Source organism: Nitrosopumilus sp. S4, from assembly GCF_054515835.1.
This window is the reverse complement of sequence record NZ_CM137258.1, coordinates 1,302,652-1,416,535: the sequence shown is the minus strand read 5'-3', so window position 1 is coordinate 1,416,535 and position 113,884 is coordinate 1,302,652. Positions and strand designations below refer to the sequence as shown.

Genomic DNA, 113,884 nt, shown 5'->3' with positions numbered 1-113,884 from the left:
ATGAATGTGACTATAGTAGTGAATCATTCCACCACTCTTTGTTGCATCAATTGCAGATTGCAAAAATTCATCAGATCTCTCAGGTAATAGCATTAATGTTCTATCTGATTTACCAATTAATTTCTCTGAAACAATCTTTGATGCATCTCCGTTGATAGAGATTACTTTGCCCACTAACTTGTTTAACTGAATATTTTTTTCACATAACTGAGATGCAATTGGATTGATATCTATGCTGTACACCGTGCAGTCTTTCTTTTTAGCAGCCATTATGGAGAACATTCCAACTCCTGCAAACATGTTGGTAACTACTTCTCCGTCTTGAACTAAATTTGCAATTCTCTCCCTCTCAGTGGACAGCCTAGGTGAGAAAAATACATTTTCCACATCTACTACAAATCTGCAGCCAAATTCCTTGTATTCAGTCTCTGTATTGTCTTCTCCAGCTAAGATCTCTAGATTTCTGGTTCTAAAATCTCCCTCTACTGCTGATGCCTGATAAAATACACTCTTTGCAATCTTTACTTCTTTTAGTAATGTCTCCCCAATGATCTTCTTCTTTGATAATAACGAATCAGGAATTCTTACAATTATGATGTCTCCGATTTGATCAAAGGCAGAGATCAGCTCCTCGCTTTCTTTTTCAGAAATCACACTCTCCAGTGCTTTTTTTAACATTCGAGTCAATGCTTGTAATAGAAATTTCCAGATGCTTTTTGATCTTTGTCTAGTCTACTTTCAATCTTGTTAACTCTTGGTCTGAGACTTTTTTCATCTCTTCGAAATGACATATCTAATGATCTGAGAAATCTATTCATTGCCTCAGGTTTTGGCATTGGGGAAGTTGCTTTTCCTGCCATACCTGATTCACCTTCAAATATTATCATTGAATCTGAGATTAAATCCATTAACTGCAAGTCATGATCAATTACAATAGCTGATTTTCCAAAGGAGCGGACAAATTTTTGCAAAAACTTTGCAACTGCAATTCTGTCTTCTACATCTAAAAATGCAGAGGGCTCATCTAATGCATACAAGTCAACTTTTTGCAAAAGACATGATGCAACTGCAACTTTTTGCAGTTCTCCACCAGATAAGTTCTTTGCAGATTTGTTGTATAATTTCTTAATTTTTAGTGGTTCGAGAATTTGCTCTTCTTCCATACTTCCTTCAATTAGATTTCCGTTAGCTTTGTTTAGCAATGAGATTACTTCTTCATCAATATCGTTTTGAAGATATTGTGGCTTGTATGCAATCTTTACTTTTTTATCAATAGAACCAGTATCTGGTTGCTCCACTCCTGCAATCATCTTCATCATGGTGGTCTTTCCAAGTGCATTAGCACCCATTATTCCCAAGACTTCTCCTTTTCTGACTCTGCCAGGCTCAATCGTTACTGAAAATTTAGAGTATTTCTTTTCCAGTTTTGGATAAACGATAATGTCGCTTCCCTCTTGAAAAATATCTGTAGATGATGATGATACGTCAAAAGAGAACTTTTTGTCTCTGAATCTTACGTTCTCAGTTGGCAGATATCCATCAAGAAATACATTGATTCCAATTTTGGTTGATAGAACACTTGAAACAATTCCGTAAGCAGTTGGCTCGCCATACAGCACTTCAATAAAGTCACTAAGAAAGTCAAGCAAAGTCAAATCATGCTCTACTACCATCACACTTTTTCCAAGTGTTGCCAAATTCTGAATTACACGCGCAACTCCTGTTCTTTGAAATACATCATTGTATGATGATGGCTCATCAAAAAAGTAAAATTCTGCATCCTTTGATGCAGCAGCAGCTACTGCCAGTCTTTGTAGTTCTCCTCCACTCAACTCCTTTAGGTTCTGCTCCATGGAATTTTGTAATCCTAATTCTTTGATTAAATCGCGTGTTACTCCTCTCTCATCATATTTGTCAAGGAGTTCTTTTCCAGTTCCATCAAATGCTTGTGCAATATGATGCACTTGTTGAGGTTTTATCGATGCTCTGATCTCCTTGTTTTGTATTTTTGCAAAATGCTGTTTTAGTTCTGTTCCGCTATAATATTTCAAAATCTCATCCCATTCAGGTGGATTATCATATCTTCCAAGATTTGGTTTTAGATTCCCTGAAAGAATATTGACAACTGTACTTTTACCCATTCCATTTCTTCCAAGTAATCCAACAACTTCTCCTTTCTTTGGAGTTGGCAATTTGTAAATTCTAAATGAATTTGGTCCGTATTGATGAATTTTATCTGATGCCAACTCGCTAGCTAAATTAACAATTGTAATGGCATCAAAGGGGCATACTTTAACACAAATTCCACACCCATTACAGATATCCTCATCTATCTGAGCTTTCTTTGTCTCCTCATTGAGAACAATACATTCTGCTCCTGACTTGTTTACTGGGCAGTATTTTATGCATTCCAAACCACATTTCTTTGGCTGGCACAAATCCTGATCTAGTACTGCTACACGATGTGTCATGTCGTAATCGGGTATTTTCTTTGCTTTATACCTATTTTGAGGGACTTTTTTCATTGGCGTTACGTTAATAGATGAGAATTTGACATTGATTTTCAAGCCGGCCATAGCGTTAGGGTGCGACCCAATCCCTTTCCGAACTTGGAAGTCAAACCTATCGTCGCTGTTGTGCTACTAAGATGCGAGAGCCCTTGGGAAGCAACAGTGCTGGCATTTCTTAACTTTGAATCTTTTAATATAGAATAATTTGGGATTATGTGATTTCAATGCCAAACTGTTCAGTATGTGGAGAATCCTTCTCTGATGATATTCGATTTCTAAATCATATGATGGAAAAACATGGATTTAGAAATCCAAACGTTGGGACCCCTGATAGAAATAGCAGAGGTTACTAGTTTACAAATTTTGCAAATAATCTAAAATTAATCTAACACCAAACCCAGTAGCTCCTTTTGGATTGTATGGTTTTTCTTTAGTTGCAATCTGTGTCCATGCAACTCCTGCAATATCAAAGTGTACCCATGGTGTTTTCTCTACAGCATTTTTCAAAAACGCAGCCGCTGTAATTGTTCCAGCTGCTCTTCCTATTCCAACATTTTTCATATCTGCAACATCTGATTTTATCATATCCATATAGTCTTGAGTTAATGGCAACTCCCACACTTCTTCTGAGGTTCTCATTGATGCATTTTTAATTTTCTTTTTTAGGTTTTCGTTGTTTGATATTATAGCAGCTACATTAGTTCCTAATGCAACAATGCATGCCCCAGTTAGTGTTGCAAAATCAATAATTGTTTTAGGCGAAAAATGTTTTTCACCATATGCTAACGCATCAGCTAAAATCAGTCTTCCTTCCGCATCAGTATTTAGAATCTCAGCCGTCTTTCCACTATATAGCTTTATGATGTCTCCTGGCCGGTAAGATTCACCACCTGGCATGTTCTCTACTGATGGAATAATCCCTACTAGATTAATTGGTAATTTTAATTCTGAAACTGCTTTCATAATTCCTAAAACAGTACATCCACCACACTTGTCAAATTTCATCTCATCCATTTTGTCTCCTGGCTTTAGCGAAATGCCACCAGTATCAAATGTAACTGCCTTTCCAACAAGGACTATTGGTTTTTCATTTCTTGCATTTTTGTAATCAAGAACAATTAATTTCGGCTCGTTTTTACTTCCCTGCCCTACTGCAGTAATTCCTCCAAAACCTTTCTTTTTTAATTCAGATTTGGAGAAAACAGTGCATTTCATCTTGCTATTTGATAATGATTTGGCAAAATTTGCTAATGTACTTGGTGTGCACTCATTTGGAGGCATATTTGCAATACTTTTTGTAAATATTGCACCATCTGCGATTGCTTCTGCATTTTTAATTGCAGAATGAATTTTAGTTGATTTAGAAACTATGATAGTAAGATCTGGGGATTTTTCCGCTTTTTCGGCCTTGAATTTATCAAATTTGTAAAGTGACATTTTTACTCCTTCAACAATTTGAGTTACTGCCAGTTGAGAATCACAAACAAAACTGGGTGGTGCAACTATGGTGAATTCCTTTAATTTTAACTCTCTTGCTTTTTGTGCTATTTTTCCAGAAACAAATCTAATTGTATCATTATTTAGATCCTCTTTTTTTCCTAATCCTGTAAGTAAAATTCTTTGAATTGATTTTGAGGTATTGGGAACTATGGTAATCGATCCTAATTTCCCTCCATTATCTTTGAGTGATTGAGAAATTGAATTGTTTGTTTTAGAATCATATTTTCCAATACCTAGTAGTTTATCTGATTTTTCTAAGACAAATCCACATAGTAACTGAGTCTTCTTTGTAGAATTCTCAGTTTTGATCTTCATACTCAATTCGTAGATTGAAGTAATATTTAGATTTATGACTAGCCTTTAATGCATTCTTTGAGACTTTCATTGACTATAGCTGAGAAGCTCATTGCATTTGATGTTTCCTTGATCTTTTTTGCTTGTCTTGCACGTAATTTCTTAACTACTTCATCGTCTAGCATTATTGTTATTCGTTGTGCCATGATCTTGGACCATTATTCATATTAAAATACCTATTCTTGTTATTCAAATAATACTTTCATCATAGTGAATGACTCTACTATTTGTTAAAAGACTAGACGAACGTACAAACACTGCTTTGACTGTTTTACAATCTTGCTGACAAACCACATCTAATGGGGTACTAGGATATTTTTTTTCATTTTTTGAAAAAATAATTTTAACTAATGGAAGTAATGCTGCTCTTCCTCCATAAGCTGTTTTTTTATTTATGAACCAAAACATTTCCAAAGCGGTTTTATCTAAGATCTCTCCTCTGATCTTTTCTCCAAATTCTGAATAATGACCAACCATTGTAATTTTACCCCTAGCAAAATAATTTACAATTTTTGCAAATTTTACACATAGATAGCATTGATTATCAAAAAGAACAATTGGAACATTTTGTCTTATCTCCATAATACAATATGTCTTAGAACACCTTAATATTTTCAAGTAGATTTTTATTCAATTTACCAAGATAACGAACGAGATGCGGCTTAATTACTATGATATCAAAAAGCATGTTCTTAGAGCCAGAAAATTAGTAATAAAGGGAACAAATACTGCGGGATCTGGGCATCCTGGTGGTTCTTTTTCAATGGCTGAAATTCTGGGATGTTTGTTTGTAAAATATCTAAAATTTGATCCAAAAAATCCACAATGGGAAGACCGCGACCGTTTAGTCTTATCAAAGGGTCATGCTGCCCCTGGACTATTCTCTAACATGGCAGTTGCCGGATATTTTCCAGAGTCAGAAATTGACACTCTGAGAAAATTTGGGAGTAAATTACAAGGACATCCAGATTTGAAATGCCCCGGAGTAGAATTTTGTGGTGGGTCTTTAGGCACGGGATTATCATATTCAGTAGGAATTGCACTTGCAGGAAAGATTGATTCGAAGAATTATCACGTCTATACTATAATTGGAGATGGAGAATCTGATGAAGGGCAAATTTGGGAAGCTGCAATGACTGCTGCAAAATACAAGGTTGATAATCTTACAGTGTTTCTTGATAGAAATTTTATTCAGCAGGATTCTTACACAGAAAAAATCATGCCACTTGATGAAAGGTTACAAGGCGATGATCTCTCTGAAATGTGGAAAGATGCTTCAAGATGGAAGACAGGTGATAAGTGGAGATCATTTGGATGGAATGTAATTGAAATTGATGGACACCGAATTGAACAAATTGATGCAGCAATTGCAAAGGCAAATGCAACTAAAGGAGTTCCAACTATGATTATTTCTAGAACAATCAAAGGAAAAGCAGTGGAACACATGGAGGATAATCCACAATGGCATGGAAAGGCACCTGATTCAGATGTCGTTCCAATAATTAATCTTGAATTAGATTCTCAATTTATGATTGCCCCATCAATCATTGCTGGAGATATGACTAATCTTGAAAATGAGATAAAAAGATGTGTTTCAGGAAGAGCAGATTATATTCATCTTGATGTAATGGATGGTCAATTTGTTCCAAACAAAACTTTTGATCATAATAAAATTAAGGAATTGAGACCACTAACTGTAATCCCTTTTGATTCACATCTGATGATTAACGAACCTGTAAAACATGTTAGAGATTACATTGATGCTGGCAGTGATATTATTACTGTACATGCTGAAGTAACTGATGAATCTAGTTTTGGAGAAATCTCCGATTTACTAAAACAAAATGGTGTTGGTGTTGGATTTGCAATAAACCCTGATACTGAATTACCGGAATGGTTCTACAAATTCATACCTTCTTTAGATCAGTTAATTGTGATGTCTGTAATTCCTGGCAAATCTGGTCAGAAATACATTGAGGAGACTCATGCAAAGATGGCTAGATTAAATTCCATTCTTAAAGAAAATAATTTCTCAGGTTATATTGAGGCTGATGGCGGCGTAAATCTTGAAAATATAGGCTCAATTTTTGCAGATGGAGCAAGAGCCTTTGTTGGTGGCGGAGCAATTATTGGGCAATCTGATGTTAGAGCTGCAATTAGGGATTTTAGATCTGAGGTTCTAAAATCTAGACGAAAACTCCTTCTTGAAAAAGCAAATGAATTAGGTGGACAAGAATTGGTAAACAAATGGATTGGATTGCATGTTGTAGGTGAAAAGAAAGAACAGATTAGAAAAATTGCAGAGGAGGCCAAATACATTTGAATGAACCAGTAATGACTGATATGCGTTCAGAGTATTCCAAATCTTTGATTCAAGCTGGAAAAGAGAATCCAAATATTGTAGTTTTAGGTGCTGACACTACTGATTCACTAAAGACATCCAGTTTTGAAAAAGAATTCCCAAATAGATTTTTTAATGTTGGAATTGCAGAAGCAAACCTTGTAACTACTTCCGCAGGATTAGCAGCATCAGGAAAAATTTCATTTGCCAGTACTTATGCTATATTCTTACCAGGAAGAGCAGTTGATCAGATAAGGAATAATATTGCATATCCTTCACCACCAGGAAAAAAAGGTCTTAATGTAAAACTGGTAGTATCTCATGGGGGATTATCAGTTGGTCCTGATGGTGGTTCACACCAACAAATTGAAGATATTGCTATAATGAGAGTAATTCCAAATTTTCGAGTCTTCATTCCAGCTGATACTATTGCAGTTTCCAAACTAACTCAATTGATGGCAAGAGAGTATGGTCCATTTTACATGAGAATGGCAAGATCAAAAACACCACTAGTTCATTCAGAAAATCAGGAATTTCAGACAGGTAAAGCCATTACACTAAGGGATGGTTCTGATTGTACAATTGCTGCATGTGGAATTACTGTAAGGATGGCATTAGAGGCAGCTGAGACATTACAGCAAGAAGGAATTTCTTGTAGGGTATTGGATATGTTTTCAATAAAACCCATTGATAATCAACTACTAGAAAAGGCTGCTAGAGAAACAGGTGCAATTGTTACCACTGAAGAGCATAATATTTTTGGTGGGATGGGATCAGCAGTAGCAGAATCTGTTTCTGAATCTTACCCAGTACCAATCAAAAGAATTGGTGCGCAAGACATGTTTGGTGAGTCTGCACGAGATGACGAAATTCCGTTACTTTTAGAAAAGCATGGAATAACATCTTTTAATATAGCAAAACAAGTCAAAGAAATTAGGAGCAAAAAGTTATGAAGATATTTCTTGATACTGCTAATCTTGAATCTATAAAAAAATTCAATGACATGGGTTTGCTTGATGGAATCACGACAAATCCATCTTTAATGTCCAAAGAAGGAGGTAATCCTAAAGATGCAATGGAAGAGATTACAAAAATTATCAAAGGAGATGTGAGCTTAGAAGTTGTCAGCACTGAATATTCTGGAATGATGGAAGAAGGAAAACGTCTCCGTGAATATGGTGACAATGTTGTAGTTAAAGTTCCAATGACTCCTGATGGTCTAAAAGCTTGTAAATCCTTATCATCAGAAGGAATTCCAGTAAATGTTACTTTGATTTTTTCACCAAATCAGGCTTTACTAGCTGCAAAGTCTGGTGCAAAATATGTTAGTCCATTTATTGGACGACTAGATGATGTAGGCCAAGATGGAATGAACCTAATAAAAGATATTAAAAAAATTTTTTCAAATTATGATTTTAAAACTCAAATTCTTGTTGCAAGTGTTCGTCATCCAATTCATGTAGTTGATGCAGCTAAAGAAGGAGCAGATGTAGTGACATTACCTCCTGCAGTGCTGGATAAAATGCTTCAGCACCCTTTAACTAAAATTGGTTTGGATAATTTTCTAGCAGACTGGGAAAAACTCAAAGCTGGAAATCCAGATATCAAAATTTAGTTCTAGAATTAAACGCAATATCCACTATGTAAATTTAAAAATTAAGAATTGTTGTGGTTTTTTATTTACTGCTCTTTCTAGAACCTGTACCTCTACCTGTACTAATTGTTCTACCTTTTGTACTGGGAGCTTCTTTTGGATCCGGCTGATCTGATAGCTTTCTTGTGCCGGTTCCTCTTCCTGTGTGAACCGATCTATTGCCAGCTGCTTTTTTTCTGGCCGCTTGAATCTTTTTAAAATCTTCGCCAGACCATTTTGAAGCATCTTCATCAACTTCAATAGTTCCAGTTCCTCTACCGGTTCGAATTCTAATTTTACCCATGATTTAGGTTAAATTATCTCGTATTTAATTAAGATCATTTAATTTTTCAAAATGGATCTATTTCAAAAAATCGGTATTTTGGATTAATAATTTTTAATTATTTATCCATCCGAGTTTTCTAAAATATGCAAACATCAGAATTGCCGGAATTGCTGATGCTAGAACAATTATGATTAGAGTTGTAAATGGACCCAAAAACACTGGGCTTTCACTAGTGATCCCGCCAGGCAAATTGATGTTCATCCCATAAAAAGTACCAATAACTGTTGAAGGAATTGCTAATGTGAAAATTATTGTAAGTACTGCAAGAACTTTGTTTGTTTTCTCAGTACTTAACACAAAATCCGTGTCTTTGTAAATTTCCATAGTCTCTCTTGATTCTTCAAGCGTTTCAATGACTTTGTCTATGTGGTCTATGACATCATCATAAAACAATGAAAGCTCTTCATCTTCTCTATCTGCAAAGTCTTTGACATTTTTTGCAATTTCTAACACGAATTTCTTTAATGGATTAGCTATCCTTCTTAATCTGTTGATTTCTCTTCTTTGTAGTGCAATACTTCTTGCAACAGGTTTTGTTTCATCAAATACTCTGTCTTCTAGTTCATCTAAATTAGCAATTATTTTTCTGGATGTGTGCAAAAGATCATCTACTAGTACGTCTATCATTTCATGAAGTAATAGTCCTGATGATTTTTCTAATAATTTTTCTTTTCTTTGTTGATCTGAGTCAGATTTACAAACATTTACCAAATCCACTAATGGTTTTAGGTCTCCTTGATGAACAGTAACAAGAAAATCTTTTCCTACAAAAAGTGATAGTTGACTATTTTTGGACTCTCCAACTTTCCCAGACAGTGGTGGGAAATGCAAAATTACGAAGAAATGATCATGATATCTATCCAATTTTGGCAATTCAAATTTGGTCATACAATCTTCAATGTTTAATGAATTGAAATTGTATTTCTCAGCTAATTTTTCAACTTCATTTCTATCAGGATTTTGTAAATCTATCCAAACAAATTTTTTACCTTGTATAGTTTCCCTTTTACTTTCAACAGCAATTTCTGTTGACTTCCTACCGGAGCGTAACCTGTTTGTGATGAATCCTTTTCTCAAGTTGAAAAATACCCTAATTTAACAAATTTAAAGCGATCGATAATTTTTGAATGGAAATTTTGTTCACATTTAATCTAAAATATGAAATATTTTGAGGCTAATGCCAAGGAAGTAAATAATTCATACCAACCCATGTGAGTCCAATTGCTATTGCCATGGCAACCCACCATAATCGCATAATATTATTTTCAACTAGTCAATAATAAATCTACAGTATAATTCTCAGCAGAACTCAAAGATTATTACAGGATTAATTAGTTATCTTTCTCGTGGCCCTTGTAGTATAGTGGTTAGTATAGAGGATTGTGGATCCTCGGACAGGAGTTCGATTCCCCTCAGGGGCCCTTTAAATTTTATTTATGATATTTTCATTCGTTAAACAAGATCTTTAATAGTTTAGAAATGAAGTTACTTTAGATTTCTCTTTGAAAGTAGCACTGATCTATAACGAAACACAAATTGATCCAAATGATGTAATCAACGTTTTTGGAATGACCACAAAAGAACACTATAGCTCAAAAGCAGTTGAAAGAGTTGCAAGAGCTTTAGAAAAAGGTGGTCACACTGTAAAAGTTATTGAAGGGGACATCCATCTTGCTGATGAATTAAAAGAATTCATGCCAAAGGTAGTTGCAGGTGAAACTCCTGGAATGGTCTTCAATATGGCGTATGGTATTCAGGGACAAAATAGGTACACCCATGTGCCTGCAATGATGGAGATGTTGGGAATTCCATACATAGGCTCTGGACCAGCTGGCCACGCAATTGTTCAAGACAAAGTAATGACAAAAATAATTTTACAAAAAAATAATATTCCTACTCCTGGTTTTTGGGTATTTCATACACCTGAAGATATTCATGATGATTTAGTTTTTCCTGTGATTGTTAAACCCAAACTGGAATCTACTTCTATGGGAATGGAAGTTGTAGATAACTGGGATGATCTTAGGAAAGCAGTTAAAGTACAAATTGAAAAATTTCAACAGGATATACTTGTAGAACAATTCATTTCAGGAAGAGAATTTGCAGTTGGTGTATTAGGTAATAATCCTAACATAGACATTCTTCCAATAGTTGAAATTAATCTTGATAATCCCGATCAAATTCAAACAATTTCGGATAAAAAGAAAGCAGGAGGAGTTGACAAAACATGTCCTGCTAAATTATCAAAAGAGAAAACCGAAGAGATGAGACAAATGTGCATAAAGGCATTTGCATCTTTAGGACTAAATGATTACAGTCGAGTCGATTTTAGAATGGATAAAGATGAGAATCTTTACATTCTTGAATTAAATTCTATGGCAAGTCTGGGGAAAGGAGGTTCATTATTTTATGCGGCCAAAACTGCTGGCTACACCTATGAATCCCTCATCAATAAAATCTTGGATATTGCAGTGATTAGATACTTTGGCACTTCTATACATCATCATGAAAATGAAGTTGATCTCACTCAACCATTACGAGTAGTAGCTAGAACCTATCTGCGTGGACATCTACATACTTTAAAAGAAACATTAAGAGATTTTGTAAATCTAAACACTCACGTATATAATTTAGAAAATGTAAATCAATTAGGAGCAATTATTTCTAAGCGATTAAAACACCTTGGATTCACTGAGCATATTCATAGACAGCCCGACGTAGGAAATTTCCATTATTTTAAAAATCATCAAGAATCAGAAAATGATGTTTTGATTGTTTCTCATCTTGACACTCATTATGGTCCTGATGATTTAGTCAGTTATTACGAAGATGGTGACAGAATTGTTGGCTCTGGTATCGCTGAAAGTAAAGGTGGACTTGCTGTAATGTTGGGTGCAATTCATGCTTTACGTTATGCTAAAAAACTCAAAAAAGTCAGATGTGCAATATTACTTACGACTGACGATAGTTTAGGTGGAAGATATAGTAAGAGATTTGTTAAAGAATACTCTAAAAAATCACATTATATTATAGGTTTAAAATCTGCTAGCATAGACGGTGGAATAATTACCACTTGTTATGGTAGAAGTGATTACAATATTAGATTCACCACATCTTCAGAACAATTAACTTCAGACATTCATGGAATTATTCCAGTTTTAGCAAAAAAACTATCCGTAATTGAAAAACTTTCAAAAGATGAAAAAGATTACAGATTAAGAACCACCTCTGTTGTTGCTCAAGGATCTCATGGTCAGACACCAAACTATGCATCACTATCATTAACTTGTAGTTATAAAACGGAAAAATTAGGAACCTTACTTGATACTAAAATAAACAGCATTATGAAGAAAAAAGAAACTGGCATTAAACTTGATGTATCAATTAACAAAATACAAACCAGGCCACCTGTAATAGAAGAAGAATCTGATACAAAATTCTATGAATTAGTTGAGGATCTTGCCAAAAAACATGAAATAAAAATAAAAAAACATTCTCAAATAATATCTTCAGATATCAGTAATGTTCCTTCAAAACTTCCAGCACTTGATGGTTTTGGACCGCTAGGTCACAAATACCGTTCCCCTAAAGAATACATTGTTCATGATAGTATCGTGGAACGATCAGCATTACTTGCATCTGTAATTTACAAGTGTGCTGAAAAATAATTTCTACTATCTAATTATTATTCATAATGTCTAGAGAATAATGCCTTAGCTGTAGTAGCTGCTCTAGAAAATCTATTTTCTACTTCTTCCCAATTCACTACATTCCACCATGCAGAAATATAATCTGGTCTTTTATTTTCATATTTTAAATAATATGCATGCTCCCATACATCTAAACCTAAAAGTGGCACAACACCATCCACAATTGGACTGTCTTGATTTGCAGTTGTCTTGAATTGAATTTTTTTAGATTTTGGTTCATAAACTAGCCATCCCCATCCACTTCCTTGGATTACAGCAGTATCTGCTGAGAATTTTTTCTTGAAATCATCAAAACTCCCAAAAACTTTATCGATCTCATCTTTTAGAGCCCCACTTGGTTCACCCCCACCATTTGGTTTCATACTTGACCAAAATAATTCGTGATTGTTGTACCCTCCTCCGTGAAAATTAAAACGATCCCTTAATTCGGGTTTGATTTGATCAAGATCTGATAATAAAATTAGTAATCCTTTATCCTGATTATCCTCTGACATTTCATCCCATACATCATTTAATCCATTTGTGTAAGCTTGGTGATGTTTTGAATGATGAATCTGCATTGTCTGTGCATCAATATGTGGTTCTAACGCATCATATTCATAAGATAGTTCTGGCAATTGAAATTCTGACATGTAACTTATTAGATTATTCTACTAATAAACAATTATTCACTATTATTCAAAAATCTAAATATCATTTTTGAAACTCAAATTATCTCTTTAATAGAAATTAGCTTGATACAGGGGTATGGTGAAAATACCTGATAAAATTAAAAAATTTATTGATGAACAAGGAGTTTTTGTTGTAGGGACAGTTGGTGGAACCAAATTTCCAAATGTTTCACCTAGAATATTCTTCAGAGTTGATGATGATGCCATTTATTGGCTTGATTTTTTTAAACATAAATCATACAAGAATATTCAGGTGAATCCTTGGATTACCATTTCAGTTTTTAACAAGGATCATTTGGAGGGATATCAGTTTAGAGGAATTGTAAGCTATATTACTGATGAACCCACAAAATCTGAAATTAAAGAATCTATCATAAAAGAAATATTGGCAAAAAATTCCTCACCTAAAGTAAAATTACTATCTGAAAAAGAATCTGAACTAGTTCAATTTGAGCCTAAGGTGTGTTATTCATTAAATCCTGAAAAATATTCTGATATGTCTATTGGTTCAGACATTGATACCAACTATCTGTTTAAAAATTAATAACCATATTTTCAGTTTAAATCTAATGAGATATTGCCACCACATATTCAGAATGTAAAATCAACCACATGTTTTAATTAAAACAAATTCATAATTTGTTTATGACTACATTAAGTGAATTACGTGCTTGTAAATCATGCGGAAATGTTTTTACAAAAAAAGCAGGTGTCACAATAATTACTAGCTGTCCTCATTGTGATGGTACAAATTTTGATACAATAGATTTGGATGAAGAATTGATGAACTGATTAAAAATGTATATTATTATTAATTAAATATTGTTTTAGATATGACTTTTCAATTTTCTGCTAGTGATAAGGAATGGCATCAAACCTTGCTTAATGCATTTGAAAATATTTTAAAAATGAAGATCAAACCTGTATTAGTCTACGATCGTAAACATTTTTCAAATTATATCTACAAAAATAAAATTAAGCCCGGTGAAGTCTGGGCAGAATGCATTAAGGAATGTGGTACTATATGGTTAAACCCAGATTTGTCATCAGAACCAAAAGTTGAGACTGTAAATACCATTTATCATGAGTGTTTACACATCAAATATCCGAAAAAAACTGAGCGTGAAATAACTAGATTAGCTAACAAAATAATACCTGTTACAAAATCTCTCACATCTCAGAAAAAGAAATTTGATATTACGCATTCACATTAGGAATAAATTCATTATTTCTTTTTATTTAAAACTTTAATTTAAAATTAAAACTGCACCTGGAAAATTTTTAACAATATCTTCAATGGTGCTTGGGAAATGGATTTTTTCAAATTTTGTAAGCTTTCTTTTTCCTAAAACAATAAGATCGATATTGTGTTTGTCTGCATATTCAAGAACTGTTAATGCTGGTCTGTCGCTAATTATAATTTTAGAATTTACTGCAACATCTGATTTCTTTGCATATTCTTCTAATTTACTGTGTTCTGATTTTATTTCATTTTTTTCTTTTTCAAACTCTTGTTTGTTGGTTTTAGTTTTGAATAATCCAAACGTTGCTCTTTCTTCAATACATGTTAAAATTGTGATCTTGGATTTTTCAAATCCGGCCAAAGCAACTGCCTTTTTGAATGCCTTTTGACTACCATCAGTCCCATTGTATGGAACTAAAATATTCTCAAAGTTTTTACTCATTTCTTTTCAATATCTATCATCAAAATTGGACATGTTGTATTTTCCACGACTTTTCTTGATACACTTCCAAGACTTAGCAAACCTCTGATTCCTTTGAGTTTTCTACGCTTTGCCATGACTACCAAATCTACCTTGTACTTTTTTATCGCTTTGAGAATTTCATCAAAAGCAGATCCAGTTACAACCTGAGAAATTGACTCGATATTATTTTTTTCACATATTTTTTCTCTTTTTTCAAACTCAGGAATCATTCCTTTTCTAATATCCTCATTTGCATCTTTGATATTTTTCAATAATTTATCACGTTCAGATGATGATAATGCAAAAGTCGGTGGATGTTGCATTTCTTCTACTACGTGAAGTAAAATGATTTTGGCTTTGGTCCCTTTTGCTGCATGAATGGCATGTTTTAATGCCTGATCTCCAGCAGGTGTTCCAGCGTGTGGCACTAGGATATTGTTATACATGATTTCATTAAAGATCATTTCATAATTAAACTATCCATTGTTTATCCGCATTGCATTTTATGATGTCTACTTTCAAATCATTTTTAATAATCTTGAAAATTATCAAAAAATATGAATAAATTCTCAAAGATAGAGCCTTCATATTTTTCAAAGGATGGTTGTAGGCTTGTCTGGTCAGGTGTTGATGAAGATGATACAGATACTGTTATCTTAAACAAAGAAGAACTAGAACAACTAGTAGAGATTCTAAAAAATAATCATGTTGGAACTGTGGAGCTTGAGGATAATGTTAGTGAAATTTTGATAAATTCTGATATAGTGCAATTTAGATTAAAAGATAGAGATGAACTTGAAGCAGTCACTACCGATTTTAGAGATAAGGTTTTAGAATATGCCAAAGTTCCCCATGATACATTACCAATTCAAACATCATCAAAGGAATTTTATGCTTCAGGATGGTCAACAGATCAAACTCGTAATTCTGAAGAAAAATCTAGCAAACCAAAGATGACTCTTTTGCAAGCAATTCTCTCGGGTAATCCAAAACACATTGATCATGAAATTTCTCCTTCTGATTTATTTCGGATTTTTGCAACAAGACGTTCAACTAGAAAATTTTCTAAAACTAAAGTTGAAGACTGGAAGATTGAAAAAATTCTAGCTGCAGCAGATACTGCTCCAACTGCAGGAAATTTTCAGGGATTAGAAGTATTTTATGTTAAAAGTAAAAAAGCTAAAGAAGCACTAGTTGAAGCAGCAAATAGACAACCATTTGTTAATGCTCCTCTTGTGCTTGTGTTCTGCATTAATCCAAGTAGAGTAAAAATGAATTTTCCACCTGAAATGCTTACAAAGTTTTCTTTACAGGATGCAACAATTGCTGCCACTTATTCTCAATTAGCAGCTCATGCATTAGAATTAAGTTCCATTTGGATTGGAATGATTGATGAAAAAAAGGTTCAAGCAATCATTGGAACTGAATTAAGACCTTCTTCTATTCTCTGCATTGGATATCCTGATATGCGAAAGCCTCCAAAATCTAGGCGTAAGCTTAAAGATCTTATTCATGTGCTTGAAGATTGATTTTTTTATGAAATGATATTGGACAGAATCTAGAATCTGTCCAATTTACTTTGGACTAGAAATTAGTTGCAATGTATGCACCAATTCCCATGCCAATCACAGCACCAATTCCCATGCAAATAAGGTCAAATTTTACGACTTTTTTGAATGGTGCATGAACCATTTTATCCCATGTGTTGTTGTTTTGGTTATTCATCATTTCACCTCGGAGCAAAAAGTACATACATCTTTGATAAAAAAATAATTTTTGTGTTCTGGTATGCTATTTTTCTGTGTTAGCAAAAATCTGAACAAATAGCATACCACAATCAAAATGAAATAATTAGATAATTGTACAATCATACATTAGTAAGAGAATACGTATACCGTTTCACGTGCTTGGTAATTCCTTGGAATCAAAGCCGAATTCTGTAATACGTTTTCTCTAAAAATAAAAAAGGCATAATGAAAAATGACATTCCTCTCAAGTACCTGTTTATACTGTCCAAGTGAAAGAGCCGTTACTGCAGAAAAATCACAGTGGTTGATTCATCTCGCACAACATAGAGAGGAAATAATTAAACAACTTACAGATACCTCATCATCTTGTGTTTTATGTGCATATCCGGTAGAATTTGCAAATAAAAGACATGCTTCTTCACATTATCGATGGGGGCATAAGAAAAGCTCTATAGTTGAATGGTCATTAAATCAACTTCCAGTTAGAATTTTAGTATAATGAACAATTCAAAAATTAATCCTTTTTTCTAATTTAGCATACCACAACTAACTCGCTATCCCCAAATACATTTTGAACTTAGACCTTTTTGAGGAAAACGTATCTGAGACACAACATATCTGTTGGATGCCTTCGAATCCTGATAGTAGTCTCAAATACGTTCAATCCTAATGTGAAAAAAATGATTAAAACTAAATTTGCAAACAAAACCCTTGGGATATTTCTTATGTTACTATTGAGTGTCTCAATATTTTCTGGTACTGCTTTTGCAGATGAAAAAAAGAAATCAAATGTTAATTCAATCAAAATTCAATACTTGGCAAAAATATCTACTGACTCCTATTATGTTCAATTTAAAACATGTCTTGGAAATAATTCTGTAAATAATCCATCATTTTCTATTATCTCTGATGTTGATTCAAAATTTGTTAAATATCAAAAAGTGCATTTGGCTAACACATGTAAGAATTATGAAACAAATATTGATGCAAAAAACTCTAACAGTATTTCAATATTAATGACAAATGGGATGGTGAAAAAATGAATATTTATGATACAAAATCTATCTATTGTTCAAGATGTAACGTTTCAATTGGAGAGATAGATTATGATGCGGAAGTTATTAGACCGCTATGCGGCAAATGTGCAAATCCCTTACCAGAAGGAGATAAAATAATCTATACAATGAGTCATTTCCAGAATAACTCTCCAATGGAAAAATCAATTCTTGCATAATGTGAGTTCAAAAATTTTAAAAAATTCCGTATTTACTAGATTCCATTTCTTCTTTGATTGCAAGTTTGAATCTAGGTGATTTTCCCTCGATATTTTTTGAAAGCCATGAAAGAAACTTTTTCTCAATTCCTTTTCCTTTCAATTTTTCAAAATCATTACCCATCACATCTACTAATTTCTGAACAAGATCTTTATTTACACTTAAAACAAAAAAGTGCCATCCAAAGGCAAATTCAGAGTCAGTCATCACAAAATCCTCTTGACCATGCACCATTTCTTCTAAAAGAGTGAGTTGATGAGTTAATGCTTTACTTGTTTTATCATAATCTACTGCTGATACATTGATGTTAATTCTTCCGTCCATATTCTAATTGAACAATTACAAAATAAAAGGATTACAGGGATTATTCCTTTAGTAAATATTCAAAATCAATATCAAAATGCATTTTCATTATGTTGATGTACGTTTGAATGGATTCGGGGATTTCATCAGTACATGAAACTCCTAACTTTTTTGCATTAATCCAAATAACTAATGTTTGAATTATTGTCAAAAATCGATCATTTTTGATATCTGAAGAACTAATTGATTTTGTATATCTTTCAGCAAATTCCCAAGCAGTTACAAAATCTACACATTTAACACCAAATACTGCAAGTAATTGCTCTTGCATACTACTAGCTCTTTTGAATGGTATTTTATTAATAATAAAAGGAAAATTTACTTTTTCTGGAAGGCAATCAGGTAATGGTCCCCAAATTGTGATGATTTTTGTATCTGGTTTCAATTTTTCAAATTTACTCATCATTTGATTAATGATCTTCTCATCGGTAAACCAAAACAAAATTACGGTTGCATCTGAAAATTCAGAATCTACAATATTTTTACAATCTAACTGACCTTTGGAGTCTTTTTGCATCAAAATTTCTTTTGCCTGTTTTATTTTTTCAAGATTATTATCAATCCCGACTGCTTTTTTTACATTGAATTCATTTATTGCAATTTCTATTCCCTTACCATCTCCACAACCCAAATGATAAAAAATATCATCATTTCCCAATTCTACAAATTTGAAAATTTCTCTAAATGCCTTTTCTGGTAGCTGTACATCTTCCCCACTCAATAAATTTTCAGGAAGTGTTTCTAAATATTCTTCAATTTTCAATAATGATTGTTAGGTATTGGAGAATTTATTCTCTTATGCTTTCTAGTTTTGAAACTGCCTGCCATAGTTGTGTTCTAACGTATGATGGCATGTTTGGATCTTGTGTAACATCATCTAATAGACTAATTGTATTGGCAGCTCTGACTGATAGAGAATACTCTTCATTATTCAAATCTGCAATTAAATCTGTAATCGATTTTTTTATTGTCTTTGGAGTAGAATTACTTGAAACAATTTGATTTAGTGTCTCTATTGCTTCCTTCATTGATTCTTTATTCTGATTTCCGTCTGCCATATTCTACACCTATTATTAAAAATTAGAGGTATATAGTTACATCTCTACAAAAACACTATCAGACTCTACTGTTACGTTGTATGACGTTAAATCTCTAATTTTTGCTGGAAATTTTACTAAATTCCCTTTCTTACAATTAAATTGAGCTCCATGCCAACCACATGTGACAGTATCACCTTCTAACTTTCCTTCAGATAAACTAGCCCCTGCATGAGTACATGTATCATCTGTTGCATAATACTCTCCATCAATATTTGCTACAAGTATGTCTCTCCCATCAATTGATACTTTGATCATACTTCCTGGTAGAATATCAGATGTTTTTCCAGCGATAATTTTTCCCATTGCAGTTTTTATCTGACAAGTCTTATATTTTTTCGTATATGTCTGATAAAATAATTCGTGAAGGAACCTCTTTAGATAAAAATTCTGTTTTGGATTTTTGTAAAAATACTTTTTCATGGGGTGACTATATAGATCAAGTTTGGGATTACTGGCTAAAAGAAGGAAATCTGTTTGTATTTGAGAAAAATAGTGTATCTGGAATTTGTCATGCCTCTTATTCAGATAATCAAGTCTGGATTGAAGGTATTAGAATAGAGCCTAATTCTCGTAGAGAAAAAATTGCATCACAATTAGTTCAGTATGCAGAACATCTTGGAGAAGAAAAAAATATTTCATTCTCATACATGCTAATTGAAACTAAAAATAATCCATCTTTACTTATGGCAAAATCATTGAATTATAGTATCTTTGAATCTTGGAATTTTTACACTCTGATACCTAAAAAAAATATAACTGATAAAATTCAATTTGCAAAAAATCTAAAATTAACTTTTTCACATTATGTCAAATCATGGAGATGGCTCCCAATGGATAATTCAAAATTACGTTCCTTTCTAACACAAAATAAAATTATAAAATCCAATGAACCTGAAAATTTCTCTTTTGCAATTCTATCTGAATCTGAACATTTTGCTAAAACATTAATTGTTACACTATTTTCAAATTCTAAAAAATCTACCTTGGAAATTTTTAAATTCTTACAAAATTTTGCAATTGAGAAAGACTATCAAAGAATTCAAATTTTATCTAAAGAAGATTTACCTGCTTTTAATACATTAGAAAAGAAAATTTCATTTTATTTGATGAAAAAAACCCTTCGTTAATCTAAATTAACAATTTTGATTGTGTTTTTTAAAACTCCTAATCCTTCAATTTCCATTTCAATTTTATCTCCATCTTTTAAAAACACTGCATCCGGTTTGTTTAACATGACTCCTGCAGGTGTACCTGTTGATATGATGTCCCCTTTTTCTAATGTCATAACTTTAGAAATTTTTGAAATTATTTCAGGAATTTTTATAAACATATTTTTTGTTGTTGAATTTTGTCGTAATACGCCATTTACTTTAGTTGTTAACTTCAGATCCTGAGCATTTTTAATTTCATCTGCAGTAGTTATCCAAGGTCCACATGGTGCAAACGTATCAAAACTTTTTCCTCTGGTAAATTGCTTGTCTTTCATCTGGATATCCCTGGCTGAAACATCGTTGAAAACCATATATCCAAAAATTACATCTGTTGCTTCTTTCTCACTGATATTTTTACAATTTTTTCCAATTATCATTGCAAGCTCTACTTCATAATCTAACTGAGTGACAAAATTTGGACATATTATATCTGATTCAGTACTGTTTAATGCAGTTCTTGGTTTGATTACTAATGCCGGATCCTCAGGTGCCTTTAATCCCTGCTCTTCGGCATGGTCTACGTAATTAAATGCCAAACAAATAATTTTATTGGGATTTGGAATGGGAGAAAGTAATTTAAAATCTGACAAGTTTGATTCATACGGTAAATTTGAAATTTTATTTTTAATCTCATCAAACCAACCATCAAATAGAAAATCCTTTACGTTTTGAGGAATTGGGACTCCTGTAAGATAAGTAATTTCATCTTTAGTTGCAACCTTGTCTCCTTTGATAAAACCATAGGTCTCGTTATTTCCACTTGCTAACCGTGCTATCTTCATTGTAAATCACTTGTGAGTAAAAATTGCTTGATTTTGGGAATCTTTTCTACAATAACCGTATCTGACAAACTGTATTTCCTCTCCTTCCTTTAATTGAAGATAATGTGGTTCTGTATAAACGTCTAATTCTTCTAAACTATCTTCATTAAAGTCATCTCCATTGAATAACACCTTTGGAATGATCATTTTAATTTCATGTGCTGTTTTTTGTGGTACCCACTGAATCTTTGGTATATCTGTCATGTCTCCATCAGAAATAAATTCTCCTTCTAATTCTGAACCGATTTTTTTAATTAGAACATTTCCTAATCCTAAAAGTCTAACTTGCATTCCTTCTTTGAATGCCTGCATATCTTCTCCTGAAATTAAAAAATTTTCATCAATGTCTATTTTTCTTTTTCCCATATCCTTAATTGGATGATTTGGAATTTCAACAAACGTTAGCGGTAAATTTTTTACCAATAGTTTTTTTGCATTTTTAACCATAAATAATCTGATACTTGACGCATCAACAAATTTTCTGTTAAAAGATTCTAATGCATCAAATGGTGCTAGAGTATTTGCTTTTGTTAATCCTAATGACATTATGAATTTTCTAATTGCTTCTGGTTTTATCCCCCTTCTTCTAAGTGCCTCTAGGGTTGGGAGGCGAGGATCATCATACCAAGAAACTTTTCCTTCCTCGATCAGAGGCTTTATGATTCGCTTTGAAATTGGCATTCCTTTGAATTCAAGTCTTGAGAAAAATCCTTGATGGGGTTTTCTCATTTTTAGAGCATCTAAAATTGCATCAATCAATTCTTTTCTTAATTCAAATTCTTTGGAACGAAAAGCGTGCGTCACTCCATCTATACTGTCTTCTATTGCAACTGCCATGTCATAACTTGGCCATACTCTATACTTGTCCCCTAACGTGTAGTGTTTTTCCTCTATAATCCTAAACAAAACTGGGTCTCGCATTACTGCATTATCTGCCTTCATATCTCCACGAAATCTTACAATTGCTTCCCCTGGTTTGAACTTGGTATTCATTTTATCCCAATTTTTGTTACTTTTCTCAATATCATCTCTGCTGCATTTGCAATCTTTTCTTTCTCTTCTGTTTTTACTAATCTCATCTCGTTTACAAGTGCAAATGTAAGCTTTTCCAGCTTTAATTAACTCCATTCCCTTTTCATAAAAAATCTCCATGTCGTCTGATGTATTTTTTACAATATCGAATTTAATTCCCAACCACTCTAATCCTACTTTGATGGCTGCATGATATTCCATTCTTTCTGCTTCTGGATTGGTATCATCCATTCTTAGAATGAATTTTCCTCCATACATTCTAGCATATTCTGAATTAATTATTGCAGCTTTTGCATGACCTATGTGTGGATAACCATTTGGTTCTGGAGGAAATCTTGTAATCACTTTTCCATGTTCTGCATCATTTAATTCAGGAAGTCCTTCCCTTTCTTCAATTTTTTCTTTAGGAATTAATATCTCTGGGAAATTTTCTTCAATTTCTTTTTTTTGTTCTTCTAAAGTTAAACTATTTACTAACGAAACTATTTTGGAAATCTCTCCAGATACTTCTTTAACTTTAGTTCTTAATTCTGCTTTTGTTCCAAGAATTTTTCCTAAAATTATTTTTGGATTAGTTTGTCCATCATGCTCAAATGCATTTTGAAGAGACATCTTTCTAATCTCTTTCTTTAATTCTTCATCCATCTGAAATCTTCCTTTGTAACTATACGCTTCTCTTAACTACAAAATCTAATAATGTAACTAATTCATTTTTTGAAGAACCTGAGTATTTTGATAGGGATTTTTCAGCCTTTTCAGCGTATTTTAGTGCCTGTTTTCTAACACTTGCTTCAATTCCAAGGGAGCGAATCACATTTACTGCCTTAGTAAGATCATTTCTTGAAATTTTAGAATTACCAAATGCCTTTAGAATTGTTTTTTTATCTCCTGCTTTTGCTAATTTTATTGCCATCAATATTGGCAATGATTTTTTCCCCTCTCTAAGATCATTTCCAACTGGTTTCTTTGTTATTTTTGAATCTCCCATTACCCCAATTAGATCATCTGTGATCTGAAATGCTATCCCTAGATTTCTTCCAAATGATGAAAGATTAGAAATATCTTGTTTGTTACTAGTTGCACAAATTGCACCCATTGCACATGATACATCAAATAGCGCAGCTGTTTTTTTACAAATCATTGTGATGTATTCAGCTTCGGTTGGAATTTTCTTTTTTTCTGCCAATTTAATATCTAATAATTGTCCCTCACAAACATCAACACACGCTTTAGCTAATCTTGAAACTAATTGTGTAGTTGCATTTGCAGATAATTTTGATTCCGTAATAACTTGATATGCTTTAGAAAATAACACATCTCCTGCAAGAATTGCAATGGGCATTCCAAATTTTTTATGCACTGTTGGAACCCCGTGTCGCATTTCATCATTATCCATTATGTCATCATGAACTAGAGTAAAATTATGAACCATTTCCACTGCACTTGCAGCAGGCATTGCATTGGAAGTTTTTCCTCCTAAAATTTGACAGCTTTTGATAACCATGTATGGTCGAAGTCTCTTTCCACCATTTACTATCAAATGCCCCGCAGCTTCGTAGAGTTTTTTTGGATTTCCATTAAGTTTTGATTTTAAATGCTTGTTTACAATTTTCGCATTATTTTCAATATGTCTAGTGTTTTTCATCTACTAATCTCCATTTTTCATTTGGTAGGTGTGTTTTAATTGCCCTCTCCAAACTATCATGAATTTCATTATTCATCCATGTAGATAAGATATTTGCATGCTTTTCCAGCATTTTTTTATCAGATTTATCCAATAATTCTAAAGCAATGAGCATCCATGGGCAATACAATTGGGGATTTTTTTCAAGTTCAATCATTAATTCATTTGCTGATATCAATTTGATTTCATCAATCTCTCCAGGTATTTTTTTTAATTCTGTTGATTTATCAACAACACCAATTAAAGTTCCGCAAATCTCATTCTCAGAACCCACATCTTTGTAGGGAACATGATATTCAAATTTGTGCAAATAATCTAGTTTTCCTTCAATACCCAACTCTTCTGGCATTCTTCTCTCTCCAGAAGAAACATAGGTTTCAGACTCTCTGGGGTGACTAGCAAATGTTCCATCCCAATCATTTGGCCATAACATCTTTTCTTTTGCTCTTCTGGTAAGAACCAATCTTCCATCATTATCAAACAACAATGCTGTAAATGCTCTATGTAATTTTCCATTTGGTAAATGACACTTTACTTTTTCTTCAGTCCCAATAGGGTTGTCATTCTCATCAACTAAAATTACAAATTCTTCAGGCATTTTTTCCTCTAAACATAGTTCCTTCATATTTCTTATTTTTAATAGCTTGTACAATTCTTTCAGGTTTATTTCCATTTACAAAAAATACATTGATTCCACTTTTTGCAATCTTTGTAGCTTCTTCCACCTTTCTTGTCATTCCACCTGTTACATCCATTTTGTTTTCAGAAATTAACGGATTTTGATCCTTTAACTCATAGATCAATTTCTTTGACTTAAAATCTGAGTATAGTCCATTTTCATTTAGAGCAAAAATTGTTAATTTAGGCTTTAGAATTCTCGCAAGATGAGTCATTATTTTATCTCCTGATAAAATGTATGTTTTTTTCTGACCATACCATAACGCATCTCCAAATGTGACTGGGATTAATCCTGATTTAGCTATTTCTTGAATTTCTTTAATTTTTTTAACAATTGGCTTGTTCCCTGCCATGAAATCTGTAGGTGGTAAACAATATGGATTTAGTTTATTTTTTAAAAGTGAATCTAAAATTATCTTGTTAAGCTCTATCATCGAATTTTTTACGATAGACACTCCTCTTACATCGTATCTTCTCTCTTTTGTATGCATATCATATTTTACAGACCAGTAGTGACCATAGGATCCACCGCCATGAACAATTACCATGGGTTCTTTGATCTTTCTTAAGCTCTTGGCAAGATTGTCTATGGTTTTTCTTCTTGGAGATAATGGTTTTTCTTTATTTGTAATAATTGATCCGCCTAATTTTATTAGAAGCATGTTGTTTCAAATTATCTTGTCAATTAAAAAGTATCCAGTCCTCTAAAATCAATTTTCACGGAAAAACATTCGTAATTTTTATTTTTAAATTCATTCATTATGTTATCCAAGTTTGATTCTTCTATTAGAGAAAATATACATCCGCCCCCACCTGCACCTGTAATTTTAGAACCTAATGCAAATTTTTGACTTATTTTGATCATCTCTCTTAATTTCTCATTGGATACCCCAATTGTTTCCAAATATTCTTGATTTTGAATAATTTTCTTACCTAATTCATTGATATCGTTTTCTTTGAGAATTTCTAAAACATCATCAATTAATTTTGATTCTTTGTCACATAAATTAGAAAATTCATCTTGATTTTCTTCTTTGTATTGTTTTACTTTACTTACTATTGATTCTGTAGAATGTTCAATGTTTGAATTTGCAATTACTAGATGAAAACTAGGCTCATATTCTAGTTTTTCAAATCCATTTTTTTTATCATATTTCATAATTCCCCCATATGTGCAAACTGTGCAGTCAGCTCCTGAGGTATTTTGAAAGATAGTCTTCTCAGCTTCGATTGCAAGATTTAGAATTTGCTCTTTTGACTTCTCTTCAAATAATTTTGAAATTGCTCCAGCACCTGCTACACAGCATGCAGATGAGGAACCTAGACCCACACCTAGAGGAATTTCTGAATCAACAATAATTTGAACACCTTTGATCTTGTTTTGAGATTGAATCATTTTGTTTGCTAAATAATAAAATGGCTTTAGTGGTGATTTTATTTCAGAAATTAATTTACCTGGTTCTTCTGAGAGACTACCAATATTTGATTTAACAATAATTTTATTCTCTTCAATATCACTTACAGATACTGTGATTCTTTTATTTATTGCACATAGGATTGCTTTTACTCCATAAACTACAAAATGTTCTCCAAAAAGAATTACTTTTCCAGGTGCTGATGCTTTGGATTTCAAGTGAACCCTTTAATTGATTTATTCGATTTCCTCTTCGGTGATCTTTGTTTCGAAATCATCAATTTCATATTTCATTGAATCGCCTTCTTTTAGCTCTCCTCTTTCGATTAGAACTTGACGAACTAATAACCAGTAAACAGTTGCTAATGCTTTTCTTCCTCTATTGTTTGCTGGAATAATTACATCAACATTTGATGTAATGTTATCTGTATTTGCAATTCCAATAACGGGAATTCCTGCATTTGTAGCTTCGATAATTGCTTGCTCATCCACTTGTGGGTCTGAGATTAAGACTATCTTTGGTTCAATGTAATATGGTAAAGATGGATTAGTTAGAGTACCTGGCATGAATCTTCCTAAAAGTTTCTTTGAGCCTAAAATTTCACAAAATTTTTCAATTGGAGTCTCTGCATATTGCCTTCCAGAGCATACTATGAGATTCTCAGCACCTAATCTGTTGATGAATTTGGCTGCGGTTTGAATTTTCTCTAATGTGATATCCAAATCAAGCATGTAAAGTCCTTCTGGACTAGCTTTTGTGATAAAAGATTTCATAAATTTGGTTTTAACTTGAGTACCTACTCTGATACCTGTGGTTAAGATCTTCTTTTTGATATCCGATGTTTCTGCTTGTTGGCTCATGACGATTTTAAATCTCTGCCATACCGCATATTAAATCATGCTCTGATAGGCGTAATAGTTCATTGAGTTTTGCCACTCTTTCTCCTCCAACTACCCCTACTTTGAGCATTTTTGACATTGTTGCTATTCCAATATGTGATATTTGTGAGTCAGTGGATTCACCTGATCTGTGTGATGTGATTAATTTGATATTGTTTTGAGTTGCTAAATTGGCAAATTCAAATGCATCAAAAAGACTACCTGCTTGATTTACTTTGAGAATCGCAGCATTGCATGATTTTTTATCAATTGCTTTTTGTAAAATATCCTTGTTTGTTACTGTGAGATCATCTCCTGTTACCAAGGTTTTTGGAAATTTGGCAGTTAGTTCTGACATATCTTCAAATGCTTCTTCGTGAACTGCATCTTCTGCATAAATTAATTTATATTTTTCAATAATGTCTGCTGCAAAATCTATTTGTTCACCAGTAGAATTTTCAAATCCAGCTCTGTCATAAACATATTTTTCTTTTTTCTCATTCCATTGTGTAGATGATGCAAAATCTACTCCAAGAGATACTTCTTTTCCTAAGGTAAATCCTAAATTCTCAATTGCTTTTACAGAAACTTCTAATGCTTTGTGATTCTCAAGTTTTGGTGCCCATCCACCTTCATCTCCCCTACCATTAGTAAAACCTGGATCCTCTTTTTCTAAAACACTTCTAAGTTCTTTGTGCACTGCCAGATTTGTCTCAATTGCACTTTCAATGGTTTTTGAGCCTGTTGAACAAACTAGTATCTCTTGAATATCTGGTGTTCCAGGACCTGCATGTGCACCCCCTCCTAGAATGTTTCCTAGGGGAAATGGAAATTTGTATGATGGCTGTGATGAGAGTATTTTGAATAATGGCTCTTCTGATGCCTTTGCAGCTGATTCCATTGATGCAATAGTTACTGCAAAAGCAAGAGCTCCTCCAATTTCTGAATAATTATTTGTTTTATCTAAACTCCTCAATGTGTCATGAATAGCTTTAAGATCTGAAGAGTCTAACCCAATAAATTTCTGAGAATTTTCTAACAAAACCTTTAGGCTTTCTTCTGGTTTTCCATTTGGAAAACTAACTGCCTCGTATTTTCCTACACTGGCTCCTGATGGTGCACAAACCCTTCCTAGAAATTTTCCATCAGATTTAACATCAACTTCAATTGTTTTACTTCCTCTACTGTTGTATAGAATACGTCCTTCAATTGAGGATATTTTGGCCAAGTTACTCTAACTCAGATTGAACTTCTTGTTTTCTTCTCTGAATTGCTTCATAAAATGGAATTACTTGTTGAATTGTTTCAACAGTAGTCAATAACATTCGTCTGCAACAATATCTTTCAATTCCTAAAGAATCTAAAACTTTGACTGGATCTTCTCCAGCTTTCACTTTATTTTCATAATCTTCGAATTTATCGGCAACTAAATTACCGCATGTAAAACATCTTACTGGAATTAACATACGAACGAAAAAGTAATCAAGGATTATAAAAACCATGCAAGGTCCTTCTGTTGCGGGCGTCGCCCAGCCTGGCCAAAGGCGCTAGCTTGAGGGGCTAGTCTCTCAGGAGTTCGTGGGTTCAAATCCCATCGCCCGCACTATATGTAAAAATTATTTTTCTAAATTTTGTAAAGTCTTGATTAATTCTGAACGTCTCTTTTCTTCGGTTATTGCAGATCTAACATCATCTACAAGTATTCTATTTACATCAATTTTTCTTCTAGCTTCTTTTACAACTTTGTCGTATAATGAAAAAGTGTAAAGATTGAGATACAAATTCTCCATTATGTCAAAAATTCTTGTGGCCTCTTCAATGTTGCCTATTCTAATTTTGTCAAATACCATTCTTTTTAATTCTCCTACACAATCAAGCAATCCTAAAACATAAGATTCTGGCATTACTGATAATTTTTTATCTGAAGGAATTACTTTTTTTTCCACTATTGCCATAAGGCATGCTGCTTCAACAAATTCTTGTTCGGGAGTAATAAGATATCTTTTAAGATCACCCAGTGCTTTTTTCTTGTATTTTTTCAACAATGTCTCTGCTTGTTTCAAATGTTTTTTGCCTGTTTGCAAATCACCTTTATGGACTGCTATAATTGATCTACTGCAAAGAATAATCACCTCTCTAGTGTTTTTTAACAGAAATTCTCTTGAGTCTTGAACTGTCCCTAATGATTTTGAAATTTTATTTAATGAAGTCTTAACATTTACCAATGACATTATTAATTATCTTAAATCCTAGGATAAAGCCGTTTGCCAAACTCTTATTTTGGTATTATTTTCTTGAACAATATGGAAATTACTGTAGATCAAATGTATAAAATTGAAAATAAAGGCCATGATATGGGTTTTTTAAAAAAATTTATGATGGAAAATGCTGGAGCTGCATCTGTTAGAAGATTAGTAGAAAAACTAGGAAATTTAGATTCAAAAAAAATTCTCATTTTTGTTGGTTTGGGAAATAATGGTGGTGATGGCTTGGTAATGGCAAGACATCTGGCTGGTTACGGTGCTGATGTTACAGTAATTTTACTTGGAACCACTGAGAAAATTAAAACTGAAGAAAGTAATTGGAACTGGTCAATCTTAAAAAAAATGCCCTCTGTAAAACTAATCTCTGGAGAATCTTTTGATGTGAATTTTAAACCAGATGTAATTGTAGATGCTATATTGGGAACTGGAATATCTGGAGAGATTAGGGAACCATATGCATCAGCAATAAATTACATAAACAAAACAGATTGTTACAAATTTGCAGTTGATGTTCCTTCTGGATTAGATCCACAAACTGGTAACACTGCAAATATTTTCACAAAATGTAATATGACTGTGACATTTCATAAAATGAAACAAGGTATTCCAAAAAGAAAGGATCTAACTGGAGATCTTTATGCAGAAAAAATAGGGATTCCACCTGAAGCTGAGGAGGGTATACTATGAAAGTTCATCAAATTCAAGTTGGAAACATGCAGAATTTTTCTTATGTTGTTGAAGATGATGACACAAAAGAAGCAATAATCATTGATCCTTCGTGGGATTTAATGGAATTGGAATTGGTAATTAAAAAAAATGATCTTAAAATAAAATACATTGTAAACACACATCATCATTTTGATCATACTATTGGTAATGAAGCAATGCAAAATTCCACAAAGGCTCCAATTATACAACACGAGTTTTCAGAACTAAAACACGATATTTCTGTAAAGGATGGTGATTTTATTGAATTTGGAAGATCAAAACTTAAAGTCCTACACACTCCAGGTCATTCTAAAGATAGTGTATGTCTCATAGGTGATGGAAAAATTTTCTCAGGTGATACATTATTTGTAGGAAATTGTGGTCGAATTGATTTACCTGGAGGAAGTGCAAAAGAGCTATATCATAGCCTCTTTGATATTCTATATCCTTTAGACGATACTCTAGTCCTTTACTCAGGTCATAATTATGGACATTCCGAAACATCTACACTTGGACAAGAAAAGAAAACCAATCTTGTATTGCAGAAAAGAACAGAACAACAATTTCTTGAAATGATGGGTTAGTGATCTTTTGGAACATTTAGAATTATTTGGGAATACAGAAAAAGCTCAAAATTTTCTTACTGATATTAGGCATGGAAAGTTTCTTTTCTCCCTAGTACTATCATACACTGAAACCTGTGAAATTCCTGGAATTTCTTTTGCAGGTGCAGACAAGGATTCAATAAAATTTACTCCTCCTGCTGATGCAGAATATCTTCACTATGGATATTGTAAAACTATTGAAAAAATTCCAATGACTCCTGATGGAAAACCCACTCCAGGATTACTAACTAAAACTGCTTTAGAATCTGCAAGTATTCCACATATTACAATTAATGCTGGAAGTAAACTTCCCCCACAATTACCCTTCATTGATACTGGAATGTCTTTTGGAAAGAATATTTCAATTCAAGATGCAATGACTGATTCTGAAGTATCACATGCTGTAGATTATGGACGAATAATTGGAAGAACTTTGGCCTCTCTTACTGATTGTCTAATAATTGGTGAAAGTATTCCTGGTGGAACTACCACATCATTAGCAGTACTTCGTGCATTAGGTTTTGATGCTAAAGTTAGTTCGAGCATTCCAAACAATCCTGTAGAACTCAAAAACCAAATTGTAACTTCTGCATTAGAACGAATTGATTCAGATCATCCTTATAGTATTATTTCCAAAGTTGGAGATCCTATGATTCCATTTGTAGCTGGAATGCTAAGTTCCGCCTCTGAGGTATCTAAGGTAATGCTTGCTGGTGGAACTCAAATGACTGCAGTTCTTGCTTTTGCCTCTAAAATTGGATTTAATGATGAAAATACTGCAATTGGAACAACGTCCTACATCACTAATGATCAAAGTGCAAATTTCCAAACTTTGGTTTCAAAAATAGCAGATGTTCCAGCATTTTCTGTAGATCCTGGATTGGTTAATTCTAAATTTCCGGGATTAAAGGCATTCTCAGAGGGATTTGCAAAAGAGGGAGTTGGCGCTGGTGGTAGTATTATTTCATCTATGATCAAAACCGGAAACAATTCACAAAAGTTTCTAGAATTGGTAGAAAAAGAATATCATAGATTGTTTACTTCACAGTAACTGATTTTGCAAGATTTCTTGGATAATCCGGATCTGTATCTTTCTCTAACGCAGCATAGTATGATAGGAGCTGAATAGGAATTATTTCTGAAATTGGATATGTCAGTTCATCTGTTTTTGGAATTTCTATCCAGTAATCATATACATCACTTTCAATGTCTGAAATTCCGATAATTTTTGCACTACGGGCTTTAATCTCTCTTGCACTAGTAAGAGTATCTGTAAAAGTCGAATCATTTGGGTTGATAATCACTACAAACACATTTGAGTCCATTAATGCCAGTGGGCCGTGTTTTAATTCTCCTCCGGCTATTCCTTCAGCATGTATGTATGTTAATTCTTTTAATTTCAAAGCCGCTTCAATAGCTATTGGATAATGCATTCCTCTACCAAGAATATAGATATCTGAAATGTCTTTCAATTCCTTTGCAATTTGCTGAATTTTTTTTGGGTTTTCTAATGTTTTTGAAACTGTTTGAGAAATTTTATCAAAATCTATGGTGATCCCTTTATTCATTAATTTTTCAACAATTTTGTAGAGAATGACTAGTTGTGATGTAAAACTTTTTGTGGCAGCAACACCTATCTCTGGTCCGCAGTTCATGCCAATTACAACATCTGCCTCTCTTGCAAGTGATGATGTCAATAGATTCACAATTGCAATGATTTTACAATTTGCTTGTTTTGCAATTTTTACAGCCTCAAGTACATCTGCGCTTTCACCACTTTGAGATATGGCAATAAGAATTGAATTTTCTTCAATACTGTCAGGGGAGAATTGCAGTTCACTTGACATAATAGTGTCTATTTTGATTTTGGCATATTTTGAAAAAATTTGCTTGGCAATTAATGCTGAATTATAACTAGTTCCACTGCCTGTTACATAGATATTTTTTGCATGCTTCATGTAATCTGCAGTTTGTTCAATTTCCTTTGTTGATTTTTCACCTGCTTTTAGTATTGTTTCATGTTGTTCATAAATTTCCTTTAATGTAAAATGTGCATAATCTCCTTTGTATGCATCTCCAAATTCTTTTGAGACTTTGGTTATTCCATATTTTGCGTGTTCTCCATTAAAATCTAAAATTTGAAACTTGTCTTTGTCTAAAATTACAAAATTTCCATTTTCCATGTAGATTGCATCATCAGTATATTCAATAAATCCCAAAACATCACTTGACAAAAAGAAATCATTTTGTCCTACTCCAATTATTAATGGTTCATGAAATTTTGCTGCTGCAAGTTGTCCGTTATCAAACATTGCAACAAATGCATAATGACCTTTTAGCTCTGATACGGTTTTTAACATGGTTTCTTTAACGTCGTTACTTTCTTCATAATTCTTTTGAAGTAAATTTGCAATTATTTCACTATCAGTTTCACTTTTGAAAACATATCCCTTACTTTCTAATTCTTTTTTTAGATCTTCAAAATTCTCTATTATTCCATTATGCACTATTGCAATTTTTCCTGAATTACTAGGATGTGGGTGTGCATTAACATCTGTAACTTTTCCATGTGTTGCCCATCTGGTGTGCCCGATTCCTATTTTTCCTGGAAGAGAATCTAATTTTACTTTGATATTTACTTCGTTTACTTTACCTGTTCCTTTCTTTAATTCGATTTGATTATTGGATTCTGTTGCTACTCCAACACTATCATATCCACGATATTCCATCCGTTTTAGCCCTTTCACAATGATTGGGGCTGCAATATCCTTTCCATAATATCCAATTATTGAACACATTTCTTATCTCTATGATGATTAGTGGGGGTTATTTACTGATAAGCCTATTTTTTCTATTATTCTGTTGAAGAACTTTCATCTTTTTTTGTTGTTTCTTCTGCAGGAGTTTCTACCACTTCAGCAGCAGGAGTCTCGACACCTTCAGTTTCCTCAACAGGAGTCTCAACAACAGGCTCTTCTTTTGTTTTTTCTAACATTTGAGGAATTTTTGATTCAGGTGAAAAACGAATATTGTTTTCTTCTTCTATAGTTACAATGTATGATGGAATGTCTACCTTTCTGTCTCCAATCATAATGTGTCCATGAATTACTGCCTGTCTTGCTTGATATGGTGTTTTAAATCCAAGTTTCTTTGTTACAATAGTTTGTAATCTTCTAGAAAGTAAATCATTTGGAGTCAAGTTTAACACATCATCTAATGATGCATCACCACTTACCAATCCAATTCTTGCAAGTGATTTCATTAAGATTGGTTCTTTTTCTTCTCTTACTTCCTGTCTTAATGCAAGCAATGATCTTGCTTGATGTCTAACTCTGGATAATTCAGTATGTGCTTTCCATAATTCTCTTTTAGTTCTTAATCCAAATGTTCCGAGAGTTTTTAGCTCTTCCATTTTTAATTCATAATTGAGTGGTCTTTTTGGTTTTCTCCAAACTCTTCGTGGATATTTAGGATCTCCCATTCAAAACACCTATTTGGTTTTCTCCGCTGGAGCTTCTTTCTTTTCAGCTGCCGGTGCTGCGGCTGCTGCCGGTGCTGCGGCTGCTGGAGCTCCTCCAGACGAATCTTTTGTAGGAGCTGCTTGTCCACCTGCTTTAGCTACACCTACAGCTCCGCCCTTTCTACCTGATGTTCTAGTTCGCTGTCCTCTAACTTTTAATCCATTAAGGTGACGATAACCTCTCCAACTTGCAACTATTCTTTCTCTTTCAATATCATTTCTTAATGTAAATGGAATATCTGATGTAAGCAAATGTAAATCGGTTCCAGTTTCAATATCTTTTCTTCTGTTGATAAACCATGAAGGAAAATTTCCTGCAATTGGATCTGTAATTAATTTTTCAATGGCTTGAACATTCTCTTCGGTTAAATTTCCTATGTGAGAATTTGTATCGATATTTAGGGTATCAAGAATTGCAGTGGCAAAATTGTAACCAATTCCTTTGATCTTAGTTAGGCCCACGATTATTTTTCTTTCTCCTGGGATATCGTTACCCACAATCCTTACAATGTGTCTGTATTCCTGACTACTCAAGTATTCAAAAATTCAAAGAAACCCCGATAAAAACCATGCTAGGCGTCAATTTCTGTGATGTGCTAATGGTTATTTTTTACTCAATTAAAGGCTAAATCTGCTTAAATCATCTAAAGTCCTCATCATTAGTCCAATCTCTTCCTTGAACATTCCAAATATTGCATTTACAGCATTTTTTGACTCCTCTTTGAGGGTCAATATCTATACAATAGCAGTGCTCTCCCTTGCCTGATGGATCAAGTCTGCATAGATTTTGCATAGTAGACGTATCCTCTTTTTCCTAATTATCTTTTTGAAATAAATCAAAAAGTTATAAATTTCAACATTTTTTCTGATAGTAAAATGGAAGAATCTTTTGATAGGGAAAAAGTTGTTGAAAGTATGTTTGATCCCATCACTTCATCAATTATAGCTGAACTTGAAGACGGGGAGAAAGAATGCTCTTTTTTAGCCACTCAAACTGAAATCTCAGAAAATGAAGTACTTGATAGACTTGAATATTTGATTGAACATGAATTTATTTATGAAAAATCTGTTGATGGCAAAAATTTTCTTTCAGCAAATACTGACAAACTTAACACCGTAATTGAAAATAGTGAAAATTTTGAAAATACCATTAGTGGTCTTGAAAAAATGGATAGTTATTTGAATTGATTTTTTTTATTTTTAATCCCTATTATTGCTGTAACAACTAATCCTCCCATTCCTATGATTAGTACATAAATTGATAGAAATCCAAGTATTTTCTTTCCGGCATCTGGAACTGGTCCTATTGCTCCAAAGACTTGCTTTTCTTCAAAATCTGTACTCTCAATAATTAATTTGTAGGTTCCCGATTCTAAGACATCAAATTCATTTTCAATAGTGTCTTGATCGATTTTTTGAGAAGCAATTTCAATATCAAAAGGATCTAAAATTTTTGCTGAAAATGTGTTTTCTTTAAACTCCATTACCTGAACTGCAAAGACTCCCGTTGATGTTTTTTTAGAATCAAATTCTGTTGATACTAGAATTTCTTGAGAGGAACTAACTTTGCCGCTTCCTTGATTTACTCCTTCTAGAATAATTTGATTCCCTACTACCAGTAAAGCTAATCCTAAAACAATCAATCCACCTGAAACAACAAGAAGTATTCCTGATTTTTGCACAGATTTAGTCTGATCATCTTTAGTTTAAACCTAATTTTTATTAAAATTCTTAGTTGCTTCTGATAAAGTTAGACTAGGCTAAGAAAGTTAGCTTAGGGTAAATTTAAATAGAGAATTATGTGATTTATGATATTGCAATTTTCTCGTTCAAATACCATGATCCTGATGATATCTCTATTGGTTGGTTTTTCTGTGGTGATGATCTATCCAATAATCACTGAGGCTCAATCTGAAGAGAAAACATTTGTTACCCATTCTGGTGCTGTAGTAAAAACATCTGGAGAAATAATTGATCCACTCTATGTTGTATCTGAGGTAGAATTTGATCCAATGGAATACTTGAGGGATTTCAATTATGGTAGAGTAACACCCCTTTCTGATGGAACTATGCTTAGAGAATATACGATAATAGCTGAAGATGATAAAATAATGGAAGTGTCCCCAGGAGTTTTCTATAATGTCTGGACTTTTAATGGAACTGTTCCGGGTCCAACAATTAGAGCAACTGAAGGAGACATAGTGCGAGTCAAATTCATCAATAATGGTGAAAAAGAACACACAATACACTTTCATGGAATTCATCCTGCTGGAATGGATGGAGTTTTTGAACCAGTAGGTGGAAATGGTGGACAATTTGTTTATGAATTTGAAGCTGGTCCTGTTGGAGTCCATCCTTATCATTGTCACGTTATGCCTCTTGAGGAACATATTGTACATGGTTTGTATGGTGTCTTCATTGTAGATCCAAAAGAAGAACGTCCACCAGCTGATGAAATGGTAATGGTTCTAAATGGTCTTGATACTGATTTTGATACTGAAAATAATTTCTATGCAGCAAATACTATTCCATTTTACTATCAACATCATCCAATCCAAATTAACACTAATGAGTTGATTAGAATCTATGTTGTCAATATGGTGGAATTTGATCCAATAAACAATTTTCATCTTCATGGAAATCTGTACAAGTATTATCCAACAGGAACTGATGTTGTGCCCTCATTTTATACTGATATGATTACTCTCTCGCAAACCGAACGCGGTATAATGGAATTTGAATATGAGTATCCTGGAAAATATCTTTTCCATGCACACAAGGTAGAGTTTTCTGAAAAAGGATGGGTGGGAATATTCCTAGTAAAAGATAATGAAAAATCTGTGGAGTCAGAAGAATATGGAACTTAGTAACAAATCCTCAAAAGGAAAGATGATTGCAAGTGGTATAATCCCATTTGCATTTTTAATTATATTGGTTGCATACATTTTTGGTCCTGGTTCTGAATTATTGGATTTAGGAATTCCATTACCTGAGATAACTATGGAAAAAGTTGATTTTCTAGATTCTGAAATTCAAGTTACCGTTAGAAACACTGGTCCATTACCTGTTGAAATTGCAATGGCTGACATCAATGACAGGATACAGCCAGCAGCAGTTGAACCAGACAGATACCTAGAACGATATGAAACAGCTCTTGTTAGAGTTCCTTTTGAATGGAATGAGGCAGAACCCTATAGAATTGGAATTACAATTGAGGATGGAACTAGATTTGAAAAAGAGATTGAAGCAGCAGCCCCTGCATTAAAACCAAGCCTTGAGCTTTTAGGATTTTTTGCAATAATTGGAACATATGTAGGAATAATTCCTGTAATGATTGGTTTACTTTGGTTACCATTTATCAGAAGAATTAGTAAGCAAAAGTATCATTTCTTTTTGGCACTAACTGCTGGATTATTGCTATTCTTGGGAATTGATTCTATTGAAGAGGCATTAGAGGTTTCAGATGAAAGTCTTGCAGGTAGCTTTAATGGAGTATTACTTGTTGCAACTGTTTTAGTATTGTCTTTTCTTGGGTTGTATTACACTGGTGAAAAATTAGTAAATAGAGCAAAATCTTCTAGGATTACAAAACCTGTTGCAATTGCACTGATGATCTCAATAGGAATTGGATTGCATAACTTTGGTGAGGGATTAGCTATAGGAGCTGCAGTTGGTCTTGGTTCTATTGCATTTAGTACATTTCTAATTATTGGTTTTGCATTACATAATACCACTGAAGGACTTGCAATAGCTTCACCCATGTCAAGAGAGAAAAAAGTGATTGGAAAACTTGCTGCCATGGGATTAATTGCAGGATCTCCTGCTATTTTTGGTGCGTGGGTAGGTGGATTTGTTTATTCACCATTTACATCTGTAGTATTTTTATCGATTGGAGCGGGTGCAATATTTCAAGTAATTATTACTATTCTAAAGTGGGTGCGAGAAGAAGGTGATAAAAATCTCTCAAGTGCTGCAGTTGCCTCTGGATTTGCAATTGGCATGGTTATCATGTATTTGACCAGTATTTTGGTCTAGTCTGGTTCTGGGTGTATTGTAATTACAGCATTATTGATTTCCGCTCTAATCACATGCTCTATTTCAGATGTTAGATCATGGACTTTTTCAATTGATAATTGTTTATCAAATGAACAATCAATGTCAATCTTGAGAATATTTTCAAAATTTAGGGATACAATTCGTCCAATTTTCTTAATTTCATTATATTTCTCTAATATCCTCTTAATTTTTTTCTCAGTTTCTTTATCTTCTAAATTTAAATTCTTAGGCACAGAAATGAATGGCTCTAAATGAATCGTTGAGTGCTCGATTTCAGAAATATTCTGCTGAATTCTTTGTTCAATTATCTCAGAAATCTTATGAGCTGATGATAGGTTGATATCTCTGTCTACCATTACATGTAAATTTGTAAATGTCTTCCCGTTTGTTTTATGAGTGCTAACATTGTGAACTCCTTTTACACCATCAACACTTTTAGCTATTTCTAGAATTTTTGCATCTAGTGGAACATCTTCCCAGTTGGGCTCAAAATGGATTGTAATTTTTGCATTGGAAATCTCTTCCTTGATATTTTTTTCAACATTACTGCTAATCTCGTGGGCTTTGTCAAAACTAGTATCTCCTCTTAGAGAAATAGTAATGTCTGCAAAAATTGTATCTCCTGATCTTCTCATTAGAATAGGATCTGCGTCAATTACATCTTCAGTTGCATTTGCAATGGATTTGACTTTTTTTACAAGTTCTGGAGAAATAATATCTGTTAGATCTTGGGCCGTCTTATAGACAAGTTTGATGCTAAGGGCTGCAAGCAATACTCCTAAGATGAGGGCTGCAACGAAATCACCATAGTATAACCCATATGATACAAGAATTATTCCTGCAATTGCAACTAATGTGGAGCCAAGATCCATAAATGCATGATAAAAATCTGCTTTTAGTGTAACTCCTCCGATTTTTTTAATTGATCTTCTAAGAAGAATTATTCTAAAAATATCAATTCCAATTGTATACACACCTCCAATTATTGCATACATTCCAGGAAGAATACTTGGTGGGGGACTTTGTAATCTGTGAATCGACTCATAAATGAAAAAACATGCTATAAGAAAAATAGCAATACCTCCAATTAATCCTCCCAATGATTCAATCTTTCCATGTCCATAGGTATGTTCTGCATCTGGTGGTTTTATTGCCCATCTAGCAGCTAAAAGTAAAACCAGCGTAACCACACTATCTAAGAGAGCATGTATGCTGTCTGTAATTAATGCCAGACTGTTTGAAATAAGACCAAAAATTAACTCTACTAAAAATGCTGAAAAAATTGCAAAAAGTGAAATCTGTAAAACTTTATTTCTTTGAATAAACATTTTCCTTCTTTTTTGATATTATTGCTCTTCTATAACAGGTTTCAAGAATGAATGATACGACAACATTATTTGTTATGAGTAGGAATTGGCTTTGGTTGGATTTGAACTATTATTTGCTACCTTTTCTATTATTATTGCTAATTCCAATTGCTAGTGCTGAGGCAACACATAATCCCAACTTGTTTGTGTCTGCAGAAAATCCTCAATTTGAAAATCATTTTGCAGGCTCTATGGTGATAGAAGTTATTGTGAATGATCCTAATCTGAAGGATACTGGAAAGGGAAAAGGTGAGCCTGATGTGACCCTTAATGGAAAGACTTTGAGAATGGCACAGGCAGTTGATGGAAATTGGTATGGATATTTTGCAAATGTTGCAAGTGCAAAGAGAGCTGATGCTACTGTTGGATTAGCTGGCAAAGGCTTGGATTTTGGTGTTTTTTGTAGCAGAGATACAACAACATCTATTTTTGGAATTTCACTCTCTGAGACAGATGGATTTGCAGTTCCAAAATCTGCAGGCTTAACTGGGTACACTAATGGAGATGCTCCATTTTCACCATGTTCTGGTTCTCCAACTGGTACTACAGTTCTAAATAATGTAGTTAGGAATGCAAAGTCTCTAAATACAAATTCAAATGTTCCAACAGGTCAAATTGGACTTAAAACAAATGCATGGCCTTTAGTACAACTTTTTTCATTTGATAAAGTAACAATTCAGTATAATCCTGGTGGTCCATCACAATCAGTAACATTAGAGTATGATGAAATCCCAAATGTCTCTTTAAAATTAGATAGAAAACTCTATCCAAATAATTCTGAAGTCTTCCTTACAATTAATGATGTCCAATTAAACCAAGATCCTACTGATGAAGATTCCTGGACATTTGATGTTGGAACTAACCCTTCCACATTCTATCAGGCATTTGATGAATCTGGTTCTGCATCTTCAAATGGTGGTGCAGGATTGGTTAATCTAGCTCCACATCTTTCAAATATTGGATTTAAAAATAATGGAAAACTTGGAATTAATTTGGGTTCTGTGTTGGAATTGAAAACTAATGATGAACAACCAAGTACAAGTGTTACTAATGGAATACAAACATTTACAAAAATTCTTACCATTGTAGAGAATAGTCCGAACTCTGGAATCTTTGATAATGCTGATGATAATGATGAATCAACATTAGGAATTCTAGCTAATGCTCCAAGAGGACAATCAGGTTCTATCACTTATGATAAAAAGTCCATCTCTGTTCTTACTGGTTCTTCTACTGCAAATATCAAATTAAATCCTTCTCTGAGTATTGGTGATGGTTCTGCATACTTGAAACCTGGAACAAAATATCCTATAGTTTTAGTAGATCCTGATCAGAATATTAATTCTGGAACAAGGGATCATCTGGATGTATTTAGGGATACTTCAATTATTCCAACATTAAAAATTGGAAATCCTGTTACTCTTGCCAAGGCATCAAATGTTAAATTTTTCACTTTATCCACAGATCCTCTCACAATGGGTTCTATGGCAAATTTTGCAGTGCCTGATTCAAATTCTGCACGCCTGATTATTGATACATCCATAGTGCCTAATGGGTCCTTTGAGAAAGTATCTCTGAGTTTGGGAATTACTGCATCTGATTTGAAATCTTTATTCATAGATGATTTCCTTTCGGATTCTGAAGGAACAAATTGGTTAAATTATGATTTTAGATCTTTTGCAAATGATTTGGAAATATCTGATTTTTCTGATACTTCACTAGAACTCTCTTTTGGTGTACTTGGTGCATCTTCTGTAAAAATTATTGATTCTGGGGATTTGACTTCTCCCCAAGGTTTTATTCAATTAGATGATTCAGACATTCAAGCCATATCAAGTAAAAACGGAAATGTCTTTCTTGTAATTAATTTTGATTCATCTAATGATTCTATAACTGTGGGTAGTATATCGAGTGAAAAAAAATCTCAACCGATAGTAGTTGATTTCTTTTCGTTTGGTTTAGTTGATTCAGATGATGTCAATAATGCGATTTATAGATTTGAGTTAGAAGAAACATCAGATGACTCTTCCACATTTGATGGGACATTAGAGTATTCTATTGCAAATCAACTTAATATTTTAGATTCTTCTTTTATTCAAACAATTCAGCCAATAGATGATCAGATTAAATTTATTCTTACAAACCGACTTGTAAATGATAAAGGAATTAGCATTTCTTATTCAGACATTACTGAATCAGGTAATGTTTCACCAACATCTACAAAATCCCAAGTCTTTACAAATTCTGGAGTTTTAAGATCTGATTCAACATCTTATCGTTTTGGACAGCCTGTTACAATTACTCTTAATGATCCTGATCTTAATTTGAAAAATGATTTAATTGATATTTATTTTGTAGTAAATGATCCTAATTCTCCTATCGTTGATACAGTTGGAGCAAATGGAAATATCTTACTTGAAGTTCTAATCAAAGATATTCGATACAAACGTTGTACTGTAAATGGTATTGAGCATGGAGGTTTAGGTGCAAGTGGATTTACTCTTGTTGAAACTGGACCTAGTACTGGAATTTTTACTGGTTCATTTAAAATGCCATCAAGCATTTGCAATAAATCCGGCACCGGTTTAATTTCGTCAGCAGGTGGTAGTCTTGATGTCAAATATTATGATTCTAGAGATAGCTCTGGAAATGCAAATATCTTTAGCCTATTGAAAAATAAATCACCATCTTCCTATCCTACCACACCTACTCTAAGTGCATATTCTGTGATAAAACCCTCGCCTGGAGAAATTAATGAAATTGTTTTATCTGGAACTTTAGGTAATTATAAAAGAGGATTGCCATTGGAAGTGACAATCATTTCTCCTGATGGACGCTCTCAAAATTTTGCAGCAACTCTTGCCAATGGCGGATCTTATAGATCAATTATAACAATTAATGAAAATTCTTTGATTGGAACTTATGAAATTAAATTATCACATAATAATTCACCAGTTAAAACGATGACATTTGTTATATCCGATCCTGACATCCCTAATTGGATTAAAAATAATGCAAAATGGTGGTCTTCTACATTTATCTCTGATTCAGATTTTATTAGTGGGTTGGAATATTTGATTGAAGAAGGTTTCATTAAAATTTCTCCTTCTGAACGCAGTAAAATTTCAGATCAGATGATCCCTAATTGGATTAAAAATAATGCAAAATGGTGGTCCGAGAATCAAATTTCAGATGATGACTTTTTAAAATCGATTCAATACTTGGTCAAAAAAGGTATAATTCGAGTATAAACTGGTCAATTTTTCTTTCATTGAATACATAAATACTCTCAACTCATGAAAAAAATGAAAATGAGACTGGTAGGATTCCTAGCGTTTGCATTGCTATCCATTTCGGTTCTCTCTTATGGCGTTAATGGCTCTGTTTTTGCAACAAGTGATCCAAACCCTGCGTTGTCGGTTAAATCCGAAATGGAGATTTATACAAATGGTTCTAATGTAAAAGTCACAGGGAATATCAAAGACTATGATCCTAACTTTGGAAAAGGACTTACTTTTATTATTACATCCCCTGATAACAATATTGTTGGAATTGGGCAAATAACTCCAAATTCTGATGGTTCATTTTCAAAAACTTTTGTTGCTGGCGGACCTTTATGGAAACTAAATGGTGATTACGCAATTCAATTTCATTATGGGGCAGACGAATCAAATATTACAATTAATTATGTTGGTGGAGAACCTGTTATTAACAAACCAAAACCTGAGCCAAAACCAACTCCAGAACCTGAGCCAAAACCAACTCCAGAACCTGAGCCAGAACCTGAGCCAAAACCAACTCCAGAACCTGAGCCAGAACCTGAGCCAGAACCAGAACCAACATGTGGTGCTGGAACAGAATTAGTAAATGGCGTGTGTCAAGTAATTAAAACTGAAAAACCAGGTGGAGGTTGTTTAATTGCAACAGCAGCATATGGTACTGAACTTGCACCACAAGTTCAATTCCTTAGAGAAATTAGAGATAATACTGTAATGAGCACTTCATCAGGAGCAGCTTTCATGTCTGGATTTAACCAATTGTACTATTCATTCTCACCAACAATAGCTGATATGGAAAGAGAAAATCCGATGTTCCAAGAAGTTGTTAGAACATTTATCACTCCTATGATTTCAACTCTATCAATTATGACACTTGCCGATAATGGTTCCGAAGTTGAAGTGCTAGGATTGGGTATTTCTGTAATTGCATTAAATCTAGGAATGTATATTGCTGCACCTGCATTGATTGGATTCAAAGTTCACAAACATTTCAAGTCTAGAAAGTAATCTTTCCTTTCTAGTAGGTTATTATATTCAAACACATTATCTTAGATAATGCATATTGAATATGAAGAATTTGACAATATAGAAGATATCTTCATGTATATGGCATCCGCTGCTCCACCTATGAAAAATACAATGCCCATTAATTCTTACAAGGGATACGTGATGTCCTTTATTCCACTCAGTCCTTCAAATGGTGATACATACCTTATGATTTATTCTAAGGGTTCTCTTGATTCTGGAATTTACGAATTCGATGTATCATCTAAATCCTACAAAAAAGTAGAATCTATTGAAAGAGCAGACAAAGTTTACTTTATCTCTCTTACACCAAAACGAAACACAATTGCTGATTTTGCAATAGAAAAACTATAATTTCTTTGTCTGAATTTTAGGAGCAGATACAGATCTACTTCTGGCATATTTGTCAATTATCTCATCAGGTGTTCTGCCATTGAAGAGATCCTTGCACAAACCTCTTAGATATCTCATGATTGCCCATGTTCCTGCTTTGAGAATTCCATACATGAAGACCTTCATAGGTGGTCCATAGGTTTTGTTTCTTAGAATGATTGGAATAATATCGTTGATTACTCTGAGATTATTTTCCCAGCATTTCCAAAATAATGTAAACTGAGCCTCATTCAAATTTCCAAAGTGCATTGAATTCTTTTCACTAAAGTCTTGATAGAGTAAAGGTGCAACTAATCCTCTGAAATCCATCTCTCTAAAGTCACTCATCATATCAATTGTGTATTGAATATCATCTGGGGTTTCATCAGGCCAACCAATTATGATGGTTGCAGCTGGGAACCAATGGTTTTCATTTAGAATCTTTGCTCCCTCTCTTACAACACTGCCCCATTCCTCTGGTGCAAATGGTTTAGTTTTAACTCCAAGATGTTTTTTTACCATTGCTGGTGCAACTGTTTCAATTCCTAGATTTGTTGCAAGCCACCTGCCTGTTTGATCTTGTTGATTGATATGTGATATTTGTTGCATCAAGGTAGGATCAGCCGCCACTGCTGAAAATGTCATATGTGTAGTACCAACAAAATTTGCACCTAATCCTTTTAGCCCCTTCCACAAATCGGTAATGGCCTCTCTGTTTGGAACAAAATCCCTGTTGTCACATCCATAAAGTAGCATCTCATCTGAATGTAACCAAATTGAATCAAATCCATAATCTAAATTAATTTTAGCCTCATGTTGCAATCGTTCTAATGGTAAATCTTTCTTTGAACGTTTGTTTACATCACAAAAGTCACACCCTCTTCCGCATCCTCTCATAGCTTCGATTAGAGAATTAATGGTAGGTCCTTCAATTATTGGAATATTCTCTAAATTTCTAACAAAGCAATGCATTAGTTCTGGTGCATCACCTTTCTCTAGATCTTGAAACAAATCTACTGCTAATTCATCTGCTTCGCCTACAACTACAGTATCTAATCCATGGATTTTCATTCTGTCTGATTTTGCTAATTCCCATGCTCCGTTTCCTCCTACAACTACTTTAAAATCATATTTCTTTTTTAATTGAATTATACTTGCACACATTTTTTTAAATTTCATTGCAACATATGATAATTTTTCTGGTGACATTGTTGTAGTGACTGGAGCCATTCCAAGTGGATCCATTACATTAATTCCAACAACTTTGGTGTCTGGACCAATTGATTTGTGTAACATTTCAGGATGGGCTAAGAAGACATCTTCTCTTTTGTATCCTCCTTGAATTAATGAACTCTCTACTCTTCTTAATCCTACTTGAGCAACTTTTACCTCTCCTGTTATTGGATCTGTTTCTACGGATGGACAAAAAACTTTGTCAAAAACCCATTCTGGGAGAACTTCATATGGTCCACATGCAATAAATCCATAAAGAAAATTTCCTCTATAATTTGTCATTAAACTACGATCAGCAGTTAATACAATACGTTTGCCAGCCAACTACAAAACTTCGTTAAAGTATGTTATATATGATTTACGAGGATGACTTGCTTTGACAGTTGTAAATTATTTCAATTTTTTATTTCTTAATTTTTGCTCTATTGGCAATGTTAGCAGCAATCCCTCCTGCAGCTATACCATTATCAATATTGACTATTGCCAATCCCAATGAGCAACTCTGGAGCATTGAGGCCAGAGCAGCTATTCCTTTTTCGCCATACCCGTATCCTACTGATGTCGGGATGCCAATTATTGGAATGTCTATCATGGTGGCAACAAGTGTAGCCAATGCTCCCTCCATTCCAGCTGCTACAATGATACAATCAACATCTTCTTTGATCATTTCTTTTAAAATTGGAAAAATTCTTTGGATTCCAGCAACTCCTACATCGTAACTTGTAATGCATTTACAATTCATTGCTTCACACATCAATCTTGATTCTTCTGCAACTCCTATGTCTGATGTTCCAGCAGTTATGATTCCAACTTTGCCCCCATGGAATTTTAATGGTTTTTTGTGTAATAATATGGTCGATGATCTTTCACCTTTTTTTAAATTCACTTTTAATTTCTTTGAATAATCTATGATTTTGGGAAAATCTTCTTTCTTAATTCTTGACACAAGCACAGTATTTGTTTTTTCTAAAGTTTTTTTGATGATTTTTTTGATTTCATCTAATTCTTTTGTTTCTGCAAAAATTACTTCTGGAATCCCTCTTCTCTTTTGCCTATTAATGTCGATTTTAGCAAATCCTTCTACTTCTTCTATTGAGTATAATGAAAGAAGTTTTTTAGCATTATTTACGGAAATTTTACCTTCTTTCAATGATTCTAAAATTTTATGAATTTCCATTGATTATTTTTCTCTGTTTGTATAAAAAAATGCTTAGATTTCTATTCCTGAAATTGCATTCTTTACACTGTCAACTGCTTTGTCAAAAACTTGTTTTTCTTCGTCATTTAGATCCAACTCTATAATTTTTTCTACACCTTTTTTACCAATAACTGCTGGCACACCAATTGTCACATCTGAATGACCGTATTCTCCATCTAGATATGTAGCAACTGGAATGACTTGTTTTCTATCTCTTACTACTGATTCTATAATTGCTGAAATTGCATTGCCTGGGGCATGTACTGTGGCGCCCTTTAATTCAATAACTTTTGCAGCAACTTGTTTGGTGTTTAAAATTAGTTCATCTAATTTTTCTTTTGGTAGAAAAGAGGATAAAGGAATTCCAGAAACTGAAGAAAATCTTGGTAATGGTAACATGTTTTCCCCATGTTCTCCGATAACAAGGGCTCTAATAGAATCGCGTGAGTGACCAGTTGCTTCATGAATAAACTGTCTGAATCTAGATAAATCTAGCATTCCTCCCATTCCAAAAACTCTACTTCTATCAAAACCTGATACCTTGTAAGTAATGTATGCCATTGGATCCAGAGGATTAGTAACTGGAATAATCATAGAGTCATCTGCATATTTTTTTATATTTTCTACAACACTCTTTACAATTGAAGCATTAATTTTTAGCAAATCCATTCTTGTCATTCCCGGTTTTCTTCCAGACCCTGCAACTACTACAACAATATTTGATCCCTTCATATCTGCAAAATCGTTTGAACCTTTTACTTCTACATCTATTCCTTGTTCTGATAACATATGATTGATATCCATTGCCTCGCCTTGAGGAAGTCCTTCAGCAACATCTAGAAGTAATATTTGATCATCCAATCTTTTTAATGCAGAAAATAAAGCGGCATCTCCGCCAACTTTGCCAGAACCAATTATTGTAATCATGCAAACCGCTGTTAATTTTCAATAATTAAATCTAATGAAATCCAACTCATATTAGGCGAATTTATAAGCATTTTTGATCTTTTTTAATTATGGTATTAGTAATTGATCCTCAAATTGCAGGGATTTCAGGTGATATGTTACTATGTTCCTTAGTAGATTTGGGTGCTGATAAAAATAAAATTATTTCTGGAATTAAAAACTCTGAGAAATTCTTTCCAAATTCATCAATTAATAAAATTGAATTTAGAAAAATTCAAAAAAATGGAATTGAAGCTTTAGAATTAATTTTAGATTTTATCGATAATGTTCATGAAAGAAAAGGGTTTGAAATTAAACAAGCAATTGATAAATCAATTGATTCTTTAGGGTTATCAGATAAGGCAAAAAAATTTGCTAATTCCTGCATTTTTACTCTGATTACATCTGAATCCATAATTCATGGCATCTCTGAAGATTCTGTGCATTTTCACGAGGCATCAAGTATTGATACTCTTGTAGATATTGTTGGAATCACAATTGCATTAGAGGATTTGAATTTATTTGATGAAAAAATTGTTTCTCTGCCTGTGTCTGTTGGTTCTGGAACTGTGACATTTTCTCATGGAACAATGTCTAATCCAGCTAGTGCTGTTCTTGAAATTTTTAAAAAATCCAATCTAATCATTAAAGGAAATTCTGCAAATGAAGAACTTGCTACTCCAACAGGTGCCTGTATTTTAGTTAATTTAACAAATACTCCTATAGAATATTATCCTAAAATGAAAATAGACTCAATAGGGTATGGTGCAGGACAGAAAAATTTTGATTTATTTTCTAATGTCTTAAAAATTGTACGAGGTACTGAGAATGAATTTGAAATTGATTCAGTAAAGGTTTTAGAAACAAATGTTGATGATGTTTCAGGAGAAATCTTAGGTAATTTAATTGAAAAACTAATGGACAAAGGTGCAAAGGATGTTTCAATTTACCATGGAATTACAAAGAAAGGTAGACCAACAAATCTTGTCTCGGTAATCTGTGATTCAGAGAGAATTGATGATTTAGTTGATATTCTAGTTATTGAAACTGGTACACTTGGAATAAGAATTTCTGAATCTAATAGATTTATTGTACCTCGAATTTCAGATAGTGTTTCCTTGACATTAAATGAGAAAACTTTTGAAGTACACTTTAAAAAATCTACATTTAAAGGCAAAACAGATTTTAAAATTGAATTCGATGATTTGAAAAAAATCTCTAACACTATTGATAAATCCATTAAAGAGACCGAGTCATTATTAAGAAAGAAAATTGAAAAACTAGAGTGATAACAATGTCAAAGATTGATGAACTTGTAAATTGGTTTGATGGCAAAAATAAAGTCCTTATTGCTTTATCTGGAGGTGTTGATAGTGCTCTAGTTGCCTATGCAGCTTTTCAAAAATTAGGAGAATTAGCTATTGCTGTAACTGCAGATTACAAAACGTTGTCAAAAGAGGAATTAGATACTTCTAAACAAATTTGCTCGGAGATAGGCATTAAACAATTTCTTTTGGATTATGATGAATTAGAAAATGAAGAATTCACAAAAAATGCCCCCGATCGTTGTTTTCATTGTAGGATGGAATTGAGTTCACATTTGATACATTTTGCTCGAGAACATGATGTACAATTGATTGTGGATGGAACCAATATTGATGATTTAGGTGAATATAGGCCTGGAATTGAGGCCCTAAAACAAAATGGTGTTAGAAGTCCTCTTGTAGAAACCAATTTTTCCAAAACTGAAATTAGAGATTCAGCAAAAAAGATTGGATTGTCTGTTTTTGACAAGCCTTCGAACTCTTGTTTAGCATCACGAGTTCCATGGGGGCAACAAGTTACTGCAGAAAAATTAGCTAGAATTGAATACGGTGAAATCATTGTAAAACAACTTACAAAAGTTAAACAAGTTAGAGTCCGTGATCTTAATGGTTCTGCAAAAATAGAAGTAGAAAAAGAAATGATCTCTATTTTTGATATAAATATTATGAACCATTTAACTGAGAAATTAAAAATGATTGGATTCTCAAATGTAGAAATTGATCAAGAAGGTTATTCACCAGGAAAAATTAATGTGATTACAGATTGATATATTTGGATAATGCCGCATCTACTCAAATTCATGAGGATGTTTTGACTTCAATGTTGCCCTATCTTAAAGAACAATATGGAAACCCATCATCAATACATCGATATGGTAGACTAGCTCATAAAGCAATTGAGAAAGCACGAAAACAAATTGCTTTGTTAATTAATGCTGATCCTTCTGAAATTCTTCTAACCTCTGGTGGAACTGAATCAAATAACACAGCATTGAAGGGAATTGTCTTAAAAAAACCCTCATCTCAAATAATTACCTCTTCTATTGAACATGATGCTATTTTAGAACCCTGTAAAGAATTATCTGAAAATGGATTTGAAGTGGTTTATCTTCCTGTGGATACTTTTGGTCTAGTTGATATTGATGAATTAAAAAATTCAATTTCTGAGAAAACCTCGCTTGTTTCCATAATGTTTGGCAATAATGAAGTTGGTACAATACAACCAATTTCAGAAATTTCGAAAATATGCCAAGAATATAAAATTCCTTTTCATACTGATGCTGTACAAGCTGTAGGTAAAATTCCCATTGATGTAAAAGAATTAGGAATAGATTTACTCTCGATCTCATCTCATAAGCTCTATGGGCCTAAAGGCGTTGGTGCTTTGTATATCAAAAATGGACTTGACATACACCCATTCATTTTGGGAGGGGGTCAGGAAAATGGATTGCGTTCAGGAACTGAAAATGTTGCAAATATTGTTGGATTTGGAATGGCATGTGAAATTGCAATGAAAAATTTACATGAAAATTTTTCATACATTAAAAATCTTCAAGAATCATTAATTCAAAAGATATCTGATGAAATTCCTCAAGTTACATTAAATGGGCATCCTCAATTAAGATTGCCTCATAATATTCATTTCACTTTTCTTGGTGTAAATGGAGAAGATCTTATTATAAAACTTGATGAGTATGGAATTGCAGCATCTACAGGCTCTGCGTGTTCTGTAAATACACAAAAAGCATCTCATGTATTACAGGCAATGGGATTTTCTCATGAACAAATCACAGGTTCTCTAAGATTGACTATTGGAATCTACAATACTCAAAAGGAAATTGATCAAACAGTTGATACTCTAAAAAAAATTATTATTGAGTTACGTGCAGTTTCTCCCTTTAAAGAGAAATATTCTTTTGTTTGAATTAATAATTTATTTGTAATTTGTTTCTAGAAATTATGATTGTTGATAAAATTCCTATGGTTAGGACTATTAGGACAATAGTTCCAAATTCTGGAACTACATAGGTTCCTATAACTTCAACATCTGAATCATCTTGTTCAAAATTTATGGTGATTATTCTAGAATCTGCATGTACAACTGATTCCTGATATGGTACTTCTATCCCATCAATTAATATGATAAATGCATCATCTTTGCCATCTTGTTTTTCAGCTCCTATGAACTCTCTGGGTAAATCTAATGTTATGGTTCCCTTATCTGTGGCATCTATCTGAACTATTAATGCAAAAATATCTGAATCAACTATCATATCAATTACAGTTCCTCCCTTGATACTATATTCTACGTCAAATGTACCTTGATTTCCAGCATCTACTTCAAAAATTTCTGTAGTTGTAAATGATTCTGATTTTGGACTATAATCAAATTCCACTTCTGCTATATTTCCTTCTCCATATGAGACTCTAACCGTGTATTCTCCAGCATTTTTCCAAAGAGGACCTTCTGCAAGAACTGTGTGTGAGTAAGTTCCATCTTTTGCAACGCTAATTTGAGCAATGTCTACTAGATTCCCTTGAGAAAACAATTGTAATGTTACAGGTGTATCGCCAACTTTGGTTGAAACAATTCCAGAAATAATTATTGTGTCTCCTTCATCATAAATGTGATCATCTGTTTGAACTGAGATTAGAGATTCTTGTGCAAATGATGTTCCAGTAGAAATTATCAGCAAAGAAATTATTCCGTAAACTATTCTAGAATCCACAACGTTTGAAATACACATTTGTATATTTCCTTTACTATTAAAAATGAAAAAATGAAAAAAGTTGTGATTTTAGTATCTTGGTATGATGCTAAGTCTTGACTTTGCAGAGATTGCAATTATTGAGATAATTGCTACTGCTAGAATCATGGCTGCAATTGTACCAAATTCTGGGACTACAAAGGTACCAATGATTTCAATTTTCTCAGCGCCTGCTAGGAACATGATTGTTACTTTGTTTGTAACCTTATCAATTTGAACATCATCCCATTCTTCTCCGTCAACAAGTACCATGAAGATACCGTCTTGGACTGATTTTGCTGGGGTTACTGTTAAGGTTCCATCATCTTTAGCGTTGATGCTAATGACTATTGATTTGTCATTAGTATTGATTTTTGCACTGGTTACTGTTCCACCTGTAATGCTGTATGGTATACATTTACCACTTGCAGTAATTTCGTTTGTACCACATGTTACACTTGGTGTTGTTGGTTTTACCATTGCTTCTCCACCAATTAATTCAACTTGGACTTTGTTACTTTTTTCAGTATTTCCATAGTTTACTTTAATGGTGTAGGTACCGTCGTATTTCCATAAAGCACCTGCTGTGTTAAGTTTAGTCTCAAAACTACCATTATCTGCTACACTGACTTGGTCAATTGTAACAATGGAGTTCAATGGACTTACAACAGTTACTGTAACTGAAAATCCCGAGGCTTTGTTTGCCACTTGGCCCATTACTTTAATCATATCATTGTGTCCGTATTCTGCTTTATCTGTCCAAACTGATATTGGAATTGATTTCATCAAAGCTTCTTTAGCTGATGTTTTTGCACTTTCTGGATCACATTGTACACATGCTGGTGGCAAATTATTGCTTTCAGCAGCATATGCTGATGACACGGTTAAAGTACCGACTGCAGTCAAAAGGGCTAGTAGCGCGAACGACGTACGGCTGTTCATCTTATTGCGACTTGCATCTGTCTCTATTTATGTATATTTAAAAAGAGAAAAAAGTTGTGAACTTAGTATCTTGGAATAATGCTAAGTCTTGACTTTGCAGAGATTGCAATTATTGAGATAATTGCTACTGCTAGAATCATGGCTGCAATTGTTCCAAATTCTGGTACTACTACTCCTTCTCTAATGTCTACTTGAGCTGAAGCAGTATATTTTGGATCGTCAAATTGCTTTCCAGTTACAGTGTAAAATCCATCTTGTTTCCAAAGAGGTCCACCTGTAGTGATTGTAGTAGTAAATTCTCCATTAAGCATTGGTGATACTTGACCTACTGATACTTTATTTCCATTTGGTGCTGTTACTGTCAAAGTGATATCTTGACTAACTCTATCAGTTGTTCCTGAAATCTCAATAGTTGTAGATCCCAATACTGCATCTGCATAAAGTTCTAGTCCTGCATCTTTTGCAACATTTGGAGTGTATGGCTTGTAGATTCCTGTTTCTAAATTAGACTCAGTTACAGATGTCTTTTTTGCCATTCCATTTGCTACTTCAACAAGTACTTTTAATGAATACAATGAATTTTGTTGCATTGCTTTGATTGTATAGAATCCATTCTCAGTCCATGTTGGACCAATTTTGAATTGGGTTCTAAAATCACCATTATCATCAGGTGATACCTGACCAATGGCAACTACATTGTTTCCACTTGGAGATGTCACTCTAAATGTGACATCATTCATTTTTGAAATTGTTGTTCCTGTTAAGGTGATTGTATCTGAATTTCTATCAGCTGTTACCGTAACAGCCATTCCTTGAACAGCAGCAGAAGCATCTTGTTGAATTGAGGTCATTGAAATTAATGACAGTGCCAAAAGGGCTATTGCCATTGATGTTGTTGAACGTTTAAAATTCATCCTATTTCAACCCAACAATCTTTTGGTATTTATGTATATTTAAAAAGAATATTTTCATCATTACCTATCCTCGATCAGATATTTACCCATTTTTATTCCGATCTATTGATTCATACTTTAATTCATCGGTAAGGCAACCTGGCAAATGTTTCAAAAATATATTGATTTTAGAGATTTCATTTTGAATTAAATTTATGTAAATCTGAGATTGGGGACTTAAAAATAGAAAAAAGATGAAATTTAGTATCTTGGAATAATGCTAAGTCTTGACTTTGCAGAGATTGCAATTATTGAGATAATTGCTACTGCTAGAATCATGGCTGCAATTGTACCAAATTCTGGGACTACAAATGTTCCAATTATTTCGATTTCTTCAGCCCCTACTGGGAATGCTATGGTGAGTGTTCTGTCTTTTGATGTTGTTGTTTCATCAAAGTTTACCTCTTCTCCGTCAATTAAGACAAAGAAGTCATCATCTTCACCATTGATTGTTGCATCCATTACAGATCTTGGAATTGTTAGAGTCAATATTCCATCACTAGTGGCATCAATAGATATGATCAGTGAATTTGCATCCACATCAGGCATTACACTAAGTAATTTACCGCCTGTGATTGTATATCCTATTAAATCACTAGAACCTTCAACTGCTATTGTTTTGCCGGTTATAGGACCCTTTGTTGGTGGTGTAGTTGTAGAACCACCAAATTCAAATTCTGTTGTTGCTGAACGATTCTCGGTTCCGTATTGAACTGTAACTGTGTATGTTCCAGCTGCCTTCATCAAAGATCCTCCTGCAGTAATTTCAGTACTGAATTTTTTATCAGCACCAACTGTTACTTGTGCAATTGATACTAAGTTTCCATTAGGAGCCTTGACTATTACACTAACTGGGATTCCAGAATACAGTTCTTTTACTTGACCTGTTACCATGATTGTTTCACCCTCTGAATAGGATGTTTTATCTGTAGTAACAACAATCGAACTTTGTATTTGTCCAAATGCTGGTGCCATACCAATACTTACAATTAAGATTGCAGATAAGGCAAACACCGATAGATGAGTTTTCATCAATCTTACGCCTGAATTTATCTTATTTAAGGTTGTGAAAAAATTTGTTGACAAACGAGAAAAAACACAGCGTTTAACGAATTTCAGATTAGATATATATTAACCTGAGCGTGAATTTTTTACAGTTTGTGTGTATTATTTGCTGTTACATTTAATGTTCGATCTGGAGGTTTTGTAGATGGCAACTAAGAAAAATCAAGTATTGGTGCCTGATCATATCTATGTTCCAAAACATGAAATTATTACAAAACAAGAAGCAGAGGAAATTCTAAAAAAATATAATTGTAAACCTACTGAATTACCATTAATCTTTGTAAACGATCCTGCAATATTGGGATTGGGTGTTAAACCAGGTGATGTAATTAAAATCACTAGAAAAAGCCCAACTGCTGGTGAAAGTCTCTATTATAGATACGTGGTGGAAATTTAGATGGCAGATCCTTCAACAAAACGTTGGCCAGTAATCCAAGATATCTTAAAACGAGAAGGCATTGCAAGACAGCATCTTAATTCTTTTGATGAGTTTTTAGAAAAAGGCCTTCAAAGTATTATCAATGAAGTGGGACAAATTGATATTGAAAACGCAGAATATCCATACAAAATTCAACTAGGAAAAGTAAAATTACAACAACCAAGAATGATGGAACTTGATGGTTCAATCACTCATATCACTCCAGCTGAAGCTAGATTGAGAAATGTTTCATATTCAGCACCTGTGATGATGGAGGCAAGTGTTGTTGAAGATGGAAAAATTTTGGAATCAAGATTTGTACATATTGGTGATGTACCTGTAATGGCAAAGTCCAATGCATGTATCTTGCATAACTTTTCTACTCAAAAATTAGTTGAACATGGTGAAGATCCAAATGATCCTGGTGGTTACTTTATCATTAATGGTTCTGAGAGAGTCATTGTAGGATTAGAAGATTTATCATATAACAAAATTATTGTTGATAGAGAAACTGTTGGTGGAAATATTGTTTTCAAAGCTAAAGTCTATTCATCTATTGTTGGTTATCGTGCAAAACTAGAACTGGTAATGAAAAATGATGGATTAATTGTTGCAAGAATTCCAGGCTCTCCTGTTGATATTCCAGTTGTTACCCTAATGAGAGCACTTGGATTAGAATCTGATAGAGAAATTGCAGCTGCAGTTTCACTTGTTGATGATCTTCAAAATGAATTAGAAGGTTCATTTGAGAAAGCCGGTGATGTTCCAACTTCAAAAGATGCAATTGTTTACATCAGTAAAAGAATTGCACCTGGAATGCTTGAAGAATTCCAAATTAAGAGAGCTGAAACACTACTTGATTGGGGACTATTACCTCACTTGGGCAAGCATCCTGAAAATAGAAAAGAAAAAGCACAATTCCTAGGGGAAGCAGCATGTAAATTATTAGAATTAAAACTTGGTTGGATTAGGCCTGACGACAAAGACCACTATGGAAATAAAGTCATCAAATTTGCAGGACAAATGTTAGCAGATCTGTTTAGAACTGCATTTAGAAATCTTGTAAGAGATATGAAATACCAATTAGAAAGATCTGGACAAAAGCGTGGAATTAATGCTGTTGCTGCTGCAATTAGACCTGGAATTATTACTGATAAACTCAATAATGCAATTGCCACAGGAAACTGGGGAAGGGGTAGAGTCGGTGTAACTCAACTACTTGATAGAACAAACTATCTCTCAACTATTAGTCATCTTAGAAGAATTCAATCTCCACTTAGCAGAACTCAACCAAACTTTGAGGCAAGAGATTTACATGCAACTCACTTTGGAAGAATTTGTCCAAGTGAAACTCCTGAAGGCTCAAACTGTGGTTTGGTGAAAAATCTTGCATTATCTGGAATCATCTCCGTTAATGTGCCCTCTGAAGAAATTGTTGAAAAACTATATGATCTTGGAACAGTTCACTTTTTTGATGCTAAAGAAGATTTGAAAAAAGACGGAACAAGAATTTTTGTTGATGGAAGACTAATTGGTTATTTTAAAGATGGTGAACAACTTGCAGAATCTTTAAGAGAACTTAGAAGAAACTCAAAAATCCATCCTCACGTTGGAGTCTCTTTCCATAAATCAGAAATTGAAGGCTCAACTAGACGACTTTATGTTAATTGTAATGCTGGCCGTGTTTTACGACCATTGATAATTATCAAAGACAACAAAGCTTTGTTGACCTCAGAATTATTAGATAAGATTTCTAAAAAATTACTTTCATGGACTGATCTTTTGAGAATGGGAGTTTTAGAATTAATTGATGCAAATGAAGAAGAAAATTGTTATGTTACACTAGATGAAAAAGATACAAAGAAACATACTCATCTTGAAGTTTTCCCACCAGCAATTCTTGGTGCAGGGGCTTCAATCATTCCATATCCTGAACATAATCAATCTCCAAGAAATACATACGAGTCTGCTATGGCAAAACAAAGTCTTGGTTTCTCAACACCTATGATGAATACTAGTACCTATGTAAGACAGCACTTTATGCTATATCCTCAGGTTCCAATTGTTAATACTAAAGCAATGAAATTATTGGGATTAGAAGATAGGCCTGCTGGTCAGAATTGTATTGTAGCAGTATTACCATTTGATGGTTACAATATTGAAGACGCAATTGTTCTTAGCAAGTCTTCGGTTGATAGGGGATTAGGTAGAACATTCTTCTATAGAATCTATGATGCAGAAGCTAAACAATATCCAGGTGGAATGCGTGATAATTTTGAAATTCCAAATGCAGAAGATAACATTAGAGGTTACAAAGGTGAACGTGCATACCGATTACTTGAAGAAGATGGAGTAGTAGCATCAGAGGCTCCAGTTAAGGGTGGAGATATTTTGATTGGCAAAACTAGTCCACCAAGATTTATGGAAGAATATAGAGAGTTTGAATCAACTGGTCCTTACAGAAGAGATACATCCATTGGTGTAAGACCTTCTGAAACTGGAGTTGTAGATACCGTTGTGATGACTCAATCTAATGAAGGAGGAAAAATGTACAAGATTAGAGCCAGAGATATGAGAATTCCTGAAATTGGTGACAAATTTGCATCAAGACATGGACAGAAAGGAGTTCTTGGAATTTTAGCTAAAGCAGAAGATTTACCATATACTGCAAATGGAATGTCTCCTGATGTTTTGATTAATCCGCATGCTTTCCCTTCTAGAATGACTGTTGGAATGATGATGGAATCAATTTGCGGAAAAGCAGCAGCTCTACGTGGTAAAAGATTTGATGGTTCTGCATTTGTTGGAGAAAAAATGGATGAAGTTAAAGAAGTAATGGATGCACATGGTTTTGAATATTCAGGTAAAGAAATAATGTATGATGGAAGAACTGGTAAATCTTTCCCAGTACATGTCTTCATTGGAGTTGTGTACTACCAAAAACTACACCACATGGTTGCAGATAAAATACATGCAAGAGCACGTGGACAAGTCCAGATGTTAACAAAACAACCCACGGAAGGAAGAGCAAGAGGTGGTGGACTTAGATTTGGTGAAATGGAAAGAGACTGCTTAATTGCATATGGTGCTTCAATGATACTCAAAGATAGATTGCTTGATGAATCTGATAAGTCAGATATTTTTGTATGTGAAAGATGTGGTCTTGTTGCATACCATGATGTTAAACAAAGACGTTATGTATGCAGAGTTTGTGGTGATAAAGCCAAAGTTTCATCAGTGTCAGTTGCATATGCATTCAAACTATTATTACAAGAAATGCAAAGTCTTAATGTCGCACCACGATTGTTAATCAAGGAGAAAATCTGATGTCTGTTCAAGCAATTAAAGCAATAGATGGAATTCGTTTTTCTGTATGGTCTCCAACTGAGATTAGAAAATATTCTGTTGCTGAAATTACTGCTCCTGAAACTTATGATGAAGATGGAATGCCAGTTCAAGGGGGTCTTATGGATGGAAGACTTGGAACACTTGAACCCGGACAAAAATGCTTAACCTGTGGAAATACTGCAGCAAGATGTCCAGGACATTTTGGACATATTGAGCTAGCAGAGCCAATATTACACATTGCATTTATTGATAATATTTACAAATTATTGCAATCTACCTGTCGTTCTTGTGCAAGACTAAAAGTTCCTCAAGAAGATTTAGATGCATTTAAAAAAATTAAAGATAAACATGCTGCTTACACTGTAATTTCTCAAAAACGTATTCCAGAACAAATTATTGAAAAAGCTAAAAAAGCAAAAGAATGTCCACACTGTGGAAAAACACAGTATGAATTAATTTTTACAAAACCTACTATCTTCGTTGAGAAAACAGAAATTGGTGAACATAGATTACTCCCAATTACAATTAGAGAAAGATTCTCACAAATATTAGATGAAGATTTAGAATTACTATCATATGATCCAATTACTGCAAGACCTGAATGGTTTATTCTACAAGCATTACCAGTACCGCCTGTAACTGTTAGACCATCAATTATTCTTGAGACTGGAATTCGTTCAGAAGATGATCTGACACACAAAATGGTTGATATCATCAGAGTTAATCAGCGTCTCAAAGAAAGTAAGGAAGCTGGAACTCCACCACTAATTGTTCAAGATTTGGTTGACTTGTTGCAATACCATTCAACAACATATTTTGATAATGAAGTTTCTGGAATTCCACAAGCCCATCATCGTTCTGGTCGTCCTCTCAAAACATTAACTCAGAGATTAAAAGGAAAAGAAGGCCGATTTAGAGGATCATTGTCTGGAAAGAGAGTTGACTTTTCTAGTCGTACTGTAATTTCTCCTGATCCAAACTTGGATTTATCTGAAGTTGGTGTTCCTGAACAAGTTGCAATGAAATTAACAATTCCTGAAATTGTTACTGAATGGAATATTGAAAGAATGAGAAAACTCGTAATTAATGGACCTGAAAAATTCCCAGGTGTTAATTATATTGTGAGACCTGATGGTGTAAAAATAAGATTAGATTTCGTAGAAGACCGTTCTACAATTGCAGAAACTCTTGAGAATGGATATTTGATTGAGAGACATCTTGCAGATGGTGATATTGTAATGTTTAACAGACAACCTTCACTTCACCAAATGTCAATTATGGCACACTATGTTCGTGTCCTTCCAGGTAAGACCTTTAGATTACATCCTTCAGTTTGTCCACCATACAACGCTGACTTTGATGGTGATGAAATGAATCTTCATGTTCCACAAAGTGAGGAAGCTAGAGCCGAAGCAATTCTTCTCATGAGAGTTCAAGATCAATTAATCTCTCCAAGATATGGTGGTCCAATTATTGGTGCTTTAAGAGACTTTGTTACAGGTGCATATCTTCTCACAAAAGATAATACTACACTTTCTGTCCAAGAATTTTCAAACTATGCAATGCTTGGTGGTTATACTGGCCCACTTCCAAAACCTGCAACAAAGACAAAAGATGGTCCTGCATATACTGGCAAACAATTATTCTCATTATTCCTTCCTAAAGACTTCAACTATGTTCTTACATCAAAATGGTCAAAGGGTACAAAAGGAACTCCTAAAGATGTTGTAATTAAAAATGGTGAGTTAATCAGTGGTGTAATTGATAAAACATCCATTGGTGCAGAGGAACCTGAAAGTGTGTTGCATAGAATTACTAAAGACTATGGTAATGCCGTAGGCAAAAACTTCCTTAATTCTATTCTAATTATGGTAAAACAGTTCATTACACATTATGGTTTTAGTTATGGATTTGGTGATCTTGAAGTTCCTGAAAAAGAGAGACAACAGATTCTAACTGATATTCAAGGTACTTATGATGTTGTAGCTGATCTTACTGATCAATTCAAGAAAGGAACACTCAAACTTACAAGAGGTATGAAAGCTGAAGAAGCATTAGAGGCATACATTGTTAATGAATTAGGAAAAGCAAGAGACAAAGCTGGTTCTACTGCAAATGATTCTCTAGATGATTCAAATGCTGGAAAAATTATGGCTACTACTGGTGCAAGAGGTTCTTCACTTAACGTTGGTCAGATGGCAGGCGCATTAGGTCAACAATCCAGAAGAGGAAATAGATTACATGATGGTTACAATAATCGTGCATTACCACATTATCAAGAGCATGATAACAATCCAGACGCTCACGGATTTGTAAAATCAAATTACCGGGAAGGACTCTCAGCACTAGAATTCTTTTTCCACGCAATGGGTGGTAGAGAAGGATTAGTCGATACAGCAGTTAGAACACAACAAAGTGGTTACATGCAACGTAGATTGATCAATGCCTTGGAGCACATTAGATTAGAATATGATGGAACAGTAAGAGATCCACATGGGCATATTGTTCAATTCCTTTATGGTGAAGACGGTATTGATGTTGCAAAAAGTGATCATGGTGAAGCATTCAATGCAAGTAGATTAGCCGAATCTCAAACTATCATTGACTCAGGTAAGAAAGCCACCAAAGATGAAATTGACACTCTTGCAAAGAAATACACTAAAACTTTCAACCCAAGATTAACCACTCTTGTTATTGATGCATTACATGCATCTAATCTCAGTAAAGAAGGAGTTGAGGCAGTATGCAAAAAAGGATTATCATTATACAATAATGCACAAGTAGAACCAGGACAAGCTGTAGGAATTATCACTGCACAGTCTATTGGTGAACCTGGTACTCAGATGACATTGAGAACATTCCACTTTGCAGGAATTAAAGAGCGAAACGTAACACTAGGTCTTCCAAGATTAATTGAATTAGTTGACGCTAGAAAGAAACCCGTAACTCCAACTATGGATATCTATCTTGATGAGGATTCCAAGAAAAATCGAGAAAAAGCTATTGAAGTTGCACGTAATGTCTTGCAAACAAAGGTTAGTGCATTAATTTCTTCAAGTGAAACTGATTATTCTACTGAAATTAAATTAATTCTAAGTGAGAATCGATTAAGAGAAAGAGGATGCTCAATTTCAGAAGTTGAAGCAGCACTTAGTTCTAATAAAAAATTCAAACTTGAAACTACTGGTGAATTAATTACTTTGAAACTAGTTGATGAATCTGATACTGCAACAGTTATTGCAATTAGAAATAAAGTTCTTAACACAACTGTAAAAGGCGTGCCAGATATCGAACGTGTCACACTAGTTCAAAAAGATGATGAATGGGTAATTCAGACAACTGGTTCTAATATTGCCAAAGTATTAGAAGTCAAAGGCATTGACAAAAGAAATGTACGCACAAATAATGTCTTTGAAATTGCAGGTACATTAGGTATTGAGGCTGCAAGAAATGCATTGATCAACGAATTAAATCACACTCTAGAAGATCAAGGATTAGAAGTCGATAATAGATACATTATGTTAGTATCTGATTTGATGTGTTCCCGAGGATATATGCAACAAATTGGAAGACACGGAATTGCTGGTACAAAAGACAGTGTTCTAGCACGAGCTGCATTTGAAATTACAGTACCTACAATTGCACATGCTGCACTTGGAGGTGAAATAGAACAACTAAAAGGAATTACTGAAAATGTAATTGTCGGAAGTAACATTCCAATCGGAAGTGGAACTGTTGATCTTTACATGCAAGTCAGTAAGAAAAAATGAGGAATAATAGAAATTACTAGATGATAATTATGGCAGATGAAATTTCAACATTAATGGCTAAAAGTAAAAACAAAGTTGTTTTACTTCGATTACGTAATTCAAAAACCATCCAAGGTGTTCTTCAAGACTTTGACATTCATATGAATTTGACATTAGATGATGCTGAAGATGTTACTGAGGAAAAACCAGAAAAACTTGGAACAGTTTTGTTACGTGGTGATAATATTTTAGCAATCTCTTTGCCTGAAGAATAATCCTAATTTCACTAAACATTAAATTCTATATTTGTGCATTTGTAGTATGTTCTTTTTTTTGTTATTGTTGAATTTGATATTTTTGCCAGCATATGCTGAAACCATTCCTGATTATGATAATCCTTATGCTCCAATTATCACTGATAAACCAATTTACACTTGGACTGATAAAGTAAAAATGAGTATTATAGCTCCTAGTTGGAATAGTGATAAATTTCTCATAAATTCAATTGGCGGTGATCAAGATCACCCGATTAAAATTTCTACTAGAGAACATTCCTTAGATCGATATCGATTTACCGAAACTGATGTTAATTCAGGAGTATTTACTGCAGAAATTACACTAACTGGATTTTCTCATGATGCAGACGGTGATGGGGAAATAGACACAACACCTAGAACATTTGGAAGTGGTCCTACAAGTGGTTTTTTAGAAGTTGATAGAGATTCCGGAATAACCATTTCGTTTGAATTTGCAGATGGAATGATCTTGACAAAATCTGTTCCGGTTAGTTGGAATTTAGGGGTGATTCAATTTGCAAAAGAGATTTTTTTTACAAATGATGCTATTGTGGTGATAGTAAATGATCCTGATATGAATCTCAATCCTGAAGCACTGGATCAAATACCGATTAAAGTCTCTTCTGATTCAGATGTTGCAGGAATTGATATTACGGCAATTGAAACATCTGAAAGCTCTGGAACTTTTATGGGTACATTCTTTCCGTCTCAAACTTCGCCATCTAGCGGAAATAGATTGTATTCTGTAAATGGTGATAATATTATTGCAAAATACAATGATCATACATTGCCAAAACCCTATTCAATCAATGATGATTTAGAACTAGTTACTTTGACAAAAATTGATTCATCTATATCGCCAATTGACCGATTAGAAAATTCACCTGTTTTTCTTTCTGATAGTTTAGGTAATCATCTACAATCCATCTCTGAAAGCAATCAAGTCCAAATTGTTGGCAGTGTAACAAATGAGCAAAATTTTATGCAAAAATTTGTTTACATTTTTCAAGTGAAGAATTCTGATAATTATGTGGAATCTATTTCCTGGATTCAGGGAGAAATTTCACCAAATCAGATTTTAGATCTTTCTCAATCTTGGACCCCGCTAAAATCTGGCAAATATCAAATTGAAACCTTTGTTTGGACATCATTAAAAGATCCTACCGCCTTATCTCCTCCTAATTTCAAATTAATCTCAGTTGAATGATTAGTATAATTTCTACGTGATTATTAAATACAAAAATACGATTTCACAAATGTGTTAGGATATTTAATTGGAATTTTATTAGTGTTAACTGCATTATTTCCTCTTCTTACAAGTGATGTTTTTGCAGATTCCTTTATTGTAGACTTTGATAAAGAATTGTATCATACAGGCGATTCCCTTACTGTTTCTGGAGAAATTATTGATTATGGTATGCCTGTAATTGCTATGAGCATTTATGATCCTGATGGTAAAATACTCTCAGCTAATAATCTAGAAATTGATTCTGAAAAAACCTTCTCAAAAATTATCTCATTGGATTCTCCATTTTATGAACAAGCAGGAGATTATAAAATAAAATTTGATTATGGCCAAATATCCCAAAACCATTTCTTTTCTATTGATGGTGATTTTCTAGACTCTGAAATTTTTAATGATGAATTCATAGAGCCTGAAATAATTCTACTTTATACTGAGAAAACTGCATACACTGGAAATGATGTTATTACAATTACTGGACTAGTTTCTACATTAGATTCGCCTACAGTGTTGATTGGCATCTATGATCCTTTTGGAATGCCTGCTGGATTTTATTTTGGTACAGTTTCTTCTAACTTGGAATTTTCTACAAGTTTTCTTGTAAAATCTGGGGTAAATTTTAGAATTGATGGAACCTACTCAATTAAAGCATACTATGGGGAATCAGAAGCAACTTCATTTTTTGATTACTATGAAAATTTGGAACAACATGTTGATAATTCTATAGAAGAAGAAATCATAGAAGAAGAAATCATAGAAGAAGAAATCATAGAAGAAGAAATCATAGAAGAAGAAATCATAGAAGAAGAAATCATAGAAGAAGAAATAGATGAAATAATTCATGAATCCCCTACTGTTTCTGATAATGAAACTAAAATAATTCAAAAACCTTCAACTAATAATCCAAATCCATCTGTTGTCCAAGTAGAAGTTGAGATAGATGCCGAAATCGAAAATAAATCTCAAAAAAATGACTCTGCAATAATTAATGATGATTCTAAAAACATCTCATCTGAGAATGAAAAACAAGAACATGACAACTTAACTATTGAAGATATTGAATTGGGTAAAATGTTGAATGAAATTAATCTAAAATGTGATTCAAGTAAATTGATTGACACCATTACCTATTATGATGGAATGGGACCTGCACTATATCGACTATGTCAATTTGATAGCTCGCTAAAGTTTTTTGATGAATCTTTACAAAAAAACCCAAATGATGTTGAAATCCTTGTAAACAAAGGTTCTACATTAGCAAAATTGGGGTATTATTCTGAGGCATTAGTATACTATGATCACGCTCTCAAACTAGACCCTGAATTTCTTCCTGCAAAAAATAACAAGGCAAATGCTCTTTCAAATTTGGGCAAAATTAATGATGCCGTAATATTATACACTGAAGTTCTTGAACAAAACCCAAATTATTTTTCTGCAAGAAAAAATTTGGAGTTAACATTATATGAAAATTCCAACATGCAAAACTCTTTCCAACCTGTTAAAATAGAATATGTTCCAGAAAAAATTTCATATGAGGATTCTAAACCAAATGAAAAATCGGATTTAATTAATATTGAAAAAGAAAAAACAATTAGTTTTATTGAAGAAATGGGCTATGTATTTTCATCTTTAGGTTCACTGTTTGGATTTTTAAACTGATTTTTCAATAAACCTATAAAGCCCTGTTAAGACGATCGACATAAGGAAATAGAATGAGTAAGATACTTGAAAAATCATTAAAGGATGCCTTAAAAGAGGATAAGTTAACAATGGGCACTAAACAAGTTTTGAACTCTGTAAAAAATTCCAAGCTAATTGTATTGTCTCAATCAGTAAAAAAAGAAATGTTTGAGAAAATTGAATCAGATGCAAAAAAAGAAAAAATTCCATTGGTAAACTTTCAGGGAACTTCAGTCGCATTAGGAAGATTATGTGGCTTGCAATTTAGAATATCAACAATTTCATTCACATCAATAACCGATGCAAACATCAAATCAATTTTAAAAGATACTGAAGCTGAGGAAAAAAATGAATAGATACATCACTGATGAAAGTTTAAATGAGACTTTTTTTGTTCGGAGTTAAAAAGGAATTTTTATGACACAATCAATTAAACTTACTACTGATCAAATGCGTTTGATATCTCTTTTCCAAAATGTTACAGGTGCTACTGCACGCGATTGTGTTGAAGATGAGAAACAAGATAGAGTAATTTTTGTGGTTAATACTGGTAAAATGGGATTAGCAATTGGTAAGGGTGGAACTCATATCAAATCATTACAAAATATTGTTAAAAGAAATGTGGAATTAGTTGAATATGATGAAGATCCAGCAAAATTTCTCACTAATTTACTAAATTCAAAACTTGTTGATGAAGTAAAAATAAATAAACGAGCCGATGGGTCAAAACAGGCAATAGTAATGGTAGATCCAAGAAAGAAAGGTATTGTAGTTGGAAGGGAAGGTAGAAATGCTGAGAAGGCAAGAATGTTAGCTAAACGATATTTTGATATTACGAGTGTATTAATTAACAGTCCTGAACGTGCCACATTGGAGATGTAATAATTGACAAAAAAATCACCACTTGGATTATTTGCAGGTAGAGTTCTTACAATTAAAAAGAAAAAACAGAGATGGGCCATTTCTACATACAAGAGAAGAAAACTTGGTATTGATAAAAAAGCAGATCCTCTTGGTGGTGCTCCACAAGCAAGAGGGATTGTTTTAGAAAAAGTAGGAATTGCAGCTAAACAGCCAAACTCCGCTGTAAGAAAATGTGTTAGAGTTCAATTAATTAAAAATGGAAAAACTGTAACTGCATTTTTGCCACGAGACGGTGCAATGAATTTCATTGATGAACACGATGAAGTTCACATTCAGGGAATGGGTGCAACACAAGGTGGTGCAATGGGAGATATTCCTGGTGTTAGATTTAAAGTATTCAAAGTAAATGGTACATCACTGCATGAGTTAGTTATAGGAAAGAAAGAAAAACCAAGGAGATAGAAATGGCTGAAACTAAAAACTTACTATTATTTAGAAAATGGGATTTGTCTAACATCGAAGTTAAAGATCCTGGATTGAAAACTGCTATTTCATTAAGAAAACAAATTTTACCTTATACTTATGGTCGTTCTGCACTAAAACGATTTAACAAGGCTGATGTGAATATTGTAGAGCGATTAATTAACAAAACAATGCATTTTGGTAAAAAATATGCAAAAAATACTGGTAGAATGACAGGTAAGAAAACTAAACTTCTCAATACTGTAAAAACTGCTTTTGAAATAATTGCCTTAAAGACTGGTCAAAATCCAGTAGAAGTCTTAGTTAGAGCAGTTGAATACTCTGCACCAAATGAAGATACTACAAGAATTGTTTATGGTGGTACTGTATATCACGTATCAGTTGATGTTGCTCCAATTCGAAGAGTTGATCTAGCATTGAAATTTATCTCTGATGCAATTAAAGAATCAACATTCTCCAATCCAAAACCCATTGAAGAACATATGGCAGAGCAACTTATTCTTGCAGCCTCCAATGATCCTAATGCTCCTTCTGTAAAGAAAAAGAACGAATTAGAAAGAATAGCACAAGCTTCTAGATAGAAATTTTACCAGTAGCCCGAGGCAGATTCGAACTGCCGTCTCCGCCTATCCACTCATGAGATCCAGAGGGCAGAATCCTTGACCACTAGACTATCGGGCTACTTGAAGAAATTTTATTGTTTTAGAATATATTCATTTGTTGTAATCATTTCAATCTAACTTCATGAATTGCAGTTGCATAATCACAATTTGCTCTTAATCTCATGTATGGTATTAATCTGAAATGAATTGAATAGATTTCTCCTTCTTTAAGTAAAATTCCTTTTTGCATTAGAGAAACTAATCCTCTTGATGGAATTGTAATTGTTACATTTTTTTCCTTGCAAATTTGATTACGTTTCTCTTGAAATTGTTTTAGTGTAAATGCTACATCATTTATTTCTAAAATTAGTGGCCAGACTATTTCACTCCAAACAAATCTTCTATTTTGAGTGGCTGATGCATATTTTCCTTTATCACTCAACATTAATAACATCTGAAAATGATGTTATAACTTAATAGTTGTCTCAAAAAGAAATTGAAGAATCACTAGACTTATTGGAAAAAGATTGGAAGGTGGACCCAACTTTACGAGAATTTATGCTAGGAAAAATTACTGACGTATCTGATTATCCAATCAAAGTTAAAGATGTAGTATTTCATATCCCATATCTGAATTCTCAAAAAAAATATATTTTATGGAAATGTTTTTGGCCTGATTGTCATAATTGCTGCGATAGACAAGGAAGACTTCCTTTAACATCTGATGATCTAATTACAATAGGAAAAGGTTTGAAATATCAAAAACCTTCGGATTTTATAAAAAATGAGACATTAACTGTTACATATGAAGAACCTGGTCCCTCAGGCCAAATGACTACAATGACTACAATTAATCTGAAAAGAAAAAATGATGAGACTGAAAGTGATGATGGAACCCACATCTCTTGTAGGTTTTTAGATGATAAGGGTGGCTGTAGTATGCATCCTGATAGGCCTGGAGTATGCTATCTGTATCCCTTTTCTAGCTGGTTGGAAAATGAAAAAGGAACAGCTCGGGTTCATGCAACCTATCAATTTACAGGTGACTGTCCTGGATTCTACCTTGAAGATAATTTGGAATCAATGAAAGAAGAGTTGAAAAACTATTCAAAAATAATCTATGATTACAATATGGCTTCTAATCGAACTAATAGAGAAGGATTTGGTTCAGTAAGTTTTACTTAGGCTTTTGCAACCTTCATTAAATCTGCAATTTTAATATCCATTCCAAATCTATCTTCATTCTTTTTCATGTAACGGAAAATTGCGATGAAATCAGGTAATGCTTTGAAGAAATTAAAGTCCTTGTGAATTTTTGCTCTGACAAAATTAAACACCTTTGCATAAACTTTGTAATGTTTTTCAATAGCCTTTTCATATGCTTTAAAGTCATGCATATTCTCCAAGAAAATTTCAACACATTGCATTGATGGAATAATTCCTTCACCTAAAAGAGCATAAACTGTTCCAATAGATTCTCCTACACCTACAACTTTTCCAGAATAATATGGCTTACATCTATCAGGTGTAGCTAATCTAATTGGACGCCCTTTGGTGGCAATCACTTTTCCACCGTGTTTTTTTAAGAATTCGTCAGTAGCTTTGATATGATTCTTGTTGTAATCCCCTGCTCCAATATGTGCCCATTTCTCACCCAGAGGAAAATACCAGAAATATCCTGACATTCCAGGAAATGGTTCAATGTAAAAGTCGTCATATGGAACTCCATTCTCATATTCTACTTTGTATTCATAAGTTGGCAAGAAAAAATCTTCTTTTAATTTTGGAAGATACACTCTATGAAATCCAGTACAATCAACTATCATGTCATATTCTTTTTCTAACTCTTCGAGTTTTGGTGCAGAACCATAAATTACATTACAATCTTTGATAAAGTCTTGAATTAGTCCTAATTTGTTATATGTACATAGTCCTTTCAAACCAATATCGAATTTTACATCATTGTTCATTTTTACATGCATATTTTTTCCATCATGTATTAGAAAATCATCAAAATTCCTTCCAGTCTTTTTACAAAATTCATCTAATACTGGTTTTATTGTTCCCCATGCACAAATTGAATCATGTCTTTCCTGAGGCATTCTTTCATATCCTACAACCTCGTGTTCTGAATTTTTTAATCTAGCCATGAGATATGAACCTGCAACACCCATTCCCATTACTGCAATCTTCAAGATACTCTGATATCTGTCTGGCCTAATAAATACACTATCTGAAATTCTTCTAATATCTATCTTCTAAAGACTTTAACCATATGATCCTATTCAATCTGAGTAATTTATTTTTATTAAATTAAATTTGGTAATACTCTCAATGAAATATGGATACAATTGATGCAATAAAACAGAGACGTAGTGTCAAAAGTTTTGATAAAAATCATAAGATGACTAAAGATGAAATTAACCAAATTCTTGAATTGGCCATATTATCTCCAACATCTTATAATATTCAAAATTGGAGATTTGTAATAATTACTAAACAGACTCTCAAAGATAAATTATCTGAATTATCTCATGGACAGCAACAAGTATCTGAAGCATCTCTGATAATTATTTTGTGTGCTGATTTGAATTCTTGGAATAAAAATCCTGAAAGATACTGGGCTAATATTCCTGAGGAGCCAAGAAATTCTCTTGTTGCATCACTGAAAAACTCTTACAAAGATAAACCTGAACAACAGCGTGATGAAGCAATGCGCTCATGTGGTATGGCAGCTCAAACTATAATGCTTACAGCCAAATCTATGGGATATGATTCATGTCCTATGAAAGGATTTGATTATGATGCCGTGGGTAAAATGATTAATTTGCCCTCTGATCATTTAATTTCTATGATGGTTGTAGTTGGCAAAAAATCAAAAGAACCATCTCAACGTGGTGGCCAAATTCCTTTATCTGAACTTGTTTTTGAAAATAAATTCTGAATTTTTAATTGTAATAATAAAATGTTAAGATTCCTTTATTATTGGTGATTCTTTATGCTCTCTATGGGTATAGATGAGGCAATCCAGAAATTAGATACCTCAAATCAGGGATTACAAGTAATTCTTGAGAATCTTAATGAACAATTATCCGATATACGTTCAGATCCAAGACTCGAAGGTTTGGTTGATGATTTAGAAAATCTATTTTATGCCTACCTTAAAACATGGATGAAAAGTAATAATGAGATCCTGGATATTCTGAAAAAAGAACAAAAAAATTCTGAGAAAAAATAATAATTAAATTAACAACAAAATAATTTCTAAAATATAATTACTCAATCAGAATTGCGGGTTTGAATGGTCTTGCATGTTTAGCTTTTCCTTTAGGATCATAAATGTCTGAATCTGATTCAGAATATACCTGAATCTCTACGCCAAATTCTTTTTTTCCAATACTTGCTAATTCTTTTGAAAGGAATTCTTTTTCATTGAATTCTGGAGATTCTATTTTTGTTTGTTTTATCTCCTCGGACTCTGAAAGCAAATCTTTGATTACTTTTTGGATATAATCTGGCATTTTTTTGACCTCAGTTGTTTTTGGATCTGCAATTAATTCTTTCATTACAACTCCCATGTTGTTTTGACCTCCTACCATGATTTCAAGAATTTTACGATACACTGTTTTTTTGAATTGGTCTGAATTCACATAGATTACTATCTTCTGTGGGGTAATTTTTGTTACTTTGAGAATATTAGCAATATCATTAATTGTTGATTTTAGCAACTCTTCAGATTGAATTGCCGCTGCATCTACTCTGTTTTTAGAATATTCAGGCCATTGTGACTTTGATACAAGTTCTGAATTTCCTAATCTTTCCCACATCTCCTCAGATATGTGTGGTGCAAATGGTGATAACATTGCAATTCTATCTGAATTTATTTTGTATAATATTCCTGAAACATCATTTCTTTCTTTAGCTTGAACTCTCTTGTTATACCAACTCAAATCTGATTCAAATGTAAATAGAATATCGTGTAACCCTTCACGTAATCTCATCTTTTCAACTGATTCAGTAACTTGAGATATCAAATTCTGAGTCTTGGATAAAATCCATTTATCTTCAGATTGTAATTCTGACATGGGCTCATTTTTGAGTCTTGAGCACTCTTCAAGAAGTGATTCTAACTTGTTTTGAATTCCAGATACTGACTCCATGTTAAAATCGGCATCTTGAAGTAATTCTGCTGATGAAATGATTGCTAGTCTTATTGGATCTGCACCATGTTCTCTTATAGCAGTACGTAAAGGAATGATATTTCCCATACTCTTTGACATTTTAGTGCCATCCATCATGACACTGCCATTAACTACAATTTCTTTAGGCCACAACTGCTTTTCAAATATTGCAACATGATTTAAAATAAAAAATGACAAATGGTTCTGCACCAAATCTCTTCCTGAATGTCTTGAATCTACTGGATAAAAATAAGTGAATTCTTTTTTCATTGAATTAATTATATCTTCAGAAAGTTTAGAAGAATCAACAGCTAGTTTCAGATCTCCTTTGTCTAATAAAATATAATCAAAGAATTCTTTAGTTAGATTTTCAGGTTTCACTGTTCCGTCATTTACGAATCGAGAAATAGTATAGTATGCCATATAGATTACACTGTCTGATAAACTCTCAACTATCCAATCTCTGTCCCATGGTAGTTTAGTTCCAAGTCCTTGCTGTCTTGCACAAGCTCGCTCATGCAACCAATCAATTACCTCTTTGAATTCTGTTTTAATGTTACTTGGAAGAATATTCATATCATTAAGACAAGTTCTGGCTAATTCTTTCCATTCTTCATCCCCATAATTGAGAAACCATTGATTGTTCAATATTTTCACAACACATTCTGCCCCACAACGACAATGTACTGGTGCATTCTCAAGTATTGGGAATTTTTCTAGATGATCATTATCTTTTAGCCAGACTCTAATCTTATCTCGTCCAAACTGTACTTTTTCATTATTGAATTGATTACATTTTTCATTTAATTTACCATCTGTAAATTCTTTGAGATACAACTCTTTTGTGGCTTCTTCTAATTTTTGGTCTGATTGATCTGATACTCCTAATTTTTCACAAATATCTTTTGCAGGAATTATTCCGTATCCTTCAGTGGATATGATTGGAATGGGCTCAATTTTTGAGGCTAATTCATGACCTTTTGCCTTCAAATCCATCAAAGCCTGATAATCCTTTGGTGCATGAGCTGGTACTGACATTACAAGCCCTGTTCCCATACTTGGCTCTACAAAATCAGCTGGTAAAATGGGAATTTCTCGTCCATCGTGATTAATAGCATATTTTCCAATAATTTCACTTCCCAATATTTCTCCATCAATTTTTACTTGTTTTTCAAAAAATGAAATCTTTTCTGCACCCTCTTCTGAAATTATCCATTTCTCATTATCTACTGTAACTTTTTTGTATGCAGTATTTGGATTGACCCACAAATTTGTAATTCCAAAAATTGTTTCAGGTCGTAGTGTTGTAATTGGAAATACAAACTCTCCAAATTTGAATTTAATTAAGAAATTTTTGTCATCAATCTTTGGCTCAACATCACCCATTGTATCGTGTTGTGATACGGGATTTTGATCATCAGGACACCATCCAACTGGATGACTTCCTTGAATAATTCTTCCTTTCTCTTTAAGTGATGTAATTTGCCACTCTATGAATTTCTGATAACCTGGAACTATGGTTGTAAATTCTCTACGCCAATCAATGGAGTAGCCCATCTCAATCATTCCAGACTTTATCTCTTCACGGAAATAATCTGCTATCTTTATTGGTTCTACAAATGTTTTAATGTCTTCTTCTGGGACATGGTAAATATTTCGCAATCCGTCGAGAATTTCTTTTTCTCCAGCTTGAATTCTTCTTGCCATTCCAAGTACGGGAGTTCCTGTATAATGAAATCCCATTGGAAATAGAACATTATAACCTCGCATTCTATAAAATCTTGCATGCACATCAGCTAGTGTGTAAGTTCGTCCATGTCCAATATGTTGAGGCGAATTGGGATACGGATATGCAACTGTAATGAATTTTTTTGGTTTTTCATTTGGATTTATTTCAAACTCTTTTGACTCTATCCATTTATTTCGCCATTTGTTCTCTATCTCATTCCAATTAACTGTCATAATATTATCCTAAAATCATTGATTTTGCTTTGATTATTGCCTGCTCCATTTTAGATGTGTCTTTTCCACCGCCCTGGGCAAATTTTGCATCACCCCCGCCTGAACCTCCCAGAATTGAGGATATTTCCTTAGCAATCACGCCTGCATTTACCCCTGATTGCTCTCCGGCATACACAATTATTCTTGCAGTTGGACCTGATTCAAAAATTCCACAAAACGCAGCGGTGTTATCTTTGGCCACTAACTTTTTACCAAAATTTTGATGAAAATACTCATCATAATCTTTACTTGCAGTAAAGCAGAGTTTGTTTTTTACTGTAATACCATCAAGTTCTCCTGTTTGACCGTCAAAAATCTTTTCTAACAAAATGGGAATCTGTTCTCTTGCTTTTTGTTTATTTTCCTCTCTTTTTTTCTCTAACTCTGCTTTTTGTGCCTCTTCTTGAGCTTTCTGTTTTGATTCGATCTCTTGTTGTTTGACATACTCAAAGGCATGGGAACCGGAAACAAATTCTAATCTAACTACACCGTCCTGAATTCTTTTGGTCTTTGTAATTTTGATTAATTCAATGTCTCCTGTTTTTTTTACATGTGTACCACCACACGCTTCAATGTCTTTATCTTCAATTGATACGATTCTTACTGACTTTACTGGGACTACTCCTCCTTGATAAATCCTAAATCCGTATTTCTGCTCTGCAGTTCCCCTATCAAAATATTCGATATTTACATCTAGATTATCTTTTACCATGTCATTTGCAGCATCTTCGATTTCCTTTACCTGTTCATCAGTTAATGAAGAGTGGTGTGTAATGTCTAATCTGGCATGATCATCTTCTTTGAATGCTGAATGTTGCCAAATCCATGAACCTAAAATTTTTCGTGATGAGGCATTTAGAATATGAGTACTAGTATGATTCTTTGTAATGTTTGCACGTCTAGTTGCATCTACTTTACATGATACTGTCTCTCCTTCTTTTGGAGTACCTCCTTCTAGCTTGTGAATTATGATGTTTGCATGCTTGTCTACATTGATTACTTTGAATCCTGCAATAGTTCCATAGTCTGGTTCTTGTCCTCCTCCTCTAGCATAAAATGAGGTTCTATCTAATACCACTTGATTATCGAAAACTTTGATAACTTTGGCATCAAATTCCATTGGATCGTCTTTGTAAAATAGAGTATCTGTTTCAGGTAATTCTTCTAATGGTAATTCTTCAATTGCTTTTTTCTTTTCTGATTGATGCAAATCTGATAGTTTTGAATAAAATGATGATGGGATCTCCTCAATTGCATCTACTTCTTTAAGATATTCTGGTGTAATTCCATCTGATTCGTAAAGTGTGATTAATTCATCCACACTTGGAACTCCTTTTTCGCGAATCTTTTCTGCCTTTTTCTTCATGTGAACTTTTGATTCTTCATATCTTTGTGATTCGATTTTTAGTATTTTTTTAACATCTTCTCTTTTTTCATCAAGCTCAGGATACGTATCTTTTAGATAATCAATATGCGAATCAATTAGCTGATCAATGTCTAGCTTTAGATTTTGCTTACTAATTGCTGCATTGATTCTGCGTAACATCATTCTTAGATTGTATCCTCCACCAACATTGCTTGGAAGAGCACCGTCTGTTATTGCAAAAATTAGAGTTCTGAGATGGTCTGCAATTAAATAAACACCTTCAAGTGGAGCTATCATTTTTATTAATTGCTCATCGGATAATCCTGCTTTTTTTATTGCGTGTCGTCTAACATCATTCAGATCTTCAAAATTATCCAGAGCCTTTGCAATTTCTGTAAAGTATTTTCGTAAAGTTTCTGAATCAGAATCTATTCCAATCTTTTCAAATAATATCTGATTTATTGGACCAAAGCAGCAGTCATATGCTGTAGGCGTTCCCATAGTAATCCATGCAAATCTCTCAAGACCTGCACCCATGTCAATTACTCTTTGATCAAGTGTTGTATGCTTTCCTAACTCTCCTTGAAATTCCGTAAAAACTGCATTTCCTAATTCTAATCCTCTGACAAAATATTCTAGAGATGGACCAAAAGAACCACCTCCTGCCCACACATCTTCTACAAATACCACTTCTTCTTTTTTTATACCAAATTGATCAGTTAGTAATCTGTAATCCAAATCAACACATTCGTCTTTCCAGTATCCGTTTCCATCGGGAATGCTATGTTGACCAATCATACAAAAGCTTGAAAAATGTCTTCCTGTAACTCCAACATTTTCCAAATCTTTGAATCTTAAACAAGTTTGAGGAACAACTAAAGGATTTGCAGGAAATTCAAAAACTACTTTGGAACCCATTATTCTCTGAAAATCAACAACAGATGCAATTGTAAAGTAAAGATCATCACGCCATCTACAAACCACAGGATATCTGCTAACTGAAGTATGGTTATTTTTCACAAAAAATTCTTCAACTTGTTTCCATGCTTGGGTATAATCAAATCTCTTTGTAGTTGGTGGTTCTCCGATGAAAGAATAAGTATCATCAGCATCATCTGGACATAAACTACGTTTAGAATCTAATGTCCAAAAATATCTTCCACATTTCAAGCAAGATTTTCTCTCAAATCCTTGCTCTTCGAATAATTTTACCTTGTAATATCTGTCAGAATCAGATGAAAATTCTTTTAGAATCTCTTTTTTATCCAACGATGAAGGCTCCTCTAATCCGATATTAAGAATTGTCGATTAATAATACATTAAATAGAATACATTATTCACACTACTCATGTTTGGGAAGAAACCTACTCTAAAGGAAGGAACTCATATCTTCTCTGTAAAAAAGAATGGTGATTTTTATGACTTTATTTTTGGTGTAGTTACTGGAATTGATGGAAGGAAAGTTGGAGTAAATGGTGTGATAGTAAATCCAGTTGGTCTTAAAAATAAGATAGCCCAAGGAAAAACTGGAGAACGTTCTAGGGAAATACTTGAGAATCCCACTCCTGATAATGTAGTTTTAGCCTTGGTGTATAGAGTAGAACATGAAAATTTCACTCAAGTTTTAGATCTTGATTCGGACAAATGCGATATTTTGCCACCAAAAATCTATGGTATGTTGGATGGTTGGATTCGTGAATCTCTTCCAGAATTCATCAATGCTGTGTTATCATTGCCACCTGGAGCAGAACGAGATGAAGCAAAACGTGTTTTAAAACATAGGATGGAAACTTTGGTGGATAAAAATCTGAAAAGAACCCTTTATGCTGTATGTCGAAGTCTCAAAATTTTGAACTAATGTTTTAATTTTAGGCATGAATTCTCCATAGTTTTATATTATGCCCTAAGAAATTCTCGATACAATGGAATATGTTTACGCTGCTTTACTTCTTCACAAACTAGACAAAGAAGTTAACGAAGCAAACCTCACTTCAGTTGTTAAAGCATCTGGAGCTGAAGTTAATGATGCTCAAGTTAAAGCACTAGTGGCAGCCTTGGCCGATGTAAATATCGATGAGGCAGTTAAAGCCGCACCTGTCGCAGTTGCTGCTGCAGCAGCACCAGCAGATGCAGCAGCCGGTGGTGAAGCAAAGAAAGAGGAAAAACCTAAAGAAGAAGGTAAAACCGAAGAAGCAGCCATGGAAGGATTATCTTCCCTATTTGGCTAAGCAACTTTTCTTTTTTCAATTTAATTTTGAATTTTATTTTACATAATACCGATCATTTTCATTAATCTTAATTAGTAATCATAGTGCCGTTGTATTGATTGGTTGATTTTTCTTTTCCTATAGATGGCTTCATTTCTTTTCTTGATTACTTGGGGACCATTGCCTTTGCCGTTACCGGTGCATCAAAGGCAATCTCTCACAAAGCAGACATCTTTGGAATTATTGTATTGGCATCAGTAGTAGGTGTTGCAGGTGGCATTACACGTGATGTGATATTTGGAAGATTTCCAACCGCATTCTCTGATCCAATCTATATCTCAATCACTGTCATAGTAGGTGTTGTGATGTTCTATCTCTACTCAAAAATGAAAAAACAGATGAACATATGGCTAATCTTTGATGCGGTGGGATTGGGAGTCTTTTCAATAATTGGCGCATCAATTGCATATCAAATAATTGGATTGAATTTTCTTCCAATGCTTTTTGGTGGAATGATAACTGCAATTGGTGGTGGAATTCTTCGAGATGTATTTGTTAGGGAAATTCCAATTGTATTTGTAAAAGAGGTATATGCAGTTGCTTCAATAGTTGGTATTGTAATTTTTTATGTCATTCTATCCTCGGGAGTAGACATTCAAATATCATCAATCATAGGAATTGTTTCAGCTACTGGAATTAGATTACTTGCAATAAAGTATAACTGGAATCTTCCAAAAGCTAAAGGTAGTACTGATTAGGCTGGTGTGTAATCTTTTGCTTGCCCTGCAAGAGCTTTTGCTTGAGCGTTTGCCTTTTGTAAGATTTGCTCTTTAGTCTCATCTGTCATAAACCCTGATTCTATTGATACGGAACGTGCAGATTGTGCTGCCTTGCTGAGGATCTGTGAGATATTTTCTGGTGTAACATATGCTGCTTCAATTGATAATGAAATTGCTTCCTGATGTGCTTGAACAAATTCATTTCTAATCTTCTCTACATCGATGACCATTTCATCTGCAGCATAAGTGGTCCCATCTTCTAATGCTGAATAAAGTGAAATACCTGCTTCTACTGGTTTTATGTCTAATTTGCCTAGAATTGATGCTAATTTTTCATTGATTGCTTGTCCTTTTAGTACTGGTGTACTGTCTTTTGCAATCCATATTGTACCTTGATCAATTTTAGTTGGAATTCCTGCTTCTTTGAACTCTGTAAGCATTGGTCCTGGAGCAATTCCTGTATTTTTAGCTGGAACCAAAATATCTATACTTGCAATATCTCCTCCTCTTGCAGCCATCATGATTTTGTTTTTGGCTAGAAGAACATTGAGTTTGAATGGAGACATGTTTGTGAACATGAACATACATTGTTCAGTCAATTCTTTTGCAATTTCTTTAATTCCTGGAATGTCTAAATTCTCAAATGCTTTCTGTGCAACTTTATCTTTGACACTTACAAATTCAACATCTTCTTTGAGAATTTTTCTTAATGGTAAAATTTGTGAAGAACGAACTTTCTTCATCTTGATTAGAGCAATTACCTTGTACTTTTTTGGTAACTCTTGTAATTGCTGATACATCTGAGCTTTTCTTTTAGGATAAGTAGTTCTATTTTCATGCAAATTTCTTCTTAACCTCGTGTACTTGTTTTATTGGTTTTCCCATGGTTGTTTTAACCATGATTCTTCTCATATTCTTCTCTCCGTTTGGCAGTTTTTTCTCAACAGCATTAATTACTGCATGTGCGTTTACTGCCAAATCTGTATCGCTCATTGACTCATCTCCAATTTTACATGACATTGATAGAGATGCTCTTGTTCTAACTTTAATTGATGATCTGAATCTTTGTAAAAATGAATCAATTGGTGCATTAAATGGAACTGGTGTTGGCATTTTTCCTCTAGGACCTAACAATTGACCTAAAGTTTTTCCGACCACTGGCATTACTTGAGTGTCTGCCAAAAAGAAATCATATTTGTTGATGAATTTTCTTGATTCTCTTTTGTCTGTTGCAAATTTATCTAATTCTGCAGTTCCAATTACTGCATCTGCATTTGCTTGTTTTGCTTTTTGACCCATATCTCCTGTTGCCATGACACATACTCTTGCTGGGGAATCTGTTTTTGGCAACTGAACTACTTCGTTTAGTGCAAATCCTTTCTTAACATCAATATCCTTGAAATTCATAATTAATTCAATAGATTGTTTAAACTTCCTCTGTTTTGTAGCAGACTTGGCCTCATTGATCATTTTAGCCAGCTGAGCCTCTGTAATCATTACGAAGGAATTCTAGGAAGCCTACTTAAAATCGTTTAGTGGATGGGATTTCAAAGATGAGTTTATTTTAAAAAATTACATATTTTAATTAAAAATCATGTAAATCCACAGCAAAAAAACCTCAAAACCTACATATATTAAATGACAAATTCGTTTTTCGAATACATTGCACCGTTTTGATGAACTTGATATGAAATTGCTTTATGAATTAACAAAAGATGGATCAATTTCAGTTCCAGTTTTATCTAAGAAACTTGGAATTAATGCTTCAGTTCTTTATAGTAGAATTAAGAGGTTGATGAAGAAAAAACTAATCAAAAAATTCACCATCGAGATTGATGATTCTCTTCTTGGAATAGGAGTCAAAGCCAATGTAGGAATTAATCGTGATCCAAAGTTTAAGGATGTTATTCATAAAAAATTCTTGGAAACTCCTGAGATTGTTTCAATTTCAGAGGTTACAGGTAGATTTGATATTATGATTCAAGTATATGCTCAAAATCTAGAAGCACTTCATTCAGTGGTAATTGAAAAGATAGGTAAGATTGATGGAATTCAAAATACTGAAACTTTTGTTGAATTACAAAAAACCGATAAAGATCCTGTCTACTTGATTCAATAATTATTTGAATTTTTCATCCCATTTACCTTCATTGATTTCTGCTGTAATCTCTTTAGGGGTCTTTCCTTCTACTTTGACTCCTAATGCAAGACATGTTCCAATGATGGTTTTTGCAACTGATTTAATTGATGAAGCATAAGATTTCTCAAGTTTAGTATTTGCAACTTTGAGAATTGAATCCATAGTGACATCGCCTGCCCATTCAGTACCTGAAGCACCTGAACCTTTCTGAATTCCTGCTTCTTTCATTATTAGTGCTGCAGCAGATGGGATTCCAATTTCAATTTCATATTTTTTAGTATCACTATCAACTATTACTGTAACTGGAACCTTCATTCCTTCAAAGTCTTTAGTTTTTTCGTTAATTGCATTAATGACTTCCATGATGTTGACTCCCAGAGGTCCTAATGCAGGTCCTAATGGTGGTCCAGCTGATGCTGCTCCTCCTGTTACAAGTGATGATACTTTTTGTTCTCCCATATTTTTTCAGTCCTAAATGAAAATTTAATCCTTCCTAAGCCTCACTAGACAATTTTAGATAATTGGCGTCAACTGTTACTGGTAATTGGTATGATGCATCTAACAAAACTACTGTGGCCTCTTCTTTTTCAACATCTATTCTGGTAATTGTTGCTTTCATTCCCTTAAATGGACCGCCTGTAATTTCAACTACATTATCTACTGCTAATTGTGAAACTGTTGATTTTTTGATTAGATATCCTTCAATATCTTTGAATTCTAACTCTCCTCTTAATTGACCGCGAATATGTCTGACACCCTCTACTGCCATGTATGCATCACTTGGATTAATGGCCTCAATTACGACATATCCTTTTAGATTGTCAACTAGTAAAACTGATTGAATGTTAATTTGATTTGAATTGGCTTTTGCTTCTAATAATCTCATTACTACTTTTTCTTGACCACCCGTGGTTCTAATTGCAAACAAATGTGATTTAATTTCCTCAGACAATTTTACCTACCAAATGTAATTACCGAAAAGACAAACTGAATAGTAAATCCTATAGCTCCAACACCACCAATTCCCAACAGTACTAATCTAAGATGCTGCTGATACTCATCTTTGTCTGGTTTTTTGGCCATTTTCATGGTATTAGCCATATTTTTCAAAGTTTGTCTTGGATTCATTGCTGGAAATTAATAAGGTGTCCTTATATCTCTTATCTCATGGAACTGCTGGTTGCATATCAGGATGACCCTGCTGGAAACAATATGGCAAAATTTCTTTCAAAAAATATGAAGAAAGAAGGAGATATTTTTCGTGGTCCAAACTATGATTTGCTAATTATTCCTACACCTGCAATTTCTGCAGATTGGTTAGAAGAAAAATATGATTATGGTGGTTTTGTATTTCTCTCAAAACATGCAGCTGAATCCGGTGTTTTAGCTTTGACATGTCATAGTACTGGAAATTTTTCAGAGGCAAAATTTGGTGGAAATGATAGACAAGTTGCAATTCCACACCCAAATCTTCAAAAAGCCTATCTTCAAGAATTATTCAAAAATCAATCTGAATTTTCAGAATTTCAGATCACAATAGAGGCAACTCATCATGGTCCGACTGGATTAACTAAACCCACAATATTCATTGAGATTGGAACCACTGAAAAACAATGGAATGATGTCCACCTTTGTAATTCGGTTGCATCTATAGTTCACAAAACTATGATCTCAAAAATTCCTGAGAATCCTGTAGCCCTTTGTTTTGGTGGAACACATTATCCCACAAAATTTACAAATGAATTACTTGAGGGAAAATATGCTCTAGGTACTGTAATTCCAAAACATGCATTGGATGAACTTGATGAATCATTATTTTTGCATATTCTTTCTCAAAATAGTATGGCAAAATTTGCATTACTTGATTGGGGTGGATTAGGTCCAAACAAACAAAAAGTTTTAGATTTTCTAAATTCAACAAATCTTGAGGTAATCAAACTTTGAATCTTGAACAAAAAATTTACAAAAAATTACTTGAAGTTCCTAAAGGTCAGATTACTACTTATGGCGATTTAGCAAAAGCAGTTGGTCTGAAAAATGGTCAAAGAGTTGTTGGGAAAATTATGAACAAGAACCCATACCCTGTAATTGTTCCGTGTCATAGAGTTGTAATGTCCACTGGGAAAATTGGAGGTTATGCATATGGTGAGCACATTAAAGCTAAGATGCTAAATGATGAAGGTATTAAAATTCATAATGGGAAAATTGTAGATTTGAAAAATCGAGTTTATATGTTCTAATCTTTTCGCTTTTCTTTGATTTCATCCATCAAAGTTCTAAGATGTGCTTTGTTTCTGACAGTGTTACCGCCGACTTTTTTATAGAGTGCCCAAAATTCAGGATTAGTCAAATCCTTTCTATCTTTTGCAATCTTCAATAATCTTCTAAGGGAACGAACTTTGGCAACATATACTTCTTTTTTACCAACTCTTGCTCCTTTTCTTCCTTGTTTTGAGCCTTGTTTTGTACCTCTCTTTCCTTTTTGATCCTTTTTAGATTGGGCTCTGCCTCTAGAAGTTCCTGTAAATGATTTTATCTTAATTGTATTTGCCGTAATTAGACTTCGAATATTTTCTCTTGTAATTGCATCAGCAATATCATCTAAATGATCAGTATCAAATCTAATTCTGTGGATACCTACACCAGTAACTCTGGCTGCTAGTCTTTTTTTAGCTTTAAGATTTACTACCAATTGCACTCACTCTAGCATTAAATATTTTGAACTTTTCTTCAACAGCTTTGGCAACGATTTCTTTTCGTTTTCTGGTTCCAACACCATGTCCAAATCTGACTCCGTCTTTTTTAGGATCTAATTTTTCTAAATCACTTAAATTGAAAACTAAATTATCTGTATATCCTGAAGGATGCAAACCTCTTGCTTCTTTTGGTCCCCCATAACCTACTTTAACAAGTCCTGGACGACCTCTACTTTTTTGCTTTCTCTGATGATTATCGATACCTTTTGGTTTTCTCCAGTTTGTTTGCAGTCTGACATATCTCCAGCTTTCTGGTCTGATGAAATCTGGATTGTGTTCTTTTACTTCCTGTCTCTTTGCAATCTTGTCTTTGTTGATCGGCATCATTGTCACTCTTGAATTTTGGAATAAATACGTTCCTAGACTAGAAAAAATTTCTGATAGGAAGAGATAATAAGGAAAATTTAGGCGGATCGAAATATCTTATGAATAGGCCTAGGATTCATAAAATTATTTTTGGAGGCGTAACCTTCTGACTCAAGTCGTAGGTACTTCTGTAACTGAGAAATTTTCAGCTCAACTCAAATCCTTTGGTATCAATCCATCCAAAGTCCATCGAAATCTTAGTGTTGAAGAAATGGTGCGTCTTGCAGTTGAAAGAAAAGAGGGTGTTGTAAATTCTACAGGCTCTCTATCTGTCAATACTGGGAAATATACTGGACGTTCACCAGATGATCGTTTTATTGTATATGATGATAAAACTCACGATACTATTGACTGGGGTAAAATTAATCATCAATTCCCTAGTGGCAAATTTGAAAAAATTTTGGAAAAGATGAAACAATTCGTTGATGACAAGGAACTCTTTGTTTTTGATGGATTTGTAGGAGCTGATCCTGATAATCAACTTGCAATCCGTGTAATCAATGATCGTGTTTGGCAAAATCTATTTGCAAGAAATTTGTTTATCCGTCCTACTGCTTCAGAACTTGAAAACCATGAACCTGAATTTACCATTCTATGCATTAATGATTTTGAAGCAGATCCTGAAGAAGATGGAACAAAATCTGATATTTTCATTTTAATAGATTTAACAAGAAAAATTGTTCTAATTGGAGGAACTGAATATGCTGGCGAGATGAAAAAGTCCATGTTTGGTGTAATGAATTTTCTTCTCCCTGACAGGGGTATCTTTCCTATGCATTGCTCTGCAAACATTGGAGAAAAAGGTGATACTGCATTATTTTTTGGATTATCCGGAACTGGGAAAACTACTCTTTCTGCAGATCCTCATAGAAAATTGATAGGTGATGATGAGCATGGTTGGTCTGATAATGGTACTTTTAATTTTGAAGGTGGATGTTATGCTAAATGTATAGATCTTAGTAAAGAAGCAGAACCTGAAATTTGGAATGCAATCAAACCAGGTGCCGTATTAGAGAATGTTGTTCTAAAGGATAATGTTCCTGATTTTGATGATAACAGTTTAACTGAAAACACACGAGTTGCATATCCATTAGATTACATTCCTGGTGCAGTAATTCCAAGTGTGGGTGGGAATCCAAAAGTGATTGTGTTCTTAACTGCTGATGCCTTAGGTGTTTTGCCTCCAGTATCTCGATTGACAAAGGAAGGTGCAATGTATCATTTCATGTCAGGATATACTAGCAAATTAGCAGGAACTGAAAGAGGAATTAAAGAACCAAAATCTGTTTTCTCTGAATGCTTTGGAGCCCCATTCATGCCTAGACCTGCTTCTGTTTATGCAAAACTCCTTGGTGATAAAATTAATCAGCATAATACTGTAGTCTACCTAATTAACACTGGATGGTCAGGGGGTCCATATGGGGTAGGAAAAAGAATAAAGATCAAGTATAGTCGTGCAATGGTTACTGCAGCCCTTAGTGGTGCACTTGACATTGTAAAATATCGTCATGATGATCTCTTTAATCTAGACATTCCTACAGAAGTTGATGGTGTCCCATCAGAAATTTTGGATCCAAAGAATACTTGGATTGACAAAGACTCCTATGATTTGTCTGCAAAGAAATTAGCTCAAATGTTTGTTGAAAACTTTACAAAATTTGAAAATGTTTCACAAGAGATTATTGATGCAGGCCCAAAAATTTCTAAATAGACTGTTTTTTAATTACTAATCCTATCATTCCCACAACAACAATTATCCCTGCAATTATTGCTACTTGCTTTTCTGGAATTTCTATTAATTCAAAGCTTTGTGATTCTGGAGATAGAGTGCTAATTTGTATGGTGTTATATGCACTAGATGTGTTTCCACCAACTCTAATCTTAGCATCTATCCAGTAAATTGAATTTTCATAAATCTTAATTGATGCTTTTTTATTTGGTGTTGTAGTTGTAGTGTGCACCATCCCATCTTTGCTATTTGTTACAGAAATTTTAGCAAAACTCCATTCATCGGGATGATATATTTCAAAGAACAAGTCTTGATTGTTTTGATTTACTGAAATTGAACCTTGAGTATAATGCAACAAAAATGGAATTCTATATTCTATACCTTCATGTGTAATCATAATTGTTCCTTCATGTTCTCCAAAATTATCCTCTAACATATTCATCCTGATATTCAAAATATTGTCATCTGATAGTTCGCCTCCAAAACCAATGAATTCGGGTCCATCAAATGTGACATCAAAACCGCCCCATGAACCATCTATTGATTTTAGATAGAATTGTTTTTCAACTAATTTATTATCTGATGATGCAATAGCAACAAAGTTTGGTGGTTCTATGATTAATTTTGCATTAAATGCATTTTCAATATCCAGTCTTCCTGCTCCTGCATCATTTACTGAAAATTCTTTCCCATAGGCATCAGATACAGGCACAACTGTAGTTAATAGGATGGATTTTAGTTCATGGTGGTGCAGCTCGGGATTCTTTTGTAACAATAAAGCTGCAGCTCCACTGACATGAGGAGCCGCATAACTTGTACCGCTTGTAAAATTGTAACCTGCATTATTCTGTGTGGTGTTAATGTAAGCTCCAGGTGCTACTAATTCTGGTTTAATGTAAAATGGTGATACTGGTCCACGTGAACTAAAATGTCCAACAAAGTCTGGATTGTAAAATAAATGAATAGTTGCATTATGACCATTATCTAGCGAATTTTTAATTTCTAGTCCTTCCTCTCTATCAATTGATACTACTGGAATTTTTGGCTCATAATCTGGCTCCATGAACTCATGAATCAATTCCCCCAAAAATATTCCTGGTTGGTTATTGTATACAATCAAAGCTTTAGCTCCAGCATTAGCTGCATTTTTTTCTTTAATTGAAAAATACAATAACTCTCCTTCCACATCACTTCCCCTCTCAACAATTAGAATTGAATCTTTGACATTCAGATCTTTTAATTCTTCAACTTTTCCATATCCTCCAAAAATAATTTTTCCAGAAATAGGATCTGATAATTGGGTAGAACCAACCATTGGAATTACTGTGTAAGGTTTACCATCTACTTCTAAAGTCGCCACCAAACTTGAAGTTAGATTGTTATATGTGGCACCAACTGTAACTGCTCCATAATTTCTTCCGGGACTCCCAATGGATTTAGAATCTGGTCCGTCGTTTCCAGCTGCAGTTACTACAAAAATTTCCTTCTCTAATGCATTATTTACTGCACGATCAATTTTTGAATTTGTTTTGTTAACTCCTAAACTGATATTGATAATATCTGCTCCATCCTCAATTGCCCTGTTGATTGCCCTAGTGATAAGCTCTGATGATACTCCTTCTCCATTTTCTGAGACTTTGTATGCCAAAATTTTTGCCTTTGGTGCAACTCCTTTGATTTGACCGTCTGCTGCAATCACTCCTGCTACTTGAGTTCCATGACCGTTGGTATCTAGAGGTGGTTGTCCTTCGTTAATGAAATTGTATCCGCCAACTACTTTGCCTTCTGGACCAAACCCTAAAAGATCTGGATGGTTATAGTCAACACCAGTATCTATTACTGCAACTTTAATTCCGGTACCGTCAATTCCTTTCATCCTTGGAATGTCAGTTCCAATAAATGGTACACTCCTCTCCAAAAATATGTGTGATTCAGTATTGTCTTGAATTATCTGAAACAATAGAATTCCTCCAAACAATATAAAAAATGCAGAAAAAACTAATGAGAATTTCACAATTTTTTTAAGAAATTTAACAAGTAAAAATGAATTGCTTTCTAAAGCAATAAATGGAATACCATTTAAAATGAAATCATGGGAAAATACACACTTCCAGAAATGCCCTATGCTTATGATGCATTAGAACCTCACATTGATGCAAGAACAATGGAGATTCATCACACCAAGCATCATCAGACATACACTGACAAATTAAATGCAGCCTTAGAAACATGTCCTGCAGAAATTCAGGAAAAAGATATTCTTGAAATCTTATCTGATATTAAATCAGTACCAGAGGACAAGAGAGGCGCAATTAATTTCAACGGTGGCGGTTATGATAACCATAGGCTATTTTGGAACAACATGAAACCTAACGGCGGTGGAGAACCTGGAGGTTCTGTTGCAGATGCAATCAAAGAATCCTTTGGAAGCTTCGCTGACTTTAAGGAGAAATTTTCATCCACTACAGCAGTAATTCAAGGCAGTGGTTGGGGATGGTTAGTATACAATCCTTCTTCTGGAAAGGTTGAGTACAAATCAATGCCAAACCAAACTAGTCCTAGAACTGAAGGATTAGTGCCATTATTGGGCTGTGATGTATGGGAACATGCATACTATCTCAACTATCAAAACAAAAGACCTGACTATATTGCCGCATGGTGGAATGTAGTTAATTGGGATGAAGTTGAGAAAAGATTCTCCAAAGCAAAATAAATCTTTATTCTTTATTTTTTATTTATTCAAGAATTTTCTATTACTTTAATCTGGAATGAATTTATAACCATCTGAGAGCTGTTTGTTGTAAATGAGTGAAGAACAAGCCGAGCAATTAATGCAACAAATGCAAATGCTTGAAACATATTTTTCTGATCTATCTCAAAGAGAGTCCACCTTCCTAAATATTCTAAGAGAAGCAGTTGCTGCAATCGAGTCTATTCAATCACTTGGTAAGAACCCTGAATCTGACACTCTAATTCCAATTGGTATGGGAACATACATCCCAACAAAAGTTTCCTCTTCAAGTAAAATAGTTTTGAATATTGGCGCTGGTGTTGCTGTGGAAAAAGATTTCCCATCTACAATTAATTATCTTGAAGCAAGAATCAAAGAAATTGAAGTAGCTTTACAAGATACTGCTGCAAAAAAACAGGATGCAGCTGCTAGATTAGAACAAGGCAAAGCCCAAATTAATCAATTAATGCAATCAATGCAACAACCTAAATCGGGATAAACCATGTTTGATAAACTTCGTAATGCATTCTCTAATGCAGCGAAAAGTCTTGGTGAAAAAGAACTACATGATAAAGATATTGAAGATATTCTATTTGAATTAGAGATTTCTCTTATGGAATCTGATGTTGCAACCGAAGTTATCGAATCAATTAAAGCAGATCTTAAAGAAAAACTAATCGGTTCTAAAGTTGATAAAAATGAAATTGAGAAATTTGTTAAAGATAGTTTAATTTCTAGCATATCCTCATTATTTGATTCAGCAGGTTCTGTTGATTTATTTGCAAAAATTAATGAAAAAAAGAATCAGAATCAACCCTTCTTAATCTTGTTTGTTGGAATCAATGGTACTGGAAAAACTACTTCATTGGCCAAAGTAGCTTACATGCTTCAACAAGCAAAATATTCTGTAGTGATTGCAGCTGCTGATACATTCAGAGCAGGCGCAATAGAACAATTACGTGAACACTCTAACCGTCTAAATTTGAAACTTGTTGCACAAAATTACAATTCGGATCCTGCAGCAGTTGCAAGAGATGCTGTTTTGTATGCAAAATCTCACAAAACTGATTGTGTTTTGATTGATACTGCTGGAAGAATGCAAACTAGCAAAAACTTGATGGAGCAAATTGAAAAAATTACCAAGGTTGTAAATCCTGATATGAAAATTTTCGTTGGGGATTCATTGGCTGGTAATGATACTGTAAATCAAGCACGAGAATTCTTTGAGCATGTGAAATTTGATGGCTCTATTTTAACAAAAAGTGATGCAGATGCACGTGGCGGTGCTGCTTTATCTATTGTCAAAGTCACTTCAACACCTGTTCTCTATGTTGGTGTAGGCCAAGAATATCCAGATTTAATTCCTTTTGATAAGGAAACATTTCTAGAAACTGTCTTTGGTTCTTTGGATAATGTGGTAATGAAATCACCAGAACCAACACCAGAACCAACACCAGAACCAACACCAGAACCAACACCAGAACCAACACCAGAACCAACACCAGAACCAACACCAGAACCAACACCAGAACCAACACCAGAACCAACACCAGAACCAACACCAGAACCAACACCAGAACCAACACCAGAACCAACACCAGAAAATTCTACAATTGATCCATTTGATGGAATTATGGATGATGACATTGCAACATATTCTGATCTATTTGATGTTCCACCACCTGAAAATGATGATGATGCAATCAAACTTGGAAATAAAATACGTGATTGGATAAAAAATGGAAGACCAAACCCTGGAGAATCTAAGAGTAAACATGATGATAGTGTTCAGACTGAAGATAAAGAAGAGATACAAAAACATGATAAAGAAGAAAAACCTAAAAAGAAAAGAGGTATGTTTGGATTTTTTAAGAAATGAAACTAAAATCAAAAAATTTACTCACATTAGCGGAATTATCTCCAAAGGAATTTTTGGGATTAATTGACAATGCAATTAAACTCAAAAAAGAATTAAAAAAAGGATTCACAAAACCTATTTTAAAAAATAAAACATTGACAATGGTTTTTCAAAAACCATCAACTCGAACACGTGTGAGTTTTGAAGTTGGAATGTATCAATTAGGAGGATATTCGTTAAATCTATCATCTAATGATATGCAACTATCTCGTGGTGAATCTATAGAAGACACTGCAAAAACTCTTTCTAGATATACTGATTGTATTATGGCTCGGGTCTATGATCATAAATTATTGGAAAAATTATCTCAACATGCAAGTGTACCTGTCATTAATGGACTGTCTGATTCATATCATCCATGTCAAATACTTGCTGACTTTATGACAATTAAAGAAAAAAAAGGAAAACTCAAAGGATTAAAAATTGCTTGGATAGGTGATGGAAATAATGTTTGCAATTCTATGATTTATGGTGCTTCTTTATCTGGAATTAGTATGTCTATTGCCACACCAAAAGGGTTTGAACCTGACAAAAATGTTCTAAAGGAAGCAAAAAAATCAACAAAAATTGAATTGACTTCAGATCCTTTTGTTGCTGTAAAAAATGCAGATGTTGTAATTACTGATACATATTCCTCGATTCATAACGATGATCCAAAAAGAATTAAAAAATTTCTTCCAAAGTTTCAAGTTAATTCAAAACTAATGAAAGCTGCAAAGAAAAATGCGATCTTTATGCATTGTCTTCCTGCTAAAAGAGACCAAGAAGTAACATCATCAGTAATTGATGGACCTCAATCAGTAATTTGGGATGAGGCAGAAAACCGTCTTCATTCTCAGAAAGCTTTGCTAGTTGCTCTAATTCACGGTTAACGTATATAAGAGAAGGTTCAAACTCGATTTCTGTAGATGGCCTATTCAACAATATTAAGAAGACTTAGAGAAGAAAAGACCAATTATAAAAAACGTGGAACCATGCTTACTGGAAAGCGAGATTTTATCACTGTCAATATTACTAATGAAAATACCCAAGTCCAAATTCTAACACCTGGAATGACTGGAGACAAAGTCATCTCATTTGCCCATTCTAGATCTTTAATTGACAAAGGATGGAAAGGTTCTAGAAAAAGTATTCCAGCTGCATACTTGACAGGTTATTTGGCAGGAAAGAAAGCAATTGGAAAAGGTGCTAAAGATGCTATCTTGTATACTGGTACTAGAAAATATACTCAAAGAATGGCTGCTGCACTCAAAGGTGTAATTGATGCAGGTGTTCAAGTTCCAGCTTCAGAAGAAACATTTCCTCCAACTGAAAGAATCAATGGCGAGCATCTTACTGTTAAAAATGATATTTCAAAAATTAAATCGACAATTGATAGTGAGGTCAAATAGAAATGAGTCAAGCTACACAAGCAAAGAGTCCTCAGAGACAATCCGGACAACGAGGTAGAGGCCCACCAGTATATGGAAGCGGTCCACCTGGAGGAGTTAAAGGTGGTAATGATCGTCCTAGAAGACCTAGAAGAGAACCAGAAGAAGAAGTTTGGGTTCCAAAAACTATCTTGGGAAAGAAAGTTGCTTCAGGAGAAATTTCCTCTTTAGAAGAAATTATTGAAGCTGGATTAAGAATTCAAGAATCTGGAATTATTAAGAAACTACTTCCTGATTTGAAGAGTGAAGTAGTAGATGTTGGAATTATTCAAAAAATGACCTCTAATGGCCAATCAACTAGATTCAAAGCTATAGTTGCTGCAGGAAATGAAAATGGATATTTGGGAATTGGTCAAGGCAAATCAAAACAAATGCGAATTGCAATTGAAAAAGCAACAAGTCAAGCATTTCTTAATGTTAATCCAATCAAATTGGGATGTGGAAGTTGGGAATGTCGATGTGATCAAAAACATTCCATTCCATTCAAAGTTCGAGGAAAAGGTGGAAGCGTTACAATAGAAATTATTCCTGCTCCTCGTGGCTTAGGTTTAGTTGCTGGCGGTAAAATTAAACGATTATTGGAATTAGCTGGTCTTAAAGATGCATGGACTACCGCTAAAGGCTCCACTCCTACAATGAATTCAACTTCAAAAGCAATTCTGGACTGTCTAAGACAGACATTTAGTCAAGGTTGATTTAAAATGGCAAATGCATATCTCGTTGTTAGAATTAAAGGTCAGGCTGATTGTCCATACTGGGCAACCCATACCATGACTTTATTAAAATTAGATAAAAAATATCGTGCAACCATTCTTCCAGCTAAAGATAACACTTTGGGAATGCTAAAAAAAGTACAACACTATGTTACATGGATTGAACTTGATTCCTCTTTGGCAAAAGAACTAATTGATAAAAAAGCAAGAAAAGGTGGATATCAAAAAATTACACCAGAAGATCTTAAAGAACTAGGATTTTCAAGTTCTGATGAATTAGGAACTGCATTAGCAGATGGAAAAGCAGTTTTATCAAAATTAAAACCTCTCAAACCTTGGTTTGCTTTAGCACCTCCAAGATTAGGATTCAAACGAAGTACCAAGAGACTCTATGGACAAAAAGGTGTACTTGGACATAACAAAGAACTTGATGCAATTGTACGGAGAATGATATAGAATGGCAACTAGATTGAGAAAAACTAGACGACTAAGAGGCGGACGACATATGGGATGGGGACAAGTAGGTCAACATCGCGCAAGTGGTCATAAAGGCGGTCTTGGAGTTACTGGTATGATGAAGCATCATTGGAGTACTACATTAAAAGATGAGCCAGATCATTATGGACATGATTCAACTAAACCACCTCACCCAAATATTACAAAAAAATGGACTAGCATCCGTGATCTTGATGACCTGTTCACAAAATTCGGAAAAGAAGAAGGGGGTAAAAAAATCGTAGACCTTGAAAGCGCAGGATACGAAAAACTCCTTGGTGGCGGAAAAATTGCAAATGCATATTCCGTCAAAGTAAAACAATTTACAGCATCTGCTGAAGAGAAACTAAAAGCTGTTGGGGGAGAAGTGTTATCCGATAATGGCTGAAGGTAGTCTCACTACATACATTCGAAAAGTTGTTTTCAAAGCAGAACCATACCTTCCTCAAGTTCCAAAACCTAAAAAGAAAATTCCTCTTCAAACTAGGCTTCTCTGGTGTGGAGTTGCATTACTCATCTACATGGTTATGGGTCAAACACCACTATTTGGTGCAACTGCCCCTCAATTTGATTTTCTAGCATTTGCTAGAGTTATTTTTGCATCTCAGCAAGGAACACTTGTTGAATTAGGGATAGGGCCGATTGTAACAGCTGGACTCTTGATGCAATTGCTTAGGGGTTCAGATATTCTGAAATTTGATTTTAAAAAGCCTGAAGAGAGAGGAATATTTCAGACTGCAACTAAACTTGTAACATATGTTGTAATTGTAGCTGAATCAATTGTATATGCAGTTGCTGTATATGGACCTGGAGTTTCAGAGCCACACTTTCTGTATGTGATGATAGGGCAGCTGATGGCAGCGTCTGTTATTATCATGTTCTTAGACGAATTAATCCAGAAAGGTTGGGGTATTGGAAGTGGAATTAGTCTGTTTATCATGGCAGGTGTTGCACAACAGATCCTGTGGAGTTTGTTTAGTCCGTTACCTGCAGGAGATGGAGGAACAATTGGAATTATTCCTTACATTGGACAATCTATTGTAGGTGGTGACTTGTCAAATGTCTTCTTCCGTTCAAATCAACTCCCGAGCATCTTTGGAATATTCTTAACAGCTGGAATTTTACTGATACTTGTATTTACACAAGGAATGAAAATTGAGATTCCTATTGTTTCTACCAAATACAGAGGCTTCTCTGCAGTTTATCCAATCAAACTAATGTATGTCTCTAACATTCCTGTCATTTTAGCATCTGCGTTGACTGCAAATGCTGTTTTCATATTCCAAATGCTTTGGGCAAACATGAACCCGCGAAACAATAATTTCTTTATGAATTTTATAGCACAGTTTGATCCTACTAGTCCTTCAACACCAATTGGTGGTCTAATCTACTACATCACTCCTCCAAGAGGACTAGATGTAGCAGCTTTGGATCCAATGCGTGCAGTAGGGTATGTTTTGTTTATGATTGGAATTGTGGTTGTATTTGGAAGATTGTGGGTAGAGCTTGGTGGATTATCTCCAAAGAGTGCTGCTCAAAATTTGCTTGATGCAGATGTACAAATCCCTGGATTTAGAAGATCAAATGCCCCAGTTGAAGCATTACTAAACAAGTACATTCCATCTGTCACTATAATTGGTTCAATGATCTTGGGTCTATTGGCAGGTGTTTCAGATGTGCTTGGTGTATTTGGTTCTGGAATTGGAATTTTGCTTATGGTTGATATCCTGATTAACTATTATACGCAACTAGTACGAGAACAAGTAGAGGTAGTAATGCCGCGATTGGGTGCTTTGCTTGGTAGAAAATAAGAAAATAGTGATGGTGGGAATTGCTGGTGTTGGAAAGACCACCCTGCTATCAAAAATTGTTGAAATTCTCAAAAATAACAATAAAAATGTCAATGTGATGAGTTATGGTACATTGATGTTTGATGTTGCCAAAGAAAACGGATTACAAGATAGGGATGAACTCCGAAAATTACCTGTATCAGAACAACAAAAGCTTCAAAAAATCGTTGCAGAAAAAATTGCTTCCCAAAATGAACAAATCGTAATAATTGATACTCATGCATTTATCAGTTCTCCTGAAGGATATTATCCTGGATTACCAGAGCATGTATTGAAAATTATCAAACCATCAAACTTTATTTCAGTTTCTGCAAAACCTGAAGAAATTTACAACAGAAGAATGAAAGATGATACTCGAAATAGAGATAAAATTACTATTGAAAATATAAAAAAAGAGTTAGATGTTCAATCTGGAATGATCTCTGCGTGTGCTGTAATCACAGGCTCTCCAGTCAAACACATTCTAAATGGCGAGGGAAAGATTGATGAAGCAGCTGCTAAACTAATAAAGGCAATAGGACTGTAAAAAATGGATTTTAACTTTATTCTACTCTTCATTGATTCAATTTTTCTTCAATTTGATTTTCTAGGTGGTGAATCTAAACATCTTGGAAGCGATGATCCAATTATTCAAGGATTAATAATCTCAATGTTTGCAGTATCTGGGTTTGGAATTATTCTAAATGTGTTTAATGCTGCAGTAAGAAAGAAGATGGTTGATCAGACCAAACTCAAAAGAATCATGAAAGAAACACGAGCTTGGCAAAAAGAAAGAATGGCTGCAATGAGATCAAAAGATCAGGCCAAAATTAACGAGTTGAGCAAAAAATCCTCCTACATGAACAAAATGTCAATGGAGATGATGCAGATGAATATGAGGCCAATGATGATTACATTTGTTCCATTAATCTTGATATTTTATCTGGTATTGCCACAATTATTCTCATACACTGTTGCACTGTCCCCTATTCCTCTAAATGTAATTCCTGGTGATTTCTTCCAACTAACATGTACTGCCGAACAAGCAGCTAACATAGAAGATGTTTGTCCTAAAGAAAATGCACTATATCTCTGGGCATGGTACTTTCTATCATCCATTGCATTTAGTGGCATTATTATGAAACTAACTAAAACATCAATGGATCTCAGTTGAAAAAATCCATTGTAATTTCTGGGCCTCCAGCAGTAGGAAAAACCACTGTTGCCAAAGGCCTAGCTGATGAATTTAACTTGCAATATCTTAGTGGTGGAGACGTTCTAAAGGAGATGGCAAAAGAGCAAGGGTTTGATTCAGATGGAGATGATTGGTGGGATACTGAAGATGGTATGAAATTCCTAAAACAGAGAGAGGAAAATTCTGAATTTGATAAAAAATTAGATGATAAACTCATTACATTATTTAATCAAGGTGGGATGGTAATTACCAGCTATACCTTGCCTTGGTTAGTTGATAATGGAATTAAGATTTGGTTGGAGGGCTCTCATGCAAGCAGTACAAAAAGAATGCAAACACGTGATAACATGAGCTCTGAGGAGGCATATGAGATTACAAAAAAACGATTTGATAGAAACAAAGCACTCTACAAGAAACTATATAATTTTGATTTTGGTGATGACACATCTGTTTTTGATTTAATAATTAATACTGATCATCTCACTGCCCAACAAGTTATAGATGTGACAAAAGAGACTGTAAGGAAACTACAATGACTCTAAAACAATTAGAAAATTTAATTGAAATTGATCAAGATATTACTGATGATGCATATGGCACTTATTATGATAAAAGAACTATAGAGCAACTACTAAACTATGGAATTATAATTTTAGATAAACCACCTGGTCCAACAAGTCATGAAGCGGTTGCATGGGCAAAACGAATTTTGAAATTACCTAAAATTGGACACAGTGGAACACTTGACCCTCAAGTATCTGGTGTTCTGCCATTGGGATTAGGTGAGGCAACAAAAGCACTTGGTGTTTTACTATTTGGACCAAAGGAATATCATGCACTGGGAAGAGTTCACTCTCTTCCATCAAAAGAAAAACTGCATGAAGTAATTGATATGTTTAGAGGTGAGATTTTCCAAAAGCCTCCACAACGTTCAGCAGTAGTTAGACAAACTAGAAGCAGAACTATCTATGAATTAGAAGTATTGGAGCAAAAAGAAAGACTGCTCTTAATGAGAGTATTATGTGAAGCTGGAACCTATATTCGAAAATTATACTATGATATTGGAGAAATTTTGGGGCCTGGTGCTACCATGATTGAGCTGAGAAGAACCAGAGTTGATCAATTCTATGAAACAGATGGATTAGTTACTCTCCATGAATTAGCTGATGCATATGCTCTGTGGGAGGAGAAAAAAGATGATACAAAACTCATGAAAATGATAAAACCAGTTGAATATGCTCTAAGTGAATTAAAATCAGTTGTAATTCGTGACTCTGCAATTGATGCAATGTGTCATGGTGCACAACTTGCAATTCCTGGAATACTAAAGATATCTCCTAATCTAAAAAAGGGTGATTTTGTTGCAGTTTATACTCAGAAAGGAGAGGCAGTGGCCCTTGCAGAAGCTACGATGACTGAAGAAGAGATACGAGATGCAACAAAGGGATATGCATTTGAAACCAGGCGAATCATAATGGCTCCTAACACATATCCAAAAAAATGGAGAAGCAAACCAACTCCTCCAAAGGATTAAAAAATCATGGTTTTATTTTAGAAGAAATTGTTAGCAAAAAGTTTAGTAGTTTTTATTGCAATTGGTGTGGTTTCCGGACTTGGATTGGGTGTTTATCTAATTGATTTGAAAAATACTAGTCAACTTGAATTCGTTGATGGTCCATCAATTTCAGTAGTTACTGAAAAGACTGATTTTAAACAAGGTGAAGAAATCCTAATTCGAATAGTTAATTCTGGAACCATTCCTTTGGTATTCTCTGATTCTTCATATGGCTTGAGAATTACTGGCCTGTCTGGAATCTTGATGTATTCTCCATTAATTTCTACAGAAGAAATTATTCCCATTTTGGAACCACGTGATGAAATAGAGTTTTCTTGGGATCAAATAAAAAATGATGGTGATTTAGCTCATGAAGGTCTGTACAAAATTTCAGCAAAAGGTGTGGATTCTAATGGCAACAAAATTGAGAAATCAACTACTGTGACAATTTGGAAGTAATTTTGAATTTTTCAAAGTACATAATATATAATCAAATTTGCTCAATTCATTTGTCGCAAGACTTGTGCCGGGGTCGCCTAGCCTGGTAGGGCGCGCGCCTGGAAATAATTAACCATAAAGCGCGTTCTCGCAAGGGAACGGGAGTTCAAATCTCCCTCCCGGCGCCATTTACTTTTTAAAATGGATTTAACTCGATTTGATTTTAATATTTGATTTTTTCCTGATCAAAATCAAAATAGGAATTGCTGGGATCAAAATAATGACCATAAAAAATACTGCAATAGATGCATAATCATTTACAAATAATTTTGTTTCAAACCATGCCTGTGGTAGAATTGTTAGAAAGTCTTCTCCAGAGAAATCTTCTATAGTTCCAATTGCTAGACTGTATTTTCCACTTTGGCTTTTCTCATCGGAGACCACAATAAAATACTGACCGTCTTCAGGAATTTCTGTTTTGATTTCTTGTCTTTCCCAGTATATTACTTGACCAAATGGTTCATAAAATTCTGTACCTGGAAATTCTCCAACATATGGATATTTTTTAACATCTTGATTCTCAATTATATCGCCTTGAAATTCATTGGTAACAAGAAACATTGTTGGTGCATACTCTTCCAACCCTTGAATTTTTGGAATTACAATGCTTGCATAAAATGAATCTCCTTGTAATGCATTAAACTTGTAATATTTTGCCTCATTTGCACCTAGATTTTCATAGACTGCCCATGATATTTTGTGATCAGGAATATTCAATGCTGTATTAAAATCTCGATGTGATTCATCATGTAAAATTAATTTGTGTGCATATGCTGAATTACTCATCATTAAAATTACAACAAAGGTAATGATGAAAATTGCTTTCATGCAACTGTTTCTAAAATTTTGTATATTAACTGGAACTGAAAATATTCAAGTTAGCACTAGTTTTAATTTTGAGCACTATTCATATATTAACAATCCATAAGATGTATATGAATCAGCAACTTGCTCAATCATGTGCTTCTTGTGGAAATGAATTTTATGAGTGGGCTTGTGATTATTGCTATGGCAAATCTGTGATGAGAAAAATTGGAGAAGAAAAAATTGCTCAAATTAGATGAAATTGACTATACCTCTAGTGTTAGTGATACAAAAATTCCCATTCGTCTTGCATTTACCAAACCAAATGGAGCACCAAATGTTCTCTCCTTATGGCATATCTACCTAGATGGTGCAATTTACTGTGCTACTCAAAAAACTGCAAAAATTGTATCATATCTTGAGAATCATCCTCTTTGTGGCTTTGAAATAGCTACGGACAAACCTCCTTACAAGGGTATTCGTGGGGAAGGGATAGCAGAAATAATTGAAAGGGATGGTCAAAAAATTCTTGATTTATTGATTGACAAGTATTTGGGAGATAAGGAATCAAAACTATCCAAATTTTTAAAAGAACATTCTAAAAATGAGGTTGCAATAAGAATTAATCCTCAAAAGATTTTCACATATGATTATTCTAAGCGAATGAAGGATATTTGATGATGACTGCAGATCATGGATGTCCTACGTGTGGTTCTAAAAATTTTGGAAATATTGAGATGAAAAAAAATTCAGATGGTGTTTCAACATGGAAAAATCAATGTTATTCATGTAAGAAATTTTGGTATTCTTCTCCGTAATTAATTAGAAAAATCAGTCAGAACAGAAACTGATTAGTTTGTTTTTCTTAACTATTCCTATATTTTACCTATCGAATCAAATTATGAGTGTGTATAATTTCTTATTGATAAAATACAATATTTTTTTTATAAAAAATGAAACGATGGGGAATCTTAACATCTGATCTTTTTGATAATTTATGGTTAATAGAACAGTTCAAAGAGCATATGAAATCCTTGAAGGAACAACTAATGATAAAATTACAAAGAGTTTTCAGATATTCATAATTACATTAATCGCAGTTAACGTTCTAGTTGTTATTATTGAAACCGAGGAGTCAGTACTTGATGAATATGGTTATTTTTTTACTCCTTTTGAGGTCTTTTCAGTTCTAGTCTTTACAGCAGAATATATCAGCCGAATAATGCTTTGCAAATTAAATCCAAAATATAACAAATCTCGATATGGGATTTTGAGATTTTTGGTATCTCCAATGATGTTAGTTGATCTTGCTGCAATCTTACCATTCTTCTTACCATTTGTGGTGGCAGATGTTAGATTCATCCGAATTATTCGACTTTTGAGATTGTTCAGATTATTCAAACTTGCAAGATACTCTGAACCTATGCAAACCCTTGGCGATGTATTCAGGGCTAAAGCTGGTGATTTGGCAGTTGCATTTTTTATTTTGTTTATTGTATTGATCTTTGCATCCAGTTTAATGTATCATGCAGAACATGAAGCCCAACCTGCTGTTTTCTCTAGTATTCCTGCATCAATGTGGTGGGGAATTGTCACCCTTACTACAATTGGATATGGTGATGTTTATCCTGTAACTGTGCCTGGAAAATTAATTGCAGCAGGGGTGGCAGTTATTGGAATTGCCGTATATGCAATACCTACGGGTATTATGGCCTCTGCATTTACAGAAGAACTTAGAAAGAAAAAGGATTCTAAAAACAGAACATGCCCCCATTGTGGAAAGGAATTTCTAGATTAAAATTAAAAAATTCAAGCCCAAGTGACTATTCTTTGTTTATCATAGTATAATCCCAAAAACATTGAAAGTGTAATTCTTGGTGTCTCTCCTTTGATTTTTGTAACTCTGTGATAATAATTTGGATTAAATATTACTAAATCTCCTGCACGTAGATTTGAAATTACGCATTTTTGTGAAGTTTTTACAATTTCTGAAGAATAATCAAAATCGATATTTCTAAACCTCTCATTTTTCTTCTCCCACTTTTTTTTGTATATTACTAAATTCCCCCCTGCTTCTGATTCTTGTAAATGAAGAATACATGATAATTGACTATCTATATCAGATATGTTGTATTCCCTACCTTCATATTTTATATTGTCTTTGTGAATTGGGATCTTCTTTCCTTTTTTGTACACTCTAATCATACATGGTGAATAGTTGTTATCAGAATCATTTGCTAATGTAACTGAATTGACATGGAATAATTTTTTTACCATTTTTTGAATTTCATCAATTGGATTTAGATTTACTAGAAGTGATTCAAATAATTTTTGATTCTTTTTTGTATCCTCAAAATATTCTCTTTTCCTTGTAATGTATTCCATTAGAAAGGAACCGACATGTTTCAATTCATCACTGTTAAAATCAACCAATGGCGAATTTTTTATTCTGTTGGTAATTGAATTGCATGAATCTTTATCATAGAAATTTCTAATTATTATTGCTGGTATTTCACCAGATGATAATAATTCCAAATACCTGGCATTTGGTTTTATATTTTCAATTTTTTTGGAGTCCACACTAATATCCGCCTACCCCAGAATGAGACACTTTTGATAACAAAATTCCCGAATTATCCCTGTCTTTAATTTCGCATTTTAGAAAGGCGTCAATCAGGCATGATTTCATTATTTCCTCAGTTCTTTCTTCCTCATTTTGAGGTAGTCCTGGAACGTCAGCCTCTATAATCTTAATTTTTTCTGTATCGGAATAGTTTTCCTTGTTTCCATCTTTTCTATGAGTAATTGAAATTTCAAATGTATTATTTGATAAAATCTGATTACCGTTTCCCCATATGATGTCTGCCATGTATTAGATTCGTCTTTTTAGCATATTAGTTGTGTTGCAAAATTTTATTTTTAGCACTAGGTATGGCTAGTGATATTTTTGGTATTTTTAAATTAGTTTGTCTGAATTTTAAATTCTGGAAATTGTTATTTTGGAAAATAACGAATTGTTAAAATGATTTATATAAAATCTAGAAAATACTACTGAGTGTTTTTAATTTTTTAATATCTGTGATCTCAATATCTCCACTCAAAGTAACAATTTTGGCTAGTTTTGGATTTGCTTTTTCTCCTAATTTCAAAACTGGTTCTCCCTTTAATCTGATTTCGAGTGTTATTTTTTCTTCTTTTAGTTTTTTTGCAAGCTCCTTTCCCTCTGATAATTGTTTGATGAAACTTGGTTTTGATGAAACTTTTATTGGAATGTCTATGATGTCGATGATTCTCAAATCTTTTGTAGCATTAAAATTAATTGCAGGAGAATCTCCACAGGATATTTTCATGCTGCCATTTTCCAGATAAGTTAAAAAATTGGCGGGAAGGTTTGTCATTTTTTCCTTCACACACCTATTTTGCAGTAATTGTCAGTTTGCCTGTCAAACCAACTGTACCTGTTGGGATAATTTTACCGTCTTTTTCGACCTTACCTTTCATCTCTAAACCATCAAAATCATAGGTTATTGAGGCGTGCTTTTCTGTAAGTTTGTCAAAAACTTCGGCTAGTAAATTTGCCCATTCTTGTTCTTCAGTCATACTCTCATCATACTTTTGCAGTATATAACATAGGGGTAAAATAAAATTCTAGTGGTAACTTTTTTGAATATTTTGATATTCATGCAAAGCTATTATGTTGTGAAAAGTATTTTGTTTTGTGTACAAAAAATCATTATTTGTTTTTAGAAGGGATTTACGATTAGATGATAATACTGGATTAATTCAAGCACTAAATAATTCTAAGTATGTTATTCCATGTTTTATCTATGATGATAATATTCTACAAAGTTCAAGAAACTCAGAATTTAGAAATAATTTTCTAAATGAATCATTAATGGAGTTAGATGAAGAATTAAAAAAGAAAAAATCTTCATTGCAAATTTTCAAGGGATCCCCTGAAAGAATAATTAAAGAACTTATTTCAATTCATAAAATTGATGCCGTATTTTTGAATACTGACTTTACAAATTATTCACTAAAAAGAGATGCAAAAATAAATCAACTTTGCAAAAATTCCAAAGTTGCTTTTCATAATATTCTTGATTTTCTCTTACACAATCCAAATGATATTAAAACTAATGAAGGAAAGCCATACACAATTTATTCTCATTTTTACAAAAAAGCAAGACAGTTTCCTGTTAGAAAGATTTTAAAAAATTCTAAAAGCAACTATTACGCAAAAAATATCTCCTCTGCGTCAATCATTTCTCCTACTAATTTAGAATCACAAATTTCTGGTGGGCGAAATTCTGCATTACATATTTTAAAAAACTTGGATAAGTTTCAAGACTATGATAAGGCAAGAAATTATCCTGCACTGGATTCTACTACAAAAATGTCAGCCCACAACAAATTTGGCACTGTATCCATTAGGGAGGTTTATCATGCAATTCTAGATGCCCTTGGGCAGGATCATACTCTAATGGGTGAGATTTACTGGAGAGAGTTCTTCAGCCATATTCTCTTTCATTTTCCTTGGGCTCAAAGAAAGTCATTTAAGACTAAATTTCAGAAAATCCCTTGGTCAAAATCAGAGGCAAACTTTGAGAAATGGTCCAAGGGAATAACGGGTTTTCCTATAATTGATGCAGGCATGAGGGAACTAAATGGCTCGGGATTTATGCATAATAGAGTTAGAATGATTGTAGCCTCATTTCTAACAAAAGATCTTCACATTGATTGGAGAAGAGGTGATCAATACTTTGCAAAAAAACTAGTTGACTATGATCCTGCTGTAAACTCTGGTAATTGGCAGTGGGCAGCATCAACTGGTTGTGATGCAGTTCCTTATTTTAGAATCTTTAATCCGTGGTTGCAGCAACAAAAATTTGATTCTGATTGTGAGTATATTAAAAGATGGATTCCTGAATTAAGTGGTGAACTACCTAAAACCATTCATAATTTATGGAAAGACTTTCCTGCAAATTTAAAATATCCAAAACCCATGATTCATCACAAGTTAGAATCTCAAAAAACAAAAGAGATATTCAAATCTCAAAAATAATTTTTAAAAATATAAAGGGAGATGTAATCTCCGCTATATTTTAGGATTCATTGAAGAAATAAAAGAGTCTATCATGCTTTTGTTTAAATCTGCAAAAGCATTAGAGTTTTCATTCCATGTCTTGATATTTTGTTTAGTTGCATCAATTGATGCAATTGATATCTTGTTTTGAACATTTATTGCTCTATTTAGTTTTTCATTTGAATCATGTATTATTTTCGATGATGCCTCTGGAAGATTTGATTTTATTCCTGCCTTTGTTGCAAATTCCTTTTGAACATCAATAGCAGATGATGCTATATTTTTCCACCCTTCAACATATTCTTGATATAGATTTGTAGTTGCTTGGTGAAATTGTGGAATTGCTTTTTCTATATTTGAATAGAAATTATCTACACTATCTTTCCATACTGAATAGATATCCTTCTGATTGCTTGTATTTTCTATTTTACTCATAATCACACCTCCTCCTATTGATTAAGTATAATCTACTTGAATTCCTCAAGTAGGTCTTGGTCTTTGAAGATCCATGACAACCCAATCATGTCTGTTGCACTAACTGAGAGAGGGTTTTTGGCCTCACTTTCAATCAGGGATTGGCTTGGTTTATCAAACTTGTATTGTATTATTTGCATGAGTTACCTTAGGTGGAGGATTATATCATAATACCAGATACTTTGTGGTATGCTATTTTGATTTTTATTTGAATCCCGTAATTGGTTCAAACCTTATAGGATTCAAATCATCTAGGTTCAAATTTTGTAAAATCTTTTGTATTATTTTCACTATAATATTGTGGAAAAAGTATCCTATTGGATCCGATCTTTATTTCTGATGGAAACTTTTTCCATTTTATCAAAAATTAACTTCATAACTTACCTAAATACATATACCATTTATTAAGAACTTGAGTAATTCATATTTTCAATAACTTGAATAGAGATCGGAAACATTTGAAAATAGGATACGGAGCGTTAGCTGTGATCATAGCTGCATTTTTCCTGATTACAGGAAGCAGTTTTGATCTTGATAACGTAACATTTGATTCTGCAAATTTGTTTGGAGTAATATCTGGTGACTCAGATACTATTGAAACAGCATTTGCAGATAATCCAAAAACACACAACATAGAGATGACTGCAGTCAAGCTTCCAAACGGTCAGCTTGCATACCAAATGATTAACCACCAAATCGATGGTAATGATATCACTGAACAGAGATATGGCTCAGCACCAACTGCCTCAATCCCAGGACCTGCAATTGTTATTGATGAAGGAGACGAAGTCTTTTTGACAGTAACTAATGGTATTGGTGATGGATGTGTAGGTGTTCACACTCATGGTGTTCATTATGCTATTGCAGATGATGGTACCTTGATTGGTACTAACGGTGTAGAAGATTCATGTGCTACCCCACAAGAATCTAAAACATATCACTGGAATGCAGCAAAAGGATCTGCTGGAACTTGGCCTTACCATGATCATACTTATGGCAGTCACCATGGAGCCGAAGATAAAGGACTATTTGGTGTTGTAATTGTAAACAGCCCAAATACTAAAGCCCTTATTGGCGGCGAAATCAAATCACTCCCTACTGAGAAAATCGATAAAGAATTTGTTCTCTACATGGTAGAGACAACCTTCTGGGGTCTAGAGATTGATAATGAAAATGGTGGATTGCAAACCCCATTGTGGATTAATCCTGAACTTCATGCACAACTAAATGATGAAGTCAGATTCCATGTTCTAGGTCTTGGAAATGCATTCCATACCTTCCACATACATGGTCACAAGTGGGTTGATCAAGGAACAACTGATGTAATTGACACTAAAACCATTGGACCACTTACACGTCACGTCTTTACAACTGTAGCAGGTGAAGGTGTAGGTACTGGTGACTGGATGTATCACTGTCATGTATTCTCACACATGCAAGCTGGTATGTTTGGAAACTTCAAGGTAACAGCAAATGGTGGAGACAGCACTCCCGGCCAATCCCCATATGATGGATTAATTAGCTTTGAAGTAGTTGATGAACCAGGTCCATGGTTTAAGAACAGAAATCCAATTGATCTTAACAATGATGGAGTAAGGGATGCAACTGAATCTCTTGCATTAGCAAAACCAGGTGATACTGTAGTATTTGATATGACTAGTACAAACACTGTTCATACAATTACAAGTCTTATCTGGCCTGTAGTTGATGCATCGGATCCTTTCCCAGGTGCCACAAATATGCCAGTTGATCAAACTGATGCATTTAGAGGCGGAGCTCAAGTCACACTTGAAGATCCTGGATTGTATGTCTTTACATGTAAGATCCATCCATACATGTTTGCAGGTGTCATTGTAGATGACCCTAACACCACTGGATTAGATCTTGGTGAAAACATCAGAATAGTCAATGGAATTACCACCCCAACTGCAAGTCCGCTTGCAGTAGGTCTACTCAAATCATTCTTCATAGTAACTGATCCAAATTACTGGCAAGATTACACTACTGGAACATGGAATGTTGCATTCCCACCAGTTGACATTAGAGCAACAGGTGGATTCGTAGTTAACTTGTCTGCTTTGGATATTGTTAATGCTCCACTAGCTGAGGCAGCCCCTCAATATGCTGGAATAGGTGAAGTATGGGTAAATACTCAATTTGAAGAGACTGATGGTAAGACAAAATATGGTACATCAACTGCAGTAGATACATCTACTTGGGAAGTCACAAAGAAAATCTCATTACCAGAAATTAACATGAATCATCCACATAACATGTGGACTGACACTGAACAAGATGTTATTTATCAAACTCAATGGTTTGATAGTAAGCTAACAGTGTTTGATAGAGCAACAGGTGCACATATTGACACTGTAGTTGTTGGTGATTCACCTTCTCATGTCATGACAAGACCTGGTACTGATGATGTACTCATTGCAATGAATGGAGATAACTCAAACACATCTGTAGTACAGGTAAATGAGATTTCTCCAGGAACTTATGGTATAACCGATGCATTAGACATTGGTGCACCACATCCTCATGGTCATTGGATGAATGCTGATGTAATGATAACTCCAAATGCATTTACTGGTTCAACATCAATTTATGACTTTGATTCAGAAACTGCAACTGTAATTGACAACAACGACTTGTTTGCTGTTGGCAATGTATTTGGTGTTCCAATTGCAACAGGTATGCATCCAGCAGGAGACAAATACTATGTCGCAAATCTACTTGATCAAACAATAACTTGTGTATCAATTGGAGCTGCAGCATGTAATGTTGACAATGACAATGATGGAATTGCAGATGCTCAAGTAGATATCAAACACATTGTAGTAGTAGGCAATATACCAAACTTGTTTACTGCTGGTGATTTGACACCTGCACCAACTGGTCCAGCTGGATTATTACCAATCCAAACACCAGTTAGCCCTGATGGAAAATATGTTGTAACTGCAACCTTGTTGCCTTCAATAACTATAATTGATACTGAAATTGATGAAATGGTTCTAAGTCTAGGCTGCGATGCCGGATGCCATGGTGTCAACTTTGGTGCAAATGTTAATGGAGGTTATAATGCATATGTTTCAAGTAAATTCTCAAATGCAATGATAGTATTTGATCCTGAATCTGCAGTTGCTGCAGATGCTGACTCTAATGGCCTTCTTGACGCAACAGAGTCTACAGGAATTGTTGGAAGAGTAATTCTTGCAACAGATAATGCTCCTGGAGCAATTATTGATGATAATATCACTGGATTTGATGGAATGGGTGGACAAGGTGTCCTTGCTATTCCAAACCCATATGATGGTTGGATTGAAGAAACAGTAGCTTCTGGCAGCTTGTCTGCAGAAGTTCAAACTTGGATTAATAGTCTAAGTGCATCACAACAAGATCCATATCCTTAAACTTCCAACTTTTTTCTTTTTTTATTTTACACATTACATTATGCGTAATTGCGTCCATTTCTATCCCCAAAAAGGTGGCTGAGTCCCCGTGGGCCCATTTTGACTAAATATTTTCTAAAATTATCCATATTATTTAGAGGATAGTTATCAAAAAGTGTTCAAAAAATAATATCATCCATTAATAATCCAAAGATGTTAATTTATCCCAAGTCAGATAGAATTATGGACCAAAAAGAAATTGATGAGATCTTAAATCATCTTGGTTCAAAAATCGAAAATGATGTACCCGGTATTGTAAAAATGCTGGTAAGAAAAAAAATCCATAAACTACATTCGCTTGAAATTGATTCATTACCAAATTCACTAAGAGAATGTACTGTTGAAGAGTTAATTGTAATTGTTAAAAAAGGTCTTGAATCAGGCAAATTAAAAATCTAAACCTATCAAAATAGCATACCACAAAGTATCTGGTATTATGATATAATCCTCCACCTAAGGTAACTCATGCAAATAATACAATACAAGTTTGATAAACCAAGCCAATCCCTGATTGAAAGTGAGGCCAAAAACCCTCTCTCAGTTAGTGCAACAGACATGATTGGGTTGTCATGGATCTTCAAAGACCAAGACCTACTTGAGGAATTCAAGTAGATTATACTTAATCAATAGGAGCGAAAATAATCTATGAAGGTTGAAGTAGTTCAATCAGAAAGTGTTTCAGAACTTGATAGTCTGATTAACAACTGTATTCAAAAAAGAAAAGTACATGACATCAAACTCTCTTCTGTTGTGTTGCCTGATGGAAAAATAATCTACACATCAGTAATCATGTTGGAAATGTAGTAATCAACACTATTTTCCAAATTTATCACCAATTCCTTAATATTTCGTAAAAAATCACTCTCCATTTGAGTGCACACATGACTACAATTACAACAAATGATGAGAAATATTCTGGATATGGGGAGTATTCAATATCTGATAAATTAGAATTAAAATTACCTAAAACTGAAATTAATATTGAAAAAAAATCTGATAATAGATTCTCATATTATAGAAAAAATTCTAAAAATCAAGAAATTAGAAAATCAATTCCAAAATCAGATGGAAACATCAAAATTGAGATGTGTCCTATTCTTCCTCTTCATCTTCCTGCAAAAAAAACAAACGATTTGATCTTTCTTCGATTAGCAGAATCAATTTTTGCAGAAAAACAATCTAACATAAACATACTAATTCAATTCCCAATCGAAATTGGAATCTACATAATCAACCAAAGTGATGGAACAAAAGATCTCTTTGATTGTTTTACCTGTGAGCCAATGCATTCAAGATTTGCTTTGTATGGTACGCCTGAAAAAGGTAATCTTTGCATGTATTCCAAAGTAAAACTCTTGGAAAAAGATGAATCCTACCCGTACATTTTTGCAAAAATGAGGGTATCTATTACCAATGAATTGGATACTGGAATTACAATAGGGAAACTTGTTTTTCCAATTACTAATTTTAACATCTATTACCTAAATGACTCCTCTGAGGTTCATATTGATGATGTATCTGGAATTGTAAAAAGTAGCCCTGGAGAAAATGTAATTGATATTGCTAGAAATGAATTTACCAACAAAGAGGGTGAATGGAAACTTGTTTCGTATTCCTCTAAAGAAAAAGTCACCTTTACAATGGATAGGGGGTTTGATTAGATGGTTTTTGAAATTCTAGAGACTCAACTTATGGAAGGAGTTACAGTTTGGAGTTTGCTAATTACTGGATTGTTAGTGGCAGTTGGAGTAATTGTTGCAAGAATAGTTCGAATGATCTTTAACAAAAAATTTGCTCCAAACCTGCCAGTTCACACGGTAAAAACACTCAACAAATTAATCTACTATGGAATAATTATCATATTTCTTTTAGCTGCTACTGCAAGTCAGGGAATTGATTTAGGTGGTCTGGTAGTTGGAGCCGGGTTTATGGGAATTGTAATTGGATTTGCAGCCCAATCTGTAGTCTCCAATATGATCTCAGGCGTCTTTTTACTAATTGAGAAACCAGTAAGACAAGGAGACAATGTTGAAATTATTGATTCAGGTGTCTCTGGAAAATTAATTGATATTAGCACATTCTCATCAAAGATTCAACAATTTGATGGAACAGTAGTTCGAATACCTAATGAAAAGATGTTTACATCTAATCTTCGATCCTTTATCCTCTCTGAGGTAAGGCGTAGTGATGTCTCAGTAGGAATTGGATATGGTGAGGATATTGATAAAGCTATCAAAGTGATTAAAACTGCAATTGAGAACAACGTTGAATTTGCATTAATGGAGCCAGCTCCTCAGTTTTGGATTTCAGAGCTTGCAGATAACAGTGTAAACATCTTAGTTAGAGTCTGGCACCCACGTGATGATTTAACTGAAGTTGTTCCCAATTTACTCAAAGTAATCAAAAATGCACTAGATGATGAAGGAATTGAAATCCCATTCCCTCAAAGAGTTGTATGGCAAGGCAAAGCCGAAAATAACGCATGACTCTGAACAAAGAAATTACATCTAGATCGATACTTATTTCGACTTGCATCTTAATGCCATAGAGAATTAATTTGCATTATTGGATTGCAAAAAAGGATTCATTCACAATTTTGCCTATTTTTTAATCTTAGATAAGAGAAAATGCATCAATTGTGGAATGGATGAGCCTATCTGACTCTATGATATTTTTTCAATAATCTCTGAAAATCTCCATGGTCCACATTGCGCATCTGACTCATCACATTCTAAATCCCCTGATTCCATTAGATGATTTACTATGTGGGCTGAAAATGGTAAAGCTCCAGTAGCGCCTGGAGAATTGTAATTTAGAATGTGAAATGACTTTTCATCATCTATCAAAATTACGTCTGGAACAAATTTTCCGTTATCATCAATTACTGAAGATCTAATGCCTGCAGTTCCTTTTTGGGTAATCTTGTCTGCATTAATTTTTGGCAAAAATCTTCGCACTCTGTCTATCATTGCAGATTTTGACATTGATGACTGTATCTCGCTAAATGCTAATTCCTGAAATTGCTTATCAAAGATTGCCTTTCTTGCACCAGACCCTAGCATCTCCAACATCTTTGGAACGAACTCTTTGATATTTTCTGCCTTGTTGTATCCATATGGGCTAAATACAGGAACAGCATTAGGTCCAATCTCACAATTTCCATCCACTCGAATAATCCAATGAGGATCCAAAAATGGATAGTCTGGATATTCGGGAACTGAATATACACTTGTTTTTGTTAAGTGATGATACTCTTGTGGTGCTCTCCAGTATTCTCCTCTAAAATGAACATCAGTCAATTTTTCTGCAACATTTAACGAATGAGCAACATCCATTGCTTCTCCTCCTGCAGCATTGATCAAAAATTTTGCATTTATTTTGTGTTCATTATTTAATGTAATTGCCCACTTGTCATTTTCTTTTTTAATTTCAGTGACTTTGTTATCAAACAGAAACTTAATTCCGTTTTCTTTACTGTCTTTCATTATTGCTTTGGTGTATTCTGAATAATCTGCAGAACCATCTCTGTGAACATTTAGAGCTGCCTCGCATTTTATTTCGGGTTCTATTTTTTTTAACTCTTCTTTGTTTACTAGTTCAATGTCATTTTCTTCTAATCCGTTCTCTTTTCCCCATTTGAGATATTTCTCTAGAACCTTGATTCCTTTGCTATCAAGTGCAACTTCTAAAACTCCGTCTTTTTTAAAAGGCAGATTTCTCAATTTTGCATATTCTTCCCACATATCATATCCATGAAAAGCAGCTTTTGCAAACATTTTCTTCTTTTCAGGATTGTATAGATATGGAGCATGGATTTTTCCCGTATTTCTTCCACTAGTATGAAATGCAACATTGTGTGCTTGCTCAATTACTGCAATCTTTTTTGATTTATTTAGAAATGATAGAAAATATGAAATGGATGTTCCAAGTATTCCTCCCCCAATTATTACAATATCAAAATTATGAGTCATTTGTTATACTTGACTTTGCTTGATATTAAATTGAATATGTGACAATCAAGATTAATATCTGATATGACTTGAATTTCTGTATGCTGCCTGATCAGTGCTCTGTAATGGAAGAAGGGAAACAATGTGTTAATCCTCCAGAGTTCATTGTTTCAATTGTTGCAGAAAAGGATGAATACATGGTAGGCGTTACATGTGAAAAACATAAACAAATAGTCTCAGGAAAAATTAGCATTCTTCAAAATGAAGGAAAAATTCATGAAGGAAAAATCAGTTTTTCACCTGTAAAAGCAGTTGGAACTGATTGCATTCATGGCGATGCTGATGATTTTGTCCAAATTGACATGAATAGATCTAAAAATTGAAATAATTTCACAATCAGTACTAGTTATTGCTTTTTGAATTATTATCTGATCTAGTCAAAATTCCTGACGTCTTGTTTATTGTCAAAAATCAGGGGGTCACAAGCGAGGTTAGAAGCCCCCTTAGTATAAAACAGAAAGAAAAATGGATTACACTTGGCGAAAATGACGGCCCTGCACACATGCATGTTGATTCAGAATTAATAAAATCTGCAAAGTTTGTTGAAGAAGAAAAACCAGAACGAACTAGCTTTAGTGTGAGATTTTTCAATGAGGCCAATGAAAGAGTTTTAGCTGCATTTTTTACAAAAATGTATGATGAGAATAAAACTATACTTTCACAAAGAAAAAATATTTACGATGATTTGAAGGAAAAATTTCCTGCTACAATTAAATTTTAAAAAAAACCTTGTCTGAAAAAGACAAGGAGAAAAAATGTTATTCTTGTAATTCTTTCTTCTTCTTTTCTTTTTCAGATTGTACTTTAGCTAATTCTAATTCTTCATTTGTATGTTTGAATTTTTTCAATCTAATTTTAGATTGTAATTTAGATATAAAAACTGCACATTTCTTTTAAGGCAAACTTATGCGTGAAAATCAATATCCAACCGAATAGATCGGTTTTTTTCCATTTATTCCTAGGTTTAGATTCTTTACGGTGATTTCGGCCATTTTTGCTCTTGTCTCTTTTGTGGAACTTCCAATGTGGGGTGCAAGAATAACATTATCTAATTTTGTTAGTGGGTGATTCTTTCCAATTGGTTCTGATTCAAACACATCTATTCCTGCCCCTGCAATTATTTTCTTCTTTAAAGCCATGACAAGATCTTTCTCACTGATTACTTTTCCTCTTGATGTGTTAATTATGAATGAAGATTTTTTCATTTTTCTAAAAATTTTCAGATTAAACATATGCTCAGTTTCAGAAGTGTGGGGAACATGAATTGAAATAATATCACTTTGAGAAATTAACTTTTCAAATGAGACATATTTTACTCCCAAAGATTTTTCTTTTGATTTGGAAATTTTATTTCTGTTATGATAAATTACATTAATTCCAAATGCTTTGGCTCTTTTTGCAAGAGTTGACCCAATTCTTCCTAGTCCTAAAATTCCCAAAGTCTTTCCTTGTAAATCAACACCTACATAATCATATGCACCATAAATTTCCCTCCATCTACCTTCTCTGATTATTCTGTCTCCTTCTGAAACTCTTCTTAGAAGATCAATTAGCAAAGCAAAAGCCAAGTCAGCAGTTGCATCTGTTAACACCTTTGGGGTATAGCCTACCCTGATCTTTTTCTTTTTTGCATAACTCCAATCAATATGATCAAAACCTACACTGTATGTACTAATCACTTTTAGGTTCTTTGCTAAATCAATAATTTCTCTGTCGATTTTGTCATAGGGAAAACAGATCAACCCATCAATATCCTTGATTTTAAAACAAAGTTTTGCTTTTGAAATGGGTATTTTGCCTGAATGAACTTCGATATGATATTTTTCTTTTAATTCATCTAATGCAAACTTGTGTAGTCTTCTAGTTAGAAAGACTCTCTTTTTCATAACTCTGAGAATTATCTCAAACCATTTATACGATTTCCTTGTTAAACTAACATGTCTTCAAATGTTAATGAGGAAGAAGAATTTGCTATTTGTGTAGAATGTGGAAACTCCATTGAAAAATGTGTATGTGTATGTCCTTATTGTGGTGAACGTGATAAATGTGAATGTGCATTATTTGATGCCGCTACGGGTGGTTAGAGTAAATATTTGTGCTAGTATGCTTTTTGGTGATGACAAACTATGAGTTCAACTGATTTTACTTGGTTAATTGGAGGTCCACAAGGTAGTGGTGTAGAGTCTGGTGCAAATGTGTTCTCAAAAGTATGTGCCGAAATGGGATATCACATATTTGGAAAAAGAGAATTTTACTCTAATATCAAAGGAGAGCACAGCTACTTTGCAGTTAGAGTTTCTGATGAGAAAATCCATTCTAATCTTAATGAAGTGACGTTAATGGCATCCTTTGATGCTGAAACAATATTTCGTCATTTTGATGAAGTTTCATCAAATGGAGGAATCATTTATGATTCAGAATTAGATAATGTTGATACAGACAGAGTCCATACATTAGATTTACCATTCAAAGAAAGATTACACAAATTCCTCGAATCCAAAAACAAACCATTTACTATTTCTGGTGTTCTTGAGATTGCAAAAGAGAAAGGCGTAAAAATTTATCCTGTTTCCTTCAAATCTATTCTTGAAAAACTCTCTGAAGAAACCAATAATCCAAAACTGCGTGGATTAGTTAGAATGTATAATGTAATTGGTGTGTCATTATCTTTGGGACTCATTAAGATGCCTCCTGATTCATTACTCAAATCAATTGATTCTATATTTGCCAAAAAACCTCTCGTTGCAGAGATAAACAAACAAGCAGCAACTTTTTCCTACAAATATGCAACTGAAAAATTTGAAAACTTTGAACATAATTTACCTGGAATTTCAAAACAACCAAACACAATTTTGGTACAAGGACATTTTGGAACATCCATTGGAAAAATGGTTTCTGGTTGTAGAT

133 protein-coding genes, 4 tRNA genes and 1 rRNA gene (2 of these 138 running past the window's edge) are annotated in these 113,884 nt (G+C 33.8%); 78 read left to right on the top strand and 60 right to left on the bottom strand.

The window, feature by feature from the left end:
* Nucleotides 1-678, bottom strand: partial view of a class I SAM-dependent methyltransferase gene (locus tag ACX119_RS08395; protein WP_459352021.1) — the 5' portion only. It extends 150 nt beyond the left edge of the window; the window shows 678 of its 828 coding nt (coding positions 1-678); it begins with the start codon at nt 676-678; its stop codon lies beyond the left edge, outside the window.
* Between the two features lie 5 nt (nt 679-683).
* The gene (locus ACX119_RS08390) at nt 684-2,471 is read right to left on the bottom strand and encodes a ribosome biogenesis/translation initiation ATPase RLI (protein ID WP_459352020.1); all 1,788 of its coding nucleotides are present in this window, start codon (nt 2,469-2,471) and stop codon (nt 684-686) included.
* A 93-nt stretch (nt 2,472-2,564) separates the two neighbouring features.
* Between ACX119_RS08390 and rrf the strand changes: the two genes are divergently transcribed.
* Nucleotides 2,565-2,684 (top strand): 5S ribosomal RNA (gene rrf / locus ACX119_RS08385).
* Nucleotides 2,685-2,734: 50 nt separating this feature from the next.
* Nucleotides 2,735-2,863, top strand: coding sequence for a hypothetical protein (locus ACX119_RS08380; RefSeq protein WP_297593891.1), 129 nt, complete (start codon nt 2,735-2,737; stop codon nt 2,861-2,863).
* A 1-nt stretch (nt 2,864) separates the two neighbouring features.
* Here ACX119_RS08380 and ACX119_RS08375 read toward each other — a convergent pair whose 3' ends face one another.
* From ACX119_RS08375 to ACX119_RS08365, 3 genes are read right to left on the bottom strand one after another with little or no spacing between them, the layout of a single operon-like run.
* Complete coding sequence (locus tag ACX119_RS08375; protein WP_459350812.1) at nt 2,865-4,325, bottom strand: leucyl aminopeptidase; 1,461 nt, start codon at nt 4,323-4,325, stop codon at nt 2,865-2,867.
* 38 nt (nt 4,326-4,363) lie between these two features.
* Nucleotides 4,364-4,510, bottom strand: a complete 147-nt coding sequence (locus tag ACX119_RS08370; protein WP_459350811.1) for a hypothetical protein — start codon at nt 4,508-4,510, stop codon at nt 4,364-4,366.
* A gap of 43 nt (nt 4,511-4,553) precedes the next feature.
* Nucleotides 4,554-4,946 (bottom strand): hypothetical protein, encoded by a 393-nt coding sequence (locus ACX119_RS08365; protein ID WP_459350810.1) that lies wholly within the window; start codon nt 4,944-4,946, stop codon nt 4,554-4,556.
* Between the two features lie 73 nt (nt 4,947-5,019).
* Between ACX119_RS08365 and ACX119_RS08360 the strand changes: the two genes are divergently transcribed.
* The 3 genes from ACX119_RS08360 to fsa are packed head-to-tail and all read left to right on the top strand — an operon-like array spanning nt 5,020 to nt 8,320.
* On the top strand, nt 5,020-6,687 hold the full coding sequence (locus ACX119_RS08360; RefSeq protein WP_459350809.1) for a ribulose-phosphate 3-epimerase: 1,668 nt from the start codon (nt 5,020-5,022) through the stop codon (nt 6,685-6,687).
* The gene (locus tag ACX119_RS08355) at nt 6,684-7,658 is read left to right on the top strand and encodes a transketolase family protein (RefSeq protein WP_459350808.1); all 975 of its coding nucleotides are present in this window, start codon (nt 6,684-6,686) and stop codon (nt 7,656-7,658) included. The genes ACX119_RS08360 and ACX119_RS08355 overlap by 4 nt, the downstream gene beginning before the upstream one ends.
* Nucleotides 7,655-8,320 (top strand): fructose-6-phosphate aldolase, encoded by a 666-nt coding sequence (gene fsa / locus ACX119_RS08350; RefSeq protein ID WP_459350807.1) that lies wholly within the window; start codon nt 7,655-7,657, stop codon nt 8,318-8,320. Before ACX119_RS08355 ends, fsa begins: the two co-directional genes overlap by 4 nt.
* Before the next feature lie 61 nt (nt 8,321-8,381).
* On the opposite strand, the gene ACX119_RS08345 is transcribed toward fsa, so the two are convergent.
* Both ACX119_RS08345 and ACX119_RS08340 read right to left on the bottom strand, forming a co-directional pair.
* Nucleotides 8,382-8,642: a hypothetical protein gene (locus ACX119_RS08345; protein WP_459350806.1), complete on the bottom strand. Its 261-nt coding sequence runs from the start codon at nt 8,640-8,642 to the stop codon at nt 8,382-8,384.
* Nucleotides 8,643-8,735: 93 nt separating this feature from the next.
* Nucleotides 8,736-9,761 carry a magnesium transporter CorA family protein gene (locus ACX119_RS08340; RefSeq protein ID WP_459350805.1) on the bottom strand — a complete coding sequence of 342 codons (1,026 nt, stop codon included), beginning with the start codon at nt 9,759-9,761 and terminating at the stop codon, nt 8,736-8,738.
* Nucleotides 9,762-10,033: 272 nt separating this feature from the next.
* Here ACX119_RS08340 and ACX119_RS08335 point away from each other — a divergent pair.
* Nucleotides 10,034-10,105, top strand: a tRNA-His gene (locus ACX119_RS08335).
* An 81-nt stretch (nt 10,106-10,186) separates the two neighbouring features.
* The gene (locus ACX119_RS08330; protein ID WP_459350804.1) at nt 10,187-12,352 is read left to right on the top strand and encodes a M20/M25/M40 family metallo-hydrolase; all 2,166 of its coding nucleotides are present in this window, start codon (nt 10,187-10,189) and stop codon (nt 12,350-12,352) included.
* A 17-nt stretch (nt 12,353-12,369) separates the two neighbouring features.
* Here ACX119_RS08330 and ACX119_RS08325 read toward each other — a convergent pair whose 3' ends face one another.
* A complete protein-coding gene (locus ACX119_RS08325; protein ID WP_459350803.1) occupies nt 12,370-13,026 on the bottom strand; it encodes a superoxide dismutase in 657 nt (218 codons plus the stop codon).
* A 115-nt stretch (nt 13,027-13,141) separates the two neighbouring features.
* On the opposite strand from ACX119_RS08325, the gene ACX119_RS08320 reads away from it, so the two are divergent.
* The 3 genes from ACX119_RS08320 (at nt 13,142) to ACX119_RS08310 (ending at nt 14,279) form a co-directional block, all read left to right on the top strand.
* The gene (locus ACX119_RS08320) at nt 13,142-13,609 is read left to right on the top strand and encodes a pyridoxamine 5'-phosphate oxidase family protein (protein ID WP_459350802.1); all 468 of its coding nucleotides are present in this window, start codon (nt 13,142-13,144) and stop codon (nt 13,607-13,609) included.
* A gap of 101 nt (nt 13,610-13,710) precedes the next feature.
* Nucleotides 13,711-13,857, top strand: coding sequence for a hypothetical protein (locus ACX119_RS08315; protein WP_459350801.1), 147 nt, complete (start codon nt 13,711-13,713; stop codon nt 13,855-13,857).
* 41 nt (nt 13,858-13,898) lie between these two features.
* Nucleotides 13,899-14,279: a hypothetical protein gene (locus ACX119_RS08310; RefSeq protein ID WP_459350800.1), complete on the top strand. Its 381-nt coding sequence runs from the start codon at nt 13,899-13,901 to the stop codon at nt 14,277-14,279.
* Nucleotides 14,280-14,312: 33 nt separating this feature from the next.
* On the opposite strand, the gene ACX119_RS08305 is transcribed toward ACX119_RS08310, so the two are convergent.
* Nucleotides 14,313-14,750, bottom strand: coding sequence for a universal stress protein (locus tag ACX119_RS08305; RefSeq protein ID WP_459350799.1), 438 nt, complete (start codon nt 14,748-14,750; stop codon nt 14,313-14,315).
* Nucleotides 14,747-15,217: a universal stress protein gene (locus tag ACX119_RS08300; protein WP_459350798.1), complete on the bottom strand. Its 471-nt coding sequence runs from the start codon at nt 15,215-15,217 to the stop codon at nt 14,747-14,749. The genes ACX119_RS08305 and ACX119_RS08300 overlap by 4 nt, the downstream gene beginning before the upstream one ends.
* A gap of 111 nt (nt 15,218-15,328) precedes the next feature.
* Between ACX119_RS08300 and ACX119_RS08295 the strand changes: the two genes are divergently transcribed.
* Entirely contained in the window at nt 15,329-16,300 is a 972-nt protein-coding gene (locus ACX119_RS08295; protein ID WP_459350797.1) for a nitroreductase family protein, read from the top strand.
* Between the two features lie 55 nt (nt 16,301-16,355).
* Here the strand turns inward: ACX119_RS08295 and ACX119_RS08290 are convergent, their stop codons facing one another.
* Nucleotides 16,356-16,496 (bottom strand): hypothetical protein, encoded by a 141-nt coding sequence (locus tag ACX119_RS08290; protein WP_459350796.1) that lies wholly within the window; start codon nt 16,494-16,496, stop codon nt 16,356-16,358.
* A gap of 255 nt (nt 16,497-16,751) precedes the next feature.
* Between ACX119_RS08290 and ACX119_RS08285 the strand changes: the two genes are divergently transcribed.
* The 3 genes from ACX119_RS08285 to ACX119_RS08275 all read left to right on the top strand — a co-directional run bounded on the left by ACX119_RS08285 (nt 16,752) and on the right by ACX119_RS08275 (nt 17,753).
* Nucleotides 16,752-17,018, top strand: a complete 267-nt coding sequence (locus tag ACX119_RS08285) for a hypothetical protein (RefSeq protein WP_459350795.1) — start codon at nt 16,752-16,754, stop codon at nt 17,016-17,018.
* Between the two features lie 181 nt (nt 17,019-17,199).
* On the top strand, nt 17,200-17,562 hold the full coding sequence (locus ACX119_RS08280; RefSeq protein ID WP_459350794.1) for a hypothetical protein: 363 nt from the start codon (nt 17,200-17,202) through the stop codon (nt 17,560-17,562).
* Nucleotides 17,559-17,753, top strand: a complete 195-nt coding sequence (locus tag ACX119_RS08275) for a hypothetical protein (RefSeq protein ID WP_459350793.1) — start codon at nt 17,559-17,561, stop codon at nt 17,751-17,753. The genes ACX119_RS08280 and ACX119_RS08275 overlap by 4 nt, the downstream gene beginning before the upstream one ends.
* Nucleotides 17,754-17,769: 16 nt before the next feature.
* On the opposite strand, the gene ACX119_RS08270 is transcribed toward ACX119_RS08275, so the two are convergent.
* The 4 genes from ACX119_RS08270 to ACX119_RS08255 are packed head-to-tail and all read right to left on the bottom strand — an operon-like array spanning nt 17,770 to nt 19,559.
* Nucleotides 17,770-18,117 carry a hypothetical protein gene (locus tag ACX119_RS08270; protein ID WP_459350792.1) on the bottom strand — a complete coding sequence of 116 codons (348 nt, stop codon included), beginning with the start codon at nt 18,115-18,117 and terminating at the stop codon, nt 17,770-17,772.
* A 40-nt stretch (nt 18,118-18,157) separates the two neighbouring features.
* On the bottom strand, nt 18,158-18,919 hold the full coding sequence (locus ACX119_RS08265; protein ID WP_459350791.1) for a class I SAM-dependent methyltransferase: 762 nt from the start codon (nt 18,917-18,919) through the stop codon (nt 18,158-18,160).
* 25 nt (nt 18,920-18,944) lie between these two features.
* On the bottom strand, nt 18,945-19,214 hold the full coding sequence (locus tag ACX119_RS08260) for a UPF0147 family protein (RefSeq protein ID WP_459350790.1): 270 nt from the start codon (nt 19,212-19,214) through the stop codon (nt 18,945-18,947).
* A 36-nt stretch (nt 19,215-19,250) separates the two neighbouring features.
* Entirely contained in the window at nt 19,251-19,559 is a 309-nt protein-coding gene (locus ACX119_RS08255; protein ID WP_459350789.1) for a Rieske (2Fe-2S) protein, read from the bottom strand.
* Nucleotides 19,560-19,597: 38 nt separating this feature from the next.
* On the opposite strand from ACX119_RS08255, the gene ACX119_RS08250 reads away from it, so the two are divergent.
* Nucleotides 19,598-20,383 (top strand): GNAT family N-acetyltransferase, encoded by a 786-nt coding sequence (locus tag ACX119_RS08250; protein WP_459350788.1) that lies wholly within the window; start codon nt 19,598-19,600, stop codon nt 20,381-20,383.
* Here the strand turns inward: ACX119_RS08250 and ACX119_RS08245 are convergent.
* From ACX119_RS08245 to ACX119_RS08205, 9 genes are read right to left on the bottom strand one after another with little or no spacing between them, the layout of a single operon-like run.
* Nucleotides 20,380-21,249 carry a fumarylacetoacetate hydrolase family protein gene (locus tag ACX119_RS08245; protein ID WP_459350787.1) on the bottom strand — a complete coding sequence of 290 codons (870 nt, stop codon included), beginning with the start codon at nt 21,247-21,249 and terminating at the stop codon, nt 20,380-20,382. The genes ACX119_RS08250 and ACX119_RS08245 overlap by 4 nt on opposite strands.
* A gap of 6 nt (nt 21,250-21,255) precedes the next feature.
* The gene (gene gltX, locus ACX119_RS08240) at nt 21,256-22,965 is read right to left on the bottom strand and encodes a glutamate--tRNA ligase (protein ID WP_459350786.1); all 1,710 of its coding nucleotides are present in this window, start codon (nt 22,963-22,965) and stop codon (nt 21,256-21,258) included.
* Nucleotides 22,966-22,984: 19 nt separating this feature from the next.
* Nucleotides 22,985-23,965 carry a polyprenyl synthetase family protein gene (locus ACX119_RS08235; RefSeq protein WP_459350785.1) on the bottom strand — a complete coding sequence of 327 codons (981 nt, stop codon included), beginning with the start codon at nt 23,963-23,965 and terminating at the stop codon, nt 22,985-22,987.
* Nucleotides 23,952-24,602, bottom strand: coding sequence for an isopentenyl-diphosphate Delta-isomerase (gene idi, locus ACX119_RS08230; protein WP_459350784.1), 651 nt, complete (start codon nt 24,600-24,602; stop codon nt 23,952-23,954). The genes ACX119_RS08235 and idi overlap by 14 nt, the downstream gene beginning before the upstream one ends.
* Nucleotides 24,595-25,344, bottom strand: coding sequence for an isopentenyl phosphate kinase (locus ACX119_RS08225; RefSeq protein ID WP_459350783.1), 750 nt, complete (start codon nt 25,342-25,344; stop codon nt 24,595-24,597). The genes idi and ACX119_RS08225 overlap by 8 nt, the downstream gene beginning before the upstream one ends.
* Before the next feature lie 23 nt (nt 25,345-25,367).
* The gene (mvk, locus tag ACX119_RS08220) at nt 25,368-26,315 is read right to left on the bottom strand and encodes a mevalonate kinase (protein WP_459350782.1); all 948 of its coding nucleotides are present in this window, start codon (nt 26,313-26,315) and stop codon (nt 25,368-25,370) included.
* 18 nt (nt 26,316-26,333) lie between these two features.
* Nucleotides 26,334-26,957, bottom strand: coding sequence for a 30S ribosomal protein S2 (gene rpsB, locus ACX119_RS08215; RefSeq protein WP_459350781.1), 624 nt, complete (start codon nt 26,955-26,957; stop codon nt 26,334-26,336).
* A gap of 7 nt (nt 26,958-26,964) precedes the next feature.
* On the bottom strand, nt 26,965-28,203 hold the full coding sequence (gene eno, locus ACX119_RS08210; protein WP_459350780.1) for a phosphopyruvate hydratase: 1,239 nt from the start codon (nt 28,201-28,203) through the stop codon (nt 26,965-26,967).
* Nucleotide 28,204: 1 nt separating this feature from the next.
* Entirely contained in the window at nt 28,205-28,441 is a 237-nt protein-coding gene (locus ACX119_RS08205; RefSeq protein WP_297593951.1) for a DNA-directed RNA polymerase subunit N, read from the bottom strand.
* 52 nt (nt 28,442-28,493) lie between these two features.
* Here ACX119_RS08205 and ACX119_RS08200 point away from each other — a divergent pair.
* Nucleotides 28,494-28,578: transfer RNA gene (locus ACX119_RS08200), tRNA-Leu, on the top strand.
* Nucleotides 28,579-28,591: 13 nt separating this feature from the next.
* On the opposite strand, the gene ACX119_RS08195 is transcribed toward ACX119_RS08200, so the two are convergent.
* Nucleotides 28,592-29,206 (bottom strand): RNA-binding protein, encoded by a 615-nt coding sequence (locus ACX119_RS08195; RefSeq protein WP_459350779.1) that lies wholly within the window; start codon nt 29,204-29,206, stop codon nt 28,592-28,594.
* A 72-nt stretch (nt 29,207-29,278) separates the two neighbouring features.
* Between ACX119_RS08195 and ACX119_RS08190 the strand changes: the two genes are divergently transcribed.
* Genes ACX119_RS08190 through cobT form a run of 3 tightly spaced genes read left to right on the top strand, consistent with a single transcriptional unit; the run spans nt 29,279 to nt 31,603 of the window.
* The gene (locus ACX119_RS08190; RefSeq protein WP_459350778.1) at nt 29,279-29,926 is read left to right on the top strand and encodes an NAD(P)H-hydrate epimerase; all 648 of its coding nucleotides are present in this window, start codon (nt 29,279-29,281) and stop codon (nt 29,924-29,926) included.
* Nucleotides 29,923-30,531 (top strand): MBL fold metallo-hydrolase, encoded by a 609-nt coding sequence (locus tag ACX119_RS08185; RefSeq protein ID WP_459350777.1) that lies wholly within the window; start codon nt 29,923-29,925, stop codon nt 30,529-30,531. Before ACX119_RS08190 ends, ACX119_RS08185 begins: the two co-directional genes overlap by 4 nt.
* Before the next feature lie 7 nt (nt 30,532-30,538).
* Nucleotides 30,539-31,603: a nicotinate mononucleotide-dependent phosphoribosyltransferase CobT gene (gene cobT, locus ACX119_RS08180; protein ID WP_459350776.1), complete on the top strand. Its 1,065-nt coding sequence runs from the start codon at nt 30,539-30,541 to the stop codon at nt 31,601-31,603.
* Here the strand turns inward: cobT and glmS are convergent.
* From glmS to ACX119_RS08160, 4 genes are all read right to left on the bottom strand, one after another.
* Nucleotides 31,590-33,350, bottom strand: a complete 1,761-nt coding sequence (glmS, locus tag ACX119_RS08175) for a glutamine--fructose-6-phosphate transaminase (isomerizing) (protein ID WP_459350775.1) — start codon at nt 33,348-33,350, stop codon at nt 31,590-31,592. The genes cobT and glmS overlap by 14 nt on opposite strands.
* Nucleotides 33,351-33,406: 56 nt before the next feature.
* Complete coding sequence (locus ACX119_RS08170) at nt 33,407-34,033, bottom strand: 30S ribosomal protein S4 (protein WP_459350774.1); 627 nt, start codon at nt 34,031-34,033, stop codon at nt 33,407-33,409.
* A gap of 9 nt (nt 34,034-34,042) precedes the next feature.
* Nucleotides 34,043-34,606: a 30S ribosomal protein S13 gene (locus tag ACX119_RS08165; protein ID WP_459350773.1), complete on the bottom strand. Its 564-nt coding sequence runs from the start codon at nt 34,604-34,606 to the stop codon at nt 34,043-34,045.
* A 106-nt stretch (nt 34,607-34,712) separates the two neighbouring features.
* A complete protein-coding gene (locus ACX119_RS08160) occupies nt 34,713-34,865 on the bottom strand; it encodes a hypothetical protein (RefSeq protein ID WP_459350772.1) in 153 nt (50 codons plus the stop codon).
* 83 nt (nt 34,866-34,948) lie between these two features.
* Here ACX119_RS08160 and ACX119_RS08155 point away from each other — a divergent pair, with 83 nt between their 5' ends.
* Nucleotides 34,949-35,260 (top strand): hypothetical protein, encoded by a 312-nt coding sequence (locus ACX119_RS08155; protein ID WP_459350771.1) that lies wholly within the window; start codon nt 34,949-34,951, stop codon nt 35,258-35,260.
* Here ACX119_RS08155 and ACX119_RS08150 read toward each other — a convergent pair.
* Nucleotides 35,248-35,754 (bottom strand): hypothetical protein, encoded by a 507-nt coding sequence (locus ACX119_RS08150; RefSeq protein WP_459350770.1) that lies wholly within the window; start codon nt 35,752-35,754, stop codon nt 35,248-35,250. The genes ACX119_RS08155 and ACX119_RS08150 overlap by 13 nt on opposite strands.
* Nucleotides 35,755-35,910: 156 nt before the next feature.
* On the opposite strand from ACX119_RS08150, the gene ACX119_RS08145 reads away from it, so the two are divergent.
* Nucleotides 35,911-36,939: a multicopper oxidase domain-containing protein gene (locus tag ACX119_RS08145; RefSeq protein ID WP_459352019.1), complete on the top strand. Its 1,029-nt coding sequence runs from the start codon at nt 35,911-35,913 to the stop codon at nt 36,937-36,939.
* On the top strand, nt 36,929-38,107 hold the full coding sequence (locus ACX119_RS08140) for a ZIP family metal transporter (protein WP_459350769.1): 1,179 nt from the start codon (nt 36,929-36,931) through the stop codon (nt 38,105-38,107). The genes ACX119_RS08145 and ACX119_RS08140 overlap by 11 nt, the downstream gene beginning before the upstream one ends.
* On the opposite strand, the gene ACX119_RS08135 is transcribed toward ACX119_RS08140, so the two are convergent.
* Nucleotides 38,104-39,456, bottom strand: a complete 1,353-nt coding sequence (locus ACX119_RS08135) for a cation diffusion facilitator family transporter (RefSeq protein ID WP_459350768.1) — start codon at nt 39,454-39,456, stop codon at nt 38,104-38,106. The genes ACX119_RS08140 and ACX119_RS08135 overlap by 4 nt on opposite strands.
* 47 nt (nt 39,457-39,503) lie before the next feature.
* Here ACX119_RS08135 and ACX119_RS08130 point away from each other — a divergent pair, with 47 nt between their 5' ends.
* Genes ACX119_RS08130 through ACX119_RS08120 form a run of 3 tightly spaced genes read left to right on the top strand, consistent with a single transcriptional unit; the run spans nt 39,504 to nt 44,153 of the window.
* On the top strand, nt 39,504-42,746 hold the full coding sequence (locus ACX119_RS08130; RefSeq protein ID WP_459350767.1) for a peptidase: 3,243 nt from the start codon (nt 39,504-39,506) through the stop codon (nt 42,744-42,746).
* A gap of 54 nt (nt 42,747-42,800) precedes the next feature.
* Entirely contained in the window at nt 42,801-43,781 is a 981-nt protein-coding gene (locus tag ACX119_RS08125; protein WP_459352018.1) for a CFI-box-CTERM domain-containing protein, read from the top strand.
* A 48-nt stretch (nt 43,782-43,829) separates the two neighbouring features.
* Nucleotides 43,830-44,153: a hypothetical protein gene (locus ACX119_RS08120; RefSeq protein WP_459350766.1), complete on the top strand. Its 324-nt coding sequence runs from the start codon at nt 43,830-43,832 to the stop codon at nt 44,151-44,153.
* Here the strand turns inward: ACX119_RS08120 and ACX119_RS08115 are convergent.
* From ACX119_RS08115 to ACX119_RS08105, 3 genes are all read right to left on the bottom strand, one after another.
* On the bottom strand, nt 44,148-45,728 hold the full coding sequence (locus ACX119_RS08115) for a B12-binding domain-containing radical SAM protein (protein WP_297593977.1): 1,581 nt from the start codon (nt 45,726-45,728) through the stop codon (nt 44,148-44,150). The genes ACX119_RS08120 and ACX119_RS08115 overlap by 6 nt on opposite strands.
* A gap of 79 nt (nt 45,729-45,807) precedes the next feature.
* A complete protein-coding gene (larB, locus tag ACX119_RS08110) occupies nt 45,808-46,581 on the bottom strand; it encodes a nickel pincer cofactor biosynthesis protein LarB (RefSeq protein ID WP_459350765.1) in 774 nt (257 codons plus the stop codon).
* A gap of 33 nt (nt 46,582-46,614) precedes the next feature.
* The gene (locus ACX119_RS08105; RefSeq protein ID WP_459350764.1) at nt 46,615-47,529 is read right to left on the bottom strand and encodes a malate dehydrogenase; all 915 of its coding nucleotides are present in this window, start codon (nt 47,527-47,529) and stop codon (nt 46,615-46,617) included.
* Nucleotides 47,530-47,618: 89 nt separating this feature from the next.
* On the opposite strand from ACX119_RS08105, the gene larC reads away from it, so the two are divergent.
* The 3 genes from larC to ACX119_RS08090 are packed head-to-tail and all read left to right on the top strand — an operon-like array spanning nt 47,619 to nt 50,796.
* Complete coding sequence (gene larC / locus ACX119_RS08100; RefSeq protein WP_459350763.1) at nt 47,619-48,836, top strand: nickel pincer cofactor biosynthesis protein LarC; 1,218 nt, start codon at nt 47,619-47,621, stop codon at nt 48,834-48,836.
* A gap of 5 nt (nt 48,837-48,841) precedes the next feature.
* On the top strand, nt 48,842-49,639 hold the full coding sequence (gene larE, locus ACX119_RS08095; protein ID WP_459350762.1) for an ATP-dependent sacrificial sulfur transferase LarE: 798 nt from the start codon (nt 48,842-48,844) through the stop codon (nt 49,637-49,639).
* The gene (locus ACX119_RS08090; protein WP_459350761.1) at nt 49,636-50,796 is read left to right on the top strand and encodes a cysteine desulfurase family protein; all 1,161 of its coding nucleotides are present in this window, start codon (nt 49,636-49,638) and stop codon (nt 50,794-50,796) included. Before larE ends, ACX119_RS08090 begins: the two co-directional genes overlap by 4 nt.
* Nucleotide 50,797: 1 nt before the next feature.
* Here the strand turns inward: ACX119_RS08090 and ACX119_RS08085 are convergent, their stop codons facing one another.
* The 4 genes from ACX119_RS08085 to ACX119_RS08070 form a co-directional block, all read right to left on the bottom strand.
* Nucleotides 50,798-51,619, bottom strand: coding sequence for a PEFG-CTERM sorting domain-containing protein (locus tag ACX119_RS08085; protein ID WP_459350760.1), 822 nt, complete (start codon nt 51,617-51,619; stop codon nt 50,798-50,800).
* 51 nt (nt 51,620-51,670) lie between these two features.
* Nucleotides 51,671-52,501 (bottom strand): PEFG-CTERM sorting domain-containing protein, encoded by an 831-nt coding sequence (locus ACX119_RS08080; protein ID WP_459352017.1) that lies wholly within the window; start codon nt 52,499-52,501, stop codon nt 51,671-51,673.
* 122 nt (nt 52,502-52,623) lie between these two features.
* Nucleotides 52,624-53,475, bottom strand: a complete 852-nt coding sequence (locus ACX119_RS08075; protein ID WP_459350759.1) for a PEFG-CTERM sorting domain-containing protein — start codon at nt 53,473-53,475, stop codon at nt 52,624-52,626.
* A gap of 240 nt (nt 53,476-53,715) precedes the next feature.
* Nucleotides 53,716-54,546: a PEFG-CTERM sorting domain-containing protein gene (locus ACX119_RS08070; protein WP_459350758.1), complete on the bottom strand. Its 831-nt coding sequence runs from the start codon at nt 54,544-54,546 to the stop codon at nt 53,716-53,718.
* Nucleotides 54,547-54,724: 178 nt separating this feature from the next.
* Here ACX119_RS08070 and ACX119_RS08065 point away from each other — a divergent pair, with 178 nt between their 5' ends.
* The 10 genes from ACX119_RS08065 to ACX119_RS08020 all read left to right on the top strand — a co-directional run bounded on the left by ACX119_RS08065 (nt 54,725) and on the right by ACX119_RS08020 (nt 67,241).
* Nucleotides 54,725-54,976 carry a DNA-directed RNA polymerase subunit H gene (locus tag ACX119_RS08065; RefSeq protein WP_297593997.1) on the top strand — a complete coding sequence of 84 codons (252 nt, stop codon included), beginning with the start codon at nt 54,725-54,727 and terminating at the stop codon, nt 54,974-54,976.
* Nucleotides 54,977-58,324: a DNA-directed RNA polymerase subunit B gene (locus ACX119_RS08060; protein WP_459350757.1), complete on the top strand. Its 3,348-nt coding sequence runs from the start codon at nt 54,977-54,979 to the stop codon at nt 58,322-58,324.
* The gene (locus tag ACX119_RS08055) at nt 58,324-62,115 is read left to right on the top strand and encodes a DNA-directed RNA polymerase subunit A' (protein ID WP_459350756.1); all 3,792 of its coding nucleotides are present in this window, start codon (nt 58,324-58,326) and stop codon (nt 62,113-62,115) included. The genes ACX119_RS08060 and ACX119_RS08055 overlap by 1 nt, the downstream gene beginning before the upstream one ends.
* A 29-nt stretch (nt 62,116-62,144) precedes the next feature.
* Nucleotides 62,145-62,369 carry an LSM domain-containing protein gene (locus ACX119_RS08050; protein ID WP_459350755.1) on the top strand — a complete coding sequence of 75 codons (225 nt, stop codon included), beginning with the start codon at nt 62,145-62,147 and terminating at the stop codon, nt 62,367-62,369.
* 46 nt (nt 62,370-62,415) lie between these two features.
* Nucleotides 62,416-63,597 carry a hypothetical protein gene (locus ACX119_RS08045; RefSeq protein WP_459350754.1) on the top strand — a complete coding sequence of 394 codons (1,182 nt, stop codon included), beginning with the start codon at nt 62,416-62,418 and terminating at the stop codon, nt 63,595-63,597.
* Nucleotides 63,598-63,678: 81 nt separating this feature from the next.
* Complete coding sequence (locus tag ACX119_RS08040) at nt 63,679-65,292, top strand: tetratricopeptide repeat protein (protein WP_459350753.1); 1,614 nt, start codon at nt 63,679-63,681, stop codon at nt 65,290-65,292.
* A gap of 53 nt (nt 65,293-65,345) precedes the next feature.
* The gene (locus tag ACX119_RS08035; RefSeq protein WP_459350752.1) at nt 65,346-65,669 is read left to right on the top strand and encodes a ribosomal L7Ae/L30e/S12e/Gadd45 family protein; all 324 of its coding nucleotides are present in this window, start codon (nt 65,346-65,348) and stop codon (nt 65,667-65,669) included.
* 61 nt (nt 65,670-65,730) lie between these two features.
* Nucleotides 65,731-66,195, top strand: coding sequence for a NusA-like transcription termination signal-binding factor (locus ACX119_RS08030; RefSeq protein ID WP_459350751.1), 465 nt, complete (start codon nt 65,731-65,733; stop codon nt 66,193-66,195).
* A gap of 3 nt (nt 66,196-66,198) precedes the next feature.
* Nucleotides 66,199-66,639: a 30S ribosomal protein S12 gene (locus tag ACX119_RS08025; RefSeq protein ID WP_297594013.1), complete on the top strand. Its 441-nt coding sequence runs from the start codon at nt 66,199-66,201 to the stop codon at nt 66,637-66,639.
* Between the two features lie 2 nt (nt 66,640-66,641).
* Nucleotides 66,642-67,241, top strand: a complete 600-nt coding sequence (locus ACX119_RS08020) for a 30S ribosomal protein S7 (RefSeq protein WP_459350750.1) — start codon at nt 66,642-66,644, stop codon at nt 67,239-67,241.
* Between the two features lie 12 nt (nt 67,242-67,253).
* Here the strand turns inward: ACX119_RS08020 and ACX119_RS08015 are convergent.
* Both ACX119_RS08015 and ACX119_RS08010 read right to left on the bottom strand, forming a co-directional pair.
* Nucleotides 67,254-67,341, bottom strand: a tRNA-Gln gene (locus tag ACX119_RS08015).
* 45 nt (nt 67,342-67,386) lie between these two features.
* Nucleotides 67,387-67,707: a hypothetical protein gene (locus ACX119_RS08010; protein WP_459350749.1), complete on the bottom strand. Its 321-nt coding sequence runs from the start codon at nt 67,705-67,707 to the stop codon at nt 67,387-67,389.
* Nucleotides 67,708-67,742: 35 nt separating this feature from the next.
* Between ACX119_RS08010 and ACX119_RS08005 the strand changes: the two genes are divergently transcribed.
* Nucleotides 67,743-68,447, top strand: a complete 705-nt coding sequence (locus ACX119_RS08005; RefSeq protein ID WP_459350748.1) for a YkgJ family cysteine cluster protein — start codon at nt 67,743-67,745, stop codon at nt 68,445-68,447.
* Here ACX119_RS08005 and ACX119_RS08000 read toward each other — a convergent pair.
* Nucleotides 68,444-69,457 carry an NAD(P)/FAD-dependent oxidoreductase gene (locus ACX119_RS08000; RefSeq protein ID WP_459350747.1) on the bottom strand — a complete coding sequence of 338 codons (1,014 nt, stop codon included), beginning with the start codon at nt 69,455-69,457 and terminating at the stop codon, nt 68,444-68,446. The genes ACX119_RS08005 and ACX119_RS08000 overlap by 4 nt on opposite strands.
* 146 nt (nt 69,458-69,603) lie before the next feature.
* Between ACX119_RS08000 and ACX119_RS07995 the strand changes: the two genes are divergently transcribed.
* Together ACX119_RS07995 and ACX119_RS07990 are read left to right on the top strand one after the other, a co-directional pair.
* Entirely contained in the window at nt 69,604-70,206 is a 603-nt protein-coding gene (locus ACX119_RS07995) for a nitroreductase family protein (protein ID WP_459350746.1), read from the top strand.
* A 54-nt stretch (nt 70,207-70,260) separates the two neighbouring features.
* On the top strand, nt 70,261-70,500 hold the full coding sequence (locus ACX119_RS07990) for a hypothetical protein (RefSeq protein ID WP_459350745.1): 240 nt from the start codon (nt 70,261-70,263) through the stop codon (nt 70,498-70,500).
* Between the two features lie 37 nt (nt 70,501-70,537).
* Here ACX119_RS07990 and leuS read toward each other — a convergent pair whose 3' ends face one another.
* Entirely contained in the window at nt 70,538-73,405 is a 2,868-nt protein-coding gene (leuS, locus tag ACX119_RS07985) for a leucine--tRNA ligase (protein ID WP_459350744.1), read from the bottom strand.
* Between the two features lie 4 nt (nt 73,406-73,409).
* On the bottom strand, nt 73,410-76,079 hold the full coding sequence (gene alaS, locus ACX119_RS07980) for an alanine--tRNA ligase (RefSeq protein ID WP_459350743.1): 2,670 nt from the start codon (nt 76,077-76,079) through the stop codon (nt 73,410-73,412).
* A gap of 79 nt (nt 76,080-76,158) precedes the next feature.
* Here alaS and ACX119_RS07975 point away from each other — a divergent pair, with 79 nt between their 5' ends.
* From ACX119_RS07975 to ACX119_RS07965, 3 genes are all read left to right on the top strand, one after another.
* Nucleotides 76,159-76,668 (top strand): hypothetical protein, encoded by a 510-nt coding sequence (locus ACX119_RS07975; protein WP_459350742.1) that lies wholly within the window; start codon nt 76,159-76,161, stop codon nt 76,666-76,668.
* 64 nt (nt 76,669-76,732) lie between these two features.
* Nucleotides 76,733-77,038, top strand: a complete 306-nt coding sequence (gene rpl12p, locus ACX119_RS07970; RefSeq protein WP_297594030.1) for a 50S ribosomal protein P1 — start codon at nt 76,733-76,735, stop codon at nt 77,036-77,038.
* A gap of 98 nt (nt 77,039-77,136) precedes the next feature.
* Nucleotides 77,137-77,775, top strand: a complete 639-nt coding sequence (locus ACX119_RS07965) for a trimeric intracellular cation channel family protein (protein ID WP_459350741.1) — start codon at nt 77,137-77,139, stop codon at nt 77,773-77,775.
* Here ACX119_RS07965 and ACX119_RS07960 read toward each other — a convergent pair.
* On the bottom strand, nt 77,772-78,638 hold the full coding sequence (locus ACX119_RS07960; protein WP_459350740.1) for a 50S ribosomal protein L10: 867 nt from the start codon (nt 78,636-78,638) through the stop codon (nt 77,772-77,774). The genes ACX119_RS07965 and ACX119_RS07960 overlap by 4 nt on opposite strands.
* Nucleotides 78,631-79,293 carry a 50S ribosomal protein L1 gene (locus ACX119_RS07955; RefSeq protein WP_459350739.1) on the bottom strand — a complete coding sequence of 221 codons (663 nt, stop codon included), beginning with the start codon at nt 79,291-79,293 and terminating at the stop codon, nt 78,631-78,633. The genes ACX119_RS07960 and ACX119_RS07955 overlap by 8 nt, the downstream gene beginning before the upstream one ends.
* Nucleotides 79,294-79,459: 166 nt before the next feature.
* Between ACX119_RS07955 and ACX119_RS07950 the strand changes: the two genes are divergently transcribed.
* Entirely contained in the window at nt 79,460-79,915 is a 456-nt protein-coding gene (locus ACX119_RS07950; protein WP_459350738.1) for an Lrp/AsnC family transcriptional regulator, read from the top strand.
* On the opposite strand, the gene ACX119_RS07945 is transcribed toward ACX119_RS07950, so the two are convergent.
* The 3 genes from ACX119_RS07945 to ACX119_RS07935 are packed head-to-tail and all read right to left on the bottom strand — an operon-like array spanning nt 79,916 to nt 81,064.
* A complete protein-coding gene (locus ACX119_RS07945) occupies nt 79,916-80,395 on the bottom strand; it encodes a 50S ribosomal protein L11 (RefSeq protein WP_459350737.1) in 480 nt (159 codons plus the stop codon). It lies immediately after the preceding gene.
* Nucleotides 80,396-80,429: 34 nt separating this feature from the next.
* Complete coding sequence (locus tag ACX119_RS07940; protein ID WP_459350736.1) at nt 80,430-80,888, bottom strand: transcription elongation factor Spt5; 459 nt, start codon at nt 80,886-80,888, stop codon at nt 80,430-80,432.
* 2 nt (nt 80,889-80,890) lie between these two features.
* On the bottom strand, nt 80,891-81,064 hold the full coding sequence (locus ACX119_RS07935; RefSeq protein WP_148703898.1) for a protein translocase SEC61 complex subunit gamma: 174 nt from the start codon (nt 81,062-81,064) through the stop codon (nt 80,891-80,893).
* A 39-nt stretch (nt 81,065-81,103) separates the two neighbouring features.
* Here ACX119_RS07935 and ACX119_RS07930 point away from each other — a divergent pair, with 39 nt between their 5' ends.
* Nucleotides 81,104-81,880 (top strand): D-aminoacyl-tRNA deacylase, encoded by a 777-nt coding sequence (locus ACX119_RS07930; protein WP_459350735.1) that lies wholly within the window; start codon nt 81,104-81,106, stop codon nt 81,878-81,880.
* Nucleotides 81,877-82,176, top strand: a complete 300-nt coding sequence (locus ACX119_RS07925) for a methylated-DNA--[protein]-cysteine S-methyltransferase (RefSeq protein WP_459350734.1) — start codon at nt 81,877-81,879, stop codon at nt 82,174-82,176. Before ACX119_RS07930 ends, ACX119_RS07925 begins: the two co-directional genes overlap by 4 nt.
* On the opposite strand, the gene ACX119_RS07920 is transcribed toward ACX119_RS07925, so the two are convergent.
* Both ACX119_RS07920 and ACX119_RS07915 read right to left on the bottom strand, forming a co-directional pair.
* Entirely contained in the window at nt 82,173-82,628 is a 456-nt protein-coding gene (locus tag ACX119_RS07920) for a 50S ribosomal protein L19e (protein ID WP_459350733.1), read from the bottom strand. The genes ACX119_RS07925 and ACX119_RS07920 overlap by 4 nt on opposite strands.
* Complete coding sequence (locus tag ACX119_RS07915) at nt 82,612-83,016, bottom strand: 50S ribosomal protein L32e (protein ID WP_459352016.1); 405 nt, start codon at nt 83,014-83,016, stop codon at nt 82,612-82,614. Before ACX119_RS07915 ends, ACX119_RS07920 begins: the two co-directional genes overlap by 17 nt.
* 211 nt (nt 83,017-83,227) lie before the next feature.
* Between ACX119_RS07915 and pckA the strand changes: the two genes are divergently transcribed.
* Complete coding sequence (gene pckA, locus ACX119_RS07910; RefSeq protein WP_459352015.1) at nt 83,228-84,769, top strand: phosphoenolpyruvate carboxykinase (ATP); 1,542 nt, start codon at nt 83,228-83,230, stop codon at nt 84,767-84,769.
* Here the strand turns inward: pckA and ACX119_RS07905 are convergent.
* The gene (locus ACX119_RS07905; protein ID WP_459350732.1) at nt 84,762-86,747 is read right to left on the bottom strand and encodes a S8 family serine peptidase; all 1,986 of its coding nucleotides are present in this window, start codon (nt 86,745-86,747) and stop codon (nt 84,762-84,764) included. The genes pckA and ACX119_RS07905 overlap by 8 nt on opposite strands.
* A 132-nt stretch (nt 86,748-86,879) precedes the next feature.
* On the opposite strand from ACX119_RS07905, the gene ACX119_RS07900 reads away from it, so the two are divergent.
* From ACX119_RS07900 to ACX119_RS07830, 15 genes are all read left to right on the top strand, one after another.
* The gene (locus ACX119_RS07900; protein ID WP_459350731.1) at nt 86,880-87,500 is read left to right on the top strand and encodes a superoxide dismutase; all 621 of its coding nucleotides are present in this window, start codon (nt 86,880-86,882) and stop codon (nt 87,498-87,500) included.
* Nucleotides 87,501-87,591: 91 nt separating this feature from the next.
* Nucleotides 87,592-88,017 carry a prefoldin subunit alpha gene (gene pfdA / locus ACX119_RS07895; RefSeq protein WP_459350730.1) on the top strand — a complete coding sequence of 142 codons (426 nt, stop codon included), beginning with the start codon at nt 87,592-87,594 and terminating at the stop codon, nt 88,015-88,017.
* A 3-nt stretch (nt 88,018-88,020) separates the two neighbouring features.
* Nucleotides 88,021-89,397: a signal recognition particle-docking protein FtsY gene (ftsY, locus tag ACX119_RS07890; protein ID WP_459350729.1), complete on the top strand. Its 1,377-nt coding sequence runs from the start codon at nt 88,021-88,023 to the stop codon at nt 89,395-89,397.
* Nucleotides 89,394-90,308: an ornithine carbamoyltransferase gene (gene argF / locus ACX119_RS07885; RefSeq protein WP_459350728.1), complete on the top strand. Its 915-nt coding sequence runs from the start codon at nt 89,394-89,396 to the stop codon at nt 90,306-90,308. Before ftsY ends, argF begins: the two co-directional genes overlap by 4 nt.
* 36 nt (nt 90,309-90,344) lie before the next feature.
* Complete coding sequence (locus ACX119_RS07880) at nt 90,345-90,827, top strand: 50S ribosomal protein L18 (protein ID WP_459350727.1); 483 nt, start codon at nt 90,345-90,347, stop codon at nt 90,825-90,827.
* 2 nt (nt 90,828-90,829) lie between these two features.
* The gene (locus ACX119_RS07875; RefSeq protein WP_459350726.1) at nt 90,830-91,561 is read left to right on the top strand and encodes a 30S ribosomal protein S5; all 732 of its coding nucleotides are present in this window, start codon (nt 90,830-90,832) and stop codon (nt 91,559-91,561) included.
* A gap of 6 nt (nt 91,562-91,567) precedes the next feature.
* The gene (locus ACX119_RS07870; protein WP_459350725.1) at nt 91,568-92,035 is read left to right on the top strand and encodes a 50S ribosomal protein L30; all 468 of its coding nucleotides are present in this window, start codon (nt 91,568-91,570) and stop codon (nt 92,033-92,035) included.
* 1 nt (nt 92,036) lies between these two features.
* The gene (locus tag ACX119_RS07865) at nt 92,037-92,462 is read left to right on the top strand and encodes an uL15 family ribosomal protein (RefSeq protein ID WP_459350724.1); all 426 of its coding nucleotides are present in this window, start codon (nt 92,037-92,039) and stop codon (nt 92,460-92,462) included.
* A complete protein-coding gene (gene secY, locus ACX119_RS07860; protein WP_459350723.1) occupies nt 92,455-93,885 on the top strand; it encodes a preprotein translocase subunit SecY in 1,431 nt (476 codons plus the stop codon). Before ACX119_RS07865 ends, secY begins: the two co-directional genes overlap by 8 nt.
* The gene (locus tag ACX119_RS07855; protein WP_459350722.1) at nt 93,863-94,450 is read left to right on the top strand and encodes an adenylate kinase; all 588 of its coding nucleotides are present in this window, start codon (nt 93,863-93,865) and stop codon (nt 94,448-94,450) included. The genes secY and ACX119_RS07855 overlap by 23 nt, the downstream gene beginning before the upstream one ends.
* Before the next feature lie 3 nt (nt 94,451-94,453).
* Nucleotides 94,454-95,077: an EMC3/TMCO1 family protein gene (locus ACX119_RS07850; protein WP_459350721.1), complete on the top strand. Its 624-nt coding sequence runs from the start codon at nt 94,454-94,456 to the stop codon at nt 95,075-95,077.
* Nucleotides 95,074-95,634 carry a (d)CMP kinase gene (gene cmk, locus ACX119_RS07845; RefSeq protein ID WP_459350720.1) on the top strand — a complete coding sequence of 187 codons (561 nt, stop codon included), beginning with the start codon at nt 95,074-95,076 and terminating at the stop codon, nt 95,632-95,634. The genes ACX119_RS07850 and cmk overlap by 4 nt, the downstream gene beginning before the upstream one ends.
* Nucleotides 95,631-96,632 carry an RNA-guided pseudouridylation complex pseudouridine synthase subunit Cbf5 gene (locus ACX119_RS07840; RefSeq protein WP_459350719.1) on the top strand — a complete coding sequence of 334 codons (1,002 nt, stop codon included), beginning with the start codon at nt 95,631-95,633 and terminating at the stop codon, nt 96,630-96,632. Before cmk ends, ACX119_RS07840 begins: the two co-directional genes overlap by 4 nt.
* A 27-nt stretch (nt 96,633-96,659) precedes the next feature.
* Nucleotides 96,660-97,112 carry a hypothetical protein gene (locus tag ACX119_RS07835; protein WP_459350718.1) on the top strand — a complete coding sequence of 151 codons (453 nt, stop codon included), beginning with the start codon at nt 96,660-96,662 and terminating at the stop codon, nt 97,110-97,112.
* A 66-nt stretch (nt 97,113-97,178) separates the two neighbouring features.
* A tRNA-Ser gene (locus tag ACX119_RS07830) sits at nt 97,179-97,279 on the top strand.
* A gap of 19 nt (nt 97,280-97,298) precedes the next feature.
* On the opposite strand, the gene ACX119_RS07825 is transcribed toward ACX119_RS07830, so the two are convergent.
* Nucleotides 97,299-97,979, bottom strand: coding sequence for a hypothetical protein (locus ACX119_RS07825; RefSeq protein ID WP_459350717.1), 681 nt, complete (start codon nt 97,977-97,979; stop codon nt 97,299-97,301).
* Nucleotides 97,980-98,086: 107 nt separating this feature from the next.
* Between ACX119_RS07825 and ACX119_RS07820 the strand changes: the two genes are divergently transcribed.
* From ACX119_RS07820 to ACX119_RS07805, 4 genes are all read left to right on the top strand, one after another.
* Complete coding sequence (locus ACX119_RS07820; RefSeq protein ID WP_459350716.1) at nt 98,087-98,215, top strand: hypothetical protein; 129 nt, start codon at nt 98,087-98,089, stop codon at nt 98,213-98,215.
* On the top strand, nt 98,199-98,633 hold the full coding sequence (locus tag ACX119_RS07815; RefSeq protein WP_459350715.1) for a pyridoxamine 5'-phosphate oxidase family protein: 435 nt from the start codon (nt 98,199-98,201) through the stop codon (nt 98,631-98,633). Before ACX119_RS07820 ends, ACX119_RS07815 begins: the two co-directional genes overlap by 17 nt.
* Nucleotides 98,633-98,773, top strand: a complete 141-nt coding sequence (locus ACX119_RS07810; RefSeq protein ID WP_459350714.1) for a hypothetical protein — start codon at nt 98,633-98,635, stop codon at nt 98,771-98,773. The genes ACX119_RS07815 and ACX119_RS07810 overlap by 1 nt, the downstream gene beginning before the upstream one ends.
* 179 nt (nt 98,774-98,952) lie before the next feature.
* Nucleotides 98,953-99,753 carry an ion transporter gene (locus ACX119_RS07805; protein ID WP_459350713.1) on the top strand — a complete coding sequence of 267 codons (801 nt, stop codon included), beginning with the start codon at nt 98,953-98,955 and terminating at the stop codon, nt 99,751-99,753.
* 11 nt (nt 99,754-99,764) lie between these two features.
* Here ACX119_RS07805 and ACX119_RS07800 read toward each other — a convergent pair whose 3' ends face one another.
* The 4 genes from ACX119_RS07800 to ACX119_RS07785 form a co-directional block, all read right to left on the bottom strand.
* Nucleotides 99,765-100,535 (bottom strand): 2OG-Fe(II)-dependent halogenase WelO5 family protein, encoded by a 771-nt coding sequence (locus ACX119_RS07800; protein ID WP_459350712.1) that lies wholly within the window; start codon nt 100,533-100,535, stop codon nt 99,765-99,767.
* Between the two features lies 1 nt (nt 100,536).
* Entirely contained in the window at nt 100,537-100,824 is a 288-nt protein-coding gene (locus ACX119_RS07795) for a hypothetical protein (RefSeq protein WP_459350711.1), read from the bottom strand.
* A 169-nt stretch (nt 100,825-100,993) separates the two neighbouring features.
* The gene (locus ACX119_RS07790; RefSeq protein WP_459350710.1) at nt 100,994-101,305 is read right to left on the bottom strand and encodes a hypothetical protein; all 312 of its coding nucleotides are present in this window, start codon (nt 101,303-101,305) and stop codon (nt 100,994-100,996) included.
* A 64-nt stretch (nt 101,306-101,369) separates the two neighbouring features.
* Nucleotides 101,370-101,555: a hypothetical protein gene (locus tag ACX119_RS07785; protein ID WP_459350709.1), complete on the bottom strand. Its 186-nt coding sequence runs from the start codon at nt 101,553-101,555 to the stop codon at nt 101,370-101,372.
* Nucleotides 101,556-101,673: 118 nt separating this feature from the next.
* Here ACX119_RS07785 and ACX119_RS07780 point away from each other — a divergent pair, with 118 nt between their 5' ends.
* The gene (locus ACX119_RS07780; protein WP_459350708.1) at nt 101,674-103,020 is read left to right on the top strand and encodes a cryptochrome/photolyase family protein; all 1,347 of its coding nucleotides are present in this window, start codon (nt 101,674-101,676) and stop codon (nt 103,018-103,020) included.
* 33 nt (nt 103,021-103,053) lie between these two features.
* Here ACX119_RS07780 and ACX119_RS07775 read toward each other — a convergent pair whose 3' ends face one another.
* Both ACX119_RS07775 and ACX119_RS07770 read right to left on the bottom strand, forming a co-directional pair.
* Nucleotides 103,054-103,476 (bottom strand): hypothetical protein, encoded by a 423-nt coding sequence (locus tag ACX119_RS07775; protein ID WP_459350707.1) that lies wholly within the window; start codon nt 103,474-103,476, stop codon nt 103,054-103,056.
* A gap of 32 nt (nt 103,477-103,508) precedes the next feature.
* Nucleotides 103,509-103,655 carry a hypothetical protein gene (locus ACX119_RS07770; protein ID WP_459350704.1) on the bottom strand — a complete coding sequence of 49 codons (147 nt, stop codon included), beginning with the start codon at nt 103,653-103,655 and terminating at the stop codon, nt 103,509-103,511.
* 318 nt (nt 103,656-103,973) lie between these two features.
* Between ACX119_RS07770 and ACX119_RS07765 the strand changes: the two genes are divergently transcribed.
* The 6 genes from ACX119_RS07765 (at nt 103,974) to ACX119_RS07740 (ending at nt 109,453) form a co-directional block, all read left to right on the top strand.
* A complete protein-coding gene (locus ACX119_RS07765) occupies nt 103,974-106,928 on the top strand; it encodes a multicopper oxidase domain-containing protein (protein ID WP_459350706.1) in 2,955 nt (984 codons plus the stop codon).
* A gap of 222 nt (nt 106,929-107,150) precedes the next feature.
* Nucleotides 107,151-107,366, top strand: coding sequence for a hypothetical protein (locus ACX119_RS07760; protein ID WP_459350705.1), 216 nt, complete (start codon nt 107,151-107,153; stop codon nt 107,364-107,366).
* A 66-nt stretch (nt 107,367-107,432) separates the two neighbouring features.
* Complete coding sequence (locus ACX119_RS07755) at nt 107,433-107,579, top strand: hypothetical protein (RefSeq protein WP_459350704.1); 147 nt, start codon at nt 107,433-107,435, stop codon at nt 107,577-107,579.
* 33 nt (nt 107,580-107,612) lie between these two features.
* The gene (locus ACX119_RS07750; protein WP_459350703.1) at nt 107,613-107,771 is read left to right on the top strand and encodes a hypothetical protein; all 159 of its coding nucleotides are present in this window, start codon (nt 107,613-107,615) and stop codon (nt 107,769-107,771) included.
* Between the two features lie 77 nt (nt 107,772-107,848).
* Entirely contained in the window at nt 107,849-108,628 is a 780-nt protein-coding gene (locus ACX119_RS07745; RefSeq protein WP_459350702.1) for a DUF432 domain-containing protein, read from the top strand.
* Nucleotides 108,629-109,453, top strand: coding sequence for a mechanosensitive ion channel family protein (locus ACX119_RS07740; protein WP_459350701.1), 825 nt, complete (start codon nt 108,629-108,631; stop codon nt 109,451-109,453).
* 177 nt (nt 109,454-109,630) lie between these two features.
* Here ACX119_RS07740 and ACX119_RS07735 read toward each other — a convergent pair whose 3' ends face one another.
* Nucleotides 109,631-110,938 (bottom strand): NAD(P)/FAD-dependent oxidoreductase, encoded by a 1,308-nt coding sequence (locus ACX119_RS07735; RefSeq protein ID WP_459350700.1) that lies wholly within the window; start codon nt 110,936-110,938, stop codon nt 109,631-109,633.
* Nucleotides 110,939-111,018: 80 nt separating this feature from the next.
* On the opposite strand from ACX119_RS07735, the gene ACX119_RS07730 reads away from it, so the two are divergent.
* Nucleotides 111,019-111,300, top strand: coding sequence for a hypothetical protein (locus tag ACX119_RS07730; RefSeq protein WP_459350699.1), 282 nt, complete (start codon nt 111,019-111,021; stop codon nt 111,298-111,300).
* 26 nt (nt 111,301-111,326) lie between these two features.
* On the top strand, nt 111,327-111,698 hold the full coding sequence (locus ACX119_RS07725; protein ID WP_459350698.1) for a ChuX/HutX family heme-like substrate-binding protein: 372 nt from the start codon (nt 111,327-111,329) through the stop codon (nt 111,696-111,698).
* Nucleotides 111,699-111,894: 196 nt separating this feature from the next.
* On the opposite strand, the gene ACX119_RS07720 is transcribed toward ACX119_RS07725, so the two are convergent.
* Nucleotides 111,895-112,863 (bottom strand): 2-hydroxyacid dehydrogenase, encoded by a 969-nt coding sequence (locus tag ACX119_RS07720; RefSeq protein WP_459350697.1) that lies wholly within the window; start codon nt 112,861-112,863, stop codon nt 111,895-111,897.
* Nucleotides 112,864-112,914: 51 nt separating this feature from the next.
* Here ACX119_RS07720 and ACX119_RS07715 point away from each other — a divergent pair, with 51 nt between their 5' ends.
* Nucleotides 112,915-113,061: a hypothetical protein gene (locus tag ACX119_RS07715; RefSeq protein ID WP_297591690.1), complete on the top strand. Its 147-nt coding sequence runs from the start codon at nt 112,915-112,917 to the stop codon at nt 113,059-113,061.
* A gap of 42 nt (nt 113,062-113,103) precedes the next feature.
* Nucleotides 113,104-113,884 carry the 5' end (the start) of a 2-oxoacid:ferredoxin oxidoreductase subunit alpha gene (locus ACX119_RS07710; RefSeq protein WP_459350696.1) on the top strand. It continues 1,130 nt past the right edge of the window, so only the first 781 of its 1,911 coding nucleotides appear in the window; the start codon lies at nt 113,104-113,106; its stop codon lies off the right edge, out of view.

Bases quoted from the DNA above. Each gene is read 5' to 3' on its own strand.
- ACX119_RS07955 (WP_459350739.1), bottom strand. From the start codon at position 79,293: ATGATTACAGAGGCTCAGCTGGCTAAAATGATCAATGAGGCCAAGTCT.
- ACX119_RS07935 (WP_148703898.1), bottom strand. From the start codon at position 81,064: ATGAATCCAAGACAAACTTTGAAAAATATGGCTAATACCATGAAAATG.
- ACX119_RS07720 (WP_459350697.1), bottom strand. From the start codon at position 112,863: ATGAAAAAGAGAGTCTTTCTAACTAGAAGACTACACAAGTTTGCATTA.
- ACX119_RS07930 (WP_459350735.1), top strand. From the start codon at position 81,104: ATGGAACTGCTGGTTGCATATCAGGATGACCCTGCTGGAAACAATATG.
- ACX119_RS08260 (WP_459350790.1), bottom strand. From the start codon at position 19,214: ATGGCAGACGGAAATCAGAATAAAGAATCAATGAAGGAAGCAATAGAG.
- ACX119_RS07865 (WP_459350724.1), top strand. From the start codon at position 92,037: ATGGCAACTAGATTGAGAAAAACTAGACGACTAAGAGGCGGACGACAT.
- idi (WP_459350784.1), bottom strand. From the start codon at position 24,602: ATGCCTGAAGAATTTGTAATTTTAGTTGATGAGAATGACAACCCTATT.
- ACX119_RS08320 (WP_459350802.1), top strand. From the start codon at position 13,142: ATGGTGAAAATACCTGATAAAATTAAAAAATTTATTGATGAACAAGGA.
- leuS (WP_459350744.1), bottom strand. From the start codon at position 73,405: ATGACAGTTAATTGGAATGAGATAGAGAACAAATGGCGAAATAAATGG.
- ACX119_RS08325 (WP_459350803.1), bottom strand. From the start codon at position 13,026: ATGTCAGAATTTCAATTGCCAGAACTATCTTATGAATATGATGCGTTA.
- larB (WP_459350765.1), bottom strand. From the start codon at position 46,581: ATGGAAATTCATAAAATTTTAGAATCATTGAAAGAAGGTAAAATTTCC.
- ACX119_RS07715 (WP_297591690.1), top strand. From the start codon at position 112,915: ATGTCTTCAAATGTTAATGAGGAAGAAGAATTTGCTATTTGTGTAGAA.
- ACX119_RS07995 (WP_459350746.1), top strand. From the start codon at position 69,604: ATGGATACAATTGATGCAATAAAACAGAGACGTAGTGTCAAAAGTTTT.
- ACX119_RS08285 (WP_459350795.1), top strand. From the start codon at position 16,752: ATGACATTCCTCTCAAGTACCTGTTTATACTGTCCAAGTGAAAGAGCC.
- ACX119_RS07915 (WP_459352016.1), bottom strand. From the start codon at position 83,016: ATGCCGATCAACAAAGACAAGATTGCAAAGAGACAGGAAGTAAAAGAA.
- ACX119_RS08125 (WP_459352018.1), top strand. From the start codon at position 42,801: ATGAAAATGAGACTGGTAGGATTCCTAGCGTTTGCATTGCTATCCATT.
- ACX119_RS08365 (WP_459350810.1), bottom strand. From the start codon at position 4,946: ATGGAGATAAGACAAAATGTTCCAATTGTTCTTTTTGATAATCAATGC.
- ACX119_RS08250 (WP_459350788.1), top strand. From the start codon at position 19,598: ATGTCTGATAAAATAATTCGTGAAGGAACCTCTTTAGATAAAAATTCT.
- fsa (WP_459350807.1), top strand. From the start codon at position 7,655: ATGAAGATATTTCTTGATACTGCTAATCTTGAATCTATAAAAAAATTC.
- ACX119_RS07750 (WP_459350703.1), top strand. From the start codon at position 107,613: ATGAAGGTTGAAGTAGTTCAATCAGAAAGTGTTTCAGAACTTGATAGT.
- ACX119_RS08140 (WP_459350769.1), top strand. From the start codon at position 36,929: ATGGAACTTAGTAACAAATCCTCAAAAGGAAAGATGATTGCAAGTGGT.
- ACX119_RS08205 (WP_297593951.1), bottom strand. From the start codon at position 28,441: ATGTTAATTCCAGTAAGATGTTTTACATGCGGTAATTTAGTTGCCGAT.
- ACX119_RS07820 (WP_459350716.1), top strand. From the start codon at position 98,087: ATGAATCAGCAACTTGCTCAATCATGTGCTTCTTGTGGAAATGAATTT.
- argF (WP_459350728.1), top strand. From the start codon at position 89,394: ATGAAACTAAAATCAAAAAATTTACTCACATTAGCGGAATTATCTCCA.
- ACX119_RS07740 (WP_459350701.1), top strand. From the start codon at position 108,629: ATGGTTTTTGAAATTCTAGAGACTCAACTTATGGAAGGAGTTACAGTT.
- ACX119_RS08055 (WP_459350756.1), top strand. From the start codon at position 58,324: ATGTCTGTTCAAGCAATTAAAGCAATAGATGGAATTCGTTTTTCTGTA.
- ACX119_RS07730 (WP_459350699.1), top strand. From the start codon at position 111,019: ATGCTGCCTGATCAGTGCTCTGTAATGGAAGAAGGGAAACAATGTGTT.
- ACX119_RS08235 (WP_459350785.1), bottom strand. From the start codon at position 23,965: ATGAAAAACACTAGACATATTGAAAATAATGCGAAAATTGTAAACAAG.
- ACX119_RS07880 (WP_459350727.1), top strand. From the start codon at position 90,345: ATGGCCTATTCAACAATATTAAGAAGACTTAGAGAAGAAAAGACCAAT.
- ACX119_RS08105 (WP_459350764.1), bottom strand. From the start codon at position 47,529: ATGATTACAATAATTGGTTCTGGCAAAGTTGGCGGAGATGCCGCTTTA.
- ACX119_RS08060 (WP_459350757.1), top strand. From the start codon at position 54,977: ATGGCAGATCCTTCAACAAAACGTTGGCCAGTAATCCAAGATATCTTA.
- ACX119_RS08300 (WP_459350798.1), bottom strand. From the start codon at position 15,217: ATGTATAACAATATCCTAGTGCCACACGCTGGAACACCTGCTGGAGAT.
- ACX119_RS08160 (WP_459350772.1), bottom strand. From the start codon at position 34,865: ATGCAAAATCTATGCAGACTTGATCCATCAGGCAAGGGAGAGCACTGC.
- larC (WP_459350763.1), top strand. From the start codon at position 47,619: ATGGTATTAGTAATTGATCCTCAAATTGCAGGGATTTCAGGTGATATG.
- ACX119_RS08045 (WP_459350754.1), top strand. From the start codon at position 62,416: ATGTTCTTTTTTTTGTTATTGTTGAATTTGATATTTTTGCCAGCATAT.
- ACX119_RS07785 (WP_459350709.1), bottom strand. From the start codon at position 101,555: ATGACTGAAGAACAAGAATGGGCAAATTTACTAGCCGAAGTTTTTGAC.
- ACX119_RS08375 (WP_459350812.1), bottom strand. From the start codon at position 4,325: ATGAAGATCAAAACTGAGAATTCTACAAAGAAGACTCAGTTACTATGT.
- ACX119_RS08075 (WP_459350759.1), bottom strand. From the start codon at position 53,475: ATGAATTTTAAACGTTCAACAACATCAATGGCAATAGCCCTTTTGGCA.
- ACX119_RS07735 (WP_459350700.1), bottom strand. From the start codon at position 110,938: ATGACTCATAATTTTGATATTGTAATAATTGGGGGAGGAATACTTGGA.
- ACX119_RS08345 (WP_459350806.1), bottom strand. From the start codon at position 8,642: ATGGGTAAAATTAGAATTCGAACCGGTAGAGGAACTGGAACTATTGAA.
- ACX119_RS07810 (WP_459350714.1), top strand. From the start codon at position 98,633: ATGATGACTGCAGATCATGGATGTCCTACGTGTGGTTCTAAAAATTTT.
- ACX119_RS08295 (WP_459350797.1), top strand. From the start codon at position 15,329: ATGAATAAATTCTCAAAGATAGAGCCTTCATATTTTTCAAAGGATGGT.
- ACX119_RS07775 (WP_459350707.1), bottom strand. From the start codon at position 103,476: ATGAGTAAAATAGAAAATACAAGCAATCAGAAGGATATCTATTCAGTA.
- ACX119_RS08070 (WP_459350758.1), bottom strand. From the start codon at position 54,546: ATGAAAACTCATCTATCGGTGTTTGCCTTATCTGCAATCTTAATTGTA.
- ACX119_RS08225 (WP_459350783.1), bottom strand. From the start codon at position 25,344: ATGCTTCTAATAAAATTAGGCGGATCAATTATTACAAATAAAGAAAAA.
- secY (WP_459350723.1), top strand. From the start codon at position 92,455: ATGGCTGAAGGTAGTCTCACTACATACATTCGAAAAGTTGTTTTCAAA.
- ACX119_RS08380 (WP_297593891.1), top strand. From the start codon at position 2,735: ATGCCAAACTGTTCAGTATGTGGAGAATCCTTCTCTGATGATATTCGA.
- ACX119_RS08290 (WP_459350796.1), bottom strand. From the start codon at position 16,496: ATGAATAACCAAAACAACAACACATGGGATAAAATGGTTCATGCACCA.
- ACX119_RS08170 (WP_459350774.1), bottom strand. From the start codon at position 34,033: ATGGGAGATCCTAAATATCCACGAAGAGTTTGGAGAAAACCAAAAAGA.
- ACX119_RS07805 (WP_459350713.1), top strand. From the start codon at position 98,953: ATGGTTAATAGAACAGTTCAAAGAGCATATGAAATCCTTGAAGGAACA.
- ACX119_RS08035 (WP_459350752.1), top strand. From the start codon at position 65,346: ATGAGTAAGATACTTGAAAAATCATTAAAGGATGCCTTAAAAGAGGAT.
- ACX119_RS07760 (WP_459350705.1), top strand. From the start codon at position 107,151: ATGGACCAAAAAGAAATTGATGAGATCTTAAATCATCTTGGTTCAAAA.
- ACX119_RS08390 (WP_459352020.1), bottom strand. From the start codon at position 2,471: ATGACACATCGTGTAGCAGTACTAGATCAGGATTTGTGCCAGCCAAAG.
- ACX119_RS08370 (WP_459350811.1), bottom strand. From the start codon at position 4,510: ATGGCACAACGAATAACAATAATGCTAGACGATGAAGTAGTTAAGAAA.
- ACX119_RS08120 (WP_459350766.1), top strand. From the start codon at position 43,830: ATGCATATTGAATATGAAGAATTTGACAATATAGAAGATATCTTCATG.
- ACX119_RS08135 (WP_459350768.1), bottom strand. From the start codon at position 39,456: ATGTTTATTCAAAGAAATAAAGTTTTACAGATTTCACTTTTTGCAATT.
- ACX119_RS07745 (WP_459350702.1), top strand. From the start codon at position 107,849: ATGACTACAATTACAACAAATGATGAGAAATATTCTGGATATGGGGAG.
- ACX119_RS07795 (WP_459350711.1), bottom strand. From the start codon at position 100,824: ATGGCAGACATCATATGGGGAAACGGTAATCAGATTTTATCAAATAAT.
- ACX119_RS08030 (WP_459350751.1), top strand. From the start codon at position 65,731: ATGACACAATCAATTAAACTTACTACTGATCAAATGCGTTTGATATCT.
- ACX119_RS08085 (WP_459350760.1), bottom strand. From the start codon at position 51,619: ATGTGTATTTCAAACGTTGTGGATTCTAGAATAGTTTACGGAATAATT.
- ACX119_RS08190 (WP_459350778.1), top strand. From the start codon at position 29,279: ATGGAAATTACTGTAGATCAAATGTATAAAATTGAAAATAAAGGCCAT.
- ACX119_RS08155 (WP_459350771.1), top strand. From the start codon at position 34,949: ATGGAAGAATCTTTTGATAGGGAAAAAGTTGTTGAAAGTATGTTTGAT.
- ACX119_RS08360 (WP_459350809.1), top strand. From the start codon at position 5,020: ATGCGGCTTAATTACTATGATATCAAAAAGCATGTTCTTAGAGCCAGA.
- ACX119_RS08130 (WP_459350767.1), top strand. From the start codon at position 39,504: ATGAATGATACGACAACATTATTTGTTATGAGTAGGAATTGGCTTTGG.
- ACX119_RS07990 (WP_459350745.1), top strand. From the start codon at position 70,261: ATGCTCTCTATGGGTATAGATGAGGCAATCCAGAAATTAGATACCTCA.
- ACX119_RS07870 (WP_459350725.1), top strand. From the start codon at position 91,568: ATGGCAAATGCATATCTCGTTGTTAGAATTAAAGGTCAGGCTGATTGT.
- ACX119_RS08310 (WP_459350800.1), top strand. From the start codon at position 13,899: ATGACTTTTCAATTTTCTGCTAGTGATAAGGAATGGCATCAAACCTTG.
- ACX119_RS08305 (WP_459350799.1), bottom strand. From the start codon at position 14,750: ATGAGTAAAAACTTTGAGAATATTTTAGTTCCATACAATGGGACTGAT.
- ACX119_RS08275 (WP_459350793.1), top strand. From the start codon at position 17,559: ATGAATATTTATGATACAAAATCTATCTATTGTTCAAGATGTAACGTT.
- ACX119_RS07850 (WP_459350721.1), top strand. From the start codon at position 94,454: ATGGATTTTAACTTTATTCTACTCTTCATTGATTCAATTTTTCTTCAA.
- ACX119_RS07755 (WP_459350704.1), top strand. From the start codon at position 107,433: ATGCAAATAATACAATACAAGTTTGATAAACCAAGCCAATCCCTGATT.
- rpl12p (WP_297594030.1), top strand. From the start codon at position 76,733: ATGGAATATGTTTACGCTGCTTTACTTCTTCACAAACTAGACAAAGAA.
- ACX119_RS08145 (WP_459352019.1), top strand. From the start codon at position 35,911: ATGATCCTGATGATATCTCTATTGGTTGGTTTTTCTGTGGTGATGATC.
- ftsY (WP_459350729.1), top strand. From the start codon at position 88,021: ATGTTTGATAAACTTCGTAATGCATTCTCTAATGCAGCGAAAAGTCTT.
- ACX119_RS08245 (WP_459350787.1), bottom strand. From the start codon at position 21,249: ATGAAGATAGCACGGTTAGCAAGTGGAAATAACGAGACCTATGGTTTT.
- pfdA (WP_459350730.1), top strand. From the start codon at position 87,592: ATGAGTGAAGAACAAGCCGAGCAATTAATGCAACAAATGCAAATGCTT.
- ACX119_RS08020 (WP_459350750.1), top strand. From the start codon at position 66,642: ATGGCTGAAACTAAAAACTTACTATTATTTAGAAAATGGGATTTGTCT.
- larE (WP_459350762.1), top strand. From the start codon at position 48,842: ATGTCAAAGATTGATGAACTTGTAAATTGGTTTGATGGCAAAAATAAA.
- ACX119_RS08280 (WP_459350794.1), top strand. From the start codon at position 17,200: ATGATTAAAACTAAATTTGCAAACAAAACCCTTGGGATATTTCTTATG.
- ACX119_RS07975 (WP_459350742.1), top strand. From the start codon at position 76,159: ATGTTTGGGAAGAAACCTACTCTAAAGGAAGGAACTCATATCTTCTCT.
- ACX119_RS08185 (WP_459350777.1), top strand. From the start codon at position 29,923: ATGAAAGTTCATCAAATTCAAGTTGGAAACATGCAGAATTTTTCTTAT.
- ACX119_RS07900 (WP_459350731.1), top strand. From the start codon at position 86,880: ATGGGAAAATACACACTTCCAGAAATGCCCTATGCTTATGATGCATTA.
- ACX119_RS07945 (WP_459350737.1), bottom strand. From the start codon at position 80,395: ATGGGAGAACAAAAAGTATCATCACTTGTAACAGGAGGAGCAGCATCA.
- glmS (WP_459350775.1), bottom strand. From the start codon at position 33,350: ATGTGTTCAATAATTGGATATTATGGAAAGGATATTGCAGCCCCAATC.
- rpsB (WP_459350781.1), bottom strand. From the start codon at position 26,957: ATGAGCCAACAAGCAGAAACATCGGATATCAAAAAGAAGATCTTAACC.
- ACX119_RS08050 (WP_459350755.1), top strand. From the start codon at position 62,145: ATGGCAGATGAAATTTCAACATTAATGGCTAAAAGTAAAAACAAAGTT.
- ACX119_RS08270 (WP_459350792.1), bottom strand. From the start codon at position 18,117: ATGGACGGAAGAATTAACATCAATGTATCAGCAGTAGATTATGATAAA.
- ACX119_RS08010 (WP_459350749.1), bottom strand. From the start codon at position 67,707: ATGTTGAGTGATAAAGGAAAATATGCATCAGCCACTCAAAATAGAAGA.
- ACX119_RS07875 (WP_459350726.1), top strand. From the start codon at position 90,830: ATGAGTCAAGCTACACAAGCAAAGAGTCCTCAGAGACAATCCGGACAA.
- ACX119_RS07770 (WP_459350704.1), bottom strand. From the start codon at position 103,655: ATGCAAATAATACAATACAAGTTTGATAAACCAAGCCAATCCCTGATT.
- ACX119_RS07840 (WP_459350719.1), top strand. From the start codon at position 95,631: ATGACTCTAAAACAATTAGAAAATTTAATTGAAATTGATCAAGATATT.
- ACX119_RS07825 (WP_459350717.1), bottom strand. From the start codon at position 97,979: ATGAAAGCAATTTTCATCATTACCTTTGTTGTAATTTTAATGATGAGT.
- ACX119_RS08315 (WP_459350801.1), top strand. From the start codon at position 13,711: ATGACTACATTAAGTGAATTACGTGCTTGTAAATCATGCGGAAATGTT.
- ACX119_RS08195 (WP_459350779.1), bottom strand. From the start codon at position 29,206: ATGTCATTGGTAAATGTTAAGACTTCATTAAATAAAATTTCAAAATCA.
- ACX119_RS08255 (WP_459350789.1), bottom strand. From the start codon at position 19,559: ATGGGAAAAATTATCGCTGGAAAAACATCTGATATTCTACCAGGAAGT.
- gltX (WP_459350786.1), bottom strand. From the start codon at position 22,965: ATGGATGAAGAATTAAAGAAAGAGATTAGAAAGATGTCTCTTCAAAAT.
- ACX119_RS07790 (WP_459350710.1), bottom strand. From the start codon at position 101,305: ATGAAAATATCCTGTGGAGATTCTCCTGCAATTAATTTTAATGCTACA.
- ACX119_RS08065 (WP_297593997.1), top strand. From the start codon at position 54,725: ATGGCAACTAAGAAAAATCAAGTATTGGTGCCTGATCATATCTATGTT.